Genomic DNA, 114,943 nt, shown 5'->3' with positions numbered 1-114,943 from the left:
ACTCGCGCTCACCAGCGGCACCGAAGCGCCGACGAGAAATCGTAGCATCCCCCGGCCCCCGAGCCGAACCGGCGCTCACCGTCCCGGGCCGCCGCTCCCCCGGGAGCCGCCGCCGAGCCGCCCCGGTGAGAGCGCGCACACGGCACTCCTGCCGCGAAACCACTGCGGAGGATCGCGCATCCAGACCATCCCAGTAACATGCCCGTAGCCGTGCGCGGCGCAGACCAAGAAGAGGAAGCGGCGACGGGCGCGCAGACATCTCGATCCGTGCGCGACCGCCGAGAAGGCGAAGAACCGGAAGATCGGAAGACTGTGGGCATACTGGACAACTTCGAGAAGGGACTCGAGCGCGTCGTCAACGGCGCGTTCGCGCGGACCTTCAAGTCGGGTCTGCAGCCGGTCGAGCTCGCCTCCGCCCTCCGCCGGGAGCTCGACACCTCCGCCGCCGTGGTCAGCCGAGACCGCATCCTCGTCCCCAACAGCCTGGTCCTGCGGATGTCCGCGACCGACCTCGACCGGATGCAGCGCCTCGGCGCCACGCTGATCGACGAGCTCACCACGGTCGCCACCGAGCACGCCACCAAGCAGGGCTTCCGCTTCCCCGGCCCGATCGACATCTCCCTCGCCGTCGATCCGGCGCTCAGCGACGGCATGGTCGAGGTCGACTCCCGCAGCGTGAAGGGCACCGTCGCCTACACGCCCGTCCTCGACATCGACGGCCGGCGCCACCCGATCACGAAGGCGCGCACCGTCATCGGCCGCGGCAGCGACGCCGACATCACCGTCGACGACTCGGGCACCTCCCGCAAGCACGTCGAGATCCTCTGGGACGGCTCCCGTGCCCAGGTGCACGACCTCGGGTCCACGAACGGCTCCAAGCTCGACGGCCGGCCCGTCACGCAGGCGCCCCTGGCCCCCGAGCAGACCATCACGATCGGGCGCACCTCGATCGTCTACCGCGTCGTGCAGGGCTCCGCGCCCGCACGCACCGACCGTCCGTCGTCCGGCAGGGCAGCCGGACGCGGCTCCGAGGGATTCTGGGACGACCGGCTATGAGCGAGCTCACTCTCTTCCTGCTGCGCATCGCGTTCCTCGCGCTGCTGTGGTTCTTCGTGTTCGGCATCGTCTACGCGCTGCGCTCCGACCTGTTCGGGCAGCGCGTGCGCAAGCTGCCGCCCGGCGCGCAGGCCGCGTCCCCCGAGGCCCCGTTCGTGACGGCGGCCCAGCCCGTGGTCGCCGCGGCCGCCCCGGCTCCCGCGCCCGCGCAGCCCGCCTCCCCGTCGGCCCCCTCGGCCCGGAGGAGCCGCGAGGCCGCCGCCGAGCGCGCCGAGCAGGGAGGCGCCGCCACGGTCCACACGGCGCAGCGCCTCGTGATCACCTCGGGCCCCAAGCGGGGCACCGAGCTCGAGCTGACCGGCGACCCGCTGACGATCGGCCGCTCCGCGGAGTCGACGCTGGTCATCCGCGACGACTACACCTCGACCCACCACGCGCGCCTTCTCCTCTGGAACGACGAGTGGATGATCCAGGACCTCGACTCCACCAACGGCACCTTCCTCGACGGCCGCCGCGTCGGCGCGCCCACCAAGGTGCCGCTGGACACGCCCGTGAAGGTCGGCACCACCACCTTCGAACTGCGGCGGTCGTAGCGCGTGGCCCCCACTCCGGAGAGCGGCTCCGGCCACGGCGCGGTGCGCGAGAGCGCCGCCGTCTCGCACGTCGGCAGGATCCGCTCCAACAACCAGGACTCCGGCTACGCGGGCCGGCAGCTCTTCGTCGTCGCCGACGGCATGGGCGGTCACGCGGGCGGCGACGTCGCCTCCTCCATCGCGATCAAGCGCATCGCGGAGGCGGACCGCGTCTACGCCTCCACCTACGAGGCCGAGGACGAGCTCAAGCGCACCCTGCTGGCGGCCAACACCCTGCTGGCCGACGCCGTGGTCGACCACCCCGAGCTCACCGGCATGGGCACCACCGTCAGCGCGATCGCCCGCGTCGGCGAGTCGGTGGCGATCGCGCACATCGGCGACTCCCGCATCTACGTCCTCCGCGACGGCCGGCTCGAGCAGGTCACGACGGACCACACCTTCGTGCAGCGCCTCGTGGACTCCGGCCGCATCACGGAGGAGGAGGCGATGACGCATCCGCGCCGCTCCGTCCTGATGCGGGTCCTCGGCGACGTGCACACCAACCCCGAGATCGACACGCTCACGCTCGAGACCGAGCCGCACGACCGCTGGCTGATCTGCTCCGACGGCCTCTCCGGCGTCGTCCCGCACGACGAGATCCTCAAGGAGCTCAGCCGCGACGAGACCGCCCAGCAGGTGGCCGACCGCCTGATCCGCGACAGCCTCTCGCACGGCGCCCCGGACAACGTCACCGTCGTCGTCCTCGACATCCCCGGCGCGGGCGACACCGCGCGCATCCTCGCCCCCGTGGAGGAGCCGGTGGTCGTCGGATCGGCCGCCGCGCCCACGCCCTTCAGCACCGACGACTCGCAGAACCGCGTCCGGATCCCCGGCCTCCGCCTGCACACCCGCGCTCCTGCCGCGCAGGGCCCCACCCACTTCGAGCCCGCGTCCGAGGACTACCTCGACGAGCTGATCGAGGAGGATCGCCGCCGGCACCTGCGCCGCCGCATCACCTGGCTCGTCGGCCTGTCCCTCGTGCTCATCATCGGATTCCTCGGGATCCTCTTCGCCTACGACTGGACGCAGTCGCGCTTCTACGTCGGCACCGACGGGGACACCGTGATCATCTACCAGGGCATCCAGCAGTCGGTCGGCCCGCTCTCGCTCTCGGAGGTGAAGGAGGACACGGGCATCCCGCTCGACTCCCTCCGCGCCTACGACGTCGAGCAGCTGGAGCAGACGATCAGCGCCGACTCCTACGCCGGCGCGGTCGACATCGTCGAGCGCCTCACGGACGCGAACGGAGCACCATGACGGACGCCGCCACGGCCACCGCCCGCCCCGCCCCCGAGCGGCAGGGCTTCTTCCGCCAGAAGCTGCGCAATCTCGAGCTCCTGCTCCTGATCGGCGCATGCCTCATCGACGCCGGCGCGATCGTGCTCGTGCAGCTCGGCGCCCTCGGCTCGATCGACACCACGCTGGTCTCGCTGGGCGCCGGCCTCTCGGCGCTCGTGCTCGCCGTGCACGTCGTGCTGCGCTTCGCGGCCCCGGCGGCCGACCCCTTCCTCCTCCCGATCGCCACCGTGCTGAACGGCCTGGGCGTCGCCGAGATCTACCGGATCGACATCGCCGACGGCGCGACCGGCTGGGAGTCGGTGGCGGTGCGGCAGATCTTCTGGAGCGCCCTGGCCGTCGTTGCGGCGATCGTGGTGCTGCTGGTCATCCGCAACCACCGCGTGCTGTTCCGCTACACCTACGTCGCCGGGTTCGCGGCGATCGTGCTGCTCCTGCTGCCGCTCCTGCCCTTCATCGGCCGCGAGGTCAGCGGCGCGCGTGTGTGGATCGGGATCGGCGACGTGGCGAGCTTCCAGCCCGGCGAGATCGCCAAGATCGCCCTCGCGGTCTTCTTCGCCGGCTACCTCGTGCGCAACCGCGACTCCCTCTCGATGGTGGGCCGCACCGTCCTCGGGATGCGCTTCCCGCGCCTGCGCGACCTCGGCCCGATCCTGGTGGTCTGGGCGGTCACGATGGGCGTCATCGTCTTCCAGCGCGACCTGGGGACGGCGCTGCTCTACTTCGGCCTGTTCCTGGTCATGCTCTACGTCGCGACCGGCCGCACCAGCTGGGTCCTCATCGGCGTCGGCCTGTTCCTCGGCGGCGCGCTGCTGGCGAGCCAGACGCTCGACTACGTGGGCAACCGCTTCGCCAACTGGCTCGAGCCCTTCAGCGCCGAGCGCTACGGGGCGGATCCGGGCGGCAGCTACCAGCTCGTGCAGGGCCTCTTCGGCCTCGCGCACGGCGGGCTGCTCGGCACGGGCCTCGGCCAGGGGATGCCGGATCTCACGCCGGTCCCGCAGTCCGACTACATCATCGCCAGCCTCGGCGAGGAGCTGGGCCTCGCCGGGCTCTTCGCGATCTTCGGCCTCTACCTCCTGCTGGTCTCGCGCGGGTTCCGCATCGGCTTCGCCGGGCAGGACGACTTCGGGCGCCTCCTGGGAGTCGGCCTCTCGTTCGTGATCGCCCTGCAGTGCTTCATCGTCATCGGAGGCGTCACCCGCGTCATCCCGCTGACCGGCCTGACCACGCCGTTCCTCGCCGCCGGCGGCTCCTCCCTCGTGGCGAACTGGATGATCGTGGCGGTGCTGCTGCGCCTGTCCGACACAGTCCGCAGTCAGCCTCGTCTGGTGGTGTGATCCGTCGATGAACCGAGAACTCAAACGGGTGAGCCTCGTCGTGCTGACGATGTTCGTGGCCCTCTTCCTCTCCACCACCACCATCCAGGTGATCCAGGCCGACTCCCTCGACGAGGACGGCCGCAACACGCGGACCCTCTACGAGAGCTTCTCGACCGAGCGCGGTGCGATCCTCGCCGGCGGTCAGCCGATCGCCTCCTCGACGCCGTCGGACGACCTCTACAAGTTCCAGCGGCAGTACGCGAACGGCCCGCTCTACTCCGCCGTGACCGGCTACTTCACCCTGAACCAGGGCACCACCGGCATCGAGCGCACGCTCAACGACTACCTCTCGGGCACCTCGAACTCGCAGTTCTTCGACGAGATCAACAACCTCGTCACGGGCCAGGACCCGAAGGGCGCGTCGGTCGAGCTCTCGATCGACCCGGTCGCCCAGCAGGCCGCCTTCGACGCGCTCGGCGACTACACGGGGGCCGTCGTCGTGACCGAGCCGGCCACCGGCCGCATCCTCGCGATGGTCTCGAAGCCCACCTTCGACCCCACCGCGCTGGCCTCCCACGACACCGACGACGTCCTCGCCGCCTACCGGGCGCTGAACGACGACTCCTCCGAGCCCCTCGTGAACCGCGCCATCGGCGGCTCGCTCAACCCGCCCGGCTCCGTCTTCAAGCTCGTCGTGGCCTCGGCCGCCCTCGAGTCCGGCCGCTTCACCGCCGACTCGAGCTTCCCCAACGTCGAGTCGTACACGCTGCCCGGCTCCTCGTCGCAGGTGATCAACTCCGGAGGCGGTCTCTGCGGCTCCGGAGAGACGGTCACGCTGGCCACCGCCGTCTCGCTCTCCTGCAACGTCCCGATGGCCGAGATGGGCGTGCAGCTGGGAGCGGACGCGATCCGCTCGCAGGCCGAGAAGTTCGGCTTCGACACCGAGCTCGAGATCCCGATGTCGGTCGAGGCGAGCATCTACCCGACGAAGACGGACGACGCCCAGACGGCCCTCACCGCCTTCGGGCAGTGGGAGGTGCGCGCGACGCCGCTGCAGATCGCCATGGTCTCCGCGGCGATCGCGAACGGCGGCGAGGTGATGCAGCCGAACCTGGTCGACTCGATCCGCTCGCAGGACCTCAGCGTGCTGCAGCAGTTCCAGGAAAAGTCGCTCGGCCGGGCGGTGAGCACGCAGACCGCGGACGCCGTCGAGGCGATGATGGTCGCCAGCGTCCAGGGCGGCGCGGCGACGAATGCAACAATAGGGGGCGTCACTGTGGCCGGTAAGACCGGTACCGCCGAGAACGGCGGGGACGACCCGTACACCCTCTGGTTCACCGGCTTCGCGCCTGCGGACGACCCGCAGTACGCCATCACCGTGCTCGTGGAGAACGGTGGAGGGCTCGGCCAGACCGGGTACGGCAACCTGATCGCCGCACCCATCGGACAACAGGTACTAGAGGCGGTGCTGAACAAATGAGACCCACGACAGGCCTCACCTTCGGAGGACGCTACGAGCTGCAGTCCCGGATCGCCATCGGCGGCATGGGAGAGGTGTGGCAGGCGACCGATCTGGTCATCGGCCGCACCATCGCGATCAAGATCCTGAAGGACGAGTACCTCGGCGACCCCGGCTTCCTCGAGCGCTTCCGCGCCGAGGCCCGCCACGCGGCGCTGGTCAACCACGAGGGCATCGCCAACGTCTACGACTACGGCGAGGAGGACGGCTCGGCCTACCTGGTCATGGAGCTCGTCCCCGGCGAGGCGCTCTCGACCGTCCTCGAGCGCGAGCGCGTCCTCTCGACCGACAAGGTCCTCGACATCGTCGCGCAGACCGCGCTCGCCCTGCACGCCGCGCACGCCGCGGGCCTCGTGCACCGCGATGTGAAGCCGGGCAACCTGCTCATCACGCCGGACGGCCGCGTCAAGATCACCGACTTCGGCATCGCGCGCATCGCCGACCAGGTCCCGCTGACGGCGACCGGGCAGGTCATGGGCACGGTCCAGTACCTGTCCCCGGAGCAGGCGAGCGGCCAGCCCGCCTCCCCCGCCACCGACATCTACTCGCTGGGCATCGTCGCGTACGAGTGCCTGGCCGGGCGCCGCCCCTTCACGGGCGAGTCGCAGGTCGCCATCGCGATGGCGCAGATCAACGACACCCCGCCGGAGCTGCCGGTCACGGTCGCGGAGCCGGTGCGCAATCTCGTCTACTCCTGCATCGCCAAGAAGCCGGCCGACCGCCCCGCCACCGCCGCGCACCTCGCGCGGGCGGCCCAGGCGCTGCGCTCGGGCGACGTGCGCGGAGCGGCGCTGGCCGTCCCCGCGGTCCTCAGCGACCTTCCCGCGACGCAGGCGACCACGGTCCTCCCCTCCAACCAGGGCGCGACGCAGGCGACCACGGTGCTGCCCTCCGGCGCGCCCGCGGCCGAGGCCACCGCTCCGTTCGTGCCGATCGAGGAGCCGCTCGAGCCGGCCGAGGAGCCGCGTCGCCGCAGCCCCTGGACCTGGCCGCTGATCGCCCTCATCGTGATCCTCGCCGTCGTCATCGCGGGCACGATCTTCGCCCTGACGACCGGCGGGAGCAGCGACCCGGCCGCCTCCCCCACCGCGACGACCAGCACTGCCCCGTCGCCGACGCCGTCCGAGACTCCGAGCCCCACGCCGACGCCGACCTCGAACACGGTCGTCATCGACAAGGCCGACTACGTCGGGCGTTCCTTCGACGACGTCGAGACCGAGCTCGAGGCCCTGGGCATGGGCGTACGCCGCGCGGACGGCCCGAGCGCCCCCACCGCCGAGCAGGTCGGACTCGTCGAGGACGTGAACCCCACCGCGAACGTGGTGAAGGGCACGACCATCGAGGTCTCCGTCTTCACCGAGGTCGCGACCCCGGACGCACCGACCGCCGTGCCGACCGTCACCCCCGCCGCCTCCAGCGTCGAGGCGGGCGCGACGTTCAACGTCACCTGGAGCAACTACAACCAGTGCCCGAGCGGAACCTCCGTGAGCGGTTACCGGGTGACCGCGACCGGTGAGGGCGCGAGCGTGACGAGCACCAACCCGTCGAACTCGACGACCGCGACGATCCAGGCCGGCACCACGGCGGGCACGATCGACGTCACGTACACCGTGCTCTGCGGCGAGTCGGAGTCGGCGGCCTCGCCCACCCTCTCCGTCACCGTCGAGGAGCCGGCTCCGACCCCGGCGCCGACCCCCACCTCGAAGGCCACCTCGACGCCCACCCCCTCCGAGTAGCGGCGGCGCGCCGGTCGGGGCACCGCTCCGGCCCGGCGCCTCGCGGCCGTCGCGTCGCGCCCCCGCCCGGAACACCAGGGGCCCATAGGTACACTTGCCGTGGCTCCTCGGGGCCGCACCACACGGAAGTACAGGGCGGGAGCGTGCGCGTGACGGATGAGGGTCGCCTGATCGCGGGACGGTACCAGGTCGGGCCCCGGCTCGGCCGCGGCGGAATGTCCGAGGTGTACCTCGGCACCGACACCCGGCTCGGCCGCACCGTCGCCATCAAGGAGCTGAAGCTCTCCCTCTCCTCCGACTCCGCCTTCCGCCTGCGGTTCCGGCAGGAGGCGCAGTCCGCGTCGCGCATGTCGCACCCCACGATCGTCCGGGTCTTCGACGCGGGCGAGGAGGTCTCGCTCGACGACAACGGCGCCGAGTCGCGCCGGCCCTTCATCGTCATGGAGCACATCGAGGGCCGCCTCCTCAAGGACCTGATCGCCGAGGGCCCCCTCGACGTGGACGAGGCCGTCCGCATCACGGAGGGCATCCTCACCGCCCTCGAGTACTCGCACCGCGCAGGCGTCGTCCACCGCGACATCAAGCCCGGCAACATCATGCTGACCCCGTCGGGCCAGGTGAAGGTGATGGACTTCGGGATCGCCCGCGCCGTCTCCGACTCCGCCGCCACGGTCGCTCAGACCACGGCGATCCTCGGCACCGCGGCCTACTTCTCCCCCGAGCAGGCGAAGGGCGAGCAGGTCGACGCCCGCAGCGACCTCTACTCCGCCGGCATCGTGCTCTTCGAGCTCCTCACCGGCCGTGCGCCCTTCCGCGGCGACACCCCGGTGGCCGTCGCCTACCAGCACGTCAGCGAGACGCCGCCGGCGCCGAGCTCCATCAACCCGGCCGTCACCCCCGCACTCGACGCGGTCGTCGCCCGAGCACTCTCGAAGGACCGCTACGAGCGCTTCCAGGGAGCTGCGGAGTTCCGCGACGACCTGCGCGACGCCGCCGCCGGACGCCTCCCCGACCACCGCCCGATCGACGAGCTGACCACCTCGCTCTTCGCGGCCCGCAGCCAGGGCGGAGTCAACGACTCCGAGCTCGCCCTCCGCCAGCTGGCCGAGGACAACTCGATCGTCCGCACCCAGCGCCGCCCGCCGGTCCTCTGGATCTGGTCCTCGATCGTCGTGCTGGCCGTGATCGTCGCCGCACTCGTGATCTGGGTGCTGACGCTCCAGCCCGCGTCGACGCTGCCGTCGCAGTCGCGCGAGGTCCCCACCCTCACCGAGACCACCTACGACAGCGCCCAGTCGACCCTGACCGAGCTCGATCTCGTGCCGAGCCAGGTCGCGGAGTACAGCTCGACCGTCCCCGAGGGCGAGGTGATCCGCACGGATCCGGGCTCGGGCACGATCGTCGCACCCGAGACGGTCATCCGCATCGTCGTGTCCCAGGGCCCCCAGCCCGTCGCCGTGCCGGACACCGTCGGGCAGAGCCTCGCCGAGGCCATCGACGCGCTCACCGCCGTCGGCTTCGTCGAGGGCTCCCAGACCCGCGAGAACTCGCCGACCGTCCCGGGCGACGTCGTGCTCTCCGCCTCCCCCGGAGCGGGACAGCAGGTCGCCCCGGGCACGCCGGTCGACCTCACCGTCTCCTCCGGCCAGGTCACGCTCCCCGACCTCGTCGGGACGTCCCTCAGCAGCGCGCTGGCCACCCTCGCCTCCGAGAAGCTGCAGCTCGTGGGGGTCGAGGTCCCGGACGAGACCTGCGACGCGACCCGGGCGAACCCGCCCATTACGACCCAGTCCCTGGCTCCGGGCGACGTCCCGCAGGGATCGACCGTCCAGCTCGGATACTGCGCGGGCTGACCCGGCCTGCAGCCCGCTGCGGCTGCGGCGTCGACCGACGGCGCCCGGTGGAGGCCGGGCCGCTGCTCTGCGCGCCGAGAAGGGCTCGTCGGGACGTTGCTCGTCGGGGTCGATGCTCCGCGAGGCCGACAGCCCCGAGGTGAACGGCTACGCCCGGCGCGCGTCGGCGAGCGGGGGCTGGAGCCGCACGACCTCGCCGCCTGCCGATCCGTCGGCGGGGCGTGCGATCCTGCCGCGGATGTCGCTCGGGGTGAGCCCCTCGCGGCGCTTGAGCGCACGGCGGAGGTGGTCCGCCGAGGAGAATCCGGACGCGGCGGCGATCGCCTCGAGCGGGACCTCCCGCGGGCGGCGGCGCAGGAGCTCCACGGCGCTGGCGACCCGGGAGCGCTCGATCTCGCTCGCGACCGTGGTGCCCGCGTCCTCGAAGAGCCGCTGGAGGGAGCGGGTGGACACGTTGACCGCGTCGGCCACCGCCTCCGGGGTGCAGCGCGGCGTGCGGTGCGTCCGGTCGATGACCGTGCGCGCGCGCCCGAGCGTGGCGGCCCGGACGCTCGTGGTGCCGGGCTGCGAGCTCGCCGCCGCGAGGAACGCGCTGGTGAGGAGCTGCTTGACCACATGGGCGAAGCCGGTGACCTCGCCCTCACCGGGCAGCCCCGTCCCGGACTCCGCCGCGAGGGCGAAGGCGGTCGTGAAGGCGTATGCGGCGCGGGTGGACCGGGCGTCGGGATCGAGCGCGTAGACCGGGGCCGACGTGTCGAAGCCGTAGCGGCGCATCTCGTCGGCGCGCAGCGAGAGGTGGAGGATCGTGGCCGGAGTCGTCGACTCGGTCGTGAACGTCGTCGTCCCCTGCTGGTACGAGATCGACCCCGGACGCAGCAGCACCGTTCGGTCCGGGGCGACCATGCGCACGAAGCCGTCGATGAGGAAGCTGAAGGTGAGGAAGGAGGTGTCGTCGGCCGGCCACGTCCCGCGGAGGACGCGCAACGGCGAGACCGTCATCAGCACGACGCTCAGATCGGCGGTGCCGAATCCCGAACCGGTGATGCTCGGAACGGTGCCGGGTTTGACGACGATGCGCGGTCCGAGATTCTCGAGCTCTCGGATTCCCGAGAAAGCCCAGGAGATCGATGCGACCATCTGGTCCCCCCGGACTTCTCTTGTGGCGCCGACCCCCTGTCGACGCCCTCTGATTATGCAGGGAAAAGGGGCCGCATCCTCCGCCGGGAGCCCGTCAAATCCCGCCACCTGATCGGGGGGTGTGCAAGGGGGTGGACAAGGTCACGCTCATACCCTGTCGCGGCGTTCTCCTCCGCCCGCCGTCATTTAGCCGTCAGATGGCGGATTTCTACGTGAGAACGCACTCAGGGCGGCATCCCCGTTCGGGGGACGGTGGTCGCTGATCATTCTCAATGCTCTCGACTCGATAACGAGCCCGATAAGCCCGGCGAATTCCAATTCATCGAGCCGGGATCGAGAGTCCGGGCGTGTCGTCGGCCGATACGGACGCTCCGCCCGGCCTCACCTCGCGCAGCCAGTTCTCGAGAAGGCGCCGCCCGCCCTCGGTGAGGACCGACTCCGGATGGAACTGCACGCCCATGAGCGGAGCACTCCGGTGCCGGACGGCCATGACCACTCCCTCCGGTGTCCGCGCCGTCACCCGCAGCTCCTCGGGAAGGCTTTCACCGTCGACCGCGAGCGAGTGGTACCGCATCGCGGCGAATCCGGAGGGCAGGCCGTCGAAGAGCGGATCTCCGTCGTGGAGGACCGCGGACGTCCGGCCGTGCAGCAGCTCCGGCGCCTCCGTGACGCGGGCGCCGAGAGCGTGGGCGAGCACCTGGTGGCCGAGGCAGACTCCGAGCAGCGGCCGCCCGGTCGCCTCCGCCCGCTGCACGAGCGCCGTCGACGCGGGGACGTCCCCGGGACGGCCCGGCCCGGGTGAGACCAGGACTCCGTCCGCCTCCTCCGCGCGAGCCAGGAGCGCCGTCGTGCCGAGGTCGTCGCCCTCGACCACGTCGACCTCGGCACCGAGCTCGCGGAGGTACGAGACGAGCGTGAAGACGAAGCTGTCGTGGTGGTCGACGACCAGGATCCGCGGGGCCGCGCCGGCGGTCACGAGCCGACGGTCACGTTCCGGTCGAGCACGAGTGACTGCACCCAGGGGAACACCCACTCGTCGAGCGCGACCAGGACCGCCGCGACGAGGACGAGGACGATCAGGAGCCGGACCCACCACGGCCCGGGCAGGAGCCGCCACAGAGCTGCGTACACGGTCAGCCCTCCTCAGCCAGAGAGGCGGCGATCTCGGCGGGGGCGCCTGCGGACCGCGGCTGGAACGAGTCGAAGACGCCGTACGCGATGATCCGCTCGGCCGTCGAGTAGAGCGGGTTGCAGCTCGTCAGCGTGATCAGGCGGTCGGTCGGAGCCGCGTCCGGAGTCCACGGGACGGGGTCGATCACCTGGACGTCGGAGGGCTGGACGTACTCGAGGTTGCGGAAGCGGTAGGTGTACCAGCCGTCCGCCGTCTCGATGTAGATCGGGTCGCCGAGCTGGAGCTCGTCGATCAAGTGCATGCCTCCGCCGTACGCGCTGCGGTGCGCGGCGAGCGCGAAGTTGCCGGCCTGGCCGGGCATCTGCGTCCCGGGGTAGTGGCCGATGCTCCCCTCGTCGAGCACGTTCTCGGCGTCGATGCCCTCGGCGATCGTGCGCACCCACCCCTCGCCGTAGCGCGGGATGTAGAGGTTGCCGAAGGAGGTGTCGAGGGCGGCGACCGACGCGACGACCGGCTCCGCCGGGGCGGCCTCGGTCGGCTGCGGTGCCGGAGAGGAGTCGCCCCAGGTCTCGCGGAGCTCCGCGGCCTGCGTCGTCTGCCGGCCCGCGATCACCGCGTCGTTCCACCAGAGCTGCCAGGCCAGGAAGAGCAGGACCAGGACGCCGGCGGTCATCAGGAGCTCGCCGACGACTCCGAAGAACGAGAGTCGTCGGACCGGGCGGGCCCTCCGTCGCTTCGCTCGCGGCCGCAGAGCCGCCCCGTCGGGGTTCTGGGCGGTCATGCGACGAGTCTAGGCGCGAGCCGTGACCGGCTGTGGCGCATGATCCGGACCTGTGGAGAGCCCTCCCGAATGGCCGCCTGAGGAGGCCCGATGGGATCACTCGAGCGCCCGCACCGGCCGCTCCGCGAGTCCGCACAGCACCCGCGCAGCCCCGGCACTCCCGGCCCGGAGCCTCCGCCCGGTACAGTGGTCGGCATGGCACGAGCGACGAAGAGCCCGAAGCCCGAGCGCGACGAGGCCCGGACCGGCGAGAACGCACCGAATCCGGTCTGGTTCAAGCCGGTGATGTTCGGCTTCATGCTGCTCGGACTCGCCTGGATCATCGTCTTCTACGTGAGCCAGGGCACCCTGCCGATCCCCGATCTCGGCAACCTCAACATCCTGATCGGCTTCGGCATCGCGTTCATCGGCTTCCTGATGACGACGCGCTGGCGCTGAGCCTCCCCCAGTCGTGAACGACGCCCCGTCCGGTCCGCCGACGGGGCGTTCGTCGTCGGTGGAGCGTCTGCGCGCCGCCGGCTGCGTCTTCGCCGAGGAGGAGGCGGGCCTGCTCGAGGAGGCCGCCGACTCCTCCTCCGACCTCGAGCTGCTGCTCCGCCGCCGCGAGACGGGCGAGCCCCTCGAGCAGATCCTCGGCTGGGTCGCCTTCCGCGGCCTGCGCGTCCCCGTCGCACCCGGCGTCTTCGTGCCCCGCGTGCGCACCGAGTGGCTGGTCGACTGCGCCCTGGAGATCCTCCCGGAGGGCGCCGTGGTGCTCGACCTCTGCTGCGGATCCGGCGCCCTCGCCCGGTCGATCTCCGAGGAGCGGCCGGACGTCCGCCTGCTCGCGGCCGACCTCTCCCCCGCCGCCGTCGCCTGCGCGCGCCGCACGCTCGCAGGCCGCGCCGACGTCCACGAGGGCGACCTCTTCGACGCGCTCCCCGGGAGTGAGCGCGGGCAGATCGACGTCGTCGTCGTCAACGCCCCCTACGTCCCCTCCGCGGCGATCGCGCTCATGCCGCCGGAGGCCCGGGTGCACGAGCCGATGCTCACGCTCGACGGCGGGTCGGACGGGCTCGCCCTGCACCGCCGTATCGCTCAGGAGGCGGGGGCGTGGCTCGCACCCCACGGCGTCGTCGTGATCGAGGTCGGCGCGGATCAGGCCGCTGCGAGTGCCTCGGCGTTCCAGGCGGCCGGGTTCGCCACCTCGCTGCACCGCGACGACGACCGTGAGGCGACGGCCCTGGTGGCCGTCCGCCGGAGAACTACACCGCTGTAATTATCCCCAGCTGTGGAATCTCCTGTGGAGAACTCCGCGGTCTCCGCCGCGCTGGCCTGCTCGAGGCGCGGAGGGCCCCGATCGGCACCAGCCCGCCGGTCCTCGGACGCGCCGCCGTCCCCGGATCGTCCTCCCGAGGAGGACACCCGGGGACGTTCTCCCCAGTGTTAACAACTCTGTGGATAACTTCCTCCCCACCTGTTGAGAGCACCTGTGGACAGCGGTGGAGACGGTCGCCGCGGGAACGACGAAGCGGCGGGCCCGGGAGTGCGCGAGGCACTGCCGGACCCGCCGCTGCGGGAGGGGGGATCAGCCGAGGACGTAGGCGCCCGCGGTGATCGCCACCAGTCCGACTCCGATGAGCCCGACGAGGAGGTTCTGCGTGCGCCGCTGGGCGCGCTGCCGGGTCTTCGTGAAGACCAGCCCGATGAGCGCGCCCGCCACCAGACCGCCGACGTGCGCCTGCCACGCCACGTTCATCCCGGGCAGGAAGCCGATGACGAGGTTCAGTCCGACCAGCACCAGCAGCTGCGACGCCTGACCGCCCAGATGCCGGAGGATCACCAGGTACGCGCCCATCAGCCCGAAGATCGCACCGGAGGCGCCGATCACCGGGGTCAACGGGTTCGCGAGGAGCAGGACGCCCACCGATCCGGCGAAACCGCTCAGGAGGAAGAGGGTGAGGTAGCGCCCGCGGCCCAGCATGCGCTCGAGCACCATGCCGAACACCCACAGCGTGTACATGTTCAGCACCAGGTGGAACGGGATGACGATGAAGAGCGACGTGCTGTGGAGGAACACCGAGGTGAGCATCCGCCACGGCTCGAAGCCGGCGCCGAAGCCGGGGAGCGTGTAGGCGGGGGCGTACAGGAGCGCGTTGACCGCCGGCCCGCCGACGAAGGGAAGGATCTCGACGATCCACAGCACGATGCAGAGCGCGATGATCGCGTAGGTCACCGTCGGCTGGTCGGCACGGGTCATGGCCCGCACGCGGGAGAGGAGGGGACCGCGGGTGCGCGGTGCGGTGGCGCGCTGCTGCGCCATGTCGTCCGGGCAGATCACGCCGACCGGAGCCGGCGTCTGGCACTCGCCGCAGATGGTGCGGCCGCACCGCTGGCAGCGCACGAAGCTCTGCCGCTCGGGGTGTCGGTAGCAGGAGTAGGTGCTGCTCGGCGGGACCTGGGTCACGGACGTGCCTCCGGGGAGAACGAGGGCCGGGCCCTGACGGACCCGGCCCTCGAATGAGTGGTGGATGAGGCGATCAGACCTCGGTGATCTCGACGCTCTCGATCACGACGTCCTCGAGCGGCTTGTCACGGCCGTCGGTGGGGACCGCCGAGAGCGACTGCACGAGCTTCTTCGACTCCTCGTCGGCGACGGCGCCGAAGATGGTGTGCTTGCCCTGGAGCCAGGTGGTCGGCGCCACGGTGATGAAGAACTGCGAGCCGTTGGTGCCGCGGCCCGCCTGCTTGCCGGCGTTCGCCATCGCGAGGATGTAGGGCTGGGTGAAGTCGAGCTCCGAGTTGATCTCGTCGTCGAACTGGTACCCCGGGCCGCCGATGCCCTGACCGAGCGGGTCGCCGCCCTGGAGCATGAAGTCGGGGATGATGCGGTGGAAGACGGTGCCGTTGTAGAGCGGCTCCTTCGTCTTCGCACCCGTGGCGGGGTGGGTCCACTCGATGTCGCCGGTCGCGAGACCGACGAAGTTGCGGACCGTCTTGGGAGCGTGGTTCCCGTAGAGGTTGACGACGATGTCGCCCTTGTTGGTGTGGAACGTCGCGACTGCGGTGTGCAAAGGCATGCTCGGATTCTCGCACAGCGCGTCTGTAGGCCCCTGCAACGCCCGGTGTCAATGCGCTGGGTGCGCGATGCGGACGCCGATCGATGAGTGGCAGTATTGAGGCGTTCGCTGCTCGTAGCCGATGGAGGACCAACATGGGTCTGTCACGTAAGCACAAGAAGGACCTCAAGCGTCTTCGCAAGAACGCCGAGGCGGTCTGGGGCGAGCAGCAGGAGGTGCTGGCGCACGCGGCCTCCGTGCTCGAGAAGAGCCGCCGCCACGCGTCGAAGTACGCCAAGAAGGAGCTCGTCCCCTTCGTCAAGGACACGTACGACTCGCGCGTCAAGCCGGTCTACGACAACGGCGTCTCGGCCGTCGAGGGCACGTACTCCTCGGCCCGCAACGCCTACAAGCACAAGGTCGTCCCGACCTTCGCCGCTGTGGGCGGTACGGCCGCCGCCGCCTTCGAGGCCGCCAAGGACTCGAAGAACCGCGCGAAGCTCGCCGAGATCTCGAAGGCGCGCTGGGAGGAGCTCACCACTCCCCCGAAGAAGAAGAACAAGGTCGGCACGGTCTTCACGATCGGCGCCGCGCTGGTCGCCGTCGGCGGCATCGGCTACGCCGTCTGGCAGACGTTCCGCGCCGACGACGAGCTGTGGGTCGCCGAGGACGAGCCGCAGAGCGCCGCGCAGAACGCGGCCTCGACCGCTTCCTGACGTTCTCGTCGCTGGAGCCGGGCCCCTCAGGGGGTCCGGCTCCTTCGTATGCCCGGGTTAGGCTTCTGCGGTGGACATCCGGGTCGCCGCGTACGGCGTGATCATCGACGGCGAGCGGATGCTGCTCGCGCACTGGAGCCAGGGCCCCTGGTCGGCCTGGACGCTTCCGGGCGGCGGGATCGACGAGGGCGAGTCGCCCGCCGACGCCGCGGTCCGCGAGATCTTCGAGGAGACGGGCTACCGTGCCGAGCTCGAGGCCCTCATCGGCGTGGACTCGCACGTGATCCCCGCGCACCGGCGCAGCGATCCCGAGGCCGGCCCCCTGCACGCCATCCGCGTCGTCTACCGCGCCCGCATCGTGGGCGGCGAGCTCACGCACGAGGTGGACGGCTCCACGGACGCCGCCGCCTGGTTCCCCCTGAGCGACGTCGAGGAGCTGGAGCGCGTCGAGCTCGTCGACGCGGCCCTGACCATGAACGAGGCCTGGCTCCTCCGCTGACGGTGCCCGGGAATCCCCGGCCGCGCCCCGGCGTTCCCTTCGTCGTGATCGTCGAGCTCTACACCTCCGCCTTCTGCGGCGCCTGCCATGCCGCGCGCTCGGTGCTGGAGCGGGCCGCGGAGCTCGTCCCCGCCGCCGAGATCCGCGAGCGCGACGTGGCCTTCCACCCCGTCGAGGCCGAGGCCGCCGGTGTCCGCTCGACCCCCACCGTCGTCGTGCGGGATACGGCCGGAGAGGTGGTCTTCCGGGCGGAGGGCGCTCCCTCCCTTCCGCAGGCTCTCGCCGCTCTGGTCCTCGCCCTGCCCGCGTAGGGTGGCCGCGGGAGGACCCATGCACCGTCGCGCTGCGCTCGCGAGCACCGTCGTTCTGCTCGGCGCCCTCGCGCTCTCGGGGTGCGCCTCCGAGGAGCCGGTGACCACGGCCGCGGTCGGGCTCGGACGGGGCGGCGAGCGAGGAGAGGTCCTCGGGGTCGTCGTCGTGTGCTCGGGGTCCGTCGACGGCCTCGACCTCGCCGCCTCCGACTCCGCCCCCCTGACCATCGGCGACGGGCTGCGGAGGGTCACCCGCTGGGTCTCCCCGTCACCGGTCACGCAGCTGGGCGCGACCGACCTCTCCGGATCCACGGTCTGGCCGGCCGACACGGTGATCGAGCGGTTCCCGCTCGGCGTCGACCTCGCGCTGGGCGCCTACGCGACCGACCGCTCCGTGCTCGCCCGCCCGGTCGTCTTCACGGCCGAGCAGTTCGACACGCTCTCCGTCGGCGAGATCATCGTCGGCGACATCCGCGACGGCACGTCCGAGACCCTCTCGGTCCAGCAGTTCCTCGGCCTCGCCTGCGTGGACCGCTGAGCGGGCGGCCGTCCGAGCGGCGGCCTCGATCGCACGACCGCACGGTCGGCGACAGGAGAGGCCGCCGAAGACCTCGACACGGTGACCCCGCGACGGCGGAGGACCCGGAGTGCCGTGGGCCGGGAGACCAGAAGGGCCTGTGAGGGGAGCACCCGCGAGCGGGGAGGAAGTGTGGAGCCTAGGAGATTCGAACTCCTGACATCCTGCTTGCAAAGCAGGCGCTCTACCAACTGAGCTAAGGCCCCGGGCCGGAGACGGGGCGATCCGTCTCCGAGAGTCGAACGGCCCGCCACCGCGAGGTGACGGGCCGTTCGGACCGGGTGGGGGTACCAGGACTTGAACCTGGGACCTCTTCATTATCAGTGAAGCGCTCTAACCGCCTGAGCTATACCCCCGGAATGGCCAGAGGAGACTCTACCCGACATCGAGCAGGAATCCCAATCGGCCGGACCGTGCGCCCTACTGGTTGGTGAAGCCCACCAGGAGGCCGCCGGTGATCTTGACGCTGAGGTTGTACAGCAGCGCCACGATCGCGCCGAGCGCGGTGGTGACGATGGTGTTCAGCACCGCGACGACGATCGCGAAGCCCATGACCTGCGGCAGCGAGATGATCGTGTTGAGGTCGAACGCCTCCGCGCCGGCGATGTCCTGCACGAGGCCGTTGACCTCGTCGAAAACGCCCGTCTGGGCCAGGACCGTGTAGACCAGGTAGACGACGACGATCGTGATGATCGCGAGCGTCAGGCCCAGCAGGAACGAGAGCTTCACGGCCGACCAGAAGTCGACGTAGACGAGCTTCAGGCGGACCTGCTTCGCCGCCGGGCTCTTCGCGGACTTCCTGGCGAGCTTCTCGGCGACGGTGCTACTCATCTACGGACCCATCCTCCTCCGACACCGGAGCGGACTCGGCCGGCGCCGCGGCGTCGGGATCCTCGTCCTGGGCGTCGAGATTGCGTTCGGTGTTCTTGGCGAGTGCGATGATGCGGTCGTCCTCAGCGAATCGTGCGAAGACGACTCCCATGGTGTCGCGACCCTTGGCCGGTACCTCGGCCACCGCAGAGCGTACCACCTTGCCGCTGGCGAGCACGACGAGCACCTCGTCGTCCTCTCCGGTGATGATGGCGCCCACGAGGTCGCCGCGCTTCTCCTCCAGCTTGGCCACCTTGATGCCCAGCCCGCCGCGTCCCTGGAGGCGGTACTGGTCGACCGCGGTGCGCTTGGCGTAGCCGCCCTCGGTGACCACGAACACGAAGCCCTCGTCACTGACGACGTTGGCGTCGAGGAGGCGGTCCTCTCCGCGGAACGACATGCCGCGGACTCCGGAGGTGGAGCGGCCCATCGGACGCAGCGCCTCGTCGGACGCGGTGAAGCGGATCGACATGCCCTTGCGGGAGACCAGCAGCACGTCGCTGTCCTCCTCGACCAGGAGCGCCGAGACGAGCTCGTCGCCGTCGCGCAGCTTGATCGCGATGATGCCGCCGGAGCGGTTCGTGTCGTACTCCGAGAGGGCCGTCTTCTTCACGAGGCCGTCGCGCGTGGCGAGCACGAGGTAGCGGGCCGCCTCGTAGTCGCGGATGTCGAGGATCTGCGCGATCTGCTCCCCCGGCTCGAGCGCGAGCAGGTTCGCGATGTGCTGGCCCTTGGCGTCGCGGCCGGCCTCCTGCAGCTCGTAGGTCTTGGCGCGGTACACGCGACCGGTGTTCGTGAAGAACAGCAGCCAGTGGTGCGTGGTGGTGACGAAGAAGTGCTCGACGATGTCGTCGGCCTTCAGCTGCGCGCCGCGCACGCCGCGGCCGCCGCGGTGCTGCGCCCGGTAGGAGTCGCTCCGGGTGCGCTTGAGGTAGCCGCCGCGGGTGACGGTGACGACCATCTCCTCCTCGGGGATCAGGTCCTCGACGCTCATGTCGCCGTCGAACCCGAAGAGGATCTCGGTGCGGCGGTCGTCGCCGAAGCGGTCGACGATCTCGTCGAGCTCGTCCGAGATGATCGTGCGCTGGCGCTCGGGGCTCGCGAGGATCGACTTGTAGTCCTCGATCTCGGCCTGGATCCGGTCGTGCTCGTCGATGATCTTCTGGCGCTCGAGGGCCGCGAGGCGGCGCAGCTGCATGTCGAGGATGGCGCGGGACTGCACCTCGTCGATGTCGAGCAGCTCCATCAGGCCGTCGCGCGCCTCCTCCACGGTGGGGGAGCGGCGGATGAGGGCGATGACCTCGTCGAGCGCGTCGAGCGCCTTGAGGTAGCCGCGCAGGATGTGGATCCGCGCCTCCGCCTCGTCGAGGAGGTACTGGGTGCGGCGCACGATGACCTCGACCTGGTGGTCGACCCAGGCGCGGATGAAGCCGTCGAGCGAGAGCGTGCGCGGGATGCCGTCGACGATCGCGAGCATGTTCGCGCCGAAGTTCTCCTGAAGCGGCGTGTGCTTGTAGAGGTTGTTCAGCACCACCTTCGCCACGGCGTCGCGCTTGAGGACGACGACGAGGCGCTGGCCGGTGCGACCGGAGGTCTCGTCGCGGATGTCGGCGATGCCCGAGACGCGCCCGTCCTTGACCAGCTCGGCGATCTTGATCGCCAGGTTGTCCGGGTTCACCTGGTACGGCAGCTCGGTGACGACGAGGCAGGTGCGGCCCTGGATCTCCTCGATGGAGACGACGGCGCGCATCGTGATCGAGCCGCGGCCGGTGCGGTACGCGTCCTGGATGCCGCGGACGCCGAGGATCTGCGCACCGGTGGGGAAGTCGGGTCCCTTGATCCGCTGCAGCAGCGCCTCGAGGAGCTCCTCGCGCGTCGCGTCCGGGTTCTCGAGCGCCCACTTCGCGCCAGCGGCGACCTCGCGCAGGTTGTGCGGCGGGATGTTGGTCGCCATGCCGACCGCGATGCCGACGGAGCCGTTGACGAGCAGGTTCGGGAACCGGGCCGGCAGGATCGCCGGCTCGCGCGTCCGACCGTCGTAGTTGTCCTGGAAGTCGACGGTGTTCTTGTCGATGTCGCGGACCATCTCGAGCGCGAGCGGCGCCATCTTGGTCTCGGTGTACCGGGGGGCGGCCGCGCCGTCGTTGCCGGGGGAGCCGAAGTTGCCCTGCCCGAGCGCGAGCGGGTAGCGGAGGCTCCACGGCTGCACCAGACGGACCAGCGCGTCGTAGATCGCGGAGTCGCCGTGCGGGTGGAACTGGCCCATCACGTCGCCGACGACGCGCGAGCACTTCGAGAACGCCTTGTCGGGACGGTAGCCGCCGTCGTACATGGCGTAGATCACGCGGCGGTGCACGGGCTTCAGGCCGTCGCGCACCTCCGGCAGGGCTCGCCCGACGATGACGCTCATCGCATAGTCGAGGTAGGAGCGCTGCATCTCGAGCTGCAGGTCGACCGGCTCGATCTTGTCGTGACCGTGGATCACCACACCGGTCTCGGTGACGATGTCGTCGCTCTCGTCCGGGCCGGTGGGGGTGGTGGGTTCTTCTGCCATGATCTCTGGTCTCTCAGGTGGGTCCGTGCCCCGGAGAAGCGGGGGCGGCGGTCGCGCTGGGTGTCAGGTGTGTCGTCGGTGTGCGGGCCGGTGAGGGCCTCTGTCGTGTTCTGGTCGAGGATGCGGCCCATCGAGGGCCGCCGTCACGTGTTCGAGGTGGTCGCGAGGACGGTCCACTGGACCGCCCGGCCGCCGTCTTTCGAAGGACGTCCGCTTCCTCGACCACTAGATGTCGAGGAAGCGCACGTCCTTCGCATTCTTCTGGATGAAGGAACGGCGGGACTCGACGTCCTCGCCCATGAGAGTGGAGAAGATCTCGTCGGCCGCGGCCGCGTCGTCGAGCGTGACCTGGAGGAGGGTCCGCGTGGCGGGGTCCATCGTGGTCTCCCACAGCTCCTTGTAGTCCATCTCGCCGAGGCCCTTGTAGCGCTGGATGCCGTTCTCCTTGGGCATGCGCTTGTTGGTCGCCGAGCCGTGCGCGATCAGGGCGTCGCGCTCGCGGTCGCTGTAGACGTACTCGTGCGGGGAGTTCGACCACTTGAGGCGGTACAGCGGCGGCTGCGCGAGGTACACGTAGCCGAGGTCGATCAGCGGGCGCATGTAGCGGAAGAGGAGCGTCAGCAGCAGCGTCGTGATGTGCTGGCCGTCGACGTCGGCGTCGGCCATCAGGATGATCTTGTGGTACCGCGCCTTGTCGGGGTTGAAGTCCTCGCCGATGCCGGCGCCGAACGCCGTGATCATCGCCTGGACCTCGTTGTTGCCGAGAGCGCGGTCGAGCCGCGCCTTCTCGACGTTGAGGATCTTCCCGCGGAGGGGGAGGATCGCCTGCGTCTCGGGATTGCGGCCCTGCACCGCGGATCCTCCCGCCGAGTCGCCCTCGACGATGAAGATCTCGGAGATCGACGGGTCCTTGGACTGGCAATCCTTGAGCTTGCCCGGCATGCCGCCGCCCTCGAGCAGGCCCTTGCGGCGGGCGGTCTCGCGCGCCTTGCGCGCCGCCATGCGGGCCGAGGCCGCCTGGATCGCCTTGCGGATGATGTCCTTGGCCTGGCTCGGGTTGCGGTCGAACCAGTCGGCCAGCTGCTCGCCGGCCACGCGCTGCACGAACGCCTTCGCCTCGGTGTTGCCGAGCTTCGTCTTGGTCTGGCCCTCGAACTGCGGCTCGCCGAGCTTGATCGACACGACGGCGGTGAGGCCCTCGCGGATGTCGTCGCCCGAGAGGTTCTCGTCCTTCTCCTTGAGCAGGTTGTTCGCGCGCGCGTAGCGGTTGACCAGAGTGGTCAGCGCGGCGCGGAAGCCCTCCTCGTGGGTGCCGCCCTCGTGGGTGTTGATGGTGTTCGCGTAGGTGTGGACGCTCTCGGTGTAGGCCGTGGTCCACTGCATGGCGACCTCGAGCGAGATGCGGCGCTCGGTGTCCTCGGACTCGAAATCGATGATCTCGGAGTGCACGAGGTCCGACTTCTTCAGCGAGTTGATGTACTCGACGTAGTCGACGAGGCCCTTCTCGTAGTGGAAGACGTCGGTCCGGTCGCCCTCGGTCTCGTTCTCGCCCTCCCCCTCGAACTCGACCTCGTTCTGGTCGGTCAGCGCGATGCGCAGGCCCTTGTTGAGGAACGCCATCTGCTGGAAGCGCGCGCGCAGGGTCTCGTAGTCGAACTCGACCGTCTCGAAGATGCCGGCGTTGGGCCAGAAGGTGATCGTCGTGCCGGTCTCGTCGCTGGCCTCGCCCTTCTCGAGCGGGGCGTCCGGCACTCCGTCGGTGAAGCTCATCCGGTACACGGCGCCCTGGCGCTTGACCTCGACGTCGAGTCGCGTCGACAGCGCGTTGACCACGGAGGAGCCGACGCCGTGCAGGCCGCCGGAGACCGCGTAGCCGCCGCCGCCGAACTTGCCGCCGGCGTGCAGCACGGTGAGGACCAGCTCGACCGTGGAGATGCCCTCGGTCGGGTGCATGTCGACCGGGATGCCGCGGCCGTTGTCGGAGACGGTGACGCCTCCGTCGGCGCGCATCAGGATCTCGATGTTGTCGCAGTAGCCCGCGAGCGCCTCGTCGACGGCGTTGTCGACGATCTCGTAGACCAGGTGGTGCAGACCGCGCGGACCCGTGGATCCGATGTACATGCCGGGGCGTTTGCGGACCGCCTCGAGGCCCTCGAGGACCTGGATCTGGTTCGCGCCGTAGTCGCCGGACGACTTGGTCGACATGCTCTCGTGCGGAGCGGAGGGGGCTGCTGAGCCGTTCGCGTCCAGGTCGTTCGCTGCGGGTGACGTGGAGTCGTTCGGCTCGTGAGTCATAGCTGTGGAGTTCTCCTCTGACGGTCCGTCGCGACGCGCACGGTGATCTGGAGATCGCCCGCGCGGCGGCGTCACTGCGGTTCGGCGGCCCTCCATTCTACCGCGTGCCGGGTCGATCCGAAGCGCTGGACGGCGATCTGAGGCGCGAAAGATCGGCGGTCGACCGAAAATGCGTCCTCAGCCGTAGGTGTCGCGCGGACCACGCCCTGGAATCGACCTGGGACCCTTTTTCCAGTTCGGGACGTCCGGGCCCTGGAAACGGATCGACGCGATGCCCGCGTCGGGGAAGTTCACGGCGATGTGGTTCATGATCTCGATCCGCATCAGCCGGAGCTGCGTCGACCACGCCGTGGACTCGCACGCGACCGTCAGCACGCCGTCGACGACGCCCACCGGAGTCGAGTGCTTCGCGGTCTCCTCGCCGGCGATCGCCGTCCACGACGACATCAGGTCGCCCTGCGCCAGCGGCGCCGTCCAGCCGAGCTTCACGGTGAGGGAGTCGAGGACGTCGCCGAGGTCGTGCGGGTCGCGGCCCTTGCCGAACGGGATCGCGTCGCCCTTGGGCTCGGCGCGCTCGACGGTCTTCCGGATGCGGCGCGGGCCGTCGGCGCCGAACACCTCCTTGAGGTGGCGGTAGACGCGGGCGGCCTCGGAGTCGGGTGCGGGGGCTCCGCGGCGGGGGGAGTCAGCCATCGGCCGGCTCCGACGGGGCGGGGGCGGGCGGCTCCGGGGACGCGGGATCTGTGGACGCCGGCGCTGGGGACGCGGGCTCCGAGGAGGAGGCCGCGGCGGAGGAGACGACACCAGGAGAAGGGGAGTCGGACGAGACCGGATCGGGAGAAGAGGAGCGGGAGGACTCGGGACCGGGAGGAGGGGAGTCGGAGGACACCGGATCGGACGAGGCGGAGTCGGGTGCGGTCGGCTCCGGCACGGCGATCGGCGCGGCGGCGGCGCCCGTGCCGACGATCCGGCCGGCCTCGATCCGCACGGTGTGCGCGGCCAGCGCCTCCGGGACGTCGTCGAAGACGGCCGCGGTGATCAGGACCTGCTCGTAGTCGGCGACCACCGAGGCGAGGCGCTCGCGTCGACGCGCGTCCAGCTCGGCGAAGACGTCGTCGAGCATCAGCACCGGATCGCCCATGGGGGAGTCGCGCCGGAGCAGCTCCGCAGCGCCCAGCTTCAGCGCCAGGGCGAACGACCAGCTCTCACCGTGGCTGGCGTAGCCCTTGGCCGGCAGCGCGTTCAGCTCGAACTGCACGTCGTCGCGGTGCGGGCCGACGAGGGAGACGCCCCGGTCGAGCTCGCGGCGGCGCACCCCGGCCAGCGCGGACGCGAACGCCTCCGCCAGTCCCTCGCCCGCCGCCGGTGACGCGGCGCCCGGCTGCTCCACGGGCTCGCCGTCGTCGTCGACCGCGCCCTCGATGCTCAGGCGGGAGCGGAGCACCGGACGCTGGTCGGCACCGGCGACCGCCTCGTACGCGGCGCGCACCGGTCCGCTCAGCTCCTCCACCAGGGTGAGGCGCGACTGCATGATCTCGGTCCCGAGCGCGATCAGGCGCTCGTCCCAGATGTCGAGGGTGCCGAGCTTCGACGGGTCGCGGACGCCGCTCGCGCGCGCCGACTTGAGCAGCGAGTTGCGCTGGCGCAGCACCCGCTCGTAGTCGGCCTGGACGGCGCTCATCCGCGGGGAGCGGAGGATCACCAGCTGGTCGAGGAAGCGGCGGCGGGCCGACGGGTCGCCGCGGATGAGGAGGAGGTCCTCCGGGGCGAAGAGGACACTGGAGAAGAAGCGGGGGAGCTCGCGCGGCTTGATCCCGCCGCGGTTGATCTGCGCGCGGTTGGGGGAGGAGCGGTTGATCTGCACCTCGGCCAGCAGGTCGCGCTCGCCGTTGCGGAGGCGGGCGCGCACCACGGCGCTGTCCCGGCCGGCGCGGATGAGCGCCTGGTCGCTCGACACGCGGTGCGAGCCCAGGGTGGAGAGGTAGCCGAGCGATTCGACGAGGTTCGTCTTGCCCTGGCCGTTGCGGCCGACGAAGAGGTTCGGTCCGGGCACGAGCTCGACATCGACCGACTCGTAGTTCCGGAAGTCGCTGAGCGCCAGCTGCGTCACCTGCACGTCGCGCTCCTCTCCTCCACCCGTCGTCGCGGGCCTTCCCTGCACGCCTGCGGGCTCCTCGCCCGTCTCGCTCGGCCGGTCCACCCGCCCCGGCGCCTGCGGTCCGCTGTCCCACTGCCGACCAGGCGTTCGTCCCGGATCTCGACACGCCCTGCGGGGCTACTCGACCAGCATGCTGGCAAGACCATCCGTCGGGCTGGTCTCCATGCGCCGTCGCGGGGCCACTCGACCAGCATGATCGGCGGCGCCCCGTCCCCGCCCGTGAAGGCGGCCGAAGGCTCGCCGCCCGACGTCGGTAGCGAGGTGGAGGCGGCCGGAGGCCCGCCGCCCCCGTGAGAGCATCCCTGCCTCACGGGGGCGGCGGGCCGCAGTCCGCCGTCCGTCACCGGCCCTGCGGAACGCGCCCCCCTCCGGAAGCCGACCGCCGTGAGGACTGCCGGAGGCAGTCCTCACCAGCCGACTCAGTCGACGGCCTTGACGGAGTGCCCGCCGAACTGGTTGCGGAGCGCTGCGACGGCCTTCATCGCGGGGGAGTCCTCCTGGCGGGAGACGAAGCGGGCGAAGATCGAGGCGCTGATCGTGGGCACCGGGACGGCGTTGTTGATGGCCTCCTCGATGGTCCAGCGGCCCTCGCCCGAGTCCTGCACGTAGCCCTCGATGTTCTTGAAGTCCGGGTCCTGCTCGAGGGCGCGGACGAGGAGCTCGAGCAGCCAGGAGCGCACGACCGTGCCGCGCTGCCACGCCTTGAAGGTGCCGGTGACGTCCTTGATGATGTCGCTGCGGGTCTCGAGCAGCTCGTAGCCCTCGGCGAACGCCTGCATCAGGGCGTACTCGATGCCGTTGTGGACCATCTTCGCGTAGTGGCCGGCGCCGACCTCGCCCACGTGGACGAAGCCCTCCTCGCGGGGGCCCTCCGGGCGCAGCGCGTCGAAGACGGGCATGGCGTACTCGACGAGCTCCTTCGGGCCGCCGACCATCAGGCCGTAGCCGTTCTGGAGTCCCCAGACGCCGCCTGAGACGCCCGCGTCGATGTAGTGGATGCCCTTGGGCTTCAGCAGCGCGTCGTGCTTGAAGTCCTCGGTGAAGCGGGAGTTGCCGCCGTCGATGACGAGGTCGCCCTCGCTGAGCTTCTCCGACAGGTCCTTGACGACCGCGTCGGTGATCTCGCCGGCCGGCACCATCACCCAGACGATGCGGGGCGAGGGGAGTGCGGCGATCATCTCGTCGAGAGAGGCCGCGTCCGAGACGTCGGGATTGCGGTCGTAGCCGGTGACCTCGAGCCCCTTGGAGCGGAGGCGGGAGCGCATGTTGTCGCCCATCTTGCCGAGGCCGACGAGTCCGATGTGCATGGTGAACCTTCCTGGATTCGTTGTCCGGCGGGCGGGCGCTCGTCGGGAGCGGGGCGGTCGCGGCTCTGCGATCCGGGGAGTGGTCAGCGCAGCAGCAGGTTGGGCTGGAGCAGGTAGCGGTAGCTGTCGCTGCCGGGCTGCTCCCGCGAGGTCTGCGCGGTGATCAGGACGGGGCCGGGCTTGTTGGGGTTCTCGGTCTTCGTGAACGCGATGCGCACGAACTCCGAGTGGACGGCGGCGAGGCCGTCGAGCAGGAACTGCGGCTTGAGCGAGACGACCACGTCGTCGCCGGTCACGATCGCGTCGATGCTCTCGGACGCCTGCGCCTGCTCCGAGCCGATGGCCTCGAGGGTGAGGCCGTCGCTGCTGAAGCTGAAGCGGAGGGCCGCCTCGCGCTCGAGCACGAGCGAGACGCGGCGGGTGGCCTCGATGAGGTCGCTGGTCGACATGACCGCGTAGTTCTCGACGGAGGCGGGGAAGAGGCGCTTCACGGGCGGGAAGTTGCCCTTGATCAGCAGCGAGGTGACGGTCTTGCGGTCCGCGGTGAAGGCGATCAGCTCGCGCTCGTCGCGGTTGGTGATCGCGACGGAGACGGTGCCGGAGTGGCCGAAGGTCTTCCCGACCTCCTGCAGCGTGCGCGCGGGCACGAGGGCGGTGAGCGGCTGGGTGGGCGCGGGGTTGTCTCCGTTGTCCCAGTCGATCTCGCGGACGGCGACGCGGTAGCGGTCCGTCGCGACGAGGCCGATCGTGTTCTCGGTGATCTCGAGCTGCACGCCGGTGATGACGGGGGTCACGTCGTCGCGGGAGGCGGCGACCGCCACCTGCGAGACGGCGGCCGCGAAGGCGTCGGCCGGGACGAGGCCGGTGGAGGCATCGATCTCGGGGATGCTCGGGTACTCCTCCACGGGCATCTGCAGGAGCGTGAAGTGCGCCGAGCCGGCCGAGACCGAGACGCGCGACTCCTCCGTGGCGATGCGCACGGGAGCGTTGGGGAGGCGGTTCGCGATGTCGGCGAGCAGACGGCCCGAGACGAGCACGGTCCCCGTCTCCTCCACGTCGGCCGCGATCTGCGTCTGCGCGGACACCTCGTAGTCGAAGGAGGACAGCGTCAGACCCTCGGAGGTCGCCTCGATGAGGACTCCGGAGAGGATCGGCAGGGTCGTGCGCTGCGGAAGCAGCTTGACCGCGAAGGACACCGCCTCGCTGAAGACATCGCGGTTGGCTTGGAACCTCACGAGTACACCCCTGACGAGTCGCGGACGAAGACCGTCGCCCATCGTACCCGCCGGGCTCGACGAGCTCGGAAGGGGGTGGACCGCCGAGCACTCCCGAGCCGCTGTGGAGAGGTTGCCGGTCGAGGCTTCATTAAAGAGAGAACTGCGTTAACAGTGTTAACACGTGTGGAAACTGTGGAAAACGCTTCGGACCCCTACTCCTGGGTGGGATCGGAGGGACCCGCCCCTGTGGAGGGAGTGTGAGCGGGCCCGTGGACGCCCTGTGGAGCGATCCGAGCCGACCGGTCGCCCTCCACAGGCGGGCTCTCCCGGCGCACAGTCCCGAGGCGGTTGTCCACAGTTATCCACAGGTTCCTCACACTGTGGAAATCGGCCCTCCGAGGCGCGCGAGGCGGCGTGTCCGAGGCCCGCGCAGTGGGTCGAGGAGTCCGTCGACGACGTCTCCGGGTCACGACGGAGACCGTCGAACGCGGCTCGCGCCGTCCGAGCGGCGCGGAAGACGGCGCGAGTTCCCTCTCCCCCGCGCTGCTCTCCGGGCCGTCGCACGGCGGATCGACGCCGTTCGATCGCACGCAGGCCGCCCCGCCGCTCCGCCGCTCGCCCGGACCCCCTGAGCATGTCCGGTCCGTGCTGGTCGAGTAGCCCCAGCGCGCCGTATCGAGACCCCCGCCAGCGCCTTCGCCTGATCTCGACGCGCGCCGACACCGACGTCCTGCTGCTCGCGCCGCGATCCCCGTCGCCTCCGCCTCCCCTCACGCGAGGAAGGAGGGGAGCGATTACCCGACCACCGGGCACGGACGCTGATGGACCCCGGGGCACGCCACCCGGGACAGGCGGTCCCGGGGACCGTACGACTGTCGGCTAGCGGTTCGTCTTGATGCGGGTGGTCAGCTCGGTGACCTGGTTGTAGATGCTGCGGCGCTCCTTCATGAGCTCCGAGATCTTCTTGTTCGCGTACATCACCGTGGTGTGGTCGCGGTTGCCGAACAGCTGGCCGATCTTGGGCAGCGAGAGGTTCGTCAGCTCGCGGCACAGGTACATGGCGATCTGGCGCGCGGTGGCGACGGCCTGCGAGCGCGACGAGCCGTAGAGGTCGTCGACCGTGAGCTTGAAGTAGTCCGCGGTGTGGTTGATGATGTCGACCGGCGAGATGACGTTGTCCTCGTCGAGCGTGATCAGGTCCTTGAGCACGGTCTGCACGAGCGACATGTCGACCGGCGTCCGGTTCAGGCTCGCGAACGCGGTGACGCGGATGAGCGTCCCCTCGAGCTCGCGGATGTTGCTCGACACCTTCGACGCCATGAACTCGAGGATGTCGTCGGGCACGAGCAGCTTCTCGCTGACCGCCTTCTTGCGGAGGATCGCGATGCGGGTCTCGAGGTCGGGAGCCTGCACATCGGTGATGAGGCCCCACTCGAAGCGCGAGCGCATCCGGTCCTCGAAGCCCGTCAATGCCTTCGGCGGCAGATCGGACGTGATCACGACCTGCTTGTTGTGGTCGTGCAGCTGGTTGAAGGTGTGGAAGAACGCCTCCTGCGTCTCCGCCTTCCCCTGCAGGAACTGGATGTCGTCGATCAGGAGGATGTCGACGTTGCGGTAGCGGCCGTGGAAGGCGTTGCCCCGGTTGTTCGCGATCGAGTTGATGAAGTCGTTCGTGAACTCCTCGCTCGAGACGTACCGCACGCGGATCCCCGGGTAGAGGCTCATCGCGTAGTGGCCGATGGCGTGGAGGAGGTGCGTCTTGCCGAGCCCGGAGTCGCCGTAGACGAAGAGCGGGTTGTAGGCCTTGGCGGGAGCCTCGGCGACGGCGACGGCCGCGGCGTGCGCGAACCGGTTGGAGCCTCCGATGACGAAGTTGTCGAAGCTGTACTTCGGGTTCAGCCGGGTGTCGGTCGCCGGCACGGTCCGCAGCTCCTCGACCCCGCGGGTCGGCGCGACCGTCGCCGAGGAGGCGGTGATCGGCTCGAACGGGTTCATCGACTCCTGCGACGACGGGGAGCTGAGGGGCTCGTGCTCGATGTCGGGGTTCACCACGAAGGCGAACGTCGTGACGCCGAAGGAGTCGTCGAGCGTCCCGATCGCGCTGAGCAGGGGCACGCGCACGCGCTGCTCGAGCATCCCGCGGGTGAACTCGTTCGGGACCTCTAGGTAGAAGGTGCCCGCCATGATGCCCTTGGGCTCCACGAGCGAGACGAACCCGTAGAGGGGAGCGGTGATCCGCTCGTCCTGGGACAGTGCGCCGAGGATCACGTTCCACGCGTCGACCATCGACGTGTCGTCTGCCATCTGTCTCCGGTCCTGGGTGCTGTCGCTGTGAAGTCGCTGCGGGATCGCCGTCTCCGCCGGACCCGTCGCCGCCCGCTGCAGGGGCGTCGCGGACCGGGCGCGGAGCCGGGTCTCGAGTGCCGCTCTCTCCACAGGGTTGTCCACCGGCCTCGAGCGATGCCTGTGCGGGCGCGGGAGGACGCGGATCCCACCTGTGGATAACTGCGGCTCAACACCGTAACGAACGGAGCCGACGGGAGACAAATCCACCACAGCGACACCCGCGTGTCAATGCGCGGAACCCCGTGTCGCGTGTGCATGATCGAGGTTTCGCGCCGTCCACATTTGACCGGTGGCGGAACAGGTCGTAGTTTAAATCAGTTGACGCCTGCCCGGTGTCGTCCGTGCGGCCCTCGCAGGCCGAGCGGATTCCGCAGCCGGGCACCCCTTCTTCCCGGAGGATCCGAGTCTCCGCCCGAGCGGGTGGTGCCGGTTCGCGCCGCGGAACACGTACGTGGAGATCTGATTATGAGCAAGCGAACCTTCCAGCCGAACAACCGTCGTCGCGCCAAGGTGCACGGCTTCCGTCTGCGCATGCGCACCCGTGCCGGCCGCGGCATCCTCAGCGCGCGCCGCGCCAAGGGGCGCACCGAGCTCTCCGCCTAGCAGCGAGCGGTACCGACCAGCGGTGCTGGCCAGAGCCAATCGCATCGTCCACGGAGGCGAGTACCGGACAGTCGTCCGTCGCGGTGTGCGGTCCACAGGACCGCACACCGTCACGTATGTCCGCCGGTCCTCCGCGGGCGATCCGGCGCGGTTCGGGTTCATCGTCGCCAAGACGGTCGGCACCGCGGTAACGCGCAACACCGTCCGCCGCCGGCTCAAGGCCGTGGCGTTCGAGCTCGTCCCCGAGATCGACCCCGGCACCCAGGTCGTCGTCCGCGCGCTGCCCGGCAGCGCCGACGCCCCCTGGTCGGAGCTGCGCTCCGAGGTGTGGTCCGCGATGGCGCGAGCCGCGCGGAAGAGCGGGGCGTCCTCGTGACCGCCGTGCTCCCCCGCCGGGAGGCGCCGTTCGCCCGGCTCGGGTGGGCGATCCTTCTGCTGCCGCGGAACATCGGCGTCCTGCTCCTGATCGTCTACCGGGCGGTCGTGTCCCCTCTCTACGGGGACGTCTGCCGTTACTACCCCTCATGCTCCGCGTACGCGCTCCAGGCGGTCCAGCTCCACGGGCTCGTCCTCGGCTCCGTCCTCGCGGCCCGCCGTCTGCTCCGCTGCCACCCGTGGGCGGCCGGCGGCATCGACGACGTCCCGACCTCGATCCCCCTGCACCGACCGGCTTCCGGCCGGACCCGCTTCGCCGTGACGCGAGCCGGGTTCGTCGTGGGCCCTCGAAAGGACTGACCCCACTCCATGGACCTCCTCGGCACGATCCTCTGGCCCCTCAAGTGGGTGGTCGAGCTGCTCCTCGTCGCCTTCCACCAGCTGCTGACCTTCACCGGCATGGAGGCGGCCGCGGGAATCACCTGGGTCCTCTCGATCGTCGGCCTGGTCATCGTCATCCGCGCCGCGCTCATCCCGATCTTCGTCAAGCAGATCAAGAGCCAGCGCCGGATGCTCGAGGTCGCGCCCCAGCTCAAGAAGATCCAGGACAAGTACAAGGGCAAGCGCGACCAGCTGTCCCGCGAGGCGATGTCCCGCGAGACCATGGAGCTCTACAAGAAGACGGGCACCAACCCGCTCGCCTCCTGCCTGCCCCTGCTGATCCAGATGCCGATCTTCTTCAGCCTGTTCTCGGTGCTGAACGCGGCGCAGCACAGCCAGAAGGGCGTGGGCCCGCTCGACGAGACGCTCGCCCGCCAGTTCGGCGAGGCGAACCTCTTCGGCGTGGCACCGCTGCACCAGTCGATCCAGGGCGCACTCGCCGAGGGCGGCCAGGAGCCGGTCATCATCATCGCGGTGATCATGGTCGTCCTGATGACGGCGTCGCAGTTCATCACGCAGCTGCAGATCGTGTCGAAGAACATGTCGCCCGAGGCGAAGGCCTCGCCGACGTTCAAGCAGCAGCGGATCCTGCTCTACATCCTCCCCCTCGTCTTCGCCTTCTCGGGCTTCGCCTTCCCCCTCGGCGTGATGTTCTACTGGCTGACCTCGAACATCTGGACGATGATCCAGCAGTTCATCGTCATCCGGAACATGCCGACCCCGGGCAGCGAGGCCGCCAAGGCCCGCGAGGAGCGCCTGCGCCGCAAGGGCAAGCTGGTCGAGGAGACCACGGCCGCCGGCGACGTCACCCTCGTCGAGAAGAAGGCCGTGCAGCGCACGCAGCCCGTGAGCAAGAACCGCTCCAAGAAGCAAGCCGGAAAGAAGTAGAGCCGCCATGACCGATCCGATGCAGACCATCACCGACGACGCGTCCGCACCCGCGGACGTGGACGTGGACGCGTCCGCCGTCGACGAGGCGCCCGAGTCCACGCTCTCGCAGCTCGAGGACGAGGGGGACGTCGCCGCCGACTACATCGAGGAGTTCCTCGACATCTGCGACCTCGACGGCGACATCGACATCGAGGTCCGCAACGGCCGCGCCTACCTCTCGGTCACCGCCTCCGGCGACACGAACCTCCGGGTGCTCTCCCGCCCCGACGCCGTCCAGGCACTGCAGGAGCTGACGCGCCTGGCGGTCCAGACGAAGACCGGCGCGTTCTCCCGCCTCATCCTCGACATCGGCGGCTCCCGCGACGCCCGCGAGGCTGAGCTCGCCCAGCTGGTCGACCGCGCGATCGAGCGGATCGAGGACGGCGCCACGTCGGCCTCGCTCCCGCCCATGTCGTCGTACGAGCGCAAGCTGGTCCACGACATGGTGGGCGAGCGCGGCTTCGTGTCGGAGTCGCGCGGCGAGGCGCGCGAGCGCCACACCGTCATCACCCGCGGCTGAACGGCGTGGAGTCGACCCTCGAGGCCGAGCCCGCAGCCGCTGCGGCGATCGCCGGCGACCGCCTGCCCCTCCTGCGGCGGTTCACGGAAGCTCTCGCTGACCAGGGTGAGGAGCGCGGCCTGATCGGGCCCTTGGAGCTCCCCCGTCTCTGGACGCGGCACGTGCTCAACAGCGCCCTGGTGGCCCCTCTCCTGCGTCCGGGACTGGTGGGTGATGTCGGCAGTGGCGCGGGCCTTCCCGGGCTCGTCCTCGCCATCGTGCGGCCCGACGTCCGCTTCGTGCTCATCGAGCCGATGGAGCGTCGCGTCGTCTGGCTTCAGGAGCAGGTGGACGGACTCGGACTCGAGAATGTCTCAGTTCTTCGAGCCCGTGCTGAAGAGGCGGAGCTCGCGGAGCCTCTCGACCAGGTGACCGCTCGGGCGGTCAGCGCCCTCTCGAAGCTGATCCCGCTGACCGCGCCGCTGCTGCGGCCCGGAGGCGAGCTGGTCCTGCTGAAGGGCATCAACGCCGAGAAGGAGATCGAGGCGGCGGCCAAGCAGATCCGTCGTTTCCGGCTCTCCCCGCCCGAGGTCGTCGTGCTCGGCGACGGCGTGCTCTCCGAGGTGACGAGGGTCGTCCGGGCTACAGTGGGTTGATCGCCACGACGCCGCAGTGAGCCCCCGACTCCTCGTCCGTCGACTCCTCGGTGCTGATGTCCGTCCCACTCGCTGAGCGAAGGTTTCACGTGAAACAAACCGATTCCGCCGGTCTGACCGGAGGCTTCGATTCCTCGACTCCCCTGGCCCGGGAGATCGCGGACATGACCCGTCGGCGCGCACTGCTGAACGCCCAGCCGCTGCCCAAGCCCGAGTCGACGCGCGTCATCACGATCTCGAACCAGAAGGGCGGCGTCGGCAAGACGACGACGACCGTCAACCTCGCCGCCGGGCTCGCCCGCGGTGAGGCGAAGGTGCTCGTCATCGACCTCGATCCGCAGGGCAACGCGTCGACGGCCCTGGGCATCGAGCACCGCGCCGAGACGGCCAGCGTGTACGACGTGATCGTCAACGACACTCCCCTCGCGGACGTCGTGCAGAAGAGCCCGGAGTTCGCCTCGCTCTACGGTGTGCCGGCGACCATCCACCTGGCCGGCGCCGAGATCGAGCTGGTCTCGCTCGTCGCACGCGAGCAGCGTCTCCGCCGTGCGCTCGACCGCATGCTCGACACCATGGACGAGCCGTTCGACTACGTCTTCATCGACTGCCCGCCGTCGCTCGGTCTGCTGACCATCAACGCGTTCGTCGCCGCTCGCGAGGTGCTCATCCCGATCCAGTGCGAGTACTACGCGCTCGAGGGGCTCAGCCAGCTGCTCAAGAACATCGATTTGATCGAGCGGCACCTCAATCCGAACCTCGGTGTCTCGACGATCCTCCTGACGATGTACGACGGCCGCACGAACCTCTCCCAGCAGGTGGCAGCGGATGTCCGAGAGCATTTCCCGAAGGAGGTGCTGCGCGCGGTGATCCCGCGCAACGTGAGGATCTCGGAGGCGCCGAGCTACGGACAGAGCGTGATCAGCTACGACCCGCAGTCGTCCGGTTCGCTGGCGTATCTGGAGGCGGCCGCGGAGATCGCACGACGCGGAGCTCGGAAGACACCCGAGACGGCACACGAAGGAGAGGCACGCTGATGGCGACCAAGCGCACGGGACTCGGCCGGGGGATCGGCTCGCTCATCCCGACCAGCGACGAGTCGCGCTCCCGGCCTGTCGACGTCTTCTTCCCTGATCAGGTCGGCGATTCGGCCCGTGCCGAGGAGCTCCTCGAGGTCCCCGGAGCGCGCTTGGCGCGACTCCCCCTCGCCGACATCACCCCCAACACGGCGCAGCCGCGGTCGGTGTTCGACGAGGACGACCTCGCGGAACTCGTCCACAGCATCCGCGAGTTCGGAGTGCTGCAGCCGATCGTCGTCCGGCCCGTGACGGCTCGCGGCGGAGCGAAGTACGAGCTCGTCATGGGTGAGCGCCGGTTCCGCGCCTCGAAGGCCGCGGGACTGACCACCATCCCCGCGGTCGTCAAGGACACGGCCGACGAGAACATGCTCCGCGACGCGTTGCTGGAGAACCTGCACCGCGCCGACCTCAACCCGCTCGAGGAGGCGTCCGCCTACCAGCAGCTCCTCAGCGACTTCGGGATCACCCAGGAGGCCCTGGCGACGCGGCTCGGACGTTCGCGGCCGCAGATCTCGAACACGCTCCGCCTCCTGCGGCTCCCGGCCGATGTGCAGGCCCGCGTCGCTGCCGGCGTCCTGACCGCAGGACACGCGCGTGCGGTTCTGTCCCTCGACGACGTCGAGATGATGCGCCGCCTGGCCGACAAGATCGTCAACGAGGACCTGTCCGTCCGTGCCGCCGAGGCTGCCGCCGCGCAGATGAAGGCGCCGCGGACGACCGTGCGTCCCGTGGTGGAGGAGCAGGGCGGGCACTCCGGACACCTCTCGTCGATCGCGGATCACCTCGGCGACCGGTTGAACACGCGCGTCAAGGTCACCCTGGGCGCACGTAAGGGCCAGATGGTCATCGACTTCGCCACCATCCAGGACTTGAACCGCATCCTCGCCGAGATCGGCGAGCCGACCGAGGTGTCGCTCGCTCCGTAGAGGGCCGGCCTAGCGGCCGCCACTGATTCGCCGTGCGGCTGGCGTGCGCGTGCTCGCGCTGTGTTCTTGGCCGCAATCGCCGATGTGGCGGTATCCGCTCCCCTCGTCGGCACCGCGATCGCAGATCAGCACGCTTGGGGCGATCTTCGAGATGCCTTGTGAGCTGAGGATTCTCGGTTGTCGTCCTCTTTCTGATTGATAGGCCCTTCTGACCGGTACAGTCCGATGAAGTGGTTCCAGGTTCTGCGGGGCCCTGCTGACTCCGGTCCTGGTCGAGGATACGGCTGGTATTGCCGAACGGTGACGATCGCCGGGTATCTGGGGCATTGATCTCTGGATAGAGCAGCTCACGATGCGCCTCTATGGCGGTTGAGTAGGCGTGGAGCGCCGGATCTAGGGTTGGCTGAGTTCAGACCTCCTGACCTCCGGAGTTCATGTCCCTTTCAGTGACTCGCTGGCAGGCGCAGGAAGGGTACCTGGGCGGGTCGTACTCGGTGGCGCTCTCCGCTGCCCAGGGCGACGTCATGGTCGCCCATAGTCGCGTGCGCAATGTTTCACGTGAAACATTCCTACGTTGGCCGCTGAGATGAGGATCACCTCGGCTGTCCGTGCATCCCAAGTCGCCGGTGAGGAGCGCTTCCTCGGCCTCCAGAAATTGGCCAGCGGGGGGGCAGCCTTAGACGAAATGCAGTATCGCTTCGTTTTCGCGGATCGATGCAGATGTGATGACTGGGTTCGTCGAGGTTTGACGGAGGACTCCGTCGGCGGTCGCCCCAGAGAGCACTGAAAAAGGCGATGGAAGGGCCGTTTCACGTGAAACGGTCCGCTCTAGGGCGGCCTAGCCATTGAAGAGCTACGAGCTTGCCGTGTAGGAGAGGAGGCCCTCGTCGGCTCGACTCGCTCCAACGGGCGCAACATTTCGGATCGAAGTTGCTCAACGGCTGCGGAAGCGTTTCACGTCAAACGCCCCTGCCGAGAACATTGGACGCCCATGGGGATCGGCGTGGGACCGACTTCGACCGCAATGCTCGAAAGAGGTTGCTCGCATGACCAGCCGAATAGAGACACCACCCCCCGAGGCGAAGTTGAGGTCGGAGAACCAAGCTAAAGGGGTCCCTTCGGGCCGTGGGTCTCAGTACGTCGCGTTGTGGCTACTCGACCAGCACGGCGACGGGTGCCTGTAGTCGATCAGCGTCGATCGACCATGTTCTGTCTCCCCAGAGATGCGCGGGTGGCGATCGTGGTGAGCCTCGATTCGACGCACTACTGCTCTTCACCGGTGTGTCTGCGGATATGGCCAGACAGTGGGCGTGGATACATCCCTCCAGGCAACGCCCACCAGGTACCCACTGGGGGTGGCCGGGTCTCGATGCGCGGCAATGCGTCTACTCGACCAGCATGACGACGAGGACCAGGTGGCGATGGATGCCCGTGGGCCTGGTGAAAACGTGGCGGCGGGGGCGGGATATACCACGCTGATCTGCGGATAATCGACCGGCGCGGAGACAGATGTCTAACGTTGGTGGGAGTCGATACGCGGCCTCGGGTTCTTCCCCGAGTTGGCACTACTGGTCTGCTGATGAAGACGTGGACCCGTTATTGAGTGGCTACTCGACCCGCATTGTAGGGAGAAGGCGGCGATAGAGGGACCTGATCGGACGCGACGCTATTACTCGTCTGGCATGGATTCGAGCAGTCGTTCAGAACTCGGCAGCCACGTGATCAGGAGCGTACGCGCAGCGGACCGTTTCACGTGAAACGGTGAAGGTCAGGAGGCGGCGAGCTTCGCGAGAGTGGAGTAGACGTCGCCGAGGTAGCGGCCGGATGCCTCGATGGCCTGAGGAACGAGTGAGGTCTCGGTCATTCCGGGAAGGACGTTCGCGTCGAAGAACCAGGGGAGTCCGGCCTCGTCGATGATGAAGTCGAGGCGCGACAGATGGCGGAGCCCCAGCAGCTCGTGGATCGCGACGGCCACGCGGGACACTTCCTCCGTGATCTCCGGCGAGATCCGGGCCGGCGTGTAGAAGTGCGTCTCCCCCGCGTTGTAGCGCGCTTCGAAGGTGTACTGGCCCGCGACGGGTGCGATCTCGACGGGCGGCAGTGCGAAAGGTCCGTCGCCGAGGTCGAGAACACCGACGGAGACCTCGGTTCCCTGGATCTGCTGTTCGATGAGCACGACGTCGCCGTAGGTGTACGCCTCGACCATCGCTCGCGGGAGCTGCGACGACTCCGTCACGATGCTGACGCCCTGGGCTGAACCGCCCTGGGCGGGCTTCACCACGAGGGAGCCCGGCAGGTGCGCCTCGACCTGCTCCAGAATCCCGCCGGCTCCGAGCTCGCGGAAGGTCTCGCGGGGGAGGGTGACGGAGCGCGGGGTCGAGAAGCCCGCGCGAACGACGAGCGTCTTCGCGGTCGGCTTGAACCAGGCCAGGCGCGCCGCGTCCGTCTGCGAGCCGACGTAGGCGAAGCCAGCCGCCTCGAGGAGCCCGAGGAGCGCACCGTCCTCACCGCTCGCCCCGTGCACCGCGGGCCAGACGACGTCCGGACGCTTCTGCAGGAGCGTCGAGAGGAGGCCGGCGTCCGGTTCGTGCAGGGAGACGCGGTGGCCCATCGCGGAGAGACGATCCGCCACGCGACGGCCCGACCGCAAGGAGACGTCGCGCTCGTGGCTGATGCCACCGCTGATGACGACGATGTCGAGTGTACGGTCGAGCACAGAGAAATCGGTCATGACCAGGGCTTTCTTATCGAAGGAGCGGTGTCAGGAGACGTTCGGCGGCAGGACGGCGTCACGCTTGCTCGCGTCGGCGCTGCTCAGCCGGCCCGTGCCCGCGAAGGTCGACAGCAGATCGAGCTCCCCGTTGATGACCGTGGCGAGGCGGCGGATGCCGTCACCGATGCGCTCCGGCGTCGGGTAGCAGAACGAGAGGCGGATGTTCTGACGTCCGTCTCCGTTACCGTAGAACGCAGTGCCCGGCGTGTACGCGACGAGCTCCTTCACTGCGCGCGGCAGCATCGCCTTGGAGTCGAGCTCCTCGGGCAGCGTGACCCAGACGTAGAAGCCGCCGTTCGGGTTCGTCCAGCTGAGGCCGGGCAGATGGGTCTGCAGGCCCTTCAGCATCGCTTCCTTCCGCTCGCGATAGACGCCGCGGAAGGTGTCGATCTGTCCGCGCCAGTCGGCCGTCTCGAGGTACTTCGAGATGACCAGCTGGCTGAAGGACGACGGACTGAGGACGGCCGCCTCGTTGGCGAGGATCAGCCGCTCGCGGATCGCGTGCGGAGCGAGAGCCCAGCCCACCCGGAAGCCGGGAGCGAGCGTCTTCGAGAACGTCCCGAGGTAGATCACCCCGTCCTCCTCCAGCGAGCGCATCGCCTTCGGCGGGACATCCTCGAAGTAGAGGAGGCCGTAGGGGTTGTCCTCGAGCACGAGGATTCCCTCGGACTTGCAGATCTCGAGGATCTCGACGCGGCGCTCCCAGCTGAGGGTCACGCCTGCGGGGTTGTGGAAGGTGGGGATCGTGTACAGGAACTTGATCGTCTTCCCGGCGGCGCGCACGCGGGCGATGTGCTCGCGGAGGGCCGCGGGGATGAGCCCGTGCTCGTCCATGGGGACGTGCTCGACGTCGGCCTGGTACGACCGGAAGATGACCATCGCCGTGACGTAGCTGGGGCCCTCGGAGAGGACGACATCCCCCGGGTCCAGGAACAGCTTTGAGACGAGCTCCAGGGCGTGCTGAGAGCCCGTGGTGACCACGATGTCGTCCGCGCTGGCGGAGATGCCCTCAAGAGCCATGACGTCGAGGATCTGCTCGCGCAGGACGGGGACGCCCTGCCCCGACCCGTACTGCAGCGCGACGGGTCCCTGCTCCCGCATCACGGTGTCGATGGCGCCGGTCACCAGGTCCTGGGGGAGCGCGGACACGAACGGCATGCCGCCGGCGAGCGAGACCACTTCGGGGCGTGACGCGACGGCGAACAGGGCTCGGACCTCGCTGGCGGCCAGACCGGCCGTGCGCTCCGCGTAGGAGTTGTACCAGGGGTCGAGGTTGGTGCCGCGGTTGGTCACGATGGTTCCGCTTCGCTCGGTGGACAGGGTCTCTCCGGCCGGAGCCGGGTGGATCCACAGTACCGGCCGGTCCTGTGCTGCGGCGGGGCGGTCGGGCGCCACTGCAGGGATCGTGGCCTGCGCCAAAGCAGGGCTGTTTCACGTGAAACAGCCCTGCACGAGGAGAGCCCCCGTCACGACGTGACAGGGGCTCTCGGAGACCGCAGGGCGGTCAGGAGTGCGAACTCAGAGGAACGCGGCCAGGTCGGCCTCGAGGGCCGGCTTCGGCTTGGCGCCGATGACGGTCTTCACGACCTCACCCTTCTGGTACACCTTCATCGCCGGGATCGACGTGATCTGGTACTTCGCGGCGGTCTGCGGGTTCTCGTCGACGTTCAGCTTGACGATCTCGATCTTGTCGCCGTGCTCGGCCGAGATCTGGTCGAGGATCGGCGCGACCATGCGGCAGGGGCCGCACCACTCGGCCCAGAAGTCGACCAGGACGGTCTTCTCGGAGTCGAGGACGTCGGACTGGAACGATGCGTCGGTGACGCTCTTCGCGGTGGACATGGTGTTCTCTCCTTCACGAGTCGGCGGGCTGCCGGCTCCGATGTGCGATGACCGGACGGTCAGCGGGTGATGAGCTCGGCCCGGGGTGAGCCTTCGGTGTGGGCGGTGCCATCGGCGAGCGAAGCGAGGTAGTGCTCCGCGTCGAGGGCGGCGACCGTTCCGGATGCCGCGGCGGTGACGGCCTGACGGTAGGTCGGGTCGATCACGTCGCCCGCGGCGAAGACGCCGGGAACGGAGGTCTGGGAGGAGCGGCCGACCACCGAGATGGTGCCCTCGGTGGTGAGGTCGAGCTTGCCGTGCACGACGTGCGTGCGCGGGTCGTTGCCGATCGCGATGAACAGGCCGTCGAGGTCGAGGTGGGACTCGGTGCCGTCGACCGTGTCGCGCAGCTTCACGCCGTCGACGTGGTTCTCGCCGGTGATGCCGGTGACCTCGGCGTTCCAGATGAACTCGATCCTGTCGTTGTCGAAGGCGCGCTTCTGCATGACCTTCGAGGCGCGGAGCGAGTCCTTGCGGTGGATCACATAGACCTTCGCGGCGTGCTTGGTGAGGAAGGTCGCCTCCTCCATGGCGGAGTCGCCCCCGCCGACGACGGCGATGGTCTTGCCCTTGAAGAAGAATCCGTCGCAGGTGGCGCACCACGAGACACCATGTCCCGACAGGCGGTCCTCGTCGTGGAGGCCCAGCTTGCGGTACGCGGATCCGGTCGCGACGACGACGGTCTTCGCCTCGATGCTCTCGCCGGAGCCGAGGTGGACGGTCTTGACCTCGCCCTCGAGATCGAGGGAGGTGACGTCGTCGTAGAAGGTCTCGGCGCCGAACTTCTCGGCCTGCGCCTGCATCGAGGTCATCAGCTCGGGGCCGAGGACGCCGTCGGGGAAGCCGGGGAAGTTCTCGACGTCCGTCGTGTTCATCAGGTCGCCGCCGATCTCGACCGACGAGGCCACGACCACCGGGTGCAGCTCGGCGCGCGCCGCGTAGATGGCGGCGGTCCAGCCGGCGGGGCCGGATCCGATGATGACGATGTCGCGCACGGCAACTCCTCGGGGTCTGTACGAGCGGTGACGGGTGGGGCGGGAGCCGAGCACCCGGAGCCGGTCGCTCGAATCGTTCCGCGGCTCCGTGGGCTACAACACATCCTAGGCGGGCACTATTCCGCGGGCCCGGGAGCGTGGGCAGCGCTACGGTCCGGTCGACTCAGCAGAACCAGAAAAAGCCTCTGTCCAGGCTTTTACCGGAGCAGCATCAGCGGCCCAGTCGGCGGAGCACCGGAGCGAGGACGGCGCGCAGCTCCGGCACCCGGAGGAACCAGAGGACCGCGAAGTAGACGAGCGCCATCACGGTGCCGATCGCGGCCATCGAGAGCAGCGGCTCCACGTAGTTCGAGACGGCGAAACCGCCCGCGCGCGTGCCGCCGAGGGCGACCAGGACGCCGTAGCCGGCGGCGGCGGAGGGCACCGCGGCGAGGACGAACTGCGCGAGCCTGACGAGGATCCGCCTGCCTCCGCGGCCGCCGAGCCGGCGGCGCAGGAGGAGGGCCGCCACGAGGGCCTGCACGCAGATGCCGAGCGAGGTCGCAGCGGCGATGCCGACAGCGGTGCGGTCGGCGGGGAGCCGGAGCACGATCAGGTACCCGGCGACCGCCACGACGACCTGCACCAGGGTGAACAGGAACGGCCGCGCTCCGTCGCTCAGGGCGTAGAACGCGCGCTGCATGATGGCGATCGAGGAGAACAGCGGCAGGGCGATCACGTAGGCCACGGCGATCGCTCCGATGGCCTGCGCGTCCGCGAACGAGTCGGTGAAGACGGAGCCGAACGGCACTGCGACCACGACGATCGCGGCGGCGGCGAAGACGAGCATCATCAGCACCAGGCGGAGCGAGGTGGAGACGTCCGAGCGGAACTCCTTCATCTCCCCCCGTGCGGTGTGGCCGCTCATCTTGGTGAAGTAGGCCATGGCGATCGAGATCGCGATGACCGAGTGGGGCAGCATGAAGATCAGCCACGCCTTCTGCAGCGCCGCGGCCGAGGGCCCCTCGCCGGACGCGGTGGAGGAGACCTGGCTCTCGACGATGCCGGCGACGATGGTCAGCAGCACCGTGGCGAACGACCACAGCGACATCCGCCCGGCCGTGCCGAGGCCGACGCCCCGGAAGCGGAAGTCGGGGCGGTAGCTGAGGCCGACCCTCCGCCAGAAGAGCATCAGGAACAGCGACTGGACGACGATGCCCAGTGTCGCGCTCCCGCCGAGGAGGGTGACCATCGCCGGGGACCACGAGTCGACCGGACGGTTCCCCTCCGGATCGGCGCCGAACAGCACCATGAAGGCGACGAGCCCAGCGATCACCACGACGTTGTTCAGCACGGGCGCCCAGGTGAAGGGGCCGAACGAGCCGCGGGCGTTGAGCACCTCGCCGAGGATGGTGAAGAGGCCGTAGAAGAAGACCTGCGGCAGGCACCAGAACGCGAAGGCGACGGCCAGCTGGTACTGCTCCGGTCCGTAGCCGGGCGCGTAGAGGCGCACGAGCAGGGGAGCGAGGACCGTGGCGGCGATCGTGGTCACCAGGAGCAGGCCGAGCGCCAGGGTCAGCAGGCGGTTGATGTAGCCGCGGCCGCCGTCGGCGTCGAGGCCCGCCCGCACGATCTGCGGGACGAGGACGGCGTTCAGAGCGCCGCCCGCGATGATCGAGTAGATCGTGTTGGGCAGCAGGTTCGCCGTCGTGAAGGCGTCCGCGCCCGGCGCGACCGCGGCTCCGATCGTGTTCGCCATGACGATCGACATGACGAAGCCGAGGATCCGCGAGACCATCGTGCCGGAGGCGAGGACGGCGCTCGCGCGTCCGAGGGAGAAGCTAGCCACGCGGGTCCGATCGCTGGTCGTCGAGGTCGGGCTGGACCTCGAGCACGGCGTTCGGGTCCTCCTCGTCCTCAGGGGTGTCGCCTCGACGGCGACGGCGGATGTTGCGGAGGATGCCGGCTCCGAAGACGACGACGAGCGCGATCCCGATGACCAGGGTGCCGACGGTCTCCCAGTCGGCGCGGACGCTGGTCGTCATGCCCGTGGGGGTGCCGATGGGGACGCCCTGCGCCGAGGTCAACTGCAGGCCGAGGCTCGTCTCTCCGTTGCCGACCCGGGCCTTCACGGGGATGAGGACGCGGCCCTGCGAGCGGGCGTCGATCTCGGTGGTCTCGATCGCCTCCTCGTCGATGTCGAGGACGGCGTTCGAGGTCGAGGCCTGGATGCGGACGGCGATCGGCCAGGGGAGCTCGTTGCGGACGTACACGGGGATGCTCGAGTCGCGGGAGACCTGCAGGATGCTGCCGGTCGCGTCGATCGACACCAGCGAGAGCGTCCGGTCGGCCTCGGTCATGGCCGCGCCGACGGCGTCGCCCCAGCCGCTGCTGTCTCCGCGCCAGGTCACCGAGAGCAGCGCCAGCACGTCGTTGCGGCTCTTGCCCGACAGCAGCTCCGGCTCCTGCAGCACGGAGGAGAACGCCTCGACCTCGGAGCCGGCGTCGAGCAGGTCGCGCACCCGGTCGAGGCGCGACTCCGACTCCGGCGAGTCGACGACGCTGGCGCCCTCGGTCGCGGGGACGGCGAGGGCGGTGGAGAGGGCGACTCCGCGGGCCCAGGGCAGCGACTCGATCGCGTCGAGGGTCTCGGAGAGGCGCGCGGCGCCGATCGCGGAGCCGCGGCCGAGGGTGAGCACGACGTCCGGCGCGGTCCCCTCCTCCTGCACCTCGGCGAGATCGGTGGCGATCTCGGACATGCGGGCGCGCCACTCGGTGTCGTCGGTGGCAGTTGCGGCCGCGTCGAACGCCTCGGTGAGGCGCGAGTCGGCCACGACCAGGTCCGAGTCGCCGACGGTGGCGCGCGAGGTCGTGGTCACCTCCTCCGGCAGCAGGAGACCGGAGGAGGGGACGACCGTGCGGTTCATGCCGCTGGCCGCGTAGACGTCGAGGTCCGACCCGCGGAGGGTGCCCTCGTCGGGCCAGGCGACGCTGCCGAGGGAGGTGCTCCAGTCGGAGGCGAGCAGCGACTCGGTGCTCGGACGCGCCGGCAGGTCCTCGGCCGGCTGGTCGGAGTCGACGGCGACCGTGGGCGCCGGGCTGGCGGTGCCGGGGACCGCGGCGAAGCGGGTGTCGTCGATCGCGTACTCGAAGGAGGTGGGAGAGAGGAGCGCGGAGAGCCCGGCCTGAGCCTGGGCCGAGACGTCGGCGTCGGCGTACGGCAGTGCGAAGCGCTCGTTCGGCACGGACTGCAGCCGGTCGAGCCAGTCGAGGGCCGACTCCGGAGCGGCGCTGCCGAGGATCCGGATCGAGGCGAGGATGCGCGGGTCGACCCCGATCGTGACGCCCTTCCCCGCGACCGCGTCGAGCTGTTGGGTGAGGGTCCCCGTGCCGTCGGTGTAGTCGGCGAGGGCCTCGGCCGAGAGCAGGCCGTCGGCCGTGTCCGGGACGGTGAGCGGGACGAGGACGCTGACCCCGGTCTCTCTCTCCGGGACCGCCGCGTCGTCGGTCAGCTCGACGGCCGTGCGGGCGGTCGAGACGACACCACCCGGACCGGTGACCGTGACGAGGACGGCGTGGGTGCCGAGTGCGGTCCGGTCGTTGGAGAAGGGGATCTGGTCGACCGGCACGGTGAGGCCGGCCTCGGCGGTGCTGGAGGGCAGCAGGCGCAGCTGGGCGGTCGCACGGACCGGGTCGGTGTCGTTGTCGGCCTCGGCGTCGAGCCAGTCGTGCAGCTCCGCGCGGGTGTCGAGGGTGGCGTAGGAGAGGGCGACCGTCACGTCGGCGCTGTCGATCGCCTCGGTGGTGCCGTTGCGCACGGCGATCGAGAGCTCGAGGTCCTGGCCGGGCCGCAGGACGCCGTCGCTGCCGGCCCCCGCGGTCGTGGTGACGGTGCCGGGAGCGGGCGTCGAGGTCGCCGTCGCGGCGGCGACCGGGGCCGCGAGGGCGGGGGAGGCCACGCCGGTCAGGCCGAGCGCGAGGGCGGCGGCACCTGCCGAGCGAAGCAGGAGGAGGGCCGCCCGCGAGCGGCGGGAGCGGAGGGAGGGGTCGCGCCGATGCATCGGACTCACTCGGCCTCCATGCGGGTGATTCTACGGGCAGCCCTCCTCGGGGCAGGCGGTGCGTCCGCTGTGCACGCGGATCCCCCTGTAACCCCCTGGCACGGTCACCCGCTGACGGGACACCCCCCGCCACTAGGATCGTGCGAATGCACAGCGTCCAGACCGCTCTCGTGACCCTCCGCGCGCTCGCGGGGACGCCCACGGTGGCGCGGCTGGCGGAGGCGTTCGCAGCCCAGGGCCACGAGCTCGCGCTGGTCGGCGGCCCGGTCCGCGACGCCTTCCTCGGCCACGGCGTGCACGACCTCGACTTCACCACCTCCGCGCGCCCCGACGACATCGTGCGGATCGTCGCTCCGATCGCCGAGGCGCACTGGGACATCGGCCGGGCCTTCGGCACGATCGGCGCTCGCGTGGCCGGCGAGACGGTCGAGATCACGACCTACCGCAGCGACAGCTACGACGGGGTGAGCCGCAAGCCCGAGGTCGAGTTCGGCGACTCGCTCGAGGGCGACCTGGTGCGGCGCGACTTCACGGTCAACGCGATGGCGCTGCGGCTCCCGGAGGTCGTCCTCGTCGATCCCTCGGGAGGAGTGGAGGACCTGCTCGCCGGCCGGCTGCGCACCCCCTCCCCCGCCGACCTCTCCTTCGGCGACGATCCGCTCCGGATGCTCCGCGGCGCGCGCTTCACCTCACAGCTCGGCTTCCGCACCACCGACGAGGTCGAGTGGGCCATGGCCGAGCTCGCCGGCCGGATCGACGACGTCTCGGCGGAGCGCGTGCAGGAGGAGCTGCGGAAGCTCCTCGCGACCGCCTCGCCCCGCGCCGGCCTGGAGCTGCTGGTCGACACCGGTCTGGCCGGTCGCTTCCTCCCGGAGCTGCCCGCGCTGCGCCTGGAGCAGGACGAGCACCACCACCACAAGGACGTCTACACCCACAGCCTCACCGTGCTGGAGCAGGCGATCGCGCTGGAGGAGTCGCGGCACCCTGGAGCCGCGCCCGACGTCGTGCTGCGGCTCGCCGCCCTCCTGCACGACATCGGCAAGCCGGCCACGCGGCGGCTCGAGCCGGCCGGAGCGGTGAGCTTCCACCACCACGACCTGGTCGGCTCCAAGCTCGCGATCAAGCGGATGCGCGCCCTGAAGTTCGACAACCAGACGACGAAGGACGTGGCCCGCCTCATCGAGCTGCACCTGCGCTTCTTCGGGTACACGGACGGCGCGTGGACCGACTCCGCGGTGCGCCGCTACGTGACCGACGCGGGGCCGCTGCTCGAGCGTCTGCACATCCTCACCCGCGCCGACGTGACCACGCGCAACCGCCGCAAGGCCGACCGGCTCGCGCACGCCTACGACGACCTCGAGGCGCGCATAGCCGAGCTCGCCGAGAAGGAGGAGCTCGCCTCCAAGCGCCCCGACCTCGACGGCACGCGGATCATGGAGATCCTCGGCCTCGCCCCGGGCCCCGAGGTCGGGCAGGCGTACCGGTTCCTGCTGGAGCTGCGGCTCGAGGAGGGTCCGCTCGGCGAGGAGGTCGCGACGCAGCGGCTCCGCGAATGGTGGGCGTCGCGCTGAGGCGCTGAGCCGGGCCCCGTGCTCGCCCCGCCCTGCGCCCGGGATGGTGCGCCTCGAGCGGATCCGTCCGGCGCGTCGCGGCGGTCCTGTTGTAGTCTGTACAGGTTGTCCACGACCAGACGCACTCGCGTCCGCGGGAGTGGGCAGATGCTACATACCCTCCTGTCACGGAAATACCGTGGCCGTTCAGTCCGAAGGAGGTGGGTTAGTGACGCATCAGTACGAGATCATGGTCATCCTGGACCCCGAGATCGATGAGCGCACCGTCGCTCCGAGTCTCGACAAGTTCCTCAACGTCATCCGCACCGATGGTGGATCCATCGACAAGGTCGACGTCTGGGGCCGCCGTCGTCTGGCGTACGAGATCAACAAGAAGTCCGAGGGCATCTACGCCGTCGTCGACTTCACGTCGACCTCCGCCGCAGCGAACGAGCTCGACCGTCAGCTGAAGCTGTCCGAGGCCGTCATGCGCACCAAGGTGCTGCGGGCCGAAGAGGGCATCGCCCAGGTCGCGGCCGCCGCGAAGCTCGCCGACGAGAAGGCCGCCCGCAAGGCTGCCAAGGCCTCGGCCGCTCCCAAGGCGTAGCGCTCATGGCCGGCGAGACGATCATCACCGTGGTGGGGAACCTCACCGCCGACCCCGAGCTGCGCTACACGCAGGGCGGGCTCGCGGTCGCGAACTTCACCATCGCCTCCACGCCGCGCACCTTCGACCGTCAGGCGAACGACTGGAAGGACGGCGAAGCGCTGTTCCTCCGCGCCTCCGTCTGGCGCGAGTTCGCCGAGAACGTCGCAGGAACGCTGACCAAGGGCAGCCGCGTCATCGCGACCGGCCGCCTGAAGCAGCGCTCCTACGAGACGAAGGAAGGCGAGAAGCGCACCAGCATCGAGCTCGAGATCGACGAGATCGGGCCCTCGCTGCGCTACGCGACCGCGCAGGTCACGCGCGCCTCCGGTGGAGGCGGACGCGGCCAGGCCGGTGGCGGCCAGGGCAACGGCGGTCAGATCGGCGGCGGCCAGGGCGGCTTCGGCGGCGGCGGTCAGGGGGGCTCCGGCAACGCCGGCGGCAACCGTGGCGGTCAGGCCGAGGAGCCGTGGGCGCCGAGCGCTCCCGCCGGTGGCGACGTGTGGAGCACGCCGGGCAGCTACAACGACGAGACGCCGTTCTGAGCCTCGGCTCGGACGCTCTCCTCACCTGAATCACGCCTCCCCCGCACCGCGATCGCTCGCGGCGGGGCAGGGGCGAACCAGAATCTAAGGAAACCACTATGGCTGGAAAGAGCAGCGGCGACCGCCGCAAGCCGATCCGCGGCAAGGGCGCGAAGAACGCGGCCCCCGCGAAGTCGGTCCGCGTGGGTGTCATCGACTACAAGGACGTCGCGACCCTCCGCAAGTTCATCTCGGAGCGCGGGAAGATCCGCGCCCGTCGTATCACCGGCGTCTCCGTTCAGGAGCAGCGCCTCATCGCCCGTGCCGTCAAGAACGCCCGCGAGATGGCGCTCCTGCCCTACGCCGGCAGCGGAAGGTAGGTAACGGTATGTCCAAGGTCATCCTGACCCACGAGGTCGACGGACTCGGCTCGGCCGGCGACGTCGTCGACGTGAAGAACGGGTTCGCCCGCAACTACCTCATCCCGCAGGGCTTCGGCGTCGCGTGGACCCGCGGTGGCGAGAAGCAGGTCGAGCAGATCAAGTCGGCGCGAGCCGCTCGTGAGCACAAGACCATCGAAGAGGCCCAGCACACCAAGCAGGTCCTCGAGGCCAACCGCGTGAAGCTGACGGTCAAGGCCGGCAAGGACGGCCGCCTGTTCGGCTCGGTGAAGACCTCCGACATCGCGAACGCGGTGGCGGCGGCAGGATTCGGCGAGCTCGACAAGCGCAAGATCGTCATCTCGAACGCGATCAAGCACGTCGGCGAGCACGAGGCCGTGGTGCGTCTGCGCGACGACATCCAGGCCACTGTGAAGCTGCAGGTGGTCGCGGCCAAGTAAGGCCGCGAGAACGCCGCGGAGGGCGGTGCGACGGGACTTCCGAGTCCCCTCGCACCGCCCTTCGTCGTTCCCGTTCTCCACAGCTCCATCCACATACACCCTCCGGCGGGACCAACCTTCACTGTGGTCTTGAGACTCTTTTCCCCACACACCTGTGGAAAGCAGGAAATGCCTGGTCAAGAGCCGGAAAAAACTTGCTGAGGGCCGCCGATCCCACAGGGTTGTCCACACGTTGCCCACAGTGGGCCCGGCGTTTCCCCTCGGTTCTGCACAGCTCTCTCCACAGGGCGGTTTGCGTGCCGCGGGCGGCGGTCCGTAGGGTGGCGCAGCGCCCCGCGAGGGGTGCGGGCAGGCGCCCGTGCGCCGCTGTCGGAGGTCGCTGGTAGACCGGATCCCGGCACCGGCTCGACCGGACGCGCAGCACCCGACAGGAGGAGGCGAAGGCATGACGATCGCGCACCTGGCGGTACCCGGCTCGGACGGACGGGACGGTCGCGGTGACCGCGGCGAGTCGCGCGGGAACGAGCGGACCCCTCCGCACGACCTCCTCGCCGAGCAGTCGGCGCTGGGCGGCATGCTGCTCTCGAAGGACGCGGTCGCCGATGTCGTCGAGAGCGTCAAGGGCACCGACTTCTACATCCCCAAGCACGAGATCGTCTTCGACGCGATCCTCGCCCTCTACTCGCACGGCGAGCCGACCGACGTCATCGCGGTCACCGACGAGCTCACGAAGCAGGGCGAGCTGCAGCGGGCCGGCGGCGCCGACTACCTGCACACGCTCACCTCGATGGTCCCCACCGCGGCCAACGCCGGGTACTACGCCTCCATCGTCGCCGAGCGCGCTCTGCTGCGCCGCCTCGTCGAGGCGGGCACCCGCATCGCGCAGATGGGCTACCAGGGCGAGGGCGAGGTGCTCGACCTGGTCAACACGGCGCAGGCCGAGATCTACAACGTCACCGGCTCCGAGACGGCGGAGGACTACGTCCCGCTGACCGACGCGGTGACCGTCGCGATCGACGAGATCGAGGCGGCCGCTCACAAGGACGGCAGCTTCACCGGCGTCCCCACCGGCTTCGCCGACCTCGACGACCTGACCAACGGCTTCCACGCCGGGCAGATGATCATCGTCGCCGCGCGCCCCGCGCTCGGAAAGTCGACGCTGGCGCTCGACTTCGCCCGTGCCGCCGCGATCAAGCACAACATGGCCACGATCTTCTTCTCCCTCGAGATGGGGCGCAGCGAGATCGCGATGCGCCTCCTCTCGGCCGAGGCGTCCGTGCCGCTGCAGCACATGCGGAAGGGCACGGTCGACCAGCGCGACTGGACGACCATCGCCTCCACCCGCGGCCGGATCAACGACGCGCCGCTCTACATCGACGACTCGCCCAACATGACCCTCGTCGAGATCCGGGCGAAGTGCCGCCGGCTCAAGCAGCGGGTCGGGCTCAAGATGGTCGTCATCGACTACCTGCAGCTGATGACCTCCGGCAAGAAGGTCGAGAGCCGCCAGCAGGAGGTCTCGGAGTTCTCGCGTGCCCTCAAGCTCCTCGCGAAGGAGCTGCAGGTGCCGGTCATCGCGCTCTCGCAGCTGAACCGAGGCCCCGAGCAGCGCGCCGACAAGCTCCCCGCCATCTCGGACCTCCGCGAGTCCGGCTCGATCGAGCAGGACGCCGACATGGTGATCCTCCTGCACCGCGAGAGCGCCTACGAGAAGGACAACCCGCGCGCGGGCGAGGCCGACCTCATCGTCGCCAAGCACCGCAACGGCCCGACCCGCACGGTGACCGTGGGCTTCCACGGCCACTTCTCGCGCTTCGCCGACATCCCGGCGGTCTGACGTGTGCTACCGACAGGGGCGAATCCCGGTCATGATCTTCCCAATTTGACCTACTCAGTGCGAGGTGCATGTAAGGGCACCGAGGCAAGACCGAACTGCGGCTGGAACCGTACTGTTCAGCGTTCCGTGCAATAGCATCGATGACGGCAGACTGCTTCCGATCGCGTCCGAATACAATCGGCGTCGGATCGATCTCGGCCACTCCCCACACTTGCCGGTGAGCCAATTGCCGAAGCGCTCTCCTTGCATCGAAATTGTCGGCGCTCCTCAGCGGGAATGCCATCATCGGACACGCCGCCTCACCGGAACAGCAGGTGAACGCCAGCCGCGCCGTGCTCTGAACGGATCCGAACCGGTTGTCGAGAATCCGAGATGTCGCGTCACTCGATCAATAGGTCAAGGGCGCTCCTGGCAACATCGATGAACTTCGATCGATAGAGCTCCAGTGGATCACCGGGTTGTTCGGATACGCCCAGGGCAACCACGGAATAGACGGCACCGTCGCTCCCCACGGCAACCAGCGTGACCGCCACGACGCCCGGCGAGCTTCCGATCTTCTCCGAGAGTGTCACCAACCCGCGTTCTACAAACGGCGAAGAAGACGCGATCTCGGGTGACCGGAGGATCTGCGACATGCAAACCAAACATGTACGGTGCTTTGTTTCTAGGCGCGAAAATTGGCGCGACGACCGACGGCGCGAACGACGATATACAACCGTGCATGTATGTTTGGTTCATGGTCTTCGGAGTGCTCGTCCTCGTGTTCGCTGCTGCTGCCGTCGTCGCAGCCGTCGAATGCGCCGCCCGAGGGCGACTCGGCCCGAACAACCTGGTCGGGATCAGAGCAGCCTCGGTCATGGCTTCCGATGAAGCCTGGCAGCGGGGCCATCAGGCAGCCCGACCCTGCGTGTGGATCGGCGCATTCTTGGCAGTCACGGGGGGCTCGCTCAGCCTCGTGGTCGACCCCACGCACTCGAACGCGTTCGTGCTCGCAGGCCTGTCGGCGTTTCTGATCTTCGTGCTGCTCGGAAGCGCGATCGCCGTGCGCGCGGCACGCCAGGTCCCCCCGCCGGGCGTCGACGACGACCGGCGAGCAGCGCCCCTCCCCTAGCGTCCAGCACGATGCACTCCGGGAGAGCACCATCCCTGTCGATCCGGTGACACCTTGGCTGATCTACGGCACGGGCTCGGTTGCAGCGGAACTCGCGATGCAGGCAAGGCGCCGGGGCATGCCGTTCCTCCTCGCCGGGCGCGACGGCGCGAGTCTCGACATGCTGGCTGACCGGTACGGCGTCGCGAGGATGCAGCTCGACCTCCGGCAGCGTGCGAGCTCCCTGACGCAACACGTCGACGGCGTCAGCGGGGTGATCAACGCAGCCGGACCATAGTCCTCCACCGCGCAGCCGCTCATGGAGGCCAGCGCGGAAGGTTGCGTCTCCTACGCTGACCTGTCGAATGAGGGCCGCACACACGAGTACGCGTGGAAACGGGATGCCCACTGGCGAGAATGCGGCATCGCCGTGGTACCCGGCGCGGGGTTCGGCACGTATCTGGCCGAAGTGCTCGCCGAGCATGCGCTCCGAACGATAGACCAGCCGCAGAAGGTCAGCCTGACGAGCCTCGCGAGTGGCAGGACTTCGAAGTCACCAGGCGTCACAGCTTCGTCGCAGGCAGTTCTCGCTTCAGGAAGCTGGCGCTTCCGGTCCGGGACGCTGGTCAGGCTGAGAGGTGGAAGAGCAGGTGAGACCTCTGAGACGAGCTCTCACCTGACACTGCACACCGGCGACCTGTTCGCTCTGCGGAGGACGACGGCGGCGACCGACATCCAGGTGTTCGCCGAGCTCGGGTTGCCTCGCGGCCAGCTCCTCCTGCTACTCCCGCTCCTGCGAGTGCTGTCTTCGCTGCACCGAGTTCGCCCTCTCAGGCTTCCATCACATCGGCGAACGCGGCCTCGGATGCTCACGTCGACCGCGAGCACCATCATCAAGCCTCGTCTCCGAGTCACCGTGGAAGGCAGCGCCGGCGATCGTGCATCGTTCGTTCTGACTGCTGGGTCTGGAACAGCCTTTGCGGCTGCGATCTGCCTGGTAGTACCGGCAGCCCTCGCAGCCGAGGCACGGTCCGGGTGCATGACGCCGCTCGAGATCCTGGGATCGAATCCGGCGAGACACCTTCCAGGCGTGCACATATCACCAGACCGATCAGAAGATCCGAAGGGACGAGATGCACCACTTTGATGGGCGGCCTTTAAAGGAGATACTCGGCAAGGAGTCCGGCCGATACTTCGGTTCGGGTCATCGACACATCAGGCATACCGTCAGCCAGGTGGCCGAACACGTCGACGGTGACAGGATCCGACTTTCGGCTGTTAAGCAGGCGATCTATCCGCCCCGCTGGTCGCTGGACGCGGCAGGAGATCCCCGCGAGGTGCATCTCAGTTCTATCGATGCGATCAGCCTGGCGCTGAAGACCATCAGCCTGTGTGAGAACACGAATCGCGGCGCTTGGTGGGAAGGGCCGTTCGATGTCACAGGGTTCTCAGTCGTCGCCGGACGTGTGGCGACGACTGATGTGGGCTCTGTCCCCATCGGCATCACGACCGATCACGGCGGACCGCTCGTCAGCACCAAGTCATTGCGGGCTCGTATCGGCGGACTGAACGTCGACTTGGAGTGCGCCCCGAGCCGAGCCCGACCGGGCGCAGCCGAGGCGGCACCCGGCCTCACCCATGCGGCAGCAGGCGACTCGATCCAGATGTCGTCCCACGTCGATCGCGTGGACCTCGTCGATGGACACCTCGAGACGTCCCATTCCGTCACATCATCCCAGGCAGGGTACTCAGCCGCCCCGCCCCGCCTTGACGCCGTCGATGAACTCGTCATGTTCGGTCAGTTGGCGCAAGTCCTCATCGACGCCGTCAATGACACCAGCCGCTCCGCTGTACCGAACCTCTGGCTCAGGCGCGCCTCCGTCTCTCGGACGCCCGCTCCGTCCGGCGGCCAGGCTCGATTCTCCGCTCGCACGTCCGTGCGCAGGAACGCCGAGGTCGTCATCGGCGGCCGAACCCTCCGCGACGTGAGGTTGGTCTCGACATCCGAGCACGGTGCGAGCGCCAGCGCGGCGTTCGGCTACTCAGCGTGAACCCTCCCGAACGGGGACCAGACGGCAGAGACGCTGAACCATGGGCCGATAGAGTGGCTTTGGGATCAGTCGGAGGTGCGCGTGGCACAACAGGAACGCGGGATCGCCACACGAGAGGCGATTGTTCTCGGTGGGGCGAAGGTGTTTGCGCGCCTGCACTACTCGACCGCTCGCGTCGCCGATATCCTAGAAGCCGCATCCGTCACGCAGGGTGGTTTCTACTTTCATTTCCGCAGGGGCAAGATCGAGGTGGCGGAGGAGATCATCCGCCGCCAGGACCAGGGCTTCATCCTCCTCCGGGATTCGATTCTGGAGTCGGGCGACGACGGCCTCGCTTCACTGCTCACGCTGTCCCGGTCCCTCGCGAGAGCAGTGCAGCACGATCCAACGGCGCAAGCAGGCCTGCGTCTCGTCGCACACGCCTCATCTGAATTCCCCGGCGTTGCGAAGTTGCCGGATCCAGTCTGGCTCGACGCGATAGCGTTGTTTCTCGAACAGGCACGAGCTGAAGGCAATCTTCGCGCCGAGGTCGATATCCCGACTGCCGCTCGAGCCGTCGTCTATATGTTCACCGGCGCGCAGACGAGCTCGTTCGTCTCGAACGGTTGGCGACACCTGGAGGCGAGCCTCGAGGCGACACATTGGTTCTCCATGCAAGCGCTCGCCACGCCGGAGTACCTGGCGACCACGAAGAACGCCCTCTAGTGCTTCGCCCGCAGGCATGCATGCGAAACAGCCGCACCGACATCGCCCTGACGCCTCGCTTGTTGCGGCTTTTCCGGCAGCCAGCCCGTTCGAGCAGGCCGCGCAGGGCGGCAGCTCCGACGCCGACCGCGACGCCGAGGAAGGCTTCGTGGAGACTGAACCCGAAGTCTGTGCCAACCCGACCTCGTATGGCCGCCGGGCACTTCCTGCGCGGCGAGGGGCCACCGAATGACCCCATCGAGGCCTCAGATCCGCGGAATCACGCGGGCATGTTCGGAGCGACACGTTGTGCTGGAAACTGCGGCGACACTTACGTGGGAAACCCGCTGATCCAGGGGGCCTGCGGCGATATTTCGCGGGCGCGTTCACAGACGTGAAGGGCGCCGCTGCCGTCCCCGAGCCCGTCGACGTCCCGCTGGGCGGCGGGTCGATCCGCCTGGGCCAGTTCCTCAAGTTCGCGGGGATCCTCTCGGGCGGCGAGGCCAAGGAGGCGGTCGCCGAGGGGATGGTGACCGTCAATGGCGAAGTGGATCTGCGCCGCGGGCGCCAGCTCGTCGTCGGCGACGTCGTCGGGTTCGACCGGAACCGCTTCCGCGTCTGCGAGTGAGCGCGGCCGCGCCTCGGCGGGTGCGATCGGCCGAGACGCCGCGGAACGGATGAGACGCCGCTCAGAGGCGGGCGCGTCGGCGTGTTGAGTGGTGGCTCGGCGCACACTGGCTCCTGGACATCCCGGGACGACAGGAGACGCGCGTGCAGCTCGGCATTCACTTCATGAACTTCACTCTGCCTGGGGGGAGCGCGCAGATCGCGCCGATCCTCGGAGCGACCGCGCAGACGGCCGAGGACGTCGGCTGCGCCTGGTTCACGCTGATGGACCACTACTTCCAGATGGAGCACTTCGCGACGAGCGAGGATCCGATGCTCGAGGGCTACACCTCGCTCGGCTTCGTCGCCGGCCGGACGGAGCGGATGCGGCTGGGTCTCCTCGTCACCGGCGTGACGTACCGCCATCCGGGACTGCTCGCGAAGATCGTCACCACCCTCGACGTGCTCTCCGCCGGACGCGCGATGCTCGGCATCGGGGCCGCCTGGTACGAGCGCGAGCACCTCGGGCTCGGCGTGCCGTACCCGCCGCTGAAGGAGCGGTTCGAGCGGCTGGAGGAGACGCTGCGGATCTGCCGTCAGATGTGGAGCGACGACGACGGGCCGTTCGAGGGGACGCACTACCGGCTCGCCGAGACGCTGAACCACCCGGCGCCGATCCAGCAGCCCGGCCCGCCCATCCTCATCGGCGGCGGCGGCGAGAGGAAGACGCTGCGGCTGGTCGCGCAGTACGGCGACGCCTGCAACCTGTTCGGCACCGGCGCGGACGACGTGGCGCACAAGCTCGACGTGCTGAAGCGGCACTGCGACGACCTCGGGCGCGACTACGCGACGATCACGAAGACCATCACCGGGGGCGGCGATCCGATCGGCGACCCCGACGGCTTCGTCCGCGCGATGGAGGAGTACGCGGCGCTGGGGATCGACCACGTGCAGCTGGCCCCGGCCGGGGCGGATCCGGAGGGGTACGTCGCCCGGCTGGGCGAGGGCGTGATCGAGCGGGTGGCGGCTCTCGGCTGAGGGCTCCCGGGCAGCCGCGCGGCACTCCGACCGGTTCGGGTGCCGCGGGCGTCACCGCTGATCCGCTCCGCCGGCCGGGTCCGCCGTCACCGGCGCGAGGACTCCGGTGGCGAGGATGTCCCGGGTCGGGGGACGTCGTCGGCGGATCCTGCCCCCCGTCAGGGTCGCGGCATAGACGCGGGCGAGGAGCGCGACCTACGGTTCGAGCCTCCCACCTCGGGTTGTTGAGCTCACGCTGACGCGGGCAGATCGCTGGCCTCGTGCCGCACGTGTCCTCTCGCACCTCGCTCCGCCGTCATCGGCAGAACCGCAGAAGAGGGGCGATCGGGACGGGTGTCGTCCTCGCCGTCGTCGGCGCCGCGCTCTTCGCCGGCGTCTCGGCGCAGGCGGCCACGGCTCCGGACCTCGGCACGGCGGAGGACTACTCGGTCCTGGCCGCGTCGACCGTGACGAACACGGGGTCGAGCGTCCTGGACCAGAGCGTCGGGGTCAGCCCGCTGACCGCCGTCACCGGGTTCCCGCCCGGACGGACGGACGGAGTGATCCACCGCGGAGACGCGGAGGCGGCTCAGGCCCAGGCCGACGTGGGCAAGGCCTACGGACAGCTCGCCTCGCAGGCGACGACCGCGCAGATCGGCGCCGAGATCGGCGGCAGCACGCTGAAGCCCGGGGTCTACACCGCGGCCGGACCGGTCGGAGTGACGGGGACGCTCACGCTCGACGCCGAGGGCGTCAACGAGGCGGTCTTCGTGATCCGCGCCGCGTCGACGCTGACGACGGCCTCGTCGAGCACGGTGGCCCTGATCAACGGAGCGCAGGCCTGCAACGTCTACTGGCAGATCGGCAGCTCCGCGACGCTCGGCACCGACTCGGACTTCGTGGGCTCCGTGCTCGCCTCGGCCTCGATCACGGTGACGACGGGCGTCTCCGTCGAGGGCCGCGCACTGGCCCGCACGGGAGCGGTCACGCTCGACTCCAACGACTTCACCGAGCCGGGCTGCGAGCCCTCCGACGGCGGACCGTCGCCGACGGCTACGCCGACCATCACGCCGACCGTGACGCCGACCGTGACCCCGACGGTGACGCCGACCGTGACGCCGACCGTGACCCCGACGGTCACGCCGACCGTGACGCCGACCGTGACCCCGACGGTCACGCCGACCGTGACGCCGACCGTGACCCCGACGGTCACGCCCGCCGTGACGCCGACGGTCACGCCGACAGTCACGCCGACCGTGACCCCCACGGTCACGCCGACCGTGACGCCCACGGTCACGCCGACGGTGACCCCGACCATCACTCCGACCGTGACCCCGACGGTGACCCCCACCGTCACGCCGACCGTGACCCCCACCGTCACGCCGACCGTGACGCCGACGGTCACACCCACTGTCACGCCGACCGTGACTCCCACCGTCACCCCGACGGTGACTCCCACCGTCGTGCCGACGGTGACTCCGACGATCGCGCCCACCGTGGCTCCGACGGTCACGCCGACGACCACGCCGACGGCGACCCCGACCGTGGCTCCGACGGCGACCCCCACCCCCACGCCGACCGCGACGCCCACGGCCTCGCCCACTCCGACCGCGACCACAGCGCCGCGACCGGCGCCCTCCCACGCCGCGGTCGTTCCCGTGTCCGGGTCGAACGGTCCCCGCGGTCCGGCTCTCGCCTCGACCGGAGTGGACGCCGCAGCGACGGCGACCGCCGGAGTGCTGGGCCTGCTCGCCCTGCTCGGCGGCGGTCTGATGCTCCTCACCCTCCGACGCCGCGGTGAACGCACCGGGAGCTGATCCCGGCTGATCACCGGCAGCTGATCACCGCCAGGCCGTGCGCCGGACTCCCGAGGGGTCCGGCGCACGTCTGCGCCCACGATCGCGCTCCGCCCGTCCCTCCGGTGTCCTCGCCGATGCGCGCTGGCCCGCTCGTGCGTCGAGACGCCGCTCCGAGCGTCGGGACACCGCTGAGCAGGCGGTGTCCTCCGCGTTCTCGCGGAGGGCGGGGGCGTCAGCCGGAGGACTCGCGCGGCACGAAGCGGACGGGCATGGCCTGCACGCCCGCGGTCGGACGTCCGTGGATCGCGTTCGAGAGCTCCTCCGCGGCGGCGCGGCCGAGCGTGTCGAGCATCATGTCGATGCTCGAGAGCGGCGGGCGGGCGGCCTCGACGAGGAGGTCCCAGTTGTCGAAGCCGACGACGGCCACGTCCTGCGGCACCCGCCGGCCGGTCTCGCGCAGGTGGTCGAGGGTGCCGCGGGCGATCTGGTCGCTCGCGCAGATGATCGCGTCGAGGTCCGGATGCGCGCGCAGCAGCGTCTCTGCGCACTGGCGGCCCCAGCTCTCGGACCACTGCCCGAAGAGGACGCCGCCGCCGACCAGCGGGAGCCCCGCCTCCGTCAGCGCCTGCTCGACGCCCCGGGCGCGGTCGTGCGCGGCGGTGTAGCTCGGCTCGCCGTTGACGAGGGCGATCCTCGTCCGTCCGCGCTCGATCAGGTGGCGGGCGGCGAGGACGCCGGCCTGCACGTTGTCGGGCGTGAAGGAGGAGTCGCGCGGATCCTCCGAGGGCGCATAGGCGTAGACGACCGGCACCGGGATGGTGCGGGTGATCGAAGGGCGCGGGTTCGTCGTCCGGCCGAGCACCACGATCCCGTCGACGCGCTTGGCGAGCAGGTTCTTGATGTGGTGCTGCTCGCGGATCGAGTCGCCGCGGGCGTCGCAGAGGAGCACCGACGTCGATCCGGCGCCGAACGCGTCCTCGGCGCCGAGCAGCACGGGGAGCACGAAACGGTTGTCGAGGTCGTTCGTGAGCATCCCGATAGTGCCCGTGCGCCGGGAGTTGAGGGCCTGCGCGAACGGGTTCGGGGTGAAGGAGAGGGCCTCGGCGGCGTCCAGCACGCGCTGGCGGGTCTCGGCGCGCACCTGGTCGCGGCCGTTGAGCGCCTTGGAGGCTGTGGCGATCGAGACGCCGGCGGCGGCCGCCACGTCGGTGAGCGTGATGGTGCCGGTGGGCTTGCGTGGTGGCACCGCGCCTCCGTTCCGGGCCCGGCGGGCCGCCGCGTCGATCCTCGCACGACTCCGGCGAAAAACCGAAAAGACCGAAAAGGTCGCATCTCTTGACGCGCTGACCGCCCCTGCTTAGGTTTACCCGACAGAAAGTAGTTTCGGCCCGGCGTAGACGATCGGGACGACTGCCGAGGAATCCATCAACGACGAAGGGATCATCCGTGAAGACGAGGAAGCACGCTCGGGGCCTCGCCGCCGCCGTCCTGCTGGGGACGGCCGCCGCCGCACTGACCGGCTGCGCGAGCGGCTCCGGGGGAGACTCCGGCTCCGCCGCGGGAGGCAGCTACACGTTCTGGGACCCGTACCCCCAGTTCGACGAGTCGTCCGACTGGGCGAAGCTCATCGACTCCTGCGGGACCGAGGCCGGCGTCACCGTCGAGCGCACCGGCTACGACACCACCGACCTGACCAACAAGGCGCTGCTCGCCGGCCAGCAGGGCAACTCGCCCGACCTCCTGCTCGTCGACAACCCCGTGGTCTCGACGCTCGCGGAGTCGGGCATCCTGACCACGACCGCCGAGTCCGGGCTCTCCACCGACGGGATCGACGCGAACATCCTCGCGGCCGGCCAGACCGGCAGCGACACCTTCGGCGTGCCGATCGGCGCCAACACGCTCGCGCTGTACTACAACAAGGCCGTGCTCGAGAAGGCCGGCGTGGACGCCGCCTCCATCACCGACTGGGCCGGGCTGACCGACGCGCTCGAGAAGGTCACCGCCTCCGGCGGCAAGGGCATCACGTTCTCCGGCATCGGCACGGAGGAGGGGACCTTCCAGTTCCTGCCGTGGTTCTGGGGCTCCGGCGCCGAGCTGACCGACCTCGACTCGCCCGCCGCGGTCGACGCCGTCTCGCTCTGGAGCGACTGGCTGGAGAAGGGCTACGCGCCCAACTCCGTGATCGGCAACACGCAGACCACGAGCTGGCAGGAGTTCGAGACCGGCGAGTACGCGTTCGGCGAGAACGGCACCTGGCAGCTGGCCAACGCGAAGGCCTCGGGCATCGACTACGGCGTCCTGACCATCCCGTCGAAGGACGGCGGAGCGGCCCCCGCACCGACCGGAGGCGAGTTCCTCACCCTCCCGGTGCAGTCGGACACGGCGCGCTACGAGACCTCGAAGAAGATCGCCGAGTGCCTGACCTCGACGGAGAGCCTGGTCACGACCGACAACACGCTCTCGTACATCGCGCCGACGGCCGAGGCGCAGCAGGAGCAGGTCGCCGGCAACGCCGACCTCGAGCCGTGGGTCACCGCCGTGCAGGCCGCGAAGGGCCGCACCTCGGACGACCTCGGCACGAAGTACCCGAAGATCTCGGAGCAGCTGTGGGGCGCGGTGCAGACCGTGCTCAGCGGCTCGCAGTCTCCCGAGGACGCCCTGAAGGCCGCCCAGTCGGCCGCCGAATCCGCCACGAAGTAGGACGACCGGGGGCTCCCGCTCCCCGAACGAGGTCCCTCCGGCCGGTGCTCCGCGCACCGGCCGGAGGGACGGGAGAGACCATGACCACTGCCACCGAGACCGCCCGCCTCCTGCGGCGCGGCACCGAGCCGCCGGCCCCGCCCGCCCCGGCCGCCGAGAGCCGTCGGCGCCGCCGGCGCCCCGAGGGCGGCCGCCTGGTCGCGTGGGCGTTCCTCGCCCCGCTCGTCGCCTACCTGCTCGTCTTCTACGCGTTCCCGCTCTACCGCAACCTCGAGCTGAGCCTGAAGGACTACACGGTCCGCTCGTTCGTGCAGGGGAACGCGCCCTTCGTCTGGTTCGACAACTACGTCCAGGTGTTCCAGGACGCGACCTTCGGCCCGGCGCTGCTGCACACGGCGGTCTTCACCGGCGTCTCGCTCCTCTTCCAGTTCACGCTGGGGCTGGCGCTCGCCGTGTTCTTCTACCGCCGCTTCCCGCTCGCGAGCACGCTCCGGGCGCTGTTCCTGGTGCCGTGGCTCCTGCCGCTGATCGTCTCGGCCTCGACCTGGTCGTGGATGCTCAACAGCGACTCCGGCATCGTGAACGCGTTCCTGGAGTCGTTCGGGATCGGCCAGATCAACTGGCTCACCTCGCCGACCACCTCGCTGATCGCGGTCCTGATCGCGAACATCTGGATCGGCATCCCGTTCAACCTGGTGATCCTCTACTCCGGCCTGCAGAACATCTCGCAGGACCTCTACGAGGCGGCCTCGCTCGACGGCGCGACCGGCGCCCAGCAGTTCTGGCGGATCACGCTGCCGCTGCTGCGGCCGGTGTCGGCGATCACGATCCTGCTCGGCCTCGTCTACACGCTGAAGGTGTTCGACATCATCTGGATCATGACGAAGGGCGGCCCCGCCGACTCCTCGACCACGCTCGCCACCTGGACGTACCAGCTCGGCTTCGGCTCGATGCTGCCCGATTTCGGACCGGCCGCGGCCGTCGGCAACCTGCTGATCATCCTGGCCCTCGTCTTCGGTCTCGTGTACATCCGGGTCCAGCGGAAGCAGGCCGACTCGTGACCGCCCGACGCCCCTGGTACCTGACGGTGGTCGGGATCGCCCTCACGGCGGTCATGCTGTTCCCCGTCTACTGGATGATCAACGTCTCCCTCACTCCGACCGGCTCGATGCGGAAGGATCCGCCGGACTGGTTCCCGTTCTCGCCCACGTTCACCGGCTACCAGGCGGTGCTGAGCGAGCAGCTGCCCTACCTGGGCACCAGCCTCGTCGTCGGCCTCGGCACGGTGCTGCTGACCGTGGCGATCGCCGCTCCCGCCGCCTACTCGCTGGCGAAGCTGCGGCCCCGCGGCGGGCAGGCGCTCTCGTTCGTGCTGCTGATCGCGCAGATGATCCCGGCGATCATCATGGCGATGGGCTTCTACGCCATCTACCTCAACCTGGGGCTGCTCAACTCGATCCCGGGCCTGATCGTGGCCGACTCCACCATCGCGGTGCCGTTCGGCGTGCTGATCTTCACGGCCTTCATGTCGGGGATCCCCGACGAGCTCACCCAGGCGGCGCGGATGGACGGAGCGAGCGCCTGGCGCACCTTCACCTCGGTGATCATGCCGATCAGCCGCAACTCCGTCGTCACCGTCTCGCTGTTCGCGTTCCTCTGGGCCTGGTCGGACTTCATCTTCGCCTCGACGCTCGACAGCGGCGGGAAGCTCCAGCCGATCACCCTCGGCATCTACAAGTACATCGGCAACAACAACCAGGAGTGGAACTCGATCATGGCGACCGCCGTGGTCGCCTCGCTCCCGGCCGCCGTCCTCCTCGTCGTCGCCCAGCGGTACGTCTCGGCGGGAGTCACCGCCGGCGCCGTCAAGGACTGACCCGTCCCTCCAAGGAGACACCGTGACCCTCACCGCCCCCACCGCCACCGCCCTCGGCGGCCCGGTCGCCCCCTCGCGGAGCGTGCTCCGGCCGCTGCGCCAGGACGAGATCCTCCTCACCGGCGGCTTCTGGAAGCACTACCAGGACCTCAACTCCTCCGCCGTCATCGAGCACTGCCGCTCGTGGATCGAGCGCGTCGGCTGGGCCGGCAACTTCGACCGCGCGGCCGACGGCTCGATCTCGTCCGCCGAGGGCGGCGACGCGCACGCGGGCATCGAGTTCGTGGACTCCGAGGTCTACAAGCTCCTCGAGGCCATGGCCTGGGAGCTCGGCCGGAGCGACGACGCCGGGCTGCAGGAGCGGTACGACGACCTCGTCGCGCGGGTCGCCTCCGCCCAGGACCCGGACGGGTACCTGCACACGAGCTTCGGCCGGCCCGGCCAGCGTGCGCGCTACTCCGACCTGGAGTGGGGCCACGAGCTGTACAGCTTCGGGCACCTGATCCAGGCCGCCGTGGCGCGGCTGCGCACCGGGCACGACGACCTCCTGCCGCAGGTCGCCCGGCGCCTCGCCGACCACGTGCACCGCGAGTTCGGGCCCGAGGGGAGGGTCGCCGTGTGCGGCCACCCCGAGATCGAGCCGGCGCTCGCCGAGCTGGCGCGGGCGACGGGGGAGGAGCGCTACCTCGAGCTGGCCCGCCTCTTCGTGGAGCGGCGCGGGACGGGGACGCTGAAGCCGATCGCGTTCGGCGCCGAGTACTTCCAGGACGACGTGCCCGTGCGCGACGCGGAGGTGCTGCGCGGCCACGCGGTGCGGGCCCTCTACCTCGCCTCCGGGGCTCTCGATGTCGCGGTCGAGACCGGCGACGCCGAGCTGGAGGAGGCGGTCCGCCGCCAGTGGGAGGCGACCGTCGAGCGGCGCACCTACGTCACGGGCGGGATGGGCTCGCACCACCAGGACGAGGCGTTCGGCGCCGACTACGAGCTGCCGCCGGATCGCGCCTATGCCGAGACCTGCGCGGCGATCGGCTCCACGATGCTCAGCTGGCGGCTCCTGCTCGGCTCGAACGAGCACCGCTACGCGGACCTGATGGAGCGGACGCTGCTGAACGCGGTGCTCCCCGCCACCCGCGACGACGGCCGCGCCTTCTTCTACACGAACACGCTGCAGCAGCGCGCCGACGGAGTGGCGCCGGACGAGTCGCGCGAGACCGACCGCGCGCAGTCCAGCCTCCGCGCGCCCTGGTTCTGGGTCTCGTGCTGCCCGACCAACACCGCCCGCACCCTCGCGAGCGTCGAGCTCGGCTTCGCGACCGCCACCGACGACGGGGTGCAGCTCCACCAGTACGGCGCGTACGAGGTGCGCACCGGAGGCGTCGCGCTGCGCGTCGAGACGGAGTACCCGGCAGACGGCGAGATCGTCGTGCGGATCCTCGAGGACGCGGAGTTCGCGCTGACGCTGCGGGTGCCGCCGTTCGCGCGGGGCTCGGCGCTGCTCGACGGCGAGCCGGTCTCGACGCCGACCGTCACCGTCCGCCGGGCGTTCTCCGCCGGCGACACCGTGCGGCTCTCGCTGCCGATGACGGCCCGCTTCGTCGCCCCGCACCCCCGGATCGACGCGGTGCGCGGCCAGGTCGCCCTCGAGCGCGGGCCGTTCGTGCTCGCGATCGAGTCGCTCGACCTGCCCGAGGGCCTGGACACCGAGCACATCGCGGTCGACGCCTCGGTGCCGCCCGTCGTGACGGCGGAGGGAGCGCGCGTGTCCCTCGTGGCGCGGGAGGCGGCTCCCGGCTGGCCCTACGGCTCCGTGCCGGTGGAGGAGGGGCGCCGCTTCGAGGCGGAGTTCCGGCCGTACCACCGCTGGGCGAACCGCGGGCCGTCGACGATGCGGATCTGGACGCCGACGGCCTGACCAGGCGGCGCTCGCGAGAACGCAGAAGTCGTCGCACTCGTGTGTGAGTGCGACGACTTCTGCATAGTGGCTGCCGTTGCGGCGCCTCCGCTCAGATCCAGCCGCGCTCACGGGCCTCGATCACCGCGCGCTGGCGGGTGTCGACGTCGAGCTTGCGGAGGATCGACGAGACGTGGTTGCGGACGGTGCCGGAGGAGAGGTGCAGCGCCGCGCCGATCTCGCCGATCGTCTCGCCGCGGGAGCCGGCGCTGAGCACGTCGAGCTCGCGGTCGGTCAGCGGGCTGCGCGTGCTCGCCAGGGCGTCGGCGGCGATCTCCGGATCGACGTAGCGGCGTCCGCTCGCGACCTGGCGGATCACCTCGGCGACGTCCTCGACCCGGCGCGACTTCGGCAGGAAGCCGCTGACGCCCGCTCCGAGCGCTCGCCGCAGGACCCCCGGCCGCGCGTGCCGGGTGACGACCACGACCCGCGTCGCCGAGACCCGGCGCAGCCGCTCCGCCGCCTCGATCCCGTCGAGCCCGGGCATCTCGACGTCGAACAGGCACACGTCGGGCTGCAGGCGCAGCGCCTCCGCGACCGCCTGCTCGCCGTCGCGGCACTCGCCCACGATCTCGAGGTCCTCCTCGAGGCGGAGGAGCGCGGCCAGCGCCGTGCGGATCATGTCCTCGTCGTCGGCGATCAGCACCCGGATCACGAGTCGCTCCCCACCGGCAGGCGCGCGTCCAGCTCGAAGGAGCGGCGGACCGCCCCGGCGCGCAGCGTCCCGCCCGCGCGCTCGACCCGCTCCGCCATGCCGAGGACGCCCGAGCCGGTCCCGTCCGCCTCCTCCGCGTCCGGTGCCAGGTCGTTCACCGCCTCGAACCGCCACTCGTCCCGCTCCCGCGCGAGCCGCAGCCGCGCGCTGGAGCCGCCGCCGTGCTTGAGGATGTTCGTCGTCGTCTCGCGGACCACCGGCCCGAGCGTCTCGGCCGGCGCGTGAGCCGCCGCCGGGTCGACCTCGAGCTCGACGCGGAGCCCGGCCGAGCGGAGCAGGTCGGCGGCGTTGGCCAGCTCGTCGGCGAGCGGGACGCTGCGGAAGCGCGTCGCCAGCTCGCGGGTGCCGGTGCGGGCGCCGTCGACCGAGCGCTGGGCGGCGCGCAGCTGCTCGAGAGCGGCCTCGGGGTCGCTGCCGAGGAGGCGCTCGGCGAGCTCGAGCTGCAGCGCGATGACCTGGAGGTGGTGGCCCTGGAGGTCGTGCACGTCGCCGGCGAGCAGCAGGCGCTCCTGCGCGGCGGCGAGCCGGCCCTCGGCGGCGCGCGCCCGGTCGAGCTCGCGGACGATGTCCCACCACCACAGCGCGCTGACGACCGTCAGGGGCAGCAGTGTCGCGAACAGCAGGAGGGTCGAGAGCGCGGCCGACGCGTCCGGCGCCGCGCGCGTCTGCTCGAGCACCGCCGCGACCGCGAGGACGATCGTGCAGAGCACCATCACCCGGAGCCGCACGCCGCTCTGCCAGGGCAGCACGGCGACCAGGGTCGCGGCGAGCGAGAGCCCGAGCGCGAGGCTCCCGGCGGCCGTGCCGGTGAGCGCGGCGGCCGCCACTCCGAGGCAGAAGACCAGGGTCGGCGCGGCCCGGAGGCGCACCGGGCCCTCGCGGTCGGCGCGCCGGTACGCGAGCGCGGTCGGCGAGAACACCGCGACCCAGGCGGCCGCGCCCAGGAAGTAGGCCGCCTTCCGCCACTCCTCGGCCTCGGCGCTCAGCACCGCCACGGACCAGACGGCCAGGACGACCACCACGAAGGAGGCGGCCGACGCGAGGGTGTACCACCAGGTCACGGCGACGCCGCGGCCTGCGCGCACGGGCGGATCCGCCTCGGTCGTGTTCACCATGCGGCCCAGGCTACGACCATGACACTTGTCACCCCTCGGGCCGTCGATCCTCCCGGGACGCGGTGATCCGGCGGCACTGCCGCAGCGGGTGCGGACACGGTCGGATGGAGGAGTCCCGAGAGCCGGGGCCACGTACCGGAAGGCACGACCATGACGATCATCAGCGACGCGATCCTCGGATTCCAGGACCTGATCGGCCGCGTTCCCGAGCTCGTGCAGCCCCTCGTCGTCGCCGCGGCCGGGGCCGTCCCCTTCATCGAGGGCGAGGGGGCGGCGAGCATCGGGATCATCGGCGGCATCCACCCGGTCGTCGCCGGGCTTGCGGGGGCGATCGGCAACTTCGTCTGCGTGGCGCTGCTCGTGCTGCTGGGCACCGGCGTCCGCTCGGCGATCACGGGCCGCTCGGAGGCGAAGCGGACGACTCCGCGGCGCGAGAAGTTCCAGCGGGCCTTCACCCGCTACGGCGTCCCGGGCGTGAGCCTGCTGGGGCCGCTGCTGCTCCCGACGCACTTCACCGCGGTGATGCTGGCGGGCGCCGGAGTCGGCCGCGGGCGGATCCTGCTCTGGCAGGGCGTCGCGATCGCGCTGTGGACGACGGTGCTCACGGTGATCGTCGGGCTCGCGGTCTCGGGCGCGACGCAGGCGGGCTGAGCGGGCCGGACACGGTCCTGAAGCGTGCGACCCCGGTCGCGCAGAGGCGTCCGCGCCATCGGTCAGCGCCGGATGCGCCGTCCCGGTCCGCCGTCCGGGTCCGCCGGGCCGGCGGACTGCAGGTGGGTGTGCAGGCGGATGAGGGTGTCGCGCAGCCGGGTCTTGACGGTGCCGAGCGGGATCGACAGCTCCTCCGCGATCTCGGAGTGGCTGTACCCGCGGACGTAGGCGAGGTAGAGGACGTCGTGGTGGATGGCGGCGAGCTGCCGGATCGCGCCGGCCGCGGGCGCCAGGGCCAGCCGGACGTCCGAGCGCTCCCACTCGTGATCGCGCGGCCGGTCGAGGACCGTGTACTGCAGCTCCCGGCGCCGCGCCGACCGGTCCGCCCGGGCGCGGTCCACGGCACGGCGGTGCGCGACCTGGGCCAGGAAGGCGAGCACGGGACGGCCCGGGTCGAGCGAGCGCGCGGTGCGCCAGAGCTCGAGGTAGACCTCCTGCGCGACCTCCTCGGCGGCGGCGCGGTCGTCGAGCACGGCGTCCGCTACGGAGACGACCCGGCCCGCGGTGAGCGAGTAGAGCTGCCGGAAGGCGGTCCGGTCGCCCGCGCAGACCCGCAGCAGCAGGGCAGCCGACCGTGCAGGGCCGTCCCCGGGCTCACGCCGCTTGCCCGTCATCGTCGACACAGGGCTCAGCCTGGCACCGCGGACGCGCTCCTCCCGGGGTCGTGCCCCGAGAGGTGGCCCCCGTTAGAGGCTCACTTCTGCTCGCGTCCGCTGATGTGCGCCGCCCGACCCCCACTCTGCCCAGGGCCGGCCGTTCGCAACCGAGGCCCGGAGCGTCCGACAGTGGCCATCAGGCCGGTGCCGGGCCGCTCGACCTCGGTTGCGGACGGGCTCAGACGGCGACGCGCGCGTTCGACTGCGCGAGGAGCGCGACCGAGCGCAGGCGCGCCTCCGTCTGCAGCGACGCGTGGGCGACGATGACCTCGTCGGCGTCGGCGGAGCGGGCGAAGTCGGCGGTGTAGTCGGCCACCTGGTCGCCGGTGCCGACACCGGTGTAGGTGGTCATGCTCGCGACGTGGGCGCCGATCGGGGCGCTGAGCAGGGCGTCGAGCTCCTCGTCGTCGAAGGTCTGGCCGACGGGGATCTGCCCGCTCTGGCGCAGAAGCATCATCAGGCGGGCGCGCTTCATCTGCCCGAACTGCTCCTGTGCGTCCTCCTCGGTGTCGGCGGCGATGGCGTTCATCCCGGCGATCACGTAGGGCGCGTCGAGCTGCTCGGAGGGGCGGAAGCCGCGACGGTACTCCGCGACGGCCTGGTGCAGCGCGTCCGGAGCGAAGTGCGAGGCGAACGCGTACGGCAGGCCCAGCGCGGCCGCGAGCTGCGCGCCGAAGAGCGAGGAGCCGAGGATGTAGAGGGGGACGCGGGTGCCGGCACCGGGCGTCGCGCTCACTCCGGGGATGCGGGACTCGCCGGCGAGGAAGGCCTGCAGCTCCAGCACGTCCTGCGGGAAGCGCTCGGAGGAGTCGGGGTCGCGGCGGAGCGCGCGGAAGGTCGCCTGGTCGCTGCCGGGGGCGCGGCCGAGTCCGAGGTCGATCCGGCCCGGGTGCAGCGTCTCGAGGGTGCCGAACTGCTCGGCGATGGTGAGCGGGGAGTGGTTCGGCAGCATGACGCCGCCGGAGCCGAGGCGGATCGTGGAGGTCTGCGAGGCGACGTGCGCGATGAGCACCGAGGTCGCGCTGGAGGCGATGCTCGCCATGTTGTGGTGCTCGGCGTACCAGACGCGTCGGTAGCCGTTCCGCTCGGCCTCCTGGGCCAGGGCGACGGAGGCGGCGAAGCTGTCGCGAGCGGTCTCACCGGGGGCGATGGGGGCGAGGTCGAGGATGGAGAGGGGAACGCTCATGGTGAGGGCAACGCCCGCGACGGCTCCGGTGTTCCCGTCGCGGGCGCCGTCCTCACGCCTCGGGGATGTCGCGGCCGTACGCCTCCAGCGTCACGGCCTCGGGCTCCGGTCCGCCGCGCACGCCGGCCTCGAGGGCGTCGATCCGGGCGAGCTCCGAGCCGGAGAGCGCGAAGTCGAACACGTCGATGTTCTCGGCGATGCGCTCGGGGCGGGTCGACTTGGGGATGACCTGGCGGCCCTCCTGCAGGTGCCAGCGCAGCATCACCTGCGCGGCCGTCTTCCCGTACTTGGCGCCGAGCTCGAGGAGCACCGGGTCGTCGAAGCTGCGGCGCGGGGAGTCGCGGTAGGCGGTGATGCCGCCGATCGGCGACCAGGCCTGGGTGAGGATGTCGTTCTCGCAGCCGAAGCGCTCGACCCGCCGCTGCTGGAAGTACGGGTGAACCTCGAGCTGGTTCACCGCGGGGACGACGTCGGTCTCGGCGAGCAGGCGGGTGAGGTGCTCGACCATGAAGTTGCTCACGCCGATCGCCCGCACCCTCCCGTCGGCGAGCAGCCGCTCGAGCGCCCGGTAGGCGTCGAGGGTGCGGTCGAAGGCCTCGGGCAGGGCCTGGTGCAGGATCAGCAGGTCGATCCGCTCGACGCCGAGCTTGCCCGCGCTCTTGTCGAAGGCGTGCAGCGTCTCGTCGTAGCCGTAGTCGCTGATCCACACCTTCGTCTCGAGGAAGACGTCGTCGCGGCCGGCGATCGCCTCGCCCACCTCGCGCTCGTTGCCGTAGGCCGCCGCCGTGTCGATGTGCCGGTACCCCGCGTCGAGCGCGGCGGCGACGGCGGCGCGGGTCTCGTCGGGCGGAGTCTGGAAGACGCCGAGTCCGAGGGCGGGGATCTCGACACCGTTGTGGAGAGTGAACGTGTTCATGAGCCCACGCTACGTCCGCAGACGCCGAGTCGCCCGAGAAGCCGCGCGCGACTCCTCAGGCGACCCCGTCGCTCCGGCCCTGCTCAGCCGTCGATCGGCAGCAGGATCCCCTTCACCGTCTCGTCCGTGGCGAGGAACTCCTGCACGGCCGGGTCCTGGAAGGCCTGGACGAGCTTCCTCACGTTCTCGGTGTCGCGGTACTTCGAGCCGATGGTGAGCTGCCCGGCGAAGTCGTCGGGGGCCTGCGGGGCGAAGATCTGCTGCTCGATCGGGATGCCGGCGGCGAGGTAGTACTCGGTGTACCCGACGGCCGCGTCGAGGTCCGGCAGGGCGCGCGACTGGGCGGCGAAGTCGAGCAGCGTGAACTGAAGGTTCTTCGGGTTCTCGGCGATGTCGTCCTGGGTCGCGGTGCCCGGCTCCGTGCCCGGCTTCAGCGTGATCAGGCCGGCGTTCTGCAGCAGCCAGAGGCCCTGCGCCTCGTTGGCGGGATCGGAGTAGAGCGAGACCGTGCCGCCGTCGGGGATCTGGGAGACGTCGGAGTACTTGTCGCTCCAGAGCCCGAAGCCCCAGCGGAAGACGGGGGTGGCCGCCTCCTCCTCGAAGTCGGGGTTGGCCTCGAGCACCTGTCCCAGCCATAGCTTGTGCTGGTACACCGTGGCCGCGACCTCGCCCTCGCTCACCGCGCGGTTGATGGTGTTGCTGTCCGAGAGCCCCTTGAAGGCGACGGTGATGCCGTAGCGCGGCGCCACCTCCCTCGCGACGAAGTCGACCAGGGCCTGCTCGGAGGCATTGCCCTCGGCGGTCGCGACGTAGAGCGTCGCTCCCTCCTGCTCGTTGGCCGAGACGGCGGGGGAGAGGAGCGGGACGGCGATCGCGGAGGCGACGCCGACCACGACGACGGCCGCTCCGGCGATCCAGGGCCAGCGGCGCTTCTTCTTGAGATCGAATCCGAGGTCGTCGGGAGTGGACATGGCGGTGCCTTTCGAAGAGGGGGTGCGCGGGCGCGCGGGAGGGGCGCCCGAGGGCGCAGGAGGAGGAGTGGTGGTTCTAGACGGCGGCCGCGACCCGGGGCGCTCGCCGCGAGCGGGAGGCGCCGGGCGTGGTCGCGCGGACGAGGGCGTCGCCGGTGAGCTGCACGGTCGCGACGGTGGCGACCAGGATCACGATGGTGGCGAGCATGACGGTGGTGTCGAAGCGCTGGTAGCCGTAGGTCACCGCGACGTAGCCGATGCCGCCGGCGCCGATCGTGCCGGCGATCGCCGAGTACTCGATCATCGCGATCGTGTTGATCGTCAGGCCGCCGATGATCTGCGGCACCGCCTCGCTGAGCTGGGCGGTCCGCACCACCTGCAGCCGCGACGCTCCGGAGGCGCGGGCGACGCGGGTGAGCGAGAGCGGCACGCTGCGCAGCGCGTTCTCGACGATGCGGGTGAAGAAGGCGATCCCCGCGATCGACATCGGCACGACGGCGGCCGCGATCCCGATGTTGGTGCCGGTGATCAGGCGCGTGAACGGCATGATCGACGCCATCAGGATGAGGAACGGCAGCGAGCGGCCGACGCTGATGACGGCGCTGAGCACCTGGTGGGCGGCCCGGTTCTCGGCCAGCCCGCCCGGAGCGAGGTTGTGCACGAGAGCGCCCAGCGGCACGCCGACCAGCACCACGATCGCCATGACGATGCCGACCATGATCAGCGTCTCGCCGAGCGCCGGCAGCACCAGCGCGGGGATCTGCTCGAGCGGAACCTTGTTGTCGAGGTGGAGGATCATGCCGCCACCTCCTCGGCGAGGACGCGCACGCCGGCGGGCCGGACCGACAGGCCGAGCTCGGCCGCCGCACGGGTGAGCCGCGCCTCGTCGACCGGGCCGAGCCCGATCGTCGCGTGGCCGACCGCCTGCCCGTCCACCGTCTCGATCGCCGCGCCGAGCAGCGCGACCGGGCCGACCGCCTCCGCGAGCCGGGTGACCCAGTCGGTCGGCACTCCGGAGCGGGAGTAGCCCACCACCCATTCGCCCAGACCCGGGCCGGGCGCGACGGAGGGGCGCACCGGGTTGAGGGCGAGGCCGAGCGGGGACGCGGGGTCGCGCAGCAGGTCGACGAGGCGCCCCGACTCCACGATGCGGCCGTGGTCGAGGCGGGCGACGGAGTCGGCCACCTGGCGCACCGTCTCCATCTCGTGGGTGATGAAGAGGATCGAGAGGCCCAGGTCGTCGCGCAGCTCCTTCAGGAGCGTGGTGATCGCGGTGGTCGAGGCGGGGTCGAGGCCCGAGGTGGCCTCGTCCGAGAGCAGCACCGAGGGGCGGAGGGCGAGAGCGCGGGCGATGCCGACGCGCTGGCGCTGACCGCCGGAGAGCTGGTGCGGGTAGTAGCGCGCGCGGTCCGAGAGGCCGACGCGCTCGAGCAGCTCCGCGACGCGCCGCTTCGTCTCGGCGGCGGTGACGCCGAGGTACTCCAGCGGCAGGGCCACGTTCTGCTCGGCCGTGCGGCGGCTGAAGAGTCCGTCGGACTGGAAGACGGTGCCGATGCGGCGGCGGGCGACGCGCAGCCGCTCCTCCGAGAGCTGCGAGAGCGCCTCCCCGTTGACGACGACCGTGCCCGAGGTGGGCCGCTCGAGGAGGTTCACGCAGGCGGCGAGCGTGCTCTTGCCCGCACCGCTCGGGCCGACGACGGCGAAGATCTCGCCGGTCGCGACCGAGAAGTCGAGGCGGTCGAGCACGGTCGCCGGACCGTACGACTTGCTGAGCTGCTCGAGCCGGATCATCGCGTTCCTTCGGACGGGTCGGGCGGCCGCGGCCTCTCCGCGTCGTCCCGGACACGATGATGGAGCACCGCGGGCCCGCCCGTCCCGGCCCGCGTCGCCCGGCGTAACCCTTCGTCGCCGGGCGTAACAGTGCGCGGGGCGGAGGGGGTCGCGGCCGCGAGACGCGACAGGACCGCCGCGGCCGGCAGCACGCGGGCTACCGTGACCGGATGCAGCCGAAGTGGGAGTCGACGACCATCGAGCGCGCCTTCGACGAGGGGTGGTCGGACGAGCCGATGGGGACGAAGGAGAAGTTCTGGCTCGTCGCCGACGGCGATCTGTGGCTCTTCAAGTTCGCCCGCCAGCGAGGAGACGAGACCCGCGGTGAGGACTGGGCGGAGTGGGTGTCGTTCCATCTCGCGCGGATGCTCGACGTCCCGTGCGCGGAGATCCGACCTGCGACGGTGGGCGGTCGGCGCGGAATCATGTCGAGGAACGTCATCGAGCGCGAGCAGATCCAGAGCCTCGAGATCGGGAACAGCCTGCTGCGCCACTCCGATCGCCACTACGACCACGCTCGGAGGCGGCCCAACGACCGCTACACCGTCGATGCGGTGAGACGTGCTCTCGACGGCGTCGACGCTCCTGCAGGCTTCGACGCCGTCGCCGGACTGAGCGGTTTCGACGTGTGGGCGGGCTACCTGCTGTTCGATGCCTGGGTAGCTGGACGGGATCGACACGACGAGAACTGGGCCGTCATCGCCGGACGCGGTCATCGGACCCTCTCGCCCTCGTTCGATCACGGCAACGCCCTCGGGTTCCAGGAGACCGAGGAGAAGCGCGCCGCCTGCCTCGCCGATGAGGCTCTCTTCGACCGGTGGGTGCGGAGAGGAAGGAGTCACCATTTCGCCGGGAGACCGCTGCTGGTCGACCTCGCAGCGGAGGCCCTCGCGGCGGCCTCTCCGGAGGCGCAGGCGTTCTGGCCTGCTCGGCTCCGAGCGGTCGATCCCTCTGCGGTCCGCGAGGTCCTCGCGGCGGTTCCTCCGACCCTGATGTCGGAGACGTGCGCTAGTTTCACGGAAGGACTGCTGGCAGCGACACGGAGGAGGATCCTCGATGACTCTCCTCGTTGATCGACCGGCGCCGCGTCCGACCCCTGGTGTCCGCGAGCTGCTGCTCGTCTGGCAGAACCCTCGTACTCGCCGGTTCCTCCGCGCGGCGGTGCTGTCCGTCGGGGTCGACGGCTTCCTCTTCCGGTACGAGCCGGCGGCTGTCGCCGACGAGGACTTCTTCCCGCTCGCGGAGTTCCCCCGTGTGGACGCGGAGTACCGGAGCTCGTCCCTTCCGCCGTTCTTCGCCAACAGGGTGATGTCGTCCGAGCGCGGCTCGTACGAGGAGTACCTGGGGTGGCTCGGTCTCGAGGCGGCGTCCCCCGACCTCCCCGTCGAGATCATGGTCCGGACCGGCGCGGCGCGAGCGACCGACACCTTCCATGTCGTGGAGAAGCCTCTCCGCACCGCGCAGACCCTCATCAGTCGTTTCTTCGTGGCGGGAGTCCGCCATCGGGCCGAGCTCCCGCTTCCGGTGCTGCCTCTCGAGCAGGGCGACGGGCTGGTCCTCGTGCCCGACGCCTCGAACCTCCGCAACCCGGAGGCCTACGAGGTGGCCTCGGTGTCCGGCGAGCGGATCGGATGGGTGCCGGACTGGCTGTGCGGTGAGGTCGCCGCGCTCATGGCGTCCGGATGGGAGGTCGAGGCGGTCGCCGAGAAGGTGAACCCCGAGGCCCCGTCCCACGTCCAGGTGCTCTGCCGGATCACCGCGACCCTGCGTCACTGAACCCGCTCCCGCTCAGCTCGCGGCGGCCGCCGCGCGGGGGCTCTCGGCGCTCGCCTCGCGGTCGAAGCGCTCGCGGCTGAAGACCTGGTCGGCGGTCGTCAGAGCGAGGCCGATCACGCCGGCCAGCTCGCCCAGGTCCGATGTGTGGATGGTCAGGTGCCGCGTGGCGAGCGGGTGGGTGCGCAGGTAGACGCGCTCGCGCAGGCCCGACATCAGCACCTCGCCGCAGTCGCCGAGCTGACCCGAGATCACGATGGTCCGCGGGTTGAGGATGTTGACGAGGTCGGCGACCGCCTCGCCGAGGACGCGGCCGGCCTGGCGCACGGCCTGGGTGGCGCGCATGTCGCCTCGGAGCACGCGGGCCGTGACGTCGGCGACGTGCTTGATCGAGGGGTCGTCGGCCGAGAGGTCGCGGACGAGGGCCCAGCCGCTCGCGTACGCCTCCACGCAGCCGGCGTTGCCGCAGCGGCAGGGCAGCGGATCCGCGTCAACCGTGCCCGTGACCGCGCGGGTGTGGCCGATGTCGCCGGCCGCGCCGACGGCTCCGCGGATCGTCGCTCCGTTGAAGACGAGGCCCGAGCCGATGCCGGTGCCGAGCTTCAGGCTGATCAGGTTGTCGGAGCCGTGGTGGCGCGACTCGGCGAGGGCGCGGGCGTTCGCGTCGTTCTCGATGACGACCTGCACGCCCTCGTACGGCTCGGCGAAGTAGCCGGCGATGTCGAAGTCGTCCCAGCCGGTCATGATCGGCGGGTTGCGCACGCGCCCGGCGGCGAACTCGACCGGCCCCGGGACTCCGACGCCGATGCCGGCGACCGCGTCGCCCTGCTGCAGCCGCTCGAACGCGGCGAGCACCAGCGAGAGCACGGCGTCCGGTCCCTCCCAGACGTCGACGACGCCGCTCTCGTGCCGGAGGGGGGTGCCGCGGAGGTCGCAGGCGGCGGCGACGAATCCGCTCGCCCCGATGTCGGCGGTGAGGAACACCGTGCCGACCAGGTTCATCGCGAACATGCTCGAGGGGCGCCCGCCGGTCGACTCGCCGCCGGTGGTGGGGGCGATCAGGCCGAGCTCCACGAGGGTCGCGAGGCGCTGGTTGACGGTGGAGCGGGAGAGCCCCGTCTGCTCCATCACCGCGTTGCGCGAGACCTCGCCCTGCTCGCGGAACAGCGCGAGGACGTCGGCCACGTGCGAACCGGCCTCGCCGGTGGAGTACCCCGTCATCGCTCCCCCTCTTGTCACGGTCAGCGTACATGCCTGCCGACGGGAACCCTGAAGTTCCCCGACTTTCGTATTGCGGTAACGCGAAAGCCCCGGTAGTTTTCACACACCGGCACGCAGTGGTGCCACTGATCCTCAAGGATGACGATGAACCGCACAGCACGCCGCCTCCTCCCGGTTCTCGCACCGGTCGGCGCCCTCGCACTCCTCCTCACCGGCTGCGCCTCGGGTGGCGACACGGCCGCCGGCGGCTCCGGATCGACCAAGGTCGCCGCGGTCATCAAGGGCCTCGACAACCCCTTCTTCCAGGCGATGGAGAACGGCATCGAGGACACCGCGAAGGACGACTCCGTGGACGTCTCGGTGCAGGCCGCCGCCGACATCGGCGACACCACCGGCCAGGCCGACAAGCTCACCACCGTCGCCGGCCAGGACTTCGGCTGCCTCATCGTCAACCCGATCAGCGGCACGAACCTGGTGCAGGCCCTCGCCTCCGCCACCGGCAAGACGATCGTCAACATCGACAGCCCGCTCGACCCCGACGCGGTCGAGGCCGCGAACCTCGACGTCACCACCTACATCGGCACCGACAACGAGGCCGCCGGCGGCAAGGCCGGCGACTTCCTCCTGCAGCAGCTGCCCGCCGGCTCCGAGGTCGCCGTCATCGGCGGAGTCTCGGGAGACGTCACCAGCGCCGCCCGCGTCGACGGCTTCACCGCCGCGATCGGCTCCGACCTCACCGTCGTCCAGGAGGCCGCGGCCGACTGGAAGCGCGAGGTCGCGCTGACCAAGGCGACCGACATCCTCGCCGCGAACCCCGACGTGAAGGCGTTCTTCGCCGCGAACGACGACATGGGCCTCGGCATCGTCAAGGCCGTCGAGAACGCGGGCCTCACCGGCTCCGTCCAGGTGGTCAGCGTCGACGGCAACGAGGACGCGCTGCAGTCCGTGAAGGACGGCGGCCTCACCGCCACCGTCGCCCAGTACCCCTACGCGATCGGCCAGCTCGGCGTGCAGGCGTGCGAGGCCGTCGGCGCCGGCGAGGAGATCCCCGCCGAGATCGAGTCGCCCACCGCACTCGTGACCTCCGAGACCGCGGAGCAGGCCCTCGGCGCCTTCCCCCAGCCGTTCGAGGAGTTCGACAACCCGCTCGCCGCGCTCGTCCCCAGCAAGTAGGACCTCCCGCCCATGGCAACCCAGGAAGCGACCATGACCTTAGTCACCGCCCGACCCCCGGCCAGCGCCTCCCCGCTGCTGGCGAACCTCCGTCAGCTCAGCTTCTGGGCTGAGAACGCCGCACCGATCGGGCTCGTCGCCCTGGTGATCGTGTTCTCGATCGCGACGCCGACGTTCCTCAGCCTCGGCAACATCAAGGCGATGCTCGTCGCCGCCGCGATCCTGGTCATCCTCTCGATCGGCCAGTCCTTCGTCATCACCACCGGCGGCATCGACCTCTCGATCTCGGCGACGATGACCGTCGGAGCGGTCGGCTTCGGCATCGGCTGGAGCGCCGGCTGGGGCTTCTGGCTCTCGGCGCTCGCGGCCCTGCTCTTCGCGGGGCTGATCGGAGTGATCAACGGCTTCCTGATCGCGAAGGGCAAGGTCACCGACTTCATCGCGACACTGGGCACGCTCTCGGTGGCGACCGGCCTCGCGCTGATCGTCTCCGACGGCAAGCCGATCACGGTCGGCAGCCCCGAGCTGCTCCGCCTCACCACCGGCTCGATCGGGATCATCGGCTACCCGATCATCCTGGCCGCGGTCATCGGAGTCGTCGCCTGGGTCGTCATGTTCCGAACCCGCTTCGGCCTGCACGTGCAGGCGGTCGGCGGCAACGAGGAGAGCGCGGTCGCCAACGGCATCAAGGCCGGACGCGTGCGCATCGCGGTGTACATCATCGCCGCCGTCCTCGCCGGAGTCGGCTCGCTCCTCCTCGTCGCCCGCGTCGGCGCCGCGGAGCCGGCCATCAACACGCAGTACCTGCTCAACTCCATCGCGGCCGTCGTGCTCGGCGGAGTGAGCCTCACCGGCGGCAAGGCCAAGATCGTCGGCCCGATCATCGGAGCGTTCCTCCTGACCGCGCTGACCAACGGCCTGACCCTGCTCGGCGTCTCGCAGTTCTACCAGCCCCTCGCCGTCGGCCTGGTGGTCGTGCTCGCCGCCCTCATCACCCGCTACCAGAAGAAGTGAGCCCAGCCATGACCAGCGACATCCTGCTCGAAGCGCGGGACATCAAGAAGTCCTTCGGCGGCGTCCACGCTCTCAAGGGAGCGTCGATGTCGATGCGCCGCGGCGAGATCACCGCCCTGATCGGCGACAACGGCGCGGGCAAGTCCACCCTCGTCCGCTGCCTCTCCGGAGTGCACCCCGCCGACTCCGGCACCATCACCCTGGACGGCGACGTGGTGCACTTCACCACTCCGCTCGGCGCCCGGGACGGCGGCATCGAGACGGTGCACCAGACCCTCGCCCTGGTCGAGGACCTGACCGTGTGGCAGAACTTCTTCCTCGGCCGGGAGCTCACCAAGGGCGTGCCCGGGGTGCGGTTCCTCGACCGGACGCAGATGAAGAAGACGGCCCAGGAGCTTCTCGGCGACCTCGCCGTGAACGTCCCGCCGGTCACCAGCAAGGTCCGCCGCCTCTCGGGCGGCCAGCGCCAGGCGGTCGCGATCGCCCGGGCCGCGGGCTGGGGCAGCAAGATCGTGATCATGGACGAGCCGACCGCGGCGCTCGGCGTCCAGGAGACGGCGCGCGTCGAGAAGATCATCCTCAAGCTGCGCGACGCCGGAGTGGCCGTGCTGCTGATCAGCCACAACTTCGACCAGGTGATGCGCCTGAGCGACCAGGTGTGGGTGATGCGCGCGGGCCTCGCCGTCGCCGGCCGCCGCACCGCCGAGAGCAGCGGCGACGAGCTCGTCTCGCTGATCACGGGCGCGAAGGCCGCCTGATGCACCCCGAGTTCCTGCACCGCGGGAGCACGGAGCGCTCGTCGCCGATCGGGGTCCACGCGGGCCTGCTCGTCGGCGACTGGACGCCGGAGTCGGGGCGCCGCGCGATCGGCGCCGCCGCCTCGATCGGCTTCGACCTGATCGAGATCCCGGCGCCCGACGACCCCGACGCCTCCGCGTGGACCGCCGACCTGCTCGACGAGCACGGGATCGACGCGGTCGTCTCGCTCGCGCTGGACGCCGACTCCGACATCACGGACCAGGCCACGGCCGGCCGCGGCGAGGAGCGGCTGCTGGCGGCCGTGCGGTTCGCCGAGGCGATCGGCGCGCGGTACGTCGGCGGAGTCACCTACTCGGCCATGCGCAAGTACGAGCACGCGGCCGACGCGGCTGCCCGCTCGCGCTCGCTCGACGTGCTGCGGAGGGTCGCCGCGGCCGCCGCTCCCGCCGACGTCGTCGTCGGCGCGGAGTACGTGAACCGCTACGAGAGCAATCTGCTGAACACGGCCGCCCAGACCGCCGCGTTCCTCCGCGACCTCGACGCGCCGAACGTGCTCCTGCACCTCGACACGTTCCACGCCCACCTCGAGGAGGTCGACCTCGCGAGCGCCGTCCGCGACGCCGGCGACCTGCTCGGCTACCTCCACGCCTCCGAGAACCACCGTGGAGAGCTGGGCACCGGGAGCACCGACTGGACCGGGCTCGCGGCGGCGCTCGCCGACTCCGGCTACCGCGGCCCGCTCACCCTCGAGAGCTTCTCGCCCGCCGTCCAGCCCCCGGCCTCGGCCGAGGGCATGGGCCTCTGGCGCGAGCTCTGGCACGACCCGGTCGCCCTCGCGACCTCCGGCCACGCGTTCCTCGCGGACCTGCTCGACACCGACCCCGCGGCCCGACGCCGCCCCTGAACCTCTCGAACCAAGGAGCACCACCATGACCACGAACCCTCTCGGAGTGCACGCCCTCGTCTTCGCCGGCGGCACCACCCCCGACGAAGTGACCGCGACGATCGAGCAGACCAAGGCGGCCGGATTCGACCTGCTGGAGCTCTCGCTGCACGACGTGCAGAACCTCGACACCGCCTCCGCCCGCGCCGCCCTCGAGGCGAACGACCTCGGCATCGTCTGCTCGCGCGGCCTCGCCTTCTCGGCCGACGTCTCCAGCGACGACCCGGAGGTGGTGGCGCGCGGCGCGAAGCTGCTCGCCGACTCCCTCGAGACCACGCACGCACTCGGTGGCACCCACTTCACCGGCGCCCTCTACAGCGCGCTCGGGAAGTACAGCGCGCCCCTCTCGGCCGCGGGCCGCGCGAACGTCGTCTCGGTGCTGGCCGACCTCGCCGCCGAGGCCTCGACGAAGGGCATGACCCTCGGCCTCGAGATCTGCAACCGCTACGAGACCAACGTCATCAACACCGCCGCGGACGCCCTGCGCCTCGCCGACGACATCGGCGCCGACAACGTCCTGATCCACCTGGACACGTACCACATGAACATCGAGGAGGACGACTTCTTCCGCCCGGTGCTGCTGGTCGGGGATCGTCTCGGGTATGTCCACATCGGCGAGAACCACCGCGGCTACCTCGGCAGCGGCCACCTCGACTTCACGACGTTCTTCCACGCCCTCGCCGCGATCGACTACCGCGGACCCATCACCTTCGAGTCGTTCTCGTCGGCCGTGGTCTCGCCGACCCTCTCGAACGACCTGGCCGTGTGGCGGAACCTCTGGAACGACGGCCCCGCGCTCGCCCGCCACGCCCACGGCTTCCTGGTGAACGCGCTGGAGAGCAGCCGTGGCGAGGCCTGAGACCGAGGTCGCGCCCGACGCGGTGCGGCCCGGCCTCGACGAGCTGGCCGGGCGCGCGCTCGCGCTGACCTCGCCGGGCCGCCGCGCGATCGTCGCGATCGCCGGCAGCCCCGGGGCCGGCAAGACCACGCTCGCCCGGGCGGTGGTCGCCCGCGCGAACGAGCTCGCGGGGGAGGGGACCGCCGCCTTCGTGCCGATGGACGGCTTCCACCTCGCCAACGCCACGCTCGACGAGCTCGGCCGCCACGACCGCAAGGGCGCCCTCGACACGTTCGACGGCTGGGGCTTCCTCGCCCTGGTGCGGAGGCTACGCGCCGAGACCGACCACGTCGTCTACGCGCCCACCTTCGAGCGCACCGTCGACGAGGGAGTGGCCGGCGCGCTGGCCGTGCACCCCTCCGCGTCGCTCGTCGTGCTGGAGGGCAACTACCTCCTCGTCGACGAGGGCCCGTGGGCGCTGCTGCGCGCCGAGTTCGACGAGGCCTGGTTCTGCGCGACTCCCGAGACCGAGCGCTTCGAGCGCCTGGTCGACCGCCACGTCTCCTTCGGCCGCGCCCCCGAGGCGGCCTCCGCCTGGGCCTCCGAGGTCGACGGGCGGAACGCGCTGCTGATCGAGGCCACTCGCGACCGCGCCGACCTGATCGTGTCGGGGACGGCGGCGGGGGTGGTCTGACGCCCGATGTGGCGGAGGAGCGGTCCGCTTCGGGGCGCGACGTGGGCTCTCGGGCGGGTCCGGCCGGTCGATCGGTCGGACGACGGAGGACCCGTCGCCCGGCGGATGCGGTCTCGACGGGTCGGGTGCCAGGCTCGAGGGATGGACGACTCGACACGGAACTCCACGGAACAGCCCTCTCCCACCACCCCGCCGGCCGCTGCGCTCCCCGGAGCCGGGCAGCCGCCCCTCCCCGTTGCTCTCCTCCTCCTGCTGCGGCGGAGCGACGGGCGGCCCGCGGCTTCGTCGGGCGCCCTCGACACCGTCCTGGCCGCCTCCGTCCTCGCGGAGCTCTCCCTCCGGCGGCGCGTCGAGGTGGACGCCGGAGTCGTCGCCCTCGGGCCGGAGCGGTCCGCGCTCGGGGACGCCGTGCTCGACGGGGCACTCGGGTGGATCGCAGCGGAGCGAGCACCGCGCAGCGTCTCCTGGTGGATCGCCCGCCTCACTCGGAGGGAGCTGCATGCCGCCCTCCTCGAGCGGGTCGCCGCCGTGGAGCCGGCGGAGGACGAGCGGCTGCGGATCCGGGTCGCCGAGGTCCTCGCGGCTCGGACGGCGCCCCTGCCGTCGGACGCGGCGCTCATCGGCCTGCTCGACGCGGCCGGAGCGCTCTCGCCGAGGCCCGGCATCCCGGACCGGCAGGCGATCCGGTCGCTCGCGGCGCAGCACTGGGCAGGGCCGGCGGCCGCCGCCGTCCTCGCGGGAACCGCCGCGAGCGTCACGGGAGCCGCGGTGATCGCCGCGACGACGACGGTCACGATCACCGGCATGTGATCCGACGCGTGCGGCTCGCTGAAGCCGCGCGCCCCTACTCCGCCGGGTAGTCGGGCGCGACGAAGACGCAGAACGGGTGGCCGGCCGGATCGGCGAGGACGTGGAGCGCCTCCTCCGGGTCCTCGCTCCTGTCCTCGATCAGCTCGGCACCGAGAGCGAGCGCCCGGGTCTTCTGCCGGTCGAGCTCGTCGGCGTCCGCGACCATGAAGTCGAGGTGCAGCTGCTGCGGGACGGGCCCCTCCGGCCAGGTCGCGCGCGGCAGGGCGGCCACCCGCTGGAACGTGAGCTTCGCGCCGTCGGCGGTGACGATCGCGACCCACCCCGCCTCGTCGTCCGAGCCGTCCGCGGGCGGCTCGTCGCCGGGGCGGTACTCGCCGCCGAGCAGGGCGAGGTAGAAGGCGGAGAGGGCGCGGGCGTCCTCCGTGTCGAGGACGACCTGGCGCAGGCGCATGCGGGCAGGGTACCGCCGGACGAGCACCGGAGGGGGGGATCACGTGCTGTGCGGAACGGCTGCGGCGGGCCGGGCGTCCGCGGGTCGCGCGCCGACGTCGGCTGAGAAGGGGCTCCCCGCCCCGACACGGCGGGCCGCCTCTCAGCGGAGGTCGTGCAGCTCTCTCGCTCCCGACCGCGCCGCCCTGCCACTCCGCGCCCGCTTCCTCAACCCCTCCCGGCTCCCGGCCTCGCGCCAGGGCCCGGCGCGTACTGTGGCCGCTGACTCACGACGGCTACGAGGGAGACACCATGACGGAGCAGATCGGAATCCCCGAGGCCGCGGCGCTGGGGAGCGAGCGGCGGAGCATCGCGATCCTCGGAGCGGGCGGCGACCTCACCGAGCGGCTGCTGCTGCCGGGCCTGGGCCGGGTGGCCGAGCTCGCGCGCGACCTCGAGCTCACGCTGATCGGGGCGGCGCGCACGCCGCAGACCGACGAGGAGTGGCAGGGCCTCGTCCGTCGCAGCCTCGAGGCGGCCGGAGTCGCCGCGCACACGGTCGAGGCGCTCGCGTCGCGCGCGCGCTTCGTCGCCACCGACGCCTCCGACCCGGAGCAGCTGAAGGCCCTCCTCGACGCCTGCCCGTCGACTCCGGTGCTCTACGTCGCCCTGCCGCCGGCGATGGGGCACAAGGTCGCCGCCTCGCTCGCCGAGCTCGACCTGCCCGAGGAGCTGGTCGTCGCCATCGAGAAGCCGTTCGGCGAGGACCTCGACGACGCGATCGCCCTCAACGCGGCGTTCGCGAAGGTCCTCCCCGAGAGCCGCCTCTGGCGCATCGACCACTTCCTCGGCAACGCGACCGTGCTGGGGATGCTGGGCCTGCGCTTCGGCAACAGCATGCTCGAGGCGAGCTGGAGCGCCGAGTGGATCGAGAAGGTCGAGATCGTCTACGACGAGACGCTCGGCATCGAGGGCCGCGCGGCCTTCTACGAGAAGACCGGCGCGCTGCGCGACATGCTGCAGAGCCACCTCCTGATGGTGCTCGCGCTGACCACGATGGAGCGCCCCGACGAGGTCGCGCCCGACGAGGTCCACGCGCGCATGGCCGAGGTGCTCGGCGCCGTGCGGCTCTGGCGCGACGACCCCTCCTCCGCCCGCCGCGCCCGCTACACCGAGGGCCGCATCGACGGCCGCTTCTTCCCCTCCTACGTCGACGAGCCCGACGTCGACCCCGAGACCGGCACCGAGACCCTCGCGCAGCTGCTGCTCCAGGTCGACACTCCGCGCTGGGCGGGCGTCCCCTTCGTCCTCCGCTCCGGCAAGGCGATCGGCGACCCGCGCCGGGAGGTGGCGATCCACTTCCGCGCCGCCACGCCCCCGCGCGGCCTGCAGGCGGCCGAGGGCGACGCCGGGACGGTCCTCCGGATCGGCCTCAAGGGCGGCGACGTCAGCCTCGACCTGGTCGTGAACAGCGCCGACGAGCTGACCGACCTCGAGCGCACCACCCTGACGGCGCAGCCCGGCGCGGCCACGCTCGACCCCTACGCGCAGGTCCTCGCCGGGATCCTGCAGGGCGACACCCTGCTCTCGGTCCCGGGCGACGTGGCCGAGCAGTGCTGGCGCATCATCACTCCGGTGCTCTCCGCCTGGGCCGCGGGCGACGCTCCACTGGACGAGTACGAGGCAGGGAGCGCGGGGCCCGAGGGCTGGTGAGCGCGCGGTGAGGCGGGCGGGCTGAGGCGGGGGCGCGTGGCGTGATGCGGGGTCGGGTCCGCCGACGCCGGTCGCGTCGCCTCCCGCCCGGCTCCGCTGCTAGCCGTCCCGCTGGTCGACCCGTCCCGCCGGTCGACCCTCCTGCCGGTCGACCTTGCCGCCCTTCGACCCTCCCGCCCATTGACCCTCCCGCTCGTTGACCCTCCCGCCGGGGGAGACGGGATGCTGGAGGCATGGTGGGCATCGGGGAGTACGCAGGCATCACGGGTCTGAGCGTGAAGGCGCTCCGGCACTACGACGAGAAGGGCGTGCTGGTCCCGGCGGAGGTCGACGAGCGGTCGTCGTACCGCCGGTACGCCGACGCGCAGGTCCGGGCCGGAGTCGTGATCGGCGCGCTCCGGAGCGCGGGGGTCCCGCTGCCCGAGGTCGCGGCGGCGACTCGAGCCGGCACCGCGGCGGAGGCGCTGCAGGCGCACAGGGAGCGCGTGCTCGCGGAGCGGGAGCAGGAGGACCGGGCGTTCGAGGCCGCCGAGGTGACGCTGCGGGCGCTCGCCGTGCCGGTCGAGGTCGCCGAGCGGACGATGCCGGCGCAGCCGTACGTCGGCCAGGTCCTCACGATCGCCCTGGACGAGGCCGACGGGCCGGGCGACGACGAGGCGAACGAGATCTTCGGCGCGCTCGCCACCCGAGTGCACGCGGCAGGGCTCGGGCCGACGGGACGTTTCTGGACGGCGCTCCGGGCGGGCGAGCCGGATTCGGCGGAGCTCGTCTGCTGCTGGCCGACGTCGGCGGAGGCGGAGGGCGACCTCGCCGATCTCGCCGCGATCCTCCCGGCGCGCACCGAGCTGGTCGCCACCTGGCGCCCCCGCGACGGGGAGGAACTGCCCGAGGGGACCCTGCATCCGGCGATCGTCGCGCTCTTCGACGCCGCCGGAGACCGCGGCCTGCGGCTCGACGGGGTCGAGGTGCGGCAGACGGTGCTGGGGGAGGGGCCGGAGGACGTGGCGGTCGAGGTGTCGCTGACCGTCGCGGGGTGAGCGGAGGGCGGGGCGTGCCTCAGGTGGGCCGGGTGCCAGCGCTCGAGGACCGGCTCGGCAGGACCGGCTCCTCAGGACCGAGCGGAGGCGGGTGTGGCGCCGTCCGGCCGATCCCGCGCCACTTCGTGCCGCGGTCCGGGCCGTCTCCGTAGGCTCCGACGCATGACGAGCGGAGTCGAGGCCGGAGTCCATCGCGGTGACGAGCGGACGGTCCTCCACCGTCGGTGGTTCGCGGTCGTGGCCTCCCTGGTCTTCGCCTTCAGCTGGCTGCTGATCCCCGGAATCGGCTGGCTGATCGGCGCCGTCGCCGTTCTCTGCAGCTCGGCGTGGACGCGGTCGGAGAAGGGATCGGCGCTGGCGATCCCGCTGGTCGCGGCCGCTCTGGTCGGCAGCGGGGTCGGGCTCTTCTACGGTCTGCTCGGCGCGCCGAGCTCCAGCCTGACGACGTGGACGGTGGTGGGGGCCGGGATGCTGGCGGGAGGCGCGGCGACTGCGCTTCTGGGGGTCCGGCTGTGCGCTCGGGCACTCCGCCGGCCGGAGGAGTCCGCTGGAGGCTCGCTCTCACCAGCTGCCCCGGCCTCGGGCGCGCACGACGTCGGCTGAGAGGAGGGGCGTGGGCTCCTGAGGGAGGCCGCCCTGTCTCAGCGGAGGTTGTGCGGCCGCTCGCCGGCCCCGCTCGCGTCGTAGCGGAGCCGCACCAGCTCAGAGTCCGGCAGAACCGTCGCGTCGAGGAGGCGCAGCCCGTGCTGCGGCGCTCCGGAGTAGAGCGGCGTCCCGCCGCCCGCGAGGCCTGCGCCGACGAGGACGATCAGCTCGTCCACCAGGCCCTGCTCGAGGAGCGGATTCCAGGTCGTGCCGCTGCCGAACATCAGCAGGTCACCCCGGTCGCCCTGCTTGAGCAGCTCGATCTCGGCCGGACCCTGCTTCCGCGGCACGATCCGGGTGGTGGCGGCCCACGGCGCCTCCGGGTCGGGAGACAGGGAGTCGCTGATCACCAGCGCGTCGAGCGACGTGACCAGCCGCGCGGTCTCGTGCTCCCGCTCGCCCGCCGTCCCGTCCGCGGCGACGGCGCTCCAGCTGTCCCAGTTGTCACGGAACCAGCCGCCGCCGTAGACGAGCGTGCCCGCGCGGCGCAGCAGCTCGAGGTTGTGGTCGTTGAACGCGTCCTCGAACGGCAGCGCCGAGAGGTCGTGCCCGGGCCCCTCGAAGCGGCCGTCGAGCGAGGTGAGGACGGAGACGACGAGCCTGCTCATGCGGGGGATGCTACTCAGGCGGGGGTGCCGGGTGAAGGGTTGCGCACCCCTCCTCACATCGCCGCCCCCAGCGCGTCCCGCAGCGTCACCCGCGCCCGCGCGTGCCGGCTCCGCACCGTCGCGGCGCGGAGGGACAGGATCTCGGCCGCCTCGGCGAGGGAGAAGCCGTCCCAGTAGACGAGGGTGATGATCTCCTGGTCGACGGGCTTCAGCTGCGCGATCGCGGCGCGGACGTCCTCGGCCGCGTCGTCGGCCGGCGCGGGCGGCGTGATGCGGAGCTCCTCCGCCAGCCGCTCGACGAGCGCGCTCCTCCGGGTCGCGGTGCGGCGCTGGCCCGAGAGCACCCGCCGCGCGACGCCGAACGCCCACATCCGCGCGCGCGTCTCGTCCTCGGGGATCGACCGCTCCTTCCGCCAGAGGATCAGGAGGGTGTCGCTGAGAAGGTCCGCGGCGTCCTCGGGGCTCGCCGTCCGCCGCGCGAAGTAGCGGAGCAGGTCCGGCGCCTCCCGCTCGACCAGGGCCGTGATCTCGGCCTCCCGGTCGCGCGCGGGGGAGCGGACGACGCTGCGCGCCATGGACGGCGCCGCCTCGCCGGCGCTCATCACAGCTCTCCCGTGCAGTCGGTGCTGCCGCCCAGGCCGCCGTCGCCCTCGACGATCACGCCCTCGGGGATCGTGTCGAGGATGTGGTCGTCCGCGGCGGTGATCCAGGCCCGCCAGCGGATCGTCTCCTCCGAGAGGCCGAGGCCGTCGCTGTTCATGTCCGAGGCCAGCCAGGCGGGATCGGTCGTGTAGGCGACCGCGTCGTCGTGGATCCGCTGGCCGACGCCGCTCCAGTCCTGCGCGCGGAGGTAGTCGGTCGCGGAGGTGGTGACCTCGCGGTAGTCGATCTCTCCGTTGAAGTAGTCGATCGAGCACGACACCGCTGCGCCGGAGTCGGTGGTGTAGCTGATCGGGATCGTGAAGTCGGGGACCGAGCGGACGTCGGTGCCGGCGCTGGTCGCCAGCACGAGACCCGGGACGAGGAGGACGGGAGCCGCCAGCCACCACCCCCTCGACCGCGCGGGACGGCGGGGCGCGCGTTCGCGGGTCTCGGCGATCACGCTGTGCAGGGCGGTGCGGACGCCGGGCGCCCGGTCGTCGGTCGCGGGGTCGCTGCGGGAGAGCAGGTCGTCGAGTGTGCGTCGCGTCATCGGGTCCATCCTTCGTCGGTCGGGCGTGTACCGAGTACGTGGCCGGGTGGGGCCCGAGCGTTGCACGGGACCTGACGGGAGGAGTGAGCCGAGCCGGTCGCGCGCGCTCACTTCTTAGAACTCCTTCGCGAGGACCCGTCAAAAGGCGCCATATTCGGCTTCACCCCGGTCCTTTTCTCATCGGTTATGGCCCCGACAAGGGGGGCTCACTTCTCTATGGCGAGAGGGAGGCCGACCTATACGTTCATCTTCGGAAGCCCGCGGGGAATGCGTGCTCCCCTCCGGAGTCTGGGGCCTCCGCACTCGCTGCGACATCCGTGTCGTTCGTCGTGTCGACGTTTCGCTCATCTCCACGATCGACAACACGACTGAGAAGCAGAACCATGGCTTTCACGACCCGGCGGCGCCGCCACTCACGGCACCGAGCGCCGTCGCGCCTCGGAATGCGGGCCGTCGTCTTCGCGACGATCGGCGCTCTCCTCGTCGGCTCGTGGGGGCTCGGCGACGTCTCCGCCTCGTCTCCCGCTCAGGCCGCGAACCAGGCGGATCCGGTCGCCGGCGACGCCCCCGCCCTTCTCCCGACGCCGGTCGCACCGACACCGCCGACAGCCCCCGAGGCCGATCCGGCACCCGCCCCCTCGGCACCCGCGCCCTCGGCGTCCGCCCCGTCGACCTCCGCTTCTCCCGCGCCCGCCGAGGCCGCGGAGTCCCCGACTGCCACGGCGGAGGAGCCCGCTCAGGACGAGCCCGATCCCGCAGCGCCCCGCGGCGCCGCAGAGACGGAGCAGCCCGTCGAGCCGGCGCCCACCGGGTCGGCGCCCGCTCCCACTGCGGCCTCGGACGACGACCAGGAGTCGGACCGCGGACCACCCGCGACGGCGCGAGCAGCGGGAGGCTTCTCCACACTCGCCGCCGGCGTCGCCGAGGCCCCGCGGCAGGTGTGGACGGAGACCTTCGAGCAGGGCCTGACCGCCACCCCGAGCGCGCTCACCGCCTACGCGAACGGCCGCTACACGGCAGCCACCGGCTGGTCGACCGCCACGAACTGCACCGGCGTCCTGGTCAACTACACGGCGCCGTACCCCAACGCCGCCTTCTGCCCGACCCGGCCCCTCCTCACCGTCGGCACGGGATCGTCGGCCGCACGCGAGACCCGCCGCATGGCGGACGTCCTCGGCCAGGTGGCGGCCGGAGTGCCGGGGTCCACCTCCAGCACCGCACCGGCCAACGGCTCGAACACCGGCACGCAGGCGAACCACGCCCTGGTCGAGTACCCGTACGCCACCATCACCGGCGGCACGACCGTCGCCCAGAGCGCCGCGGGGATCGGCGTCTCCGCTCCCGCCGCCCGCTACTACGCCGTCGGCATGAACGCCGCCGGCGGGCAGTGCGGGACGAACAACGCGTCCCTCTCCCTCAACCTGGTGTCCGGCGGGTCCACCGTGCTCACCGGATTCGCCGCACCGGTCGTGCCCTGCGCCGCGACCGGCAGCGTGTTCTACACGTCCCCGACCCTCCCGCTGGTCGGCGGGCTCGGCTCGCTCGTCGATCCCGCGCTCCCCGCCTCCGCTCGCGCCGCCGCCTACACCGGCACGAGCACCGCGCTCCTCACTCCGGCGCAGATCGCCGCGGCCCAGGTGCAGCTCGTGAACACGGTCACCGGCACGGGAAGCGCCTTCGCCGTCGACGACCTCCGCGTGCTCGACGTCACCCCCGCTCTCGATGCGGCCTTCACGCAGGCCGTGCCGACCGCGACGGTGCCGACCACGCTGACCTACACGGTCACCAACACCAGCGACCTCCTCGCGAAGGCGGACTGGCGCTTCTCGACCGCTCTCCCGGCCGGCCTCGTCGTGGCCCCGACGCCGGCTGTCGGCGGGTCCTGCACCGACGTCACCGGAACGGCGTTCGCCGTGACCGCGGCCGCCGGGTCCTCCTCCGTCTCGACCGTCGGCGGCGACCTCGCCGCGGGCGCTACCTCCTGCACGATCTCGGTGGACGTGGTGGCCGCCGCCGCCGGGACGTACAGCACCGGGACCACGACTCCCACCGGCCTCATCGCCTCCGCCCCGACGTCCGTGACGATCCAGGCCGCGACGACCCTCACCGTCCGGAAGAACCTGCCGGTGCGCAGCGCCACGGGCGACCAGTTCACGCTCTCGGTGCGCAGCGGCACGACGGTCCTCGCATCGGCGACCACCACGGGCACCGCCACCGGGATCCAGGCCGCGCAGATCAGCCGCCTCACCGTGCAGTCCGGAGCGACGTACACGATCGCCGAGGCGCAGACCGCGGGCGCGGGCCTGGGGTACTCCAACAGCTACGAGTGCTCGCGCGGCGGCACGGTCATCGCCTCCGGAGCATCCGCCGCCGGGTCGATCACGATCCCCAGCGAGGCGGGAGCGGAGGTGCTCTGCACCTTCACGAACACCGTGCAGACGCCGCGCCTGTTCTGCGACACCGGCCGCTTCTACTCCCTCACGGCGGCCGGCGCCCTGCAGCAGGCCGACATCGTCACGGGATCCCTGACCTCGATCGGCAGCTGGTCGGGGACCGCCGAGGCCAACGCGCTCGGCGTCGGCGCGAACGGCGCCTTCGCCTACGCGCTGGACCGCTCGTCCGACGCGACGGACGTCGACGCCGTCCTCAAGTGGACGCCGGAGGCCGGCTTCCAGAGGATCGCGAACAGCGCGTACACGACCGTGGCCGGCGGAGCGCAGGTGACCGGCAGCATCGTCGCCGGCGCGGTCGACCTCCGGACGGGCCGGTACCTGTTCGGCAGCTTCGCGAGCGGCCAGTTCTACATCTGGAGCTTCACGGAGGCGAACCCCGTCGCCACCCGGTTCGCCCTCGTCGGCTCCTTCCCCACCTCCGGAACCCCCAACGGCAACGGCGACATGGCGTTCGACGCTCGCGGCAACCTCTACGTCGTCGGCGCGGGCTCGGTCAACAACGCCAGCAGCGCCGCGATCTTCACCGTGCCGGCCGACGCCCTGGCCGCGGCGACCGGCGGCACCCTCCCGGTGAACACGTCGATCGCGAAGGCCGTGACGGGGACCGACGCCGCCTTCGCCAACATCAACGGCATCGCCTTCTCGCCGCGCGGAACCGTCTACCTCGCCAACGGCGACGTCGCCGCCGCGAACGGTGTCCCCGCCATCCCCGGCAGCGCCTACGAGTTCGACGCCACCACGTGGACCCGCGTCAGCGGCACGCCGCGCGTGAGCGTCAACGCCGTCGACCTCTCCGGCTGCTCCTCGCCGGCGACGATCACCGTGCAGAAGAGCGTGGTGGGGCGCCTGGCCGCGGCGGACCAGTTCCAGCTCGCGGCGGCGGCCGGCTCTCCGGCGTCGCCCTTCGCCACGGCCACCACTACCGGCGCCACCACCGGCCGCCAGACCGCGCAGATCGGCCCCTTCCCCACTCCGATCAACAGCACGGTGACGGTCTCGGAGGCGATGGCCGCGGGCTCCGCCTCCCCGATCACCGCCTACACGAGCATCTACGAGTGCTACGCGGACGGCGTGCGGGTGAGCACGGGCTCGAACCCGACCGGGACGGTCACCCTCCCGAACCGGCTCGGCGTCAACGTCACCTGCACCTTCTTCAACTCCCCGCGCCCCGCCTCGACGGTGCGCATCACCAAGACGATCCGGGACGCCTCCGGCACCACCCGCCCCGGCGTGGACTGGACCGTGGGCACGACCGCGACGGCCACGGCGGGCACCGTCGCCCTGCTGCCGGAGCAGTCGCCCCGCCAGCAGACGGACGCCGCGGGCCAGGCCGCCTGGACCGTCCTGTTCGGCACGGAGGCGTCGCGGGCGACGCTCACCGTCTCGGAGGTGCAGCAGACGGGCTTCGCGTTCGTCAGCGGCGCCTGCACGGTCAACGGCACCGCCCGGGCGACCACGTTCTCGCAGTCCGGGACCGTCATCAGCGCGAGCCTCACCGGCATCGCCTCCGCGGCGGTCGTCGAGTGCTCGATCGTGAACCGGCCCACGGCGTCCCTCACGCTCGTGAAGACGGTGAGCTCCGGCAGCGCGCTGCCCAGCGACTTCACGCTCAGCGCCACCGGCCCGACCGGCGCCCTGCCCGGCCCGACCGGCCGCGCGGGCTCCGCGGGCGTGTCGGCGATCCCCGTCACCCCGGGTGCCGCCTACCGGCTCGCCGAGACCGGCGGTTCCGCGACCTATGTGCAGACCGCACCCTGGCAGTGCCGCACCGACACCGGCGCCGTCCTCACCGTGAGCGCGGCCGGAGACGTGTTCCCGACGAACGGTGCCGCCGTCACCTGCACCGTGGACAACGCCAGCGCGACGATCACCCTGGTCAAGCAGGTCCTGCGCCCCCAGACCGGCTTTCAGGCCGCCGACTGGCGCGTCACCGCGACGCCCGCCGCACTGGCCGGAGGGACGCTCCCGACGGAGACCCGGGCCGGCGCGGAGTACGTCGCCGCGGGCAACCCGGCGAGCACCTTCGAGGTGCGACCGGGTCACGGCTACACGCTGTCCGAGGCGGCGACGGATCCGACCCGCCGCCTCGCCTACCAGGAACTGCGTCTCGAGCGCCTGACCGGGACGACGTGGTCCCCGGTCGCCTCGCGGACGATCACGGCCCCCACGGCCGGTCAGACGGCGGTCTACCGCTTCGTCAACGCCCCCGTGGACCCCACACGCCTGCCGCTGACCGGTGGCGCCAGCACCGACGCGTTCCTCCTGGGCGGGGGGTCGGTGCTCACTCTCGCACTCGGCCTCCTCCTCTGGGAGCGGCGCCGGAGGCTGCGAGGCCCCTCCCGGTGACGCCCCGACCGAGAGCCCCGGCGCTCTCCCGCAGACCCTTTCCCGCACACCTCCGACTCCACGACACCAGCACTCACGACCTCAGTAGGAGAGATCACATGTCCCGCTCACTCACCAGGCGGCTCGCCGCCGCAGCCGGCGTCCTCGCGCTGAGCGCTGCGGCGGTCTTCACCGCCGTCGCGCCGGCGTCAGCGGTCACGCTGCCCGGCAACATCGACCCGACCATCAGCCGCACCCTCACCGTGCACAAGCTCGCGCTGGGCTCCAACAACGGCCAGGCGATCGGCACCGGCCAGGAGATCACGGTCCCCGGTGACGCGCTGCCCGGAGCCGTGTTCACCGCCGCGCGCGTCCAGGGCGTCGACCTCACCACGCCCGACGGCTGGAACCAGGTCGCGAACCTGACCCCGGGCACCGCGGCGACCCGCGTCACCGCCGCCGACACCTTCACCGCCACCAGCGGCACGGACGGCGAGGCCGTGTTCAACAACGGCGCGAGCATGCCGCTCGGCCTCTACCTCGTGACCGAGACCCAGCTCCCCGCCGGAGCCACCAACGGCGCGGCGCCGTTCCTCGTCACCCTGCCGTTCCCGACGGGCCCGACCGGTGCGCCGGCGAACCAGTGGATCTACGACGTCCACGTCTACCCCAAGAACGCGGTCACGGAGCTCACCAAGACGCGCGTCCCCGCGGCGGCGAACTCGGTCGAGGCGCGCAACCCCGACCTCATCCGCTGGGCCATCGCCTCGGACGTGCCGGTGCTCGCCGCCGGTGACACGCTGGACGCGTTCACCCTCACCGACACGCTCCCCGCCGAGCTGACCTACCTGCCGACCGGCCCGGCCGGCGTCGCGCCCACCGGCATCACGGTGACCAGCGCCGCGGGCACCGCGCCCGCACCGGCGTTCATCGCCAATACCGACTACACGCTCGGCTACGACGCCGCGACCCGGAACGTGACGCTGAACTTCTTGCAGTCCGGCCTCACCAAGCTCCAGGGTCTGCAGGGCGGCGTCGTCACCCTCACGGTGCTCACCCGCGCCACCGCCATCCCGGCCAACGGCATCATCACCAACTCGGCGACGAGCGTCGTGAACGGGGCCACGGAGACGGTCACCGGCAGCACCCCGATCGGTCAGCTGACCGTGTACGCCTACCAGAACAACGGCGCCAACCGCGTGCCGCTCGCGGGTGCGGTCTACCAGGTGTTCCTCACCGAGAACGACGCCAACCTCGGCCAGAACCCGGTGTTCATCAACGGCAACCAGAACTGGACGACCGGAGCGAACGGCATCGTCGAGATCCCGATCATCACGCCGGGCAACTACTACGTCCGCGAGCTGACCCCGCCCGCCGGATTCCGTCTGCCCACCCCGGCCCAGGTGCTGACGCAGGTCGTCGCCGGACCGAGCTCGGCCACCGCGCCGATCCAGAACTACGTCGAGTTCCTCCACACCCAGGTGCCGGCGTTCGCCCTGCCCCTCACCGGTGGCGGCGCGCAGTGGTTCACCCTCGGTGGAGGCGCGCTCCTCGCCCTCGCGATCGGTTCGGGCCTGATCGCCTCGCGCCGCCGCACCGCGCTGGCTGCTCAGACCGCGGAGTAACGTCACACCATGACGAAGTCGAATGCGGGGCACCCGTCGGGTGCCCCGCATTCCTCTGTCTCCGACCAGTTCCCCAGCAGGCGGCTGATCCACCGCCGACCGCGGTGGCGGCTGCCGATCGCCCCGCTGGTCATCGCGCTCATCAGCCTCTCGGGAGTGGCGCTGCTGCTCTACCCCGTCGCCGCCAGCTGGCTGAGCGCCGTCGAGCAGGCGCGCGAGATCGACTCCCTCACGCAGGACATCACCGACCTCGGCGCCGAGACCCTCCGGCAGAACCTCGTCGAGGCCCGCGCCTACAACCAGAGCCTGAGCGGTGGCGGCGCGGCCGTCGCCGCGAACGAGCGCCTCCCCCTCGCCGACGACGAGCAGGTCGCCGACCGCGAGCGCTACTCCTCCCTCCTGCGCGGCGACGCCGAGGGACTGATGGCCCGGATCCGGATCCCCGCCATCGACGTGGACCTGCCGATCTTCCACGGCACGAGCGACGCCGTCCTCGAGCGCGGCGTCGGCCACCTCGAGGGCACCGCCCTGCCGGTCGGCGGCCCCTCCACCCACTCGGTGCTCACCGGCCACCGCGGCCTCGCCTCGGCCGAGCTCTTCACCCACCTCGACCGCGTCGACGTCGGCGACACCTTCACCATCGAGGTCTACGGCGAGGTGGTCACCTACCGCGTGCGCGAGACGCTGGTCGTCGAGCCGGAGGACACGCAGAGCCTCCTCGTGCAGCCCGGCCAGGACCTCCTGACCCTCGTCACCTGCACCCCGCTCGGGATCAACACCCACCGCATCCTCGTCACCGGCGAACGGGTGATCCCGACGCCGCAGTCGGACGTGGACGCGGCGGGGGAGTCCCCCGACGTCGCCGGGTTCCCGTGGTGGGCGGTCGCGGCCGGAGGCGCCGTGGTCGCCGCTGGGGTGTACGTGTGGTGGGCGGGGCGGCCGGCGCGCGGCGCGTGGGTGCCGGTGGTGGTCGCTGAGGGCGAGCGGGACAGGGTTCCTGCGGGTCTGTGAAGCGAGGGGGGTGCGGATCTGATCGATCCTGTAGGCCGTCGGTTATCTTGCCTCGACGGGATACCCGCTATGTAGGCCTAGTCAAGCAAGGCGCTACTCTTCGGCAGACTGGGTGCTGATCGACGTCTCGAGGCCGAACTCGACCCGTCATGGAGGAGGTGCGGGATAAGAGGCGAGTGCATCGCGCGAATGACTGCCGTGCCGGAACCGAAGCGCCAGACAACGAGGTCGCATCTCAAGGTCCACCAGCCGTATCACGAGGTCTTCAGGTGCGGCGTGGTGATTGGTTGGTGTCAGGGCAGGTCGATCCAACCGGGTTTGAAGTTTACTTTTCACGTAGGTTCAACTCGGGACGGATAATCAGCGAGCCGCTGGTCCCGAACCCTAAGAGTACGACGCGTTGGAATCGTGAATTACCGTCGAGCAGTTGAACACGGTAGCCAAAACCTCAGGTGGCCTACCGGTGGCGGTAAAAAGCCAGCTAATAGTACCCGTGACATATCTTGCATGGCGGGAGTACCATCTTGAACTAGATAAATATATCGAAACAGAATAAGTGAGCTAGTCATTCACGCCAAGTTCTGACAGAAGAGATCGGAGCCTCTCGAAAAGATAGTGCGAATCGTCTTGGGCAGGGTCTTCAGCCTTAAGCCAGCGCGGAGCAATCGTGTAGATTAGCCACTCTTGGATCGGTTCAAGTAGCTGCTCTTTGATTGCGGCTCGCTCGAAACCAGCGCTGTATAGGAAGGTTACAACCGCTTCCAACCTCTCCGCGATCGCATCTGCCCCTGCACGCGGATCGGCGCCAAGATCAGTAATTGCTTGCTGATGGGCACCAATCTGGTCCAGAACGACTCCGGCTTGTTCTTCCGTCGATAGTTTCATCAAAAATCACATCCGCTATTGGTAATACGCGCATAAGTCAAGCAGACCTCTTGACCAGAGAAAATTCGCACGGCCTCCTGCACTTCTAGGACGTGCGACACTTTCTCCTTTGTCCTCACTTTGGATTGCCGATGCTGGCGACTCTAACAGAGCCTCGTCGCAGATTGCTAGGCGCGAGATGGTGCTTAGAGACGTATTGAAGTACTCATAAGCCGGCCTTCCTCCAAGGCACTCCGGATCTGTAATCAGCAGGACGACACGACTGCCCGCGGACTAGGGACAAGACGTGCACTGACAAGCGGACTTTCAGCTGCGCGGCAGCTGTCTGACAAGACGAGCGGCACGGGGCCCCTAGACCGCCCCAGCCAGACCGTGCGGGCCAGGTGGGCGGGTGCTCATTCTCCGCATCCTGTTCGCCTGATTGGGGGTAGCGGCGAGTGGGGCAGTTGAGCGATCATGCGATGAGACACTGACCGGGAAGAGAGTTGCAAATGCCTACAGAGAGACGTAAAGAGCAGTTGCGAGATGATATCAAGAGTCTTGAGTCGGATCTGCAGCGCTTCCATGGCGCGGTCGCGAGAATCCGCTCGTACGATAACGAGAAAGCAAGAAGCGAGTTGTCTGGGTATCAGGACAATATCAAACACACAAAAATACAGATTGAGAATCTTCAGCGAGAGCTAAACGGTTAGTAGGCGCGTGTGGCGACCCGTATTTGTCGGGCTAATTGAGTCATAAGAGTTGCTCAGGCCTGTACGGGTCGTCGTCGCGTGGGGGAGAAGGTGCCTTCAAGTCTATGCAGCCGTCAGTACCGCGGGCTGACCCTCACCGCCCGGATCTCAAGCGCTCAATCAGTTTTTTGCCACCGCGGCGAAGAGGTATGAGGTCGGTCGTGCCGACGCGGGGTGACGAAAGAGGCGACGGCTCGCACCGCCAGAACGATCGGAGCGAAGCTCGGCCCCTTAAGGAATCAATCGGCGATTGCAACGCTAACGTCGGTGATCGGGATCAGCAGGGTCGCCCGAATGATTCTTCTGCCAGCCTTGCCCTTCAGGGTCCGGACCCTCGATGTAGCTCGGAGACGCGCGCCTTGTAGGTGAGGAGTGTATTCTCGAGCTTCCTCCCATCATTCGCCTCGGCGACAGCGAGCCGGACGTCTCCGAGGCCGTCGATGTACCGGGCGAGCAGCTTCTCCTTGCTCTGCCGAGAGGCCACAATGTCTTCGAGGGTCGCAGCCGGTTGCGGCTCGGGGATGTCGTAGAGGGTGAGGGCGAGAGCCCGCTGGTCGGTAGCGTCGTCGATCGGTAACAGCGCCTGTCAGGCCGTTGCGGTCGTGGCCACGCCGTACTGCCAGCCCTTCGCCTGGCAGAGTCGTCGGCCGCAGATCGCGAGGAGCCCGGGGCAAGGTTCTCCCTGCTTGCTCTGACCTCGGAGTCGTCGAGAAGCCGGCCTGAGGTAGTCGTTCGCGGGGAGCCAGGGCTCCAGTTCGTAGGAAAGCTTGCGGGCGAACAGCCTGTCGGACTGCTTCCAGTCGTCGGTCATGAAGGTGTACCGCTCTGCGGCGCGGATGCACTCGCGGACGGCCCGCTCTCGCGCGGGCTCGTTGAAGTCGTCGAGGCCAGCAGGGATCCACCAGCCTCGATCCTGCATCTCGGCGAGGGTCCAGGTCGGTGCGAATCGTCCCGGAGAGATCGTCGCGAACCGCCCGCTCAGCAACAGGGCCTTCTTCATCTCGGCCTCGGGCGGAACGATGAGCGGCGTCAGCAGGAGCGTGTCGTCGAGCGTGTGGCTCACGGGTTCTCGATCGTCTGGCCGGCGGAGGCTTCAGGCCACTCGTACCGAGATGCGCACTCCGGCGTCACTTCTGTCGCGAACGCACTCGACGGGGGCCAGGAGTAATCGCACCCTGCTTCTGGTCGATGCCGTGCGCATCTGCGGCCCTCGCCCTCCTTCTCGGGGTGTTGGTGGCCCTGAGAGTAGGCCCGATGCTCCGATCGGGATAGGGCCGGAATCGTCGGTCCTCAGGCGGGCCGCCACTCCTCGAGGAACTCGGCGACCGTCTTCGTCTCGAGGTCGAGTTCGACCTGCCCGAGGAGGTGGTTCGCATCGGTGAGATCGGCCTTCATGCGGATGATCTCGGCGCCGGTGTCGAGGCGGAGGACGACGAGGTCGTAGGGCGCGAGGAACCCGGTGCCCAGCGCCATGTCGATGGTCAGGCGGAGTCGGCCGAATCGCCGCAGCTGCAGCTCGGCGCGGAGGTGCTCGGCGGCGACCTCGGGGGTGTCGGGAGTGGGGTCGGGCATGGGGGAGACGGTACCGAATCCGTCGGAGGGGACACCGGGACGGAGATCGGGAATCGCCACATCAGGACGGTGCAATCGCCCGGCTCGGGCGGAAGCGCGGCCGGACGGGCGGGAGGCGGAGGCGCCACGTCCCTGGCGCCACCACGATCACTTCGCTGCTGCGGTCGGCGAAGCGGCGGCCGGGTCGACCTGTTTTCTCACCGCAGCGCTCATGGTTCGAGAGGAGCCCGGCGAAGACTTTTGGTGAAGTCTTGCAAGAGTCATGCGAGACGTGTTAGCTTTGTCTTGTCCGACTCCAACCCACCATGAAGAGGAAAAAATCATGTCTGACTATGTAATGGTCCCCGTCCCCGAGAGCCTCGTGATCCCCGTGATGCGCCTCATCGCCGAGCACGACTCCGCCGATGAGCGGCTGCGCGGTCGAGGATCAGCAAGAGTCGTGGATCACGACGCCACGGAGGCCGAGGATTCGCGAGAGTGGACCCTCGAGGAGTTCGAGGTTCTGCGATCCGGCGAAGCGAAGTCCATCAAGCTCTTCTGCGAGGTCCTCGACGTCCTCGCTGCGGCATCGCCGGCGGCGGTCGCCCTCGAGGACGTGGCGAAGGTGACCGGCGTCGAGCCGCTGACCATGCAGCGCGCGTTCGGCCGGGCAACGGTGTGGATGAAGAACCGGATGGGCGGCGACACCCGCTGGCCGATCTTCTGGCCCGGCGACGGCTGGGCGATGAGCGAGACCAACGCGTCGCTGTGGAAGTCGCTCACTGAGTGAGTGGGGGATGGAGGGGGTTCTCCTCCCGCAGGTACCAGAGGCTCGTGTCTGGGCGGCGAGAAGCGAGGAGCGGAGCAGGCCGGCCGCTTCTGGGCCGCGGAGCGAGGTCGGGCACAGCGCCCGAAGCAATCGCTATCACTTCTCCCGCCACGTCGGGGGCGGACCTGAGCACCGAGGAGCGGTACCGAAGCCATGGTGCGGACTCCCGGATGCGGCGAGTGGCGTCAGTGAAACTGCCGTCTTCACACGCCGGATCGGATCCGCTCCTCGAGCCGGCAGAGGATGATCCGTCGCCAGATCATTCGCTACTGCCTATGCGCGCATTGTCATACGCCACGAGCTCACTCATGAACCACTCGAGCACTTCGACGAGTTGCAGCCGAGCAGTCCGGTCGGCGAGGACTTCGAGGTCGAACGAGGGTCGCTTCTCCAAACGGCCCTCCGGCAGGTCGATACCGTTGACAGCGTTGAGACGATTGAGCAGCTCTTCTCGGAGCGCGACCGAGTCGAACGGCGGTCGGCTCCGCATGTGCTGGAAGACGACTTCGACACTGCCGCTCGGGTAGAGGGTCAGCGGCCAGATGCTCTTCGAGGCCGGAGCGGAGCCGCGCGCGACGAGGAAACACGACTTCTCCTCCGCGGCGCCGAAGTCCAGAATCCCTCCGAGACGCTCCCACTCGTCGAGGAGCTCGACGACGCCGTGGACGGTCGACGGGGCCTGCCGGTCGGCGACACCGGCGAGGAAGTCGGCTCGCTCGCTGTTCCCCTCGTCGGGGACGGAGTCGATGTCGGAGTGGATCGAGAGCCCCACGAGCTCCGCGAGTTCCGGCACCGCCAGCTTCTGTCCGAGATCAGCACGGCCCGCGGAGTCGAAGGTCACCCCCTCCGACGTCAGCAGCTCCTCAGGAGCGATTTCGGCATGTGGGCTGTCCGCCTCCCAGACGAAGCCCGGCGAGATCTGACCGGACTGCTTGAGGACGCGGTACGCGTTCGGCACCGGATTGTGGGTCAGGTACTGCCCGAGGGGAACGGGATGGGTTCCGGCGACTGTCGCGATGTCGCCGTAACTGGCCCACCGGCCCGCAGGGATCGCCGCCACCAGGTCGAGGACGAGCCTCCAGGAGACCCCGGAATCGCGGGTCTCCGTGTCAGCGAGCGGTGCGGCCCACGTAGAGATGATCCTGTCGGCGATCACGGAGCCGCGCTCGACGATCTGACGGCGAGTCCAGGCTGTCTGGCCGGCGATCTCGCGATTGAGGCGGAAGCTCGACGTATCGAGGAGCTGCCGCTTCTCTGAGAACGGGCGATTGCTGAGCTCGGAGTTGTACGAGGTCAGAGTCAGGTTCGCGAGCGTGTGCACATAGGACTCGTGCATCTCGTCGACGGTGTCGAAAGGTTCGAGGTCGCCGGCAAGCGCCTCGCGCCAGGTCTGACTGAGCTTCTGCGGCATGACGTGCTCGATGGTGGCCGCGCTGGGATCCGTGTGCTCCTTCGCGGTGACGTCTCTGTCGCGCCATTCGATCGGAGTCACGTCCTCGAGCCAGGCGAGGATCATCTTCCGTTGCGCGGGTCGGCCCTGGTAGTAGAAGGGCTTCGAGAGGACGGCTTCGCGGATCTGCGCGTCGGTTGCGAAGAATTTCCGCCCGACGGAGAAGTAGCGGTGGAGGGTCGACGCGACGTCCGACTCCCCGACTTCGAGAGGTGCGCGATAGAGGATCCGTGACAGAGCCGCACTGCTCGCGCCGATGATGACTCGGCGCACCATGAACGACTCGAGCAGTCGCAACGACTCGGCGACCTCGGAGGAGCTGACCGAGCCCGCGTCGCGCAGCCGGAGCAGGTGGAGGACGAGCGCGTCGGTCGCCGAGAGCCCCCACTGCCCATTGCGCTGCAGCGCGGCACGGACGTCCGGGTCCGGCTCGTTCTCGGGATTCCGGATCACCGCCAGCAACTGGGCGAGTCCGCTGTACCGGCGGACCTCGGCGACGATCTGATCCTCAGTGAGCGACCGCATCCGATCGACCTGCAGCGAGTAGATGTCTCCCTGCTTCGCATCGGGTGTGGACCAGATCAGGTCGATCCAGAACAGCGCCTCGAGATCGGCCGGTGAGAGGGCCTTCTGCAGGGGCAGCCACCAGCTGTCGTAGATCTCCTCGCTGCGCGATCCGAGCCGCATGAAGATGTAGTTGCGCAGCAGATCGCCCTGGGTGAGCTTGAGGCCGGTGTTGTTGAGCGACTCGAAGATCCGGTACACGTTGTCGTGGGCGTGCGCCGTGATGGAGACGAAGACCAGACCGTTCAGAACTGCCGACTCGATGCGATCCATGTCGTAGGCGTCGTCGGGATCATCGGCGCCGTGCAGCTTCGTGCGGAAGAACCGGTAGGCGTCGAGCACGCCGGACGCCACGGACTGATCGATGTTCCCGTCGACGATCGCCCGGAACGCCTGCCTGTCGGCTTGCGTGGGCAGGACCTTCAACCGATCATCGCCGCGCTTGAACCGGTCGAACAGGTACGTCTCTTCGAGCCGCTGCACCTTCTCGGGGTACTCCGGCTCCGTCTCCGCGTAGTGGTCGCGCAGGGCGCAGATGAACAGGCTGAGGGTGGTGAGGCGCTGCTGCCCATCAACGACGAGGAACTGCGACCCTGCCGGCCCGATCTCGCCCAGCGAGAGGACGAGGGAGCCGGTGAAGTGAGTGGCGCCCGGACTATTGACGCGCTGCTCGGCGAGGTCGACGACGTCCGACCAGAGCCGATCGAGCTGCTTCGCGGTCCAGGAGTACGGGCGCTGGTACAGCGGCACGCGGTACTGCTTGGCGCCCTCCAGGACCTGCTGGAGTCGGGTCTCTTGCACGTCCATGAGCGGCTGGTCCTGTTCTTCGGGAGAGCGGTGTCCTCAGGGTACGGGCGATCCCTGATCGGGATGGGGGTCGGAGGAGCTGAAGGATTGCATGCGCACCACTCCTCCCGGAGTTGAATGTGAGAAGGCGTGGGTCTTCAGCTAGTGCGCCCGACGACTACGTAGCTCGGGCTGGAGCCGTCGTGAGGGAGCAGCAGGCGACTCGCCGTCGAGATGCAGGTCGGTTGGTCGTTCCCGCTCGAGCTGGTCACGAAGTACGGGTGGCCTGGTTCATTGAGTTCCAGAGCCTGACCTAGTGAGCCAGGACCTAGGCTTGGACCGCATTCGCCACGGTGGCCGACCGCCGCGAAGCAACCGTCCACCTCTTGGAGACGTCACTGTGGTTCTACCCCTCATCCCACTCGCAATCGTCGTTGCGACTACCGTCTCCGGCGCGGGAGGCGGCGCGGCGGGCATCTGGGGTGGAGCTCAGATCAAGAAGGCGAGAGCCGACAGAAAAGCGCACCAAGCCGCTTACGAGGCACGACACGAAATTCACGTCGCAGCAGTAGAGGAGACGAATCAGTGCCTTCGGGCTCTGGGAAGTACCCAGGAACGCGCCCACCGGGAGGTCATTCTCCGGATGAAGGCTTTTCTTGTTCGGCACAACAAGCAGGTACGCGCGAGCGAGCATCTGATTCTCGATGGGATAGACGGAGCAGATCAGCAGGTTTTGGGGCTCGCCAAGCTCGACGCGGACGTCGCGGGATGGGTGCGGGGAGTCGTCGGTTCGACCATCGCCGGGGTTGCTGCTCCGATCGTGATGCGCACCGGCGTTGCTTCTTTCGCGGCGGCAGGCACGGGAACGGCGATATCCGGACTGGGTGGAGCGGCTGCGACAAGCGCGACGCTGGCCTGGCTGGGAGGAGGTTCGCTAGCGGCCGGGGGCGGCGGGATGGCGCTAGGTGCGACGATGCTCAACGTCGCAGTGATTGGACCGACGGCGCTGATCGCGGGCTTGACGGTCAAGAATCGAGGAACCAGAGAGAAAAGTGCCGCGGCTGCGTATCAGACCCAGATCGAGATTGGAATCGCTCAGCTGGACGCCCGCAATGGGCTTCTACTCGCGGTCCAGGAGAGAGTGGGCGAGGTCGACTCGATTCTGGCTAGGCTCATTTCAGAGTCTGCGGCCGCGATCGATCTGCTCGAATCCGAACCGTTCGAGGTCGAGCGTCATGCGGAGAGATTCCAGAAGGCGGTCGTGCTTGTGAAGGCTGTTCGGGACGTCGCTACGGCGCCGATCATCGACGAAGACGTCGATCTTGACGAAAGGACAAGTGAACTGGTGCTTAAGTATCGCGAGGAGGACGAGGTGATTCGCAATGACCGATGAGGCGAAGAAGACGACTCCCGTGCCGTCGAGGACGAGCAGAGCAGTCTCCGCCGCTGCCGGCAAGTTCACTGCCGCTGACGCACTCGGTGCGCTGACTCAACTTATCGACGCCAGCCGTGAAGCCGTTCATATCCACGAGACGGAGAGCACGAAGCGCGAGAAGCTGCGAACCTATCGCGAGACTGAAGTGGCGCGCATCGAGGCCTCGGAGCGGGTACTGAAGAAATACTTCGATCAGATCTTCGCGGAGCGACGTGAGACGCATCAGAGGCTTTTCGCAGGCCTCGACGTCGCCCTGCAGTCAGGGGACGTGGAGGCGCTCCGCGTCGTTGTGGGGGGCATCGTCGAGGTGGCCCGCACTTCCCCTCTCGCCGACCTCGGGAACCTCGCGGAGCTTCGGGCCGCATGGGATGATCCGGACACGGTGTTCGAATTCTGATGCCCGCTGAGTGGTCCGCCCTCGGTGAGGTCGGGACCACGGCAGTGGATACCGCCTCCTCATTCGCCGAGAACGAGCGCCCTGGTGAAGACCTAGCCGTCGGTCGCAGCCCTCGACACGATGGGTTCACGAGCCACCGTCGCTGCATGGACTCGGTCGACGAACCGCTCAGCCAGGGTCGCGCGCGCGAAGTCCGGTGGCAGCGCCGCCGAGAACTTCAATCCGGAGACGGCGTCCGGCGAGATAAAAGGCAGCGCAGTATCCAGGACGGCCTCTCGGAGAACCGAGACGTCGAATCCAGAAGCGAAACGCATCGACTCGTTTGTTGATCGCGCCTCGAACGCTGGTGGCAATGCTGCAGCAAGCGTCTCGTGCGCCTTGAGGCCGGCCAGGCTCCAGAGCTCGACGTGAGCGGAGCCGCGAGTCAGCACGAGTCCCGCAGCGTCCAACCGGCTCGACCAGCCCTCTCGACCCGTGGCTAACGCCTTCTGGGCACGCTCCGACAGTTGGACGGGTGGCTCGGCGCCGAGAAGAACCTCTCTGCGGGCGCGGACCATGTCGAACGACTCGGGCAGCGCGCCTGACGACCACCGCACATTGCCGCGGCTGATCTCCGGCTCGACCTCGATGCGGTGTCGACCCCAGTCGACGGAGACCACCCTCCACGCGTTCCCGGCCAGCAGCAACGGCTTCTCGCCGCGGATGATCGTGGCACTCAGAGAGATCGGCGCCACTCCACCGATCTCCTTCCGCCCGTGGACGACCGTCAGTTCGAGATCTGCCACGAAGGTGCTCAGGAGCTCGAGGAAGTTCTTGCCTCCGAACTTCTTCTCGGCGGTCGGTCCAATGAAGACCCAGCCACCGTCGCTGGCGAGGAAGCCTTCCTCGACGAGGTAGTCGAGCACCTCCTGGCCGTCGGCCATCACCAGGCTTCCCGCCCACCACTCATGCCAGGAGTCCCGAGCGAATCGGCCTTCTTGAAGAGCGAGGGCCAGAAACTGCTGCGCCGCGAGGTGCCGAGGGGAGGGCGGCGGAGTGATCGGCTCCACGAAGCCCGTCCCCCACAGGTGGAGCAATCCGGCTGCACGCAGGAAGGTCTCGTGCTCGGTGGTGAGGAACAGCGCGTTCCTCGCTGCGCCGGCCCGCCGTCCGGTCCGGCCGAGTCGCTGCAGGAACGACCCGACCGATCGCGGTGAATCGAGCTGGATCATGCGGTCGAGGTCACCGATGTCGATCCCGAGCTCGAGGGTCGACGTCGAGACGATGACGCAGTCACGGCTCTCGGCGAACGCCTGTTCGCTTCGTCGGCGTTCGTCCAGGGAGAGGGAGGAGTGCGAGATGAACGTGGTGACGCCGCGATCTCGCAGTTCGTAGGCGAGCTCCTCCGCCTGTTTCCTGGATTCACAGAAGGCGAGCCGCTTCTCGCCGGGGTGCAGCGCGGCTATGACAACTGCGGCGTTCTCGGTCGAGCCGACGTAATCGAGTGTGACATCCGGAGGCATCGGTGGATCGCCGGCAGTCACCACCCGGCTCGCGATGCCCGCACTCAGATTCGATCCCTGGAACCAGGCGAGGACGTCGCTCGGATTCCCGAGCGTCGCGGACAGTCCGATGCGCTGGATACGGTGCTCCGCGATGCGCTGGATCCGCTCCAGGACCGCGAGCAGGTGCCATCCGCGGTCACCGGCCGCGAACGAGTGGATCTCATCGGCGACGACGACCCGGAGTCCGCGGAACAGCAGCCGGTGGTCCACTCGTCGAGAGACGAGCAGCGCTTCGAGCGACTCCGGGGTCGTGAGAAGGATGTCCGGTGGTTCGCTGAGGATCTCCCGACGGGGGCCGTCTCCGATGTCTCCGTGCCAGAGCGCGACCCGTCGGCCGAGCCACGCGGTGTACTGCTCGAGCCGAGGGAGGAGGTTATTCAACAGAGCCTTCAGAGGAGCGACGTAGACGACGCTGAATCCACTCCATCCTTCGTCCACCATCCGGGACAGGAGGGGGAACACCGCCGCCTCTGTCTTCCCTCCGGCAGTCGGGGCGATGAGAAGGCAGTCGGCGCCGGAGCGCACGGGCTCGATCGCCGCCCGCTGCAGCGGCCGCAGGTCATGCCAGCCGAGCGTGTTCGCGACGTGATACTCGAGCGCGCCCGCCAGTTCGGCGCCGTCAGACATCGAGCTGGATTGCGTCGAGTCCGCCGGCCGCTGCGCGCTCGTCCTCATTCAGCTCCGCTGAAGACACGGTGACGGACGAAGCCTCCGTCGGCACGTAATCGGGGAACTGCTCGACCTTGTCGAGAATGTCGACGAGCTTCCGGAGATAGAGCCGTGGGGCTATCCCGACCTTGCCCCCGAGCCGACCGGCCACAGTCTGCGCGAGCGCCTCGAGGTAGTCATCGGTGACGAGTGCCGCGATCCGATCGGCCTCGGCACTGCCCGAGATGTAGATGCCACGAACGCGCGTGCCCAGCTCCAGGAGACTGTCGCGCTGGAACCCGAGGAGCCGCACCTGCGGCGCCCGGGGGTTGTCCCATCGAGGATCCCCGCTGAAGTCGACTCCGAGCCGAGCAGCGAGTGGAGGGAGACGTTGCACCCCCTGTGCCCCGTCGAAGAACGCAGGCGTACCGGTAATGAGCACGTAGAGGCCAGGGAAGCGTCCCGCGTCGATCTCGTCGAGAAGCTGCCGGAGCGCGTTGAGGGATTTCTCGCGCACGTCGCTGCGCACTCTCTGCAGGGTCTCGACCTCATCCAGAACCAGCACGAGGCCGCGGTAATCCGAGTCGCGGAGAACGGCGAGGAGACCTTGGAGGAATCCGAACGCGCCGAAATGGTCGAGGTCACCGCGCACACCCGCGACGCGTCGGACGGACGCCGCGACGTGAGGCTGCCCGGCGAGCCATGCGGCGAGCCCGTCAGCGGTCTCGATATCTCCCGCGACGGTCGCGACGTGGTATCCCCGAAGGGCGGCAGCGAAAGCGGGAGCCGTGCTGGACACCGCAGCCAGACGCCGTTCCAGCAACGACTCGGTGAGCCGCGTGACCTCGCTGCGGTCGACGGAAGAGGCACCCGAGGCGATCGCATCCTCCTCGAGGACCCGAAGCCATCCGTCCACGACCTCGCGGAAGGCACTCGGCGGGGTCGCCTCGGTCGAGAGGTTCTCGGTCACTCTGCGGTAGATCGTCTCGAGACGGTGCAACGGTGTCTCCGTCTCCGAGATCTGCACTTCCGCAGTCGCGAATCCTCGCTGCTTCGCGGTCTCCGTCAGCCACCGCGCGAAGAAGGTCTTGCCCGCTCCGTATTCGCCGCGAACGGCCTTGAAGACCGCACCGCCGTCCGAGACGCTGTCCAGCTCGTCGATCACCGAGGCCTCGAAGCGGTCGAGACCGACGGCCATGACATCCAGTCCGCGCTGAGGGACCGTGCCGCGGCGCAGGGCATCGATGATCTCGCGGCGCCGACGCGGGCTGACGGCCGTCATGATCCAGTACCCAACTCGAACTGCTCCTTGAGAAGCGCGAGGTCGAGAACCACAGTGACCCCGTCTGAATCCGTGTCGATGACCAGGTAGCCGTCCCGGTTGAGGACCCGGCGGAACGCCGCGAGGAGACCGGGCATCTTCGCACCCGGAACGGCAGCCCGGACGGCCAGGGTGTCGCGATGCGCGCGACCGCCGCCTGCCTGAAGAGCCGCGACGATCGCGCTTGCGACGCTGTCCTCGATCGGGTGACGACCGGCCATCTTGCGGCGTGCTCGATAGATGTCGCTCGCGACAAGCTGCTCGGCGGTGCTCCGCCGAGATATGGGAGCCTCCTCCGCGGTCGGCTCGATCTCGAACAGCGTCGAGCCGACGGTCGCCGCAGGCTCCTTCGTCTTCGTCGCCCTGCGCTTGGGCGATGCAGGGGGCGGAGCCGTCGGCGCCCTGAGGGTTTCGTTCCACCACAACGGCTCCTGAGGGGGAGCCTCCACCCAACCGGCCGGGTCACCAGCACCGCGGGGCTTGGCGACGAGGATCGGAATGGTCAGCTCGGCGAGGGCTGCGCCTCCGTGGTAGCCCGCCTTCTTCGAGGCGTAGCGGAGGCCGTCGGAAACGGCGAGCACCGCGCTGCCGCCGGGGGCGAGGACGCGCGGGCCGCTGACGAGGACTTCGTCGGCCAGTGCGGTCCCCGTGGTGACCTCGCGCCACCGCGCCGGCGACTGCGGGACACTCCGGAGCTCACTGCCGCGCTCGACGATGTGCCCGTGATCGGACGTGAGGATGACGGTTCGTCGGGCTTCGAGCGCGGCGTCAAGAACCGCTTCGAGGTGCGCTATCGAGCGCAGACTCCAGCGGAGTGAATCGACATCGGCGCTCGCCAATGCATCATCGATCGTGTTCAGCACGATGCCGACGATCTTTCGACCGGAGTCGGCGATCGCGTCGCTGACGGCCGGCGGTAGCGCGTGTCCGGGCTCTGAACGCAGATCGTCTTTGTGGAACACCACTCCATCGACCGCGGTGGCGAACTGCGCCTTCTCGAGCTGCTGCGTTCCCTTGCGCAATGCTCCGGAGAAGAGCGAGGTGCGTGAGTACTCCGTCACGGTCGGCAGAGCTGCGAGGGCGGCACCGCGTCGCAGAGACGTCTTCCGGACGACCTCCGTCCAGCCCCGAGAGGGGAGGTCGGTCGCCAGTTCCACCGCCGAGGGCACGCTCATGCCGTCCAGAACGATGAGGAGGACCGGGCCGTGCGTGCTGAGCGGTACGACGAGGCGTGAAAGCATGCTCTCCACGGGGAGCACGGAGTCATCCGTCGACAGATCGCCGGTGAGTGCCCGTGCAGCGGTGGCGTCCGCGAGACGACGCTGGGTCTGCACCGCGTAGGCGAGCGCGCGGTACGCGCCGGCGAGGCTTCGATCGGTGTCACCGTCCCAGAGGTCTCCGAGGGCCCGCTCCGCCCAGGAGCCGTCCGCCGCGTAGGCGAGAATCGCGGAACTCAGGCCTACGGAGGAGGCGCGAGAGCCGCTCAGCCACCGGACGAGGCGCGCCGCCATGAGGGCGGTGGAACGGGACCGCTCGAAGGAGGAGCGCGCGCCATGCGATTCGATCCGCGAGAGCGCATCGTCGACGGCGAGAGATGCACGGGCACTCGGGACGGCTGCCGCGGCTTCGACCGCTTCCGCGAAGACCGAGACGCGGGCGCGAAGGCCGGCGGGGAGGAAACCGGACGCCGCCGCGCCCTCGGCCCAGCCGACGTCTCCGCAGAGCGCCTCAGCCTGGTCGAGGACGGAACGAGCGTGCTCGTTGCCGTCGGCGAGCCATCGCTGGGCGATGAGCTTCGCGGAGGCGCCGTAGCGCTGCGCAGCCGATGCGCTCGGCGCCGTCCCCACGTACCTCTCGACTCTCACGCGGGCGGCGGCGACGGCGGTGTCCGATGCGACGGGTCCGGAGGCCCACAGCTCACCGACGACGAGTCCCACCGCGACGGAGGAGACCCCACCAGGGGCGGACGCGGCGCGCAGCGCCATTGCCAGGTGCTGCTCGACATGGATGGCGGTCGCCCTGATCAGACCAGCGCGTGACTCCTGATCCAGGTTCACAAGACGGGACTTCACTCCGGGGTCATCGAGAGTCGCGAGCGCGGTCGATGCAGCGAGAGCGTCGACGCGGTCGACGCCGAGCATCGCCACGAGCATCGACTGGACGACGTGCTGAGCAGAGAGCACTCCACCCGGAGCCGGCATGAACCCGCGTTCTCGGCGGAGGGAGACGAGGAGTCGCGGCACCCAGGACCCGAGCGCGCGGACGGGCTGGGCGGGATACTCGCGCGCGCCGAACAGCGCCGGCACGATGTTCCACTCGTCCAAGTCCGTGACCTTCTGCCTCTCGGCATCGAGCACGACCGCCGTGCCCAGCTCGACTTCGGACAGCGAGGTGAGCACGGCGATGAACTCGTCCTCGCCCGCGGAGCGCATCGCGTCGAGCGCGGCGAGCCCCGAGACGCCCTCGACCACACGTACGGTGGCGTCGCCGAAGGTGAGCGTCTCTGCTCCCGACCACGTCGGCTGTGCACGGACGAGGATCGTCCTCGCGCGTCGGCGCTCGCTCGAGAGCCAGGCAGTGAGGTGCTGACGAAGGGCAGGCTCGGTCACGGTCGGTGCGGGCATGCTCAGTCGACCTGCCAGGTGATCGTGACGCTGCCGTCTATGCCGACCTCCTGCTCGATCTCGGTGCGGAGTGTGTCGAACGCCTTATCGAGGTCGGTGACAGTGGTTCGGCGTCGGTGAATGGCCTGCGTCGGCGGGTCGATCGGAGGGAGGGGAGGACGGATAACAGGAGGGTCCAGGGTGATGACGAGTTTCCGAGCTTTCGCGGCAGCGTCTTTCAAGCGTGGTTCCAGTGACGCGACGGACTCGTCCACCGCCGCGGCCTCCCGCAGCTGCGCGAGCGATTCGGTGAACGCGGAGTCGTGCTTGGCCTGTGCCGCAGCGATCATGTCCCAGTCGAGGCCGTCGAGTTCCCGGGCGAGCCGCTCGGCGGAGCCGTGAGCGCTGCCAAAGGAGCTGAGCTCTGTCGGCAGGTCGAACGTCGATAGCGTCTCGATCAGCGCCTTGTCTCCGATCGTGGCGGACAGCGCCCCGGTCAGCTCCGCCATTCGCCGCGCTGTGGCCAAGCGGCCAGTCGCCGCGGCCACGTCGATGCCGAGCACCTCCGCGTGCAGCTCGAGCGCCGCGCAGAAAGTCGTCACCCGGCTGCCGGCGACGGCGGCTCGAAGAGCGGTAGCGAATCGGCCGACCGCGCGCGGAGTGAGGTTCACCTCCGAAACCGTCTCGAAGATCGATCCGGCTCTCTGCTGCGCGAGATCCCAGTCCTCCTGGCTCGGCAGGTTCGCCTTCCGAGGGCTCGCTCCGTCAGGCAGGGAGCCGATCGTCGGAACGCCGCCGCCGAACTCCCAGTTGCCGAGCAGCGCCCAGGTGATGAGGACTGCGTCCTCCATCCCCCGCGTCATGCCCCACGACGCGAGCTTCCCGCGGAGAGCGCCGACGGTCATCGCAGGAGCGAGCTCGCCCTCCCAGCGTGCGAAGCGCGGGCCCCAGACGAAGTTTGTGGCGTCGATGACCAGCACGTTCTCGTTCTGCGCACCGAGCCCCAAGGGAGCGATGATGTCCCGCGCGAGGCGCTGCTCGGCGGCGGCGAGCCCCTGGCGGCGCCCGCCCAGCTCGACCGTCGAGGTGATGAGGCCGAGGGCCTCCGCAAGTCGCCTATCGGTGACCTCCTCACCCCCGAGATCAGGGTGATCCGGGAACTCGTCTCGCCAGACGGTCTCGAGAGCGTGCCGCAGACCAGCAAGAAGGGTGCCGGTCGGGGGCGGAGTGATGGGGACACCGGGCGCGAGCGCGGAGAAGATCTCGTTGCCGGCGAGGTCGCTGCCGACGTTCGTCTCGTCCGGAGCGTTCACCCCGTACGCCTGTCTTAGCGCGGTCGTGAGGACGTCGCGGAGAGTCCGCCGCTGCGACTCCAGTGTCTGACGAGCGGGTCCGCGGTCGGCCTGCGCGAGGTGATCGGCGTTCTGGTCGAAGCGGCTCCCCGTCAAGAGGTACTCGAGCAGGACGAGCTTGCCGAGATCGGCCTGGCGTGCCTCCGACAGGAAGTTGGGGATCCACGCGATGGTGTTCGACCCCCGCGTGCCCTCGCGGAGCTTCCGTAGTCGCGCCACATCGTCGGCGGGAGAGTGCGTTCCGCTGTCGTAGGGGAAGTCGATGACCGCCCGCCACTCGGGATCGCTGTGCAGGAGATCGCTGTCGAGCACGTCCGTGTCGTCTCGGACGTTGCCGAACTTGACGGTGACGACTCGCTTGTGACCCCGCCAGACGTGCGTCAGACGCTTCCCGACGAGCGTGTCGTCCGGCGGAAGCTGCAGCTCGGCCGCGATCAACTTGCGGACGATCTCGCGTCGGGTGTGCAGGTTGTCCTCGGTCCGGACTCGGTCGAGGATCGAGTCGTAGTCGACGCCGCTGAGAGTCGCGGCGATGATCGGGTCCGGGCCGTCGCCGACGCTGATCTCGCCGAACTCGCTCGACCATCCACGGACGAGGGAGAGCACCTGCTCGGCCTCCGTGCCGGGAATGAAAGCGTCGATCGTTCCCCAGTTCAACGCGGCGAGTTTTGCGGCGGTGAGGTTCGCGAGCGAGGCGGCGTTCGGTGCGAGGGAGGCAATGAGCACGGTCTTCGCGAGGCGGTCTTCCGTGATGATCGCATGGCCGCGGGGCAGCCCCGCGATGGCACTCTCCGTAAGCCCGTGCTTGCGCAGCAGGTAGGGCTTCATCTTTGACTCGTAGAAGCGTCGCGAGATCGCGAACAGCTGCTTCATCTCCTCGGAGAGCGGCTGTGATCCGCCGAGAACGACCGGCGCGTACAGGTCGCCGACCGGGATCACATCGCGCACCAGCAACACGTCGCGCCCGTCGCTGAGCAGCTCGGCCATGAGTTTGAGCGCGGTTCGCTCGCGCTGCATGAGACTCGACAGAGCGACCATCGTGTCGACGAGCGCCGGACTGAACGGGTAGACGTCGGCGAAGGCGCGCTCGTCGGAGTTCGCGTCGTCGCTGAGCAGGTAGCCCCAGGATGCGTAGTCGCGCTTCACCTCGGTCAGGGCACGGCTGAGAGTGGTCGCGGCATCGGTCGAGATCGGCTGGAGGAGGCGCTGCTTGACGATCCTGGGTAGATCGGCGGCCTGGAGTGTGATCTTCGAGAACCGATCCTCCCAGTACTGGAAGAGCTGCCCTTGCGCCGCGCGCTCGGCACCCGCAATGTGCGATCCCAGGAAGTCGCGGAGGTCGCGCTGCCGAGCGAGGAAGGACGCAATGGGGACAGGGAGATTCGCGGCGGCGTTCTCGGCGAGTTGCACGACCTTCTCGATCTCGCCCTGCACCCACGCCTGATCGGCGAGGTGCTGGCCGAGCCAGAGCACGATCTCATCGATCAGGAAGACGAGGCCCTGATAGCCGAGCGACTTCGCGTGTGAGGAGAGGGCCCGCAGCCCGTCCTTCATGGGCAGCCATTCGCCCGACCGCGCGTATCCGGCGAAGTAAGCGGAGACGAGGTCGCCGACGAGGCGATCGCGGTCCGCGGTTCCGGGTGCCTGCTCGGCCGCAGCGTCGAAGGTCCGCGCATCCCACGATGCGCCGAAGTCACCCCAGGCCGCATAGCCACCCCCGAGACCATCAAAGAAGGCGGCGTCGCCCAGGCGGGCGCGAAGCCCTCGAGCGTCGGCGAGGAGTGAGTCGCTCGCGTGCAGCACAGGTGCCGGCGCGTCGGGATGCTTGGTCGCCACGGTGTCGAGGTAGCCGCCGAAGATCGCATCCTCGAAGGAGCGTGCGCCGAGCAGGTTGAAGTCGAGGACGAGTAGCTTGCGCTCGAGGGTCTCCTGGCGGTTGGCGATGACGGGTGCGAGCCCAGGGATCTGCCTGGCCGCGATGCTGCCCGACAGCAGGAGGTGGAGCACCGCCATGTAGTGAGACTTTCCGGAGCCGAAGGACCCGTCGAGGAACGAGCCGCGCGACGATTGACTGCGCAGGGCGCTCGTGACGAGATCGAGTCCATCCGCGAGCGCGCCGGCGATCGCCTCGGTGACCACGTAGTCCTTGATGGTCTGCTCATGCCGGGCGACACCCTCGTCGAGCTTGATCACGAAGTCGGCCGCTTCGACCCGTTCCGGGAGCCGGATCAGGTCTCGCAGGGGAGAGTTCAGGGAGTAGTCGGTCACGAAGCGCTCCTTCTTCCGCGCGTTGGCGCGGGCGGTCGCCAGGCGGCGATGTCGTCTCTGCCGAGACCCAGGCGGTCGAGCAGCGTAGTGATGAGTCCGGAGATGGCGACGGCAGGGCTTACACCGCTGCGGGCGTCGAGCTCATCGTGCCACTGCTTCAGCCAGGGCTCGAGCTCGACCAGGGCGCCGACGAGAGGGATGACCTGCTCGTCCGGTGCGCCCGCGCGGGACAGCTCGTTCGTCAGACGGGCGATCGCCTGCCCGCGCTCCGCGTGGTCCCAGCCGGCCCAGCCGAAGAGAGCTGTCGAATCGTCTGGGAGCGTGCTGCCGGGAAAAGAGAGGAACCGCTCTTTGGGGACGTCGAGCTTCCCGCGGGCGGACCAGTAATTGGTCTTGAGGAAATCGGCCGGCTTGTACTTCGGCGGCACCGGCACGTCGACGAGCTCGCCCCGGTCTTCAGCGCGCTGAAGCTGCCAGACCCGCTCCCACTCCCGAAACTTTTCGATTCCCCGATCCTTGTACCGAAGAGTTGCAAGCGCAGGAACAGCCTCGCGGGCCAAAAGCTTGCTCACCTCGGTGGTGAGGTCGTAATCCTGAGAACCTGCATGAATTACAAGCAGTTCGCGGAAGCTCTCGTCGCGCCTAAGCTCGTCCGCCACCTGCGCTGCAGAGTGAACGCGGGGGCGACCGGACGCATCGTGCCAGAGCTCGGCACCCTCGAGTCGGCCGAGAAGCGCAATCAGCACGGCCTCGGCGAGCAGCTCCTCCCAACTCGGCCCCGCCCAGCGGCGTTTGTATTCGGGTTGCTCTAGGAGACCGAGGAATGGATTCGCTTCCGTCGCAGCGAGCCGTCGCATTGCAAGTTCATGGAACCACCTAGGCCAGTGAGAAGGGAAGGCCGTGAGCGGATCGCGCCCACGGCGCACAAACCATTCTGTTTCCATTTCTCCCCGCTCAAGAGAACGGGCCATTCCGATCTCGAAAGGTCTTTCATTTGCAGCAATAGGTATCAAATGTGGCAGCTCGGGCGCGAGCCGAGCGTCCGCAATCCCATATGCCACATAAACGTGCCAATCAAGCTCCTCTTGAAGGGCAATCATTGTACGCCCCAGCTGCTCCCAATAATTCCGTCCTACTGCAAGGCCAGCCGTCCCCTCGCGCACCAGAATCGATGCTGGGGAGGTAGCCGCACGCTTTTCAATCAGTTCGTCGATTTGACGGGCGAAAGTCGATGCTTGAGCACGCGGAATTGGATAAGCTTTTAGTTTTGACGAGGTCATCTGAAAATGCCAGTCCCAACGCTCTGCCCCGCCCTGTTTTTGCTGGCTTACTTCTTGCAGCCAGAAGCAAGCGGTCGATGAGTTTAGAAAGCCCAAGAGGTTGTAGTGGTCGTCATCTGTCGCGCCTGCCGGAAGCTTTAGAACGGGCGCGGTTCGGTTGAAAACCCTGCCGCCGCGGTCCAGGGCGAAGTGATTGTGGGTCGATATTTCTGCGTAC

The 114,943-nt window shown here is 69.9% G+C and carries 100 protein-coding genes, 3 tRNA genes and 1 pseudogene (2 of these 104 cut by a window edge); 57 read left to right on the top strand and 47 right to left on the bottom strand.

The window, feature by feature from the left end:
• Positions 1–8, bottom strand: a tRNA-Leu gene (locus tag C5C44_RS04760) (it extends 79 nt beyond the left edge of the window).
• Between the two features lie 304 nt (positions 9–312).
• Here C5C44_RS04760 and C5C44_RS04755 point away from each other — a divergent pair.
• From C5C44_RS04755 to pknB, 7 genes are all read left to right on the top strand, one after another.
• Positions 313–1,056, top strand: coding sequence for a DUF3662 and FHA domain-containing protein (locus C5C44_RS04755; RefSeq protein WP_104225775.1), 744 nt, complete (start codon positions 313–315; stop codon positions 1,054–1,056).
• On the top strand, positions 1,053–1,649 hold the full coding sequence (locus C5C44_RS04750) for an FHA domain-containing protein (protein WP_104225776.1): 597 nt from the start codon (positions 1,053–1,055) through the stop codon (positions 1,647–1,649). The genes C5C44_RS04755 and C5C44_RS04750 overlap by 4 nt, the downstream gene beginning before the upstream one ends.
• 3 nt (positions 1,650–1,652) lie before the next feature.
• A complete protein-coding gene (locus C5C44_RS04745; RefSeq protein ID WP_244229533.1) occupies positions 1,653–2,945 on the top strand; it encodes a Stp1/IreP family PP2C-type Ser/Thr phosphatase in 1,293 nt (430 codons plus the stop codon).
• Entirely contained in the window at positions 2,942–4,324 is a 1,383-nt protein-coding gene (locus tag C5C44_RS04740; protein ID WP_104225777.1) for an FtsW/RodA/SpoVE family cell cycle protein, read from the top strand. The genes C5C44_RS04745 and C5C44_RS04740 overlap by 4 nt, the downstream gene beginning before the upstream one ends.
• Positions 4,325–4,331: 7 nt before the next feature.
• Positions 4,332–5,786, top strand: coding sequence for a penicillin-binding protein 2 (locus tag C5C44_RS04735; RefSeq protein ID WP_104222661.1), 1,455 nt, complete (start codon positions 4,332–4,334; stop codon positions 5,784–5,786).
• Positions 5,783–7,561, top strand: a complete 1,779-nt coding sequence (locus C5C44_RS04730; protein ID WP_104335413.1) for a protein kinase — start codon at positions 5,783–5,785, stop codon at positions 7,559–7,561. The genes C5C44_RS04735 and C5C44_RS04730 overlap by 4 nt, the downstream gene beginning before the upstream one ends.
• Before the next feature lie 149 nt (positions 7,562–7,710).
• On the top strand, positions 7,711–9,414 hold the full coding sequence (pknB, locus tag C5C44_RS04725; protein WP_104222663.1) for a Stk1 family PASTA domain-containing Ser/Thr kinase: 1,704 nt from the start codon (positions 7,711–7,713) through the stop codon (positions 9,412–9,414).
• Between the two features lie 147 nt (positions 9,415–9,561).
• On the opposite strand, the gene C5C44_RS04720 is transcribed toward pknB, so the two are convergent.
• The 4 genes from C5C44_RS04720 to C5C44_RS04710 form a co-directional block, all read right to left on the bottom strand.
• Positions 9,562–10,551: a helix-turn-helix domain-containing protein gene (locus C5C44_RS04720; protein ID WP_104323848.1), complete on the bottom strand. Its 990-nt coding sequence runs from the start codon at positions 10,549–10,551 to the stop codon at positions 9,562–9,564.
• 319 nt (positions 10,552–10,870) lie between these two features.
• Complete coding sequence (locus C5C44_RS04715) at positions 10,871–11,527, bottom strand: aminodeoxychorismate/anthranilate synthase component II (RefSeq protein WP_104335412.1); 657 nt, start codon at positions 11,525–11,527, stop codon at positions 10,871–10,873.
• Complete coding sequence (locus C5C44_RS16945; RefSeq protein ID WP_167299010.1) at positions 11,524–11,682, bottom strand: hypothetical protein; 159 nt, start codon at positions 11,680–11,682, stop codon at positions 11,524–11,526. Before C5C44_RS16945 ends, C5C44_RS04715 begins: the two co-directional genes overlap by 4 nt.
• Before the next feature lie 2 nt (positions 11,683–11,684).
• Complete coding sequence (locus C5C44_RS04710; protein ID WP_104260873.1) at positions 11,685–12,464, bottom strand: class E sortase; 780 nt, start codon at positions 12,462–12,464, stop codon at positions 11,685–11,687.
• A gap of 195 nt (positions 12,465–12,659) precedes the next feature.
• Here C5C44_RS04710 and C5C44_RS04705 point away from each other — a divergent pair, with 195 nt between their 5' ends.
• On the top strand, positions 12,660–12,902 hold the full coding sequence (locus C5C44_RS04705) for a cell division protein CrgA (protein ID WP_104222667.1): 243 nt from the start codon (positions 12,660–12,662) through the stop codon (positions 12,900–12,902).
• 13 nt (positions 12,903–12,915) lie between these two features.
• Positions 12,916–13,722, top strand: a complete 807-nt coding sequence (locus tag C5C44_RS04700; RefSeq protein ID WP_181132719.1) for a putative protein N(5)-glutamine methyltransferase — start codon at positions 12,916–12,918, stop codon at positions 13,720–13,722.
• A 309-nt stretch (positions 13,723–14,031) separates the two neighbouring features.
• On the opposite strand, the gene C5C44_RS04695 is transcribed toward C5C44_RS04700, so the two are convergent.
• Both C5C44_RS04695 and C5C44_RS04690 read right to left on the bottom strand, forming a co-directional pair.
• Positions 14,032–14,910, bottom strand: coding sequence for a rhomboid family intramembrane serine protease (locus C5C44_RS04695; protein WP_104335410.1), 879 nt, complete (start codon positions 14,908–14,910; stop codon positions 14,032–14,034).
• Between the two features lie 73 nt (positions 14,911–14,983).
• On the bottom strand, positions 14,984–15,523 hold the full coding sequence (locus C5C44_RS04690) for a peptidylprolyl isomerase (protein WP_104222669.1): 540 nt from the start codon (positions 15,521–15,523) through the stop codon (positions 14,984–14,986).
• Positions 15,524–15,657: 134 nt separating this feature from the next.
• Between C5C44_RS04690 and C5C44_RS04685 the strand changes: the two genes are divergently transcribed.
• The 4 genes from C5C44_RS04685 to C5C44_RS04670 all read left to right on the top strand — a co-directional run bounded on the left by C5C44_RS04685 (position 15,658) and on the right by C5C44_RS04670 (position 17,566).
• Positions 15,658–16,218 (top strand): hypothetical protein, encoded by a 561-nt coding sequence (locus C5C44_RS04685; RefSeq protein ID WP_104335409.1) that lies wholly within the window; start codon positions 15,658–15,660, stop codon positions 16,216–16,218.
• Between the two features lie 70 nt (positions 16,219–16,288).
• Positions 16,289–16,717 carry an NUDIX hydrolase gene (locus C5C44_RS04680; protein ID WP_104222671.1) on the top strand — a complete coding sequence of 143 codons (429 nt, stop codon included), beginning with the start codon at positions 16,289–16,291 and terminating at the stop codon, positions 16,715–16,717.
• A gap of 44 nt (positions 16,718–16,761) precedes the next feature.
• Positions 16,762–17,028 (top strand): thioredoxin family protein, encoded by a 267-nt coding sequence (locus tag C5C44_RS04675; RefSeq protein ID WP_104335435.1) that lies wholly within the window; start codon positions 16,762–16,764, stop codon positions 17,026–17,028.
• Positions 17,029–17,047: 19 nt separating this feature from the next.
• Positions 17,048–17,566 (top strand): hypothetical protein, encoded by a 519-nt coding sequence (locus C5C44_RS04670; RefSeq protein WP_104222672.1) that lies wholly within the window; start codon positions 17,048–17,050, stop codon positions 17,564–17,566.
• A gap of 172 nt (positions 17,567–17,738) precedes the next feature.
• Here the strand turns inward: C5C44_RS04670 and C5C44_RS04665 are convergent.
• The 10 genes and pseudogenes from C5C44_RS04665 to dnaA form a co-directional block, all read right to left on the bottom strand.
• Positions 17,739–17,811: transfer RNA gene (locus C5C44_RS04665), tRNA-Ala, on the bottom strand.
• A gap of 76 nt (positions 17,812–17,887) precedes the next feature.
• A tRNA-Ile gene (locus C5C44_RS04660) sits at positions 17,888–17,961 on the bottom strand.
• Between the two features lie 64 nt (positions 17,962–18,025).
• Positions 18,026–18,436 (bottom strand): DUF3566 domain-containing protein, encoded by a 411-nt coding sequence (locus C5C44_RS04655; RefSeq protein WP_104222673.1) that lies wholly within the window; start codon positions 18,434–18,436, stop codon positions 18,026–18,028.
• Positions 18,429–21,029 (bottom strand): DNA gyrase subunit A, encoded by a 2,601-nt coding sequence (gene gyrA / locus C5C44_RS04650; protein ID WP_104222674.1) that lies wholly within the window; start codon positions 21,027–21,029, stop codon positions 18,429–18,431. The genes C5C44_RS04655 and gyrA overlap by 8 nt, the downstream gene beginning before the upstream one ends.
• A 225-nt stretch (positions 21,030–21,254) precedes the next feature.
• Positions 21,255–23,234 (bottom strand): DNA topoisomerase (ATP-hydrolyzing) subunit B, encoded by a 1,980-nt coding sequence (gene gyrB / locus C5C44_RS04645; RefSeq protein WP_208543372.1) that lies wholly within the window; start codon positions 23,232–23,234, stop codon positions 21,255–21,257.
• Between the two features lie 267 nt (positions 23,235–23,501).
• Entirely contained in the window at positions 23,502–24,017 is a 516-nt protein-coding gene (locus tag C5C44_RS04640; RefSeq protein WP_104237766.1) for a DUF721 domain-containing protein, read from the bottom strand.
• A 262-nt stretch (positions 24,018–24,279) separates the two neighbouring features.
• Positions 24,280–25,440: pseudogene (recF, locus tag C5C44_RS04635) on the bottom strand (DNA replication/repair protein RecF); the annotation flags it as partial.
• Between the two features lie 461 nt (positions 25,441–25,901).
• Entirely contained in the window at positions 25,902–26,789 is an 888-nt protein-coding gene (gene gnd, locus C5C44_RS04630; protein ID WP_104222677.1) for a phosphogluconate dehydrogenase (NAD(+)-dependent, decarboxylating), read from the bottom strand.
• Between the two features lie 83 nt (positions 26,790–26,872).
• Entirely contained in the window at positions 26,873–28,024 is a 1,152-nt protein-coding gene (gene dnaN, locus C5C44_RS04625; RefSeq protein WP_104222678.1) for a DNA polymerase III subunit beta, read from the bottom strand.
• An 861-nt stretch (positions 28,025–28,885) separates the two neighbouring features.
• The gene (gene dnaA, locus C5C44_RS04620) at positions 28,886–30,190 is read right to left on the bottom strand and encodes a chromosomal replication initiator protein DnaA (RefSeq protein ID WP_374952921.1); all 1,305 of its coding nucleotides are present in this window, start codon (positions 30,188–30,190) and stop codon (positions 28,886–28,888) included.
• Positions 30,191–30,817: 627 nt separating this feature from the next.
• Here dnaA and rpmH point away from each other — a divergent pair.
• The 8 genes from rpmH to C5C44_RS04580 all read left to right on the top strand — a co-directional run bounded on the left by rpmH (position 30,818) and on the right by C5C44_RS04580 (position 35,858).
• Positions 30,818–30,955: a 50S ribosomal protein L34 gene (gene rpmH / locus C5C44_RS04615; protein ID WP_055784512.1), complete on the top strand. Its 138-nt coding sequence runs from the start codon at positions 30,818–30,820 to the stop codon at positions 30,953–30,955.
• 22 nt (positions 30,956–30,977) lie between these two features.
• Positions 30,978–31,331, top strand: coding sequence for a ribonuclease P protein component (rnpA, locus tag C5C44_RS04610; protein ID WP_104222680.1), 354 nt, complete (start codon positions 30,978–30,980; stop codon positions 31,329–31,331).
• Between the two features lie 5 nt (positions 31,332–31,336).
• Positions 31,337–31,690 carry a membrane protein insertion efficiency factor YidD gene (yidD, locus tag C5C44_RS04605; RefSeq protein ID WP_244230695.1) on the top strand — a complete coding sequence of 118 codons (354 nt, stop codon included), beginning with the start codon at positions 31,337–31,339 and terminating at the stop codon, positions 31,688–31,690.
• A 9-nt stretch (positions 31,691–31,699) separates the two neighbouring features.
• Positions 31,700–32,659, top strand: coding sequence for a membrane protein insertase YidC (gene yidC / locus C5C44_RS04600; RefSeq protein WP_104222681.1), 960 nt, complete (start codon positions 31,700–31,702; stop codon positions 32,657–32,659).
• 7 nt (positions 32,660–32,666) lie between these two features.
• A complete protein-coding gene (locus tag C5C44_RS04595; RefSeq protein WP_258062188.1) occupies positions 32,667–33,221 on the top strand; it encodes a R3H domain-containing nucleic acid-binding protein in 555 nt (184 codons plus the stop codon).
• A gap of 5 nt (positions 33,222–33,226) precedes the next feature.
• Positions 33,227–33,856 carry a 16S rRNA (guanine(527)-N(7))-methyltransferase RsmG gene (gene rsmG / locus C5C44_RS04590; RefSeq protein ID WP_104268815.1) on the top strand — a complete coding sequence of 210 codons (630 nt, stop codon included), beginning with the start codon at positions 33,227–33,229 and terminating at the stop codon, positions 33,854–33,856.
• Between the two features lie 164 nt (positions 33,857–34,020).
• A complete protein-coding gene (locus C5C44_RS04585; RefSeq protein ID WP_104247021.1) occupies positions 34,021–34,890 on the top strand; it encodes a ParA family protein in 870 nt (289 codons plus the stop codon).
• The gene (locus C5C44_RS04580; RefSeq protein WP_104247022.1) at positions 34,890–35,858 is read left to right on the top strand and encodes a ParB/RepB/Spo0J family partition protein; all 969 of its coding nucleotides are present in this window, start codon (positions 34,890–34,892) and stop codon (positions 35,856–35,858) included. Before C5C44_RS04585 ends, C5C44_RS04580 begins: the two co-directional genes overlap by 1 nt.
• 1,768 nt (positions 35,859–37,626) lie before the next feature.
• Here C5C44_RS04580 and C5C44_RS04575 read toward each other — a convergent pair.
• From C5C44_RS04575 to C5C44_RS04550, 6 genes are all read right to left on the bottom strand, one after another.
• The gene (locus C5C44_RS04575) at positions 37,627–38,589 is read right to left on the bottom strand and encodes an ATP-grasp domain-containing protein (protein WP_104222685.1); all 963 of its coding nucleotides are present in this window, start codon (positions 38,587–38,589) and stop codon (positions 37,627–37,629) included.
• Between the two features lie 30 nt (positions 38,590–38,619).
• Positions 38,620–39,924, bottom strand: a complete 1,305-nt coding sequence (locus C5C44_RS04570; protein ID WP_104222686.1) for a PLP-dependent aminotransferase family protein — start codon at positions 39,922–39,924, stop codon at positions 38,620–38,622.
• A 225-nt stretch (positions 39,925–40,149) separates the two neighbouring features.
• The gene (gene trxA / locus C5C44_RS04565; protein ID WP_104222687.1) at positions 40,150–40,473 is read right to left on the bottom strand and encodes a thioredoxin; all 324 of its coding nucleotides are present in this window, start codon (positions 40,471–40,473) and stop codon (positions 40,150–40,152) included.
• 59 nt (positions 40,474–40,532) lie between these two features.
• Positions 40,533–41,507 (bottom strand): thioredoxin-disulfide reductase, encoded by a 975-nt coding sequence (gene trxB / locus C5C44_RS04560; RefSeq protein WP_104222688.1) that lies wholly within the window; start codon positions 41,505–41,507, stop codon positions 40,533–40,535.
• A 211-nt stretch (positions 41,508–41,718) separates the two neighbouring features.
• Positions 41,719–43,335, bottom strand: coding sequence for a murein biosynthesis integral membrane protein MurJ (gene murJ / locus C5C44_RS04555; RefSeq protein ID WP_258066660.1), 1,617 nt, complete (start codon positions 43,333–43,335; stop codon positions 41,719–41,721).
• The gene (locus tag C5C44_RS04550; RefSeq protein ID WP_104335408.1) at positions 43,328–45,547 is read right to left on the bottom strand and encodes a DUF6049 family protein; all 2,220 of its coding nucleotides are present in this window, start codon (positions 45,545–45,547) and stop codon (positions 43,328–43,330) included. The genes murJ and C5C44_RS04550 overlap by 8 nt, the downstream gene beginning before the upstream one ends.
• A 146-nt stretch (positions 45,548–45,693) precedes the next feature.
• Between C5C44_RS04550 and C5C44_RS04545 the strand changes: the two genes are divergently transcribed.
• The 6 genes from C5C44_RS04545 (at position 45,694) to dnaB (ending at position 50,945) form a co-directional block, all read left to right on the top strand.
• Positions 45,694–47,118, top strand: a complete 1,425-nt coding sequence (locus tag C5C44_RS04545; protein ID WP_104335407.1) for a CCA tRNA nucleotidyltransferase — start codon at positions 45,694–45,696, stop codon at positions 47,116–47,118.
• Positions 47,119–47,326: 208 nt separating this feature from the next.
• Positions 47,327–47,704 (top strand): 30S ribosomal protein S6, encoded by a 378-nt coding sequence (gene rpsF / locus C5C44_RS04540; protein WP_068207796.1) that lies wholly within the window; start codon positions 47,327–47,329, stop codon positions 47,702–47,704.
• Positions 47,705–47,709: 5 nt separating this feature from the next.
• Positions 47,710–48,288, top strand: coding sequence for a single-stranded DNA-binding protein (locus tag C5C44_RS04535; protein WP_104222691.1), 579 nt, complete (start codon positions 47,710–47,712; stop codon positions 48,286–48,288).
• Between the two features lie 98 nt (positions 48,289–48,386).
• Complete coding sequence (gene rpsR / locus C5C44_RS04530; protein ID WP_055784551.1) at positions 48,387–48,647, top strand: 30S ribosomal protein S18; 261 nt, start codon at positions 48,387–48,389, stop codon at positions 48,645–48,647.
• Positions 48,648–48,655: 8 nt separating this feature from the next.
• Positions 48,656–49,108 carry a 50S ribosomal protein L9 gene (gene rplI, locus C5C44_RS04525; RefSeq protein ID WP_104222692.1) on the top strand — a complete coding sequence of 151 codons (453 nt, stop codon included), beginning with the start codon at positions 48,656–48,658 and terminating at the stop codon, positions 49,106–49,108.
• 445 nt (positions 49,109–49,553) lie between these two features.
• Complete coding sequence (dnaB, locus tag C5C44_RS04520; protein ID WP_104225797.1) at positions 49,554–50,945, top strand: replicative DNA helicase; 1,392 nt, start codon at positions 49,554–49,556, stop codon at positions 50,943–50,945.
• Between the two features lie 380 nt (positions 50,946–51,325).
• On the opposite strand, the gene C5C44_RS04515 is transcribed toward dnaB, so the two are convergent.
• A complete protein-coding gene (locus tag C5C44_RS04515) occupies positions 51,326–51,580 on the bottom strand; it encodes a hypothetical protein (RefSeq protein WP_104335406.1) in 255 nt (84 codons plus the stop codon).
• 86 nt (positions 51,581–51,666) lie between these two features.
• Between C5C44_RS04515 and C5C44_RS04510 the strand changes: the two genes are divergently transcribed.
• The 7 genes from C5C44_RS04510 (at position 51,667) to C5C44_RS17195 (ending at position 58,210) form a co-directional block, all read left to right on the top strand.
• Positions 51,667–52,056 (top strand): SdpI family protein, encoded by a 390-nt coding sequence (locus tag C5C44_RS04510; protein ID WP_181074516.1) that lies wholly within the window; start codon positions 51,667–51,669, stop codon positions 52,054–52,056.
• Between the two features lie 118 nt (positions 52,057–52,174).
• On the top strand, positions 52,175–52,333 hold the full coding sequence (locus C5C44_RS16940; protein WP_181132717.1) for a hypothetical protein: 159 nt from the start codon (positions 52,175–52,177) through the stop codon (positions 52,331–52,333).
• A gap of 835 nt (positions 52,334–53,168) precedes the next feature.
• On the top strand, positions 53,169–54,086 hold the full coding sequence (locus C5C44_RS04500) for an AvrD family protein (RefSeq protein ID WP_146084304.1): 918 nt from the start codon (positions 53,169–53,171) through the stop codon (positions 54,084–54,086).
• An 81-nt stretch (positions 54,087–54,167) separates the two neighbouring features.
• Positions 54,168–54,791: a TetR family transcriptional regulator gene (locus C5C44_RS04495; RefSeq protein WP_104335404.1), complete on the top strand. Its 624-nt coding sequence runs from the start codon at positions 54,168–54,170 to the stop codon at positions 54,789–54,791.
• Between the two features lie 373 nt (positions 54,792–55,164).
• Complete coding sequence (locus C5C44_RS04490) at positions 55,165–55,398, top strand: RNA-binding S4 domain-containing protein (protein ID WP_104281893.1); 234 nt, start codon at positions 55,165–55,167, stop codon at positions 55,396–55,398.
• Positions 55,399–55,541: 143 nt separating this feature from the next.
• Complete coding sequence (locus C5C44_RS04485; RefSeq protein ID WP_258063468.1) at positions 55,542–56,414, top strand: LLM class F420-dependent oxidoreductase; 873 nt, start codon at positions 55,542–55,544, stop codon at positions 56,412–56,414.
• Positions 56,415–56,683: 269 nt separating this feature from the next.
• A complete protein-coding gene (locus C5C44_RS17195; protein WP_219827828.1) occupies positions 56,684–58,210 on the top strand; it encodes an ice-binding family protein in 1,527 nt (508 codons plus the stop codon).
• 214 nt (positions 58,211–58,424) lie between these two features.
• Here the strand turns inward: C5C44_RS17195 and C5C44_RS04475 are convergent, their stop codons facing one another.
• On the bottom strand, positions 58,425–59,438 hold the full coding sequence (locus tag C5C44_RS04475) for a LacI family DNA-binding transcriptional regulator (RefSeq protein WP_104237753.1): 1,014 nt from the start codon (positions 59,436–59,438) through the stop codon (positions 58,425–58,427).
• Between the two features lie 200 nt (positions 59,439–59,638).
• On the opposite strand from C5C44_RS04475, the gene C5C44_RS04470 reads away from it, so the two are divergent.
• The 4 genes from C5C44_RS04470 (at position 59,639) to C5C44_RS04455 (ending at position 64,680) form a co-directional block, all read left to right on the top strand.
• Positions 59,639–60,892 carry an extracellular solute-binding protein gene (locus C5C44_RS04470; protein WP_104266556.1) on the top strand — a complete coding sequence of 418 codons (1,254 nt, stop codon included), beginning with the start codon at positions 59,639–59,641 and terminating at the stop codon, positions 60,890–60,892.
• A gap of 80 nt (positions 60,893–60,972) precedes the next feature.
• Complete coding sequence (locus C5C44_RS04465; protein ID WP_104247032.1) at positions 60,973–61,953, top strand: carbohydrate ABC transporter permease; 981 nt, start codon at positions 60,973–60,975, stop codon at positions 61,951–61,953.
• Complete coding sequence (locus tag C5C44_RS04460; protein ID WP_104222699.1) at positions 61,950–62,768, top strand: carbohydrate ABC transporter permease; 819 nt, start codon at positions 61,950–61,952, stop codon at positions 62,766–62,768. Before C5C44_RS04465 ends, C5C44_RS04460 begins: the two co-directional genes overlap by 4 nt.
• Positions 62,769–62,790: 22 nt before the next feature.
• Positions 62,791–64,680, top strand: a complete 1,890-nt coding sequence (locus tag C5C44_RS04455) for a glycoside hydrolase family 127 protein (RefSeq protein WP_104335402.1) — start codon at positions 62,791–62,793, stop codon at positions 64,678–64,680.
• A 91-nt stretch (positions 64,681–64,771) separates the two neighbouring features.
• Here the strand turns inward: C5C44_RS04455 and C5C44_RS04450 are convergent, their stop codons facing one another.
• On the bottom strand, positions 64,772–65,374 hold the full coding sequence (locus C5C44_RS04450) for a response regulator transcription factor (protein ID WP_104222701.1): 603 nt from the start codon (positions 65,372–65,374) through the stop codon (positions 64,772–64,774).
• Positions 65,371–66,549, bottom strand: coding sequence for a sensor histidine kinase (locus tag C5C44_RS04445; RefSeq protein WP_104268801.1), 1,179 nt, complete (start codon positions 66,547–66,549; stop codon positions 65,371–65,373). Before C5C44_RS04445 ends, C5C44_RS04450 begins: the two co-directional genes overlap by 4 nt.
• Before the next feature lie 150 nt (positions 66,550–66,699).
• Between C5C44_RS04445 and C5C44_RS04440 the strand changes: the two genes are divergently transcribed.
• Complete coding sequence (locus C5C44_RS04440) at positions 66,700–67,200, top strand: small multidrug efflux protein (protein WP_104225805.1); 501 nt, start codon at positions 66,700–66,702, stop codon at positions 67,198–67,200.
• Positions 67,201–67,262: 62 nt separating this feature from the next.
• On the opposite strand, the gene C5C44_RS04435 is transcribed toward C5C44_RS04440, so the two are convergent.
• The 6 genes from C5C44_RS04435 to C5C44_RS04410 form a co-directional block, all read right to left on the bottom strand.
• On the bottom strand, positions 67,263–67,874 hold the full coding sequence (locus C5C44_RS04435) for a sigma-70 family RNA polymerase sigma factor (protein ID WP_258065638.1): 612 nt from the start codon (positions 67,872–67,874) through the stop codon (positions 67,263–67,265).
• A gap of 220 nt (positions 67,875–68,094) precedes the next feature.
• Complete coding sequence (locus tag C5C44_RS04430) at positions 68,095–69,102, bottom strand: LLM class flavin-dependent oxidoreductase (protein WP_104335401.1); 1,008 nt, start codon at positions 69,100–69,102, stop codon at positions 68,095–68,097.
• Positions 69,103–69,154: 52 nt separating this feature from the next.
• Positions 69,155–70,018 carry an aldo/keto reductase gene (locus C5C44_RS04425; protein ID WP_104222706.1) on the bottom strand — a complete coding sequence of 288 codons (864 nt, stop codon included), beginning with the start codon at positions 70,016–70,018 and terminating at the stop codon, positions 69,155–69,157.
• 83 nt (positions 70,019–70,101) lie between these two features.
• Positions 70,102–70,989: a MetQ/NlpA family ABC transporter substrate-binding protein gene (locus C5C44_RS04420; RefSeq protein WP_104335400.1), complete on the bottom strand. Its 888-nt coding sequence runs from the start codon at positions 70,987–70,989 to the stop codon at positions 70,102–70,104.
• Between the two features lie 76 nt (positions 70,990–71,065).
• Entirely contained in the window at positions 71,066–71,788 is a 723-nt protein-coding gene (locus tag C5C44_RS04415) for a methionine ABC transporter permease (protein ID WP_104222708.1), read from the bottom strand.
• A complete protein-coding gene (locus C5C44_RS04410) occupies positions 71,785–72,780 on the bottom strand; it encodes a methionine ABC transporter ATP-binding protein (RefSeq protein ID WP_104256583.1) in 996 nt (331 codons plus the stop codon). The genes C5C44_RS04415 and C5C44_RS04410 overlap by 4 nt, the downstream gene beginning before the upstream one ends.
• Positions 72,781–72,989: 209 nt before the next feature.
• Here C5C44_RS04410 and C5C44_RS04405 point away from each other — a divergent pair, with 209 nt between their 5' ends.
• Together C5C44_RS04405 and C5C44_RS04400 are read left to right on the top strand one after the other, a co-directional pair.
• Positions 72,990–73,892, top strand: coding sequence for a hypothetical protein (locus C5C44_RS04405; protein WP_104222710.1), 903 nt, complete (start codon positions 72,990–72,992; stop codon positions 73,890–73,892).
• The gene (locus tag C5C44_RS04400; protein ID WP_146079454.1) at positions 73,876–74,595 is read left to right on the top strand and encodes an HIRAN domain-containing protein; all 720 of its coding nucleotides are present in this window, start codon (positions 73,876–73,878) and stop codon (positions 74,593–74,595) included. The genes C5C44_RS04405 and C5C44_RS04400 overlap by 17 nt, the downstream gene beginning before the upstream one ends.
• A 12-nt stretch (positions 74,596–74,607) precedes the next feature.
• Here the strand turns inward: C5C44_RS04400 and C5C44_RS04395 are convergent, their stop codons facing one another.
• A complete protein-coding gene (locus C5C44_RS04395; RefSeq protein ID WP_104232969.1) occupies positions 74,608–75,813 on the bottom strand; it encodes an ROK family transcriptional regulator in 1,206 nt (401 codons plus the stop codon).
• A gap of 144 nt (positions 75,814–75,957) precedes the next feature.
• Between C5C44_RS04395 and C5C44_RS04390 the strand changes: the two genes are divergently transcribed.
• The 7 genes from C5C44_RS04390 (at position 75,958) to C5C44_RS04360 (ending at position 82,044) form a co-directional block, all read left to right on the top strand.
• Positions 75,958–76,986 (top strand): substrate-binding domain-containing protein, encoded by a 1,029-nt coding sequence (locus C5C44_RS04390; RefSeq protein ID WP_104222713.1) that lies wholly within the window; start codon positions 75,958–75,960, stop codon positions 76,984–76,986.
• Between the two features lie 33 nt (positions 76,987–77,019).
• Positions 77,020–78,000 (top strand): ABC transporter permease, encoded by a 981-nt coding sequence (locus C5C44_RS04385; protein WP_104335399.1) that lies wholly within the window; start codon positions 77,020–77,022, stop codon positions 77,998–78,000.
• Positions 78,001–78,008: 8 nt separating this feature from the next.
• A complete protein-coding gene (locus C5C44_RS04380; protein WP_104335398.1) occupies positions 78,009–78,758 on the top strand; it encodes an ATP-binding cassette domain-containing protein in 750 nt (249 codons plus the stop codon).
• Complete coding sequence (locus C5C44_RS04375; protein ID WP_104268798.1) at positions 78,758–79,663, top strand: sugar phosphate isomerase/epimerase; 906 nt, start codon at positions 78,758–78,760, stop codon at positions 79,661–79,663. Before C5C44_RS04380 ends, C5C44_RS04375 begins: the two co-directional genes overlap by 1 nt.
• Before the next feature lie 25 nt (positions 79,664–79,688).
• Complete coding sequence (locus C5C44_RS04370; protein WP_104335397.1) at positions 79,689–80,561, top strand: sugar phosphate isomerase/epimerase; 873 nt, start codon at positions 79,689–79,691, stop codon at positions 80,559–80,561.
• A complete protein-coding gene (locus C5C44_RS04365; protein WP_208543338.1) occupies positions 80,548–81,234 on the top strand; it encodes a nucleoside/nucleotide kinase family protein in 687 nt (228 codons plus the stop codon). Before C5C44_RS04370 ends, C5C44_RS04365 begins: the two co-directional genes overlap by 14 nt.
• A gap of 141 nt (positions 81,235–81,375) precedes the next feature.
• On the top strand, positions 81,376–82,044 hold the full coding sequence (locus tag C5C44_RS04360; RefSeq protein WP_181132715.1) for a GPP34 family phosphoprotein: 669 nt from the start codon (positions 81,376–81,378) through the stop codon (positions 82,042–82,044).
• Between the two features lie 34 nt (positions 82,045–82,078).
• Here C5C44_RS04360 and C5C44_RS04355 read toward each other — a convergent pair whose 3' ends face one another.
• Complete coding sequence (locus C5C44_RS04355; protein WP_104335395.1) at positions 82,079–82,495, bottom strand: VOC family protein; 417 nt, start codon at positions 82,493–82,495, stop codon at positions 82,079–82,081.
• Positions 82,496–82,785: 290 nt separating this feature from the next.
• Here C5C44_RS04355 and C5C44_RS04350 point away from each other — a divergent pair, with 290 nt between their 5' ends.
• The 3 genes from C5C44_RS04350 (at position 82,786) to C5C44_RS04340 (ending at position 85,826) form a co-directional block, all read left to right on the top strand.
• Positions 82,786–84,186 (top strand): glucose-6-phosphate dehydrogenase, encoded by a 1,401-nt coding sequence (locus tag C5C44_RS04350; protein ID WP_104335394.1) that lies wholly within the window; start codon positions 82,786–82,788, stop codon positions 84,184–84,186.
• Between the two features lie 233 nt (positions 84,187–84,419).
• Positions 84,420–85,223 (top strand): MerR family transcriptional regulator, encoded by an 804-nt coding sequence (locus C5C44_RS04345; protein ID WP_104335393.1) that lies wholly within the window; start codon positions 84,420–84,422, stop codon positions 85,221–85,223.
• A 162-nt stretch (positions 85,224–85,385) separates the two neighbouring features.
• The gene (locus C5C44_RS04340; protein WP_104335392.1) at positions 85,386–85,826 is read left to right on the top strand and encodes a hypothetical protein; all 441 of its coding nucleotides are present in this window, start codon (positions 85,386–85,388) and stop codon (positions 85,824–85,826) included.
• A 38-nt stretch (positions 85,827–85,864) separates the two neighbouring features.
• Here the strand turns inward: C5C44_RS04340 and C5C44_RS04335 are convergent, their stop codons facing one another.
• From C5C44_RS04335 to C5C44_RS04325, 3 genes are read right to left on the bottom strand one after another with little or no spacing between them, the layout of a single operon-like run.
• Positions 85,865–86,476 carry a dihydrofolate reductase family protein gene (locus tag C5C44_RS04335; protein ID WP_104335391.1) on the bottom strand — a complete coding sequence of 204 codons (612 nt, stop codon included), beginning with the start codon at positions 86,474–86,476 and terminating at the stop codon, positions 85,865–85,867.
• A gap of 53 nt (positions 86,477–86,529) precedes the next feature.
• Positions 86,530–87,078 (bottom strand): RNA polymerase sigma factor, encoded by a 549-nt coding sequence (locus tag C5C44_RS04330; protein WP_219827827.1) that lies wholly within the window; start codon positions 87,076–87,078, stop codon positions 86,530–86,532.
• Positions 87,078–87,668, bottom strand: coding sequence for a hypothetical protein (locus tag C5C44_RS04325; RefSeq protein ID WP_104335390.1), 591 nt, complete (start codon positions 87,666–87,668; stop codon positions 87,078–87,080). The genes C5C44_RS04330 and C5C44_RS04325 overlap by 1 nt, the downstream gene beginning before the upstream one ends.
• Before the next feature lie 383 nt (positions 87,669–88,051).
• Between C5C44_RS04325 and C5C44_RS04320 the strand changes: the two genes are divergently transcribed.
• The 3 genes from C5C44_RS04320 to C5C44_RS04310 all read left to right on the top strand — a co-directional run bounded on the left by C5C44_RS04320 (position 88,052) and on the right by C5C44_RS04310 (position 95,082).
• Complete coding sequence (locus C5C44_RS04320) at positions 88,052–92,467, top strand: LPXTG cell wall anchor domain-containing protein (RefSeq protein ID WP_146084302.1); 4,416 nt, start codon at positions 88,052–88,054, stop codon at positions 92,465–92,467.
• A 98-nt stretch (positions 92,468–92,565) separates the two neighbouring features.
• Positions 92,566–94,071, top strand: coding sequence for a SpaH/EbpB family LPXTG-anchored major pilin (locus C5C44_RS04315; RefSeq protein WP_104263422.1), 1,506 nt, complete (start codon positions 92,566–92,568; stop codon positions 94,069–94,071).
• Between the two features lie 9 nt (positions 94,072–94,080).
• Entirely contained in the window at positions 94,081–95,082 is a 1,002-nt protein-coding gene (locus C5C44_RS04310; protein WP_219827826.1) for a class C sortase, read from the top strand.
• A 561-nt stretch (positions 95,083–95,643) separates the two neighbouring features.
• On the opposite strand, the gene C5C44_RS16670 is transcribed toward C5C44_RS04310, so the two are convergent.
• From C5C44_RS16670 to C5C44_RS04300, 3 genes are all read right to left on the bottom strand, one after another.
• Positions 95,644–95,967 carry a hypothetical protein gene (locus tag C5C44_RS16670; protein ID WP_146084301.1) on the bottom strand — a complete coding sequence of 108 codons (324 nt, stop codon included), beginning with the start codon at positions 95,965–95,967 and terminating at the stop codon, positions 95,644–95,646.
• Between the two features lie 1,317 nt (positions 95,968–97,284).
• Positions 97,285–97,761: a hypothetical protein gene (locus C5C44_RS04305; protein ID WP_104335388.1), complete on the bottom strand. Its 477-nt coding sequence runs from the start codon at positions 97,759–97,761 to the stop codon at positions 97,285–97,287.
• 227 nt (positions 97,762–97,988) lie between these two features.
• Complete coding sequence (locus C5C44_RS04300) at positions 97,989–98,270, bottom strand: hypothetical protein (protein WP_104335387.1); 282 nt, start codon at positions 98,268–98,270, stop codon at positions 97,989–97,991.
• A 322-nt stretch (positions 98,271–98,592) separates the two neighbouring features.
• Here C5C44_RS04300 and C5C44_RS04295 point away from each other — a divergent pair, with 322 nt between their 5' ends.
• Positions 98,593–99,039 (top strand): hypothetical protein, encoded by a 447-nt coding sequence (locus tag C5C44_RS04295; RefSeq protein WP_146084300.1) that lies wholly within the window; start codon positions 98,593–98,595, stop codon positions 99,037–99,039.
• Positions 99,040–99,337: 298 nt separating this feature from the next.
• Here the strand turns inward: C5C44_RS04295 and C5C44_RS04290 are convergent, their stop codons facing one another.
• Positions 99,338–101,899 carry a DUF262 domain-containing protein gene (locus C5C44_RS04290; protein WP_104335385.1) on the bottom strand — a complete coding sequence of 854 codons (2,562 nt, stop codon included), beginning with the start codon at positions 101,897–101,899 and terminating at the stop codon, positions 99,338–99,340.
• 379 nt (positions 101,900–102,278) lie between these two features.
• Here C5C44_RS04290 and C5C44_RS16665 point away from each other — a divergent pair, with 379 nt between their 5' ends.
• Both C5C44_RS16665 and C5C44_RS04280 read left to right on the top strand, forming a co-directional pair.
• Positions 102,279–103,271, top strand: a complete 993-nt coding sequence (locus C5C44_RS16665) for a hypothetical protein (RefSeq protein WP_146084299.1) — start codon at positions 102,279–102,281, stop codon at positions 103,269–103,271.
• Positions 103,261–103,710 carry a hypothetical protein gene (locus tag C5C44_RS04280; RefSeq protein WP_219827825.1) on the top strand — a complete coding sequence of 150 codons (450 nt, stop codon included), beginning with the start codon at positions 103,261–103,263 and terminating at the stop codon, positions 103,708–103,710. The genes C5C44_RS16665 and C5C44_RS04280 overlap by 11 nt, the downstream gene beginning before the upstream one ends.
• Positions 103,711–103,802: 92 nt before the next feature.
• On the opposite strand, the gene C5C44_RS04275 is transcribed toward C5C44_RS04280, so the two are convergent.
• The 5 genes from C5C44_RS04275 to pglX form a co-directional block, all read right to left on the bottom strand.
• Positions 103,803–105,881: a DEAD/DEAH box helicase gene (locus C5C44_RS04275; protein ID WP_104335430.1), complete on the bottom strand. Its 2,079-nt coding sequence runs from the start codon at positions 105,879–105,881 to the stop codon at positions 103,803–103,805.
• Positions 105,874–107,184 (bottom strand): BREX system ATP-binding protein BrxD, encoded by a 1,311-nt coding sequence (gene brxD, locus C5C44_RS04270; RefSeq protein ID WP_104335383.1) that lies wholly within the window; start codon positions 107,182–107,184, stop codon positions 105,874–105,876. Before brxD ends, C5C44_RS04275 begins: the two co-directional genes overlap by 8 nt.
• On the bottom strand, positions 107,181–109,847 hold the full coding sequence (pglZ, locus tag C5C44_RS04265) for a BREX-2 system phosphatase PglZ (protein ID WP_104335382.1): 2,667 nt from the start codon (positions 109,845–109,847) through the stop codon (positions 107,181–107,183). Before pglZ ends, brxD begins: the two co-directional genes overlap by 4 nt.
• A 2-nt stretch (positions 109,848–109,849) precedes the next feature.
• A complete protein-coding gene (locus tag C5C44_RS04260) occupies positions 109,850–113,371 on the bottom strand; it encodes a hypothetical protein (RefSeq protein ID WP_181132711.1) in 3,522 nt (1,173 codons plus the stop codon).
• Between the two features lie 71 nt (positions 113,372–113,442).
• A protein-coding gene (gene pglX / locus C5C44_RS04255; protein ID WP_104335380.1) for a BREX-2 system adenine-specific DNA-methyltransferase PglX crosses the window boundary here: on the bottom strand, positions 113,443–114,943 show its end. It continues 2,045 nt past the right edge of the window; only the last 1,501 of its 3,546 coding nucleotides appear in the window; its start codon lies off the right edge, out of view — the gene reads right to left on this strand; the stop codon is at positions 113,443–113,445.

The sequence above is a fragment of the Rathayibacter sp. AY1F6 genome (assembly GCF_002932035.1).
In the GTDB taxonomy this organism is placed as follows: Bacteria; Actinomycetota; Actinomycetes; order Actinomycetales; family Microbacteriaceae; genus Rathayibacter.
This window is presented reverse-complemented; position numbering and strand designations above follow the sequence as displayed.

Bases quoted from the DNA above. Each gene is read 5' to 3' on its own strand.
- C5C44_RS04750 (WP_104225776.1), top strand. From the start codon at position 1,053: ATGAGCGAGCTCACTCTCTTCCTGCTGCGCATCGCGTTCCTCGCGCTG.
- C5C44_RS04740 (WP_104225777.1), top strand. From the start codon at position 2,942: ATGACGGACGCCGCCACGGCCACCGCCCGCCCCGCCCCCGAGCGGCAG.
- C5C44_RS04735 (WP_104222661.1), top strand. From the start codon at position 4,332: ATGAACCGAGAACTCAAACGGGTGAGCCTCGTCGTGCTGACGATGTTC.
- C5C44_RS04730 (WP_104335413.1), top strand. From the start codon at position 5,783: ATGAGACCCACGACAGGCCTCACCTTCGGAGGACGCTACGAGCTGCAG.
- C5C44_RS04720 (WP_104323848.1), bottom strand. From the start codon at position 10,551: ATGGTCGCATCGATCTCCTGGGCTTTCTCGGGAATCCGAGAGCTCGAG.
- C5C44_RS04710 (WP_104260873.1), bottom strand. From the start codon at position 12,464: ATGACCGCCCAGAACCCCGACGGGGCGGCTCTGCGGCCGCGAGCGAAG.
- C5C44_RS04705 (WP_104222667.1), top strand. From the start codon at position 12,660: ATGGCACGAGCGACGAAGAGCCCGAAGCCCGAGCGCGACGAGGCCCGG.
- C5C44_RS04690 (WP_104222669.1), bottom strand. From the start codon at position 15,523: ATGCCTTTGCACACCGCAGTCGCGACGTTCCACACCAACAAGGGCGAC.
- C5C44_RS04685 (WP_104335409.1), top strand. From the start codon at position 15,658: ATGGGTCTGTCACGTAAGCACAAGAAGGACCTCAAGCGTCTTCGCAAG.
- C5C44_RS04670 (WP_104222672.1), top strand. From the start codon at position 17,048: ATGCACCGTCGCGCTGCGCTCGCGAGCACCGTCGTTCTGCTCGGCGCC.
- C5C44_RS04655 (WP_104222673.1), bottom strand. From the start codon at position 18,436: ATGAGTAGCACCGTCGCCGAGAAGCTCGCCAGGAAGTCCGCGAAGAGC.
- gyrA (WP_104222674.1), bottom strand. From the start codon at position 21,029: ATGGCAGAAGAACCCACCACCCCCACCGGCCCGGACGAGAGCGACGAC.
- gyrB (WP_208543372.1), bottom strand. From the start codon at position 23,234: ATGTCGACCAAGTCGTCCGGCGACTACGGCGCGAACCAGATCCAGGTC.
- C5C44_RS04640 (WP_104237766.1), bottom strand. From the start codon at position 24,017: ATGGCTGACTCCCCCCGCCGCGGAGCCCCCGCACCCGACTCCGAGGCC.
- gnd (WP_104222677.1), bottom strand. From the start codon at position 26,789: ATGCACATCGGACTCGTCGGCCTCGGCAAGATGGGCGACAACATGCGC.
- dnaA (WP_374952921.1), bottom strand. From the start codon at position 30,190: ATGGCGGGCACCTTCTACCTAGAGGTCCCGAACGAGTTCACCCGCGGG.
- rpmH (WP_055784512.1), top strand. From the start codon at position 30,818: ATGAGCAAGCGAACCTTCCAGCCGAACAACCGTCGTCGCGCCAAGGTG.
- yidC (WP_104222681.1), top strand. From the start codon at position 31,700: ATGGACCTCCTCGGCACGATCCTCTGGCCCCTCAAGTGGGTGGTCGAG.
- C5C44_RS04595 (WP_258062188.1), top strand. From the start codon at position 32,667: ATGACCGATCCGATGCAGACCATCACCGACGACGCGTCCGCACCCGCG.
- C5C44_RS04585 (WP_104247021.1), top strand. From the start codon at position 34,021: ATGACCCGTCGGCGCGCACTGCTGAACGCCCAGCCGCTGCCCAAGCCC.
- C5C44_RS04580 (WP_104247022.1), top strand. From the start codon at position 34,890: ATGGCGACCAAGCGCACGGGACTCGGCCGGGGGATCGGCTCGCTCATC.
- C5C44_RS04575 (WP_104222685.1), bottom strand. From the start codon at position 38,589: ATGACCGATTTCTCTGTGCTCGACCGTACACTCGACATCGTCGTCATC.
- trxA (WP_104222687.1), bottom strand. From the start codon at position 40,473: ATGTCCACCGCGAAGAGCGTCACCGACGCATCGTTCCAGTCCGACGTC.
- C5C44_RS04550 (WP_104335408.1), bottom strand. From the start codon at position 45,547: ATGCATCGGCGCGACCCCTCCCTCCGCTCCCGCCGCTCGCGGGCGGCC.
- C5C44_RS04545 (WP_104335407.1), top strand. From the start codon at position 45,694: ATGCACAGCGTCCAGACCGCTCTCGTGACCCTCCGCGCGCTCGCGGGG.
- C5C44_RS04535 (WP_104222691.1), top strand. From the start codon at position 47,710: ATGGCCGGCGAGACGATCATCACCGTGGTGGGGAACCTCACCGCCGAC.
- rpsR (WP_055784551.1), top strand. From the start codon at position 48,387: ATGGCTGGAAAGAGCAGCGGCGACCGCCGCAAGCCGATCCGCGGCAAG.
- rplI (WP_104222692.1), top strand. From the start codon at position 48,656: ATGTCCAAGGTCATCCTGACCCACGAGGTCGACGGACTCGGCTCGGCC.
- dnaB (WP_104225797.1), top strand. From the start codon at position 49,554: ATGACGATCGCGCACCTGGCGGTACCCGGCTCGGACGGACGGGACGGT.
- C5C44_RS04515 (WP_104335406.1), bottom strand. From the start codon at position 51,580: ATGTCGCAGATCCTCCGGTCACCCGAGATCGCGTCTTCTTCGCCGTTT.
- C5C44_RS04510 (WP_181074516.1), top strand. From the start codon at position 51,667: ATGTATGTTTGGTTCATGGTCTTCGGAGTGCTCGTCCTCGTGTTCGCT.
- C5C44_RS16940 (WP_181132717.1), top strand. From the start codon at position 52,175: ATGCCGTTCCTCCTCGCCGGGCGCGACGGCGCGAGTCTCGACATGCTG.
- C5C44_RS04500 (WP_146084304.1), top strand. From the start codon at position 53,169: ATGCACCACTTTGATGGGCGGCCTTTAAAGGAGATACTCGGCAAGGAG.
- C5C44_RS04465 (WP_104247032.1), top strand. From the start codon at position 60,973: ATGACCACTGCCACCGAGACCGCCCGCCTCCTGCGGCGCGGCACCGAG.
- C5C44_RS04445 (WP_104268801.1), bottom strand. From the start codon at position 66,549: ATGGTGAACACGACCGAGGCGGATCCGCCCGTGCGCGCAGGCCGCGGC.
- C5C44_RS04440 (WP_104225805.1), top strand. From the start codon at position 66,700: ATGACGATCATCAGCGACGCGATCCTCGGATTCCAGGACCTGATCGGC.
- C5C44_RS04435 (WP_258065638.1), bottom strand. From the start codon at position 67,874: ATGACGGGCAAGCGGCGTGAGCCCGGGGACGGCCCTGCACGGTCGGCT.
- C5C44_RS04430 (WP_104335401.1), bottom strand. From the start codon at position 69,102: ATGAGCGTTCCCCTCTCCATCCTCGACCTCGCCCCCATCGCCCCCGGT.
- C5C44_RS04425 (WP_104222706.1), bottom strand. From the start codon at position 70,018: ATGAACACGTTCACTCTCCACAACGGTGTCGAGATCCCCGCCCTCGGA.
- C5C44_RS04420 (WP_104335400.1), bottom strand. From the start codon at position 70,989: ATGTCCACTCCCGACGACCTCGGATTCGATCTCAAGAAGAAGCGCCGC.
- C5C44_RS04415 (WP_104222708.1), bottom strand. From the start codon at position 71,788: ATGATCCTCCACCTCGACAACAAGGTTCCGCTCGAGCAGATCCCCGCG.
- C5C44_RS04410 (WP_104256583.1), bottom strand. From the start codon at position 72,780: ATGATCCGGCTCGAGCAGCTCAGCAAGTCGTACGGTCCGGCGACCGTG.
- C5C44_RS04405 (WP_104222710.1), top strand. From the start codon at position 72,990: ATGCAGCCGAAGTGGGAGTCGACGACCATCGAGCGCGCCTTCGACGAG.
- C5C44_RS04400 (WP_146079454.1), top strand. From the start codon at position 73,876: ATGACTCTCCTCGTTGATCGACCGGCGCCGCGTCCGACCCCTGGTGTC.
- C5C44_RS04395 (WP_104232969.1), bottom strand. From the start codon at position 75,813: ATGACGGGGTACTCCACCGGCGAGGCCGGTTCGCACGTGGCCGACGTC.
- C5C44_RS04390 (WP_104222713.1), top strand. From the start codon at position 75,958: ATGAACCGCACAGCACGCCGCCTCCTCCCGGTTCTCGCACCGGTCGGC.
- C5C44_RS04385 (WP_104335399.1), top strand. From the start codon at position 77,020: ATGACCTTAGTCACCGCCCGACCCCCGGCCAGCGCCTCCCCGCTGCTG.
- C5C44_RS04380 (WP_104335398.1), top strand. From the start codon at position 78,009: ATGACCAGCGACATCCTGCTCGAAGCGCGGGACATCAAGAAGTCCTTC.
- C5C44_RS04375 (WP_104268798.1), top strand. From the start codon at position 78,758: ATGCACCCCGAGTTCCTGCACCGCGGGAGCACGGAGCGCTCGTCGCCG.
- C5C44_RS04370 (WP_104335397.1), top strand. From the start codon at position 79,689: ATGACCACGAACCCTCTCGGAGTGCACGCCCTCGTCTTCGCCGGCGGC.
- C5C44_RS04360 (WP_181132715.1), top strand. From the start codon at position 81,376: ATGGACGACTCGACACGGAACTCCACGGAACAGCCCTCTCCCACCACC.
- C5C44_RS04355 (WP_104335395.1), bottom strand. From the start codon at position 82,495: ATGCGCCTGCGCCAGGTCGTCCTCGACACGGAGGACGCCCGCGCCCTC.
- C5C44_RS04350 (WP_104335394.1), top strand. From the start codon at position 82,786: ATGACGGAGCAGATCGGAATCCCCGAGGCCGCGGCGCTGGGGAGCGAG.
- C5C44_RS04345 (WP_104335393.1), top strand. From the start codon at position 84,420: ATGGTGGGCATCGGGGAGTACGCAGGCATCACGGGTCTGAGCGTGAAG.
- C5C44_RS04340 (WP_104335392.1), top strand. From the start codon at position 85,386: ATGACGAGCGGAGTCGAGGCCGGAGTCCATCGCGGTGACGAGCGGACG.
- C5C44_RS04335 (WP_104335391.1), bottom strand. From the start codon at position 86,476: ATGAGCAGGCTCGTCGTCTCCGTCCTCACCTCGCTCGACGGCCGCTTC.
- C5C44_RS04330 (WP_219827827.1), bottom strand. From the start codon at position 87,078: ATGAGCGCCGGCGAGGCGGCGCCGTCCATGGCGCGCAGCGTCGTCCGC.
- C5C44_RS04325 (WP_104335390.1), bottom strand. From the start codon at position 87,668: ATGACGCGACGCACACTCGACGACCTGCTCTCCCGCAGCGACCCCGCG.
- C5C44_RS04320 (WP_146084302.1), top strand. From the start codon at position 88,052: ATGGCTTTCACGACCCGGCGGCGCCGCCACTCACGGCACCGAGCGCCG.
- C5C44_RS04315 (WP_104263422.1), top strand. From the start codon at position 92,566: ATGTCCCGCTCACTCACCAGGCGGCTCGCCGCCGCAGCCGGCGTCCTC.
- C5C44_RS04310 (WP_219827826.1), top strand. From the start codon at position 94,081: ATGACGAAGTCGAATGCGGGGCACCCGTCGGGTGCCCCGCATTCCTCT.
- C5C44_RS16670 (WP_146084301.1), bottom strand. From the start codon at position 95,967: ATGAAACTATCGACGGAAGAACAAGCCGGAGTCGTTCTGGACCAGATT.
- C5C44_RS04300 (WP_104335387.1), bottom strand. From the start codon at position 98,270: ATGCCCGACCCCACTCCCGACACCCCCGAGGTCGCCGCCGAGCACCTC.
- C5C44_RS04295 (WP_146084300.1), top strand. From the start codon at position 98,593: ATGTCTGACTATGTAATGGTCCCCGTCCCCGAGAGCCTCGTGATCCCC.
- C5C44_RS04290 (WP_104335385.1), bottom strand. From the start codon at position 101,899: ATGGACGTGCAAGAGACCCGACTCCAGCAGGTCCTGGAGGGCGCCAAG.
- C5C44_RS04280 (WP_219827825.1), top strand. From the start codon at position 103,261: ATGACCGATGAGGCGAAGAAGACGACTCCCGTGCCGTCGAGGACGAGC.
- C5C44_RS04275 (WP_104335430.1), bottom strand. From the start codon at position 105,881: ATGTCTGACGGCGCCGAACTGGCGGGCGCGCTCGAGTATCACGTCGCG.
- brxD (WP_104335383.1), bottom strand. From the start codon at position 107,184: ATGACGGCCGTCAGCCCGCGTCGGCGCCGCGAGATCATCGATGCCCTG.
- pglZ (WP_104335382.1), bottom strand. From the start codon at position 109,847: ATGCCCGCACCGACCGTGACCGAGCCTGCCCTTCGTCAGCACCTCACT.